Below are 114,161 nucleotides of genomic sequence, written 5' to 3' on the forward strand. Positions count from 1 at the left end.
GATGACCAGCACCACCCCGGCCAGACCCATCGGCCAGGCGATGGGCTTGGCTTGCGGCTCAGCCGCGGTCCCCGGCTCCGCCGGAGGCGTCTTCACATCGGTCATGCCCGGTCCACCACCCTCGCGCCGAGCAGGCCCTGCGGCCTGAACACCAGTACCAGAATCAGGATCACGAAGGCCCAGACGTCCTTCCAGGTGCTACCACCGAACTGGCCCGGGATGTACTGCGTCGCCATCGCCTCGATGACACCGAGCACCAGGCCACCGACGACGGCGCCGTAGATGTTGCCGATACCACCCAGGACGGCGGCGGTGAACGCCTTCAGACCGGCCAGGAAGCCCATCCGGAAGTCGATGTTGTTGTTCTGCAGTCCCTGCGAGACACCCGCGATAGCCGCGAGTACGGCGCCGAGCGCGAACGCGACCACGATGATCCGGTCGACGTTGATACCCATCAGCCGGGCGGTGTCCGGGTCCTGCGACACGGCCTGCATGCCACGGCCGAGCCGGGTCCGGTTGATGAAGAACCACAGCAGAGCGGCGCAGACCGCCAGCGCGGCCATGGTGAAGATCGCGGACCGCTGGATCGTCACGCCGCCGACATCGAACGCGGTCCCGGTCACCACATCGATCTGCGGGAACGGGATGCGCTGTTTGGCGCTCGGCCAGGTGATGCTGCTGATGAGCTTCTCGAAGAGCACCCAGCCCACCACCGCGCCTACAGCTGCGGTGGCCGCCGCCGCCGCGATCGCCGGGATCTTGATCTCCGTGCGCGCCCTCCGTCGTACGGCGAGACCGGCCAGCCAGCCGATCGCCGTGCCGACGACAGCGCCGACAATGACGACGCCCGCCACCAGCACAGCGGACAGGTCGCTGTTGCTCTGGCGTACCACTACCCAGACGGCGACAGCGCCGACCACGGCGCCGATCAGCGCGGCTCGGTCGTACCACTTGCTCACCGGGTGGTTCAGCTCGGCCTTCGCCACTCGCGCGCCGACGTAGTAGCCGACGCCCAAAGCCATGCCGGCGAAGGCGAACAACGTCCAGCCCGGGCGCTCGTAGAACAGCCGGACGAACTCCTGCAGGAAGACCGAGATGCCGATCGCGGTGATCAGCGGTGCGAGTCGTGGCGCGTTCCGCAGGGGACGGTACGCGACACGTTCCATCGCCACGGCCGTGCCGACCGAGGCGAAGATGGCGCCGATGATCATGATCGGCAGGATCCACACGTTGGTCTTGCCGTCGAAGAACAACAGGTACGTGGTCAGTGCGCCGAACGCACCGATCATGAACACCTCGCCATGGGCGAAGTTGATCAGCTGCACGATGCCGTAGACGACGGTGTAACCGACCGCGATCAGGGCGTACAGCGACCCCAGGGTGAGCCCGTTCACGAGTTGCTGGAAGAACTGGTCCACGTCGACCTCCCCTCTACCTCAGTTATGACACACCACGGGGGTGGGAGGATCGCTCCCACCCCCGGGGTATGAGGTCGACTCCGGTTACTTGGCCTCGAAGGCCTTGGTCTCGACCGTGGCCCACTTGCCGTCGGCAACCTTGTAGACGGTGAGCACCTTGGAGGTGGTGTCGCCGTACTGGTCGAAGGCGACCTTGCCGGTCACACCGTCGAAGGAAACCTTGCTCATGGCATCGACCGTGGCCTGGCGGGCCGACTCGGCGTCACTGGCGTCCTTCAGCGAGGTCTTCAGCGCGTTGATGATCGAGTTGGCCGCGTCGAAGGAGTAACCGCCGTACGCCGCGTACGGGTCCTTGTAGCCCTGCGCGTTGTAGTCGGCGACGAACTTCTTCGCCGAGTCCAGCGTGTCCACCGGCGCGCCGACCGAGGTGGCCAGGTCGTTGCTGCTGGTCTTGCCGGCCAGGGTGATGTACTTCGGGTCGTAGATGCCGTCGCCGCCCATCAGCGGGACGTTCAGACCGGCGGCCTTCATCTGCTGCGAGAGCGGACCGGCCTGCGGGTACTCACCACCGTAGTAGATCGCCTGCGGGCCGGACGGCTTGATCGAGGAGATCACGGCCTGGTAGTTCGAGTCGTCCGGGTTGATGGTCTGGGCCGCGACGACCTGACCACCCAGCTTCTTGAACTCGTCGGTGAAGGTGCCGACCAGGCCCTGGCCGTACGCCTTCTTGTCGTGGATCGTGGCGACCTTGGTGATCTTCGCCGTCTCGTACAGGTACCGGGCCGCGAATGGACCCTGCACCGCGTCGGTGGTGCAGGTGCGGAAGTACGTCGGGTACGGCCGCTTCGGGTCCGTCTGCCAGTTCGCGCCCTGGGTCAGGCCCGGGCCGGTGTTGGCCGGCGAGACCTGGACGATCTTCGCCGAGGCGAGGACCGGCTGGACCTGCTGGCTGACGCTGGTGTTCAGCGTGCCGACCACGCCGATCACGTCCTTGTCACCGGCCAGCGCGGTCGCGGCGTTCTTACCCGGGTCCGGCTTCGCCTCGTCGTCCTTCGGCACGACCTCGAGCTTCCAGCCCGGAATCGCGTTGGAGTCGTTGGCCTGCTTCACGGCCAGCTCGACCGAGTGCTGGATGCCCAGGCCCAGCGCCGACAAGTCTCCCGACAAGGGCGCGATCACGCCGATCTTGGCAGTCTTCGTCGAACCTCCGGAGTTCCCCCCGGAGTCGTTGCCACTGCGTGAGCCGCAGGCAGTCAGGGCCAACGACGCAACGATCAGCGACGCGCCGACCCTTACTACGGAACGCTGGTGCACTGTTCCTCCCATGTCTGGATAGTCCGGGAAACTCCGGACTCCCGCGTTTCCCGCGAGCACCCGCAGGTTAGACCTCAGCAAGCTCTTCCGGCGATGTGACGGAGCGTGTGTTGTGAGGTCGTTACAGCGGTAAGCAGTGTGAGGTTCAGTGATTGCTGTACGCGCGCTCACGGGTATGAGCGGAGAGTGATTCAGTCGCTACCGCCAGCCTCGTCAACAACCAACTCCGCGACCTGACGCATGGAAACTCTTTTATCCATTGCGGTTTTCTGGATCCACCGGAACGAGTCCGGCTCGGACAGCCCGAACTTCGTCTGCAGGATCGATTTGGCCCGGTCGACCAGCTTGCGGGTCTCCAGCCGCTCGGCCAGGTCGGCGACCTCACGCTCCAGCTCGGCGAGCTCGACATACCGGGAGGCGGCGATCTCGATCGCGGGCAGCAGGTCGGCCTTGGAGAACGGTTTCACCAGGTACGCCATGGCGCCGGCGTCACGGGCCCGCTCGACCAGCTCGCGCTGCGAGAACGCGGTCAGCATCAGCACCGGGGCGATCCGGTCGCCGGCGATCTTCTCCGCCGCGCTCAGCCCGTCCAGCTTCGGCATCTTCACGTCGAGGATGACCAGATCCGGCCGATGCTCGGTCGCCAGCCGGATGGCCTCTTCCCCATCCCCCGCCTGCCCGACGACGTCGTACCCCTCCTCGGCCAGCATCTCGGCCAGATCCATCCGGATCAAAGCCTCATCCTCAGCGATCACCACACGCTTAGCAGTCACACCCGACACCTTATCGACCCCGGCCGATCCCCAGCAGATCCGGCGCCATCGGGTGAGAACTGCCCACCGGGATGCTTTTCGGGGCACTCGGCAACGACCTCGTGGCGGCACGGCCCTTGCGCGATCCCGGTGCGTTCGATGGGTTACGATCTTCTCCGCAATGCCCTGGTACTCCAACGGCAGAGAGGGCGCACTCAAACTGCGTACAGTGTGGGTTCGAATCCCACCCAGGGCACAGACATCGACCGCAATCTGTCGGTCGTGCGCGGCAAGCTCGGATCATGTACGACGAGCAGGTGCGTGCTGTCGCACTGGCGGCGATCGCGGCCGGCGACAGTCTCAACGCGATCAGCGGACGGCTCGGGGTGAGTCGGGCTACGCTCCGTGACTGGCGGGGTCGAGAGGGCCGCACCTCTGACCCGACCGGCTGCCCACGCTGCACCAACGGGAAGCTGCCGGCACCGCCGTACGCGCATCTCCTCGGCCTCTACCTGGGCGACGGCTGCCTTTCGAAGCACCGGAGAGACGTCTATGCCCTGCGGGTGGCCTGCGACGACATCTATCCGCGCCTCATCGCCGAGGCGGAGGCAGCGATCGTTGCCGTTCACCCGAGCCGACCGGTGCACCGGGTCCAGGCGGCCGGCCACACCTCAGTCCTCTCCTACTGGAAGCACTGGCCGTGCATGTTCCCCCAACACGGCCCTGGGCCGAAGCACCGCCGCCGGATCTGGCTGACGGACTGGCAGCGGGAGATCGTTGCCGATCATCCAGAACTGTTGCTGCGTGGGTTGTTCAACTCGGACGGGTGCCGGGTGGCGAACTGGGCGACCCGGACGGTGGGCGGCCAGGTGAAGAAGTACGAGTACCCGCGCTACATGTTCGCCAACGAGTCCGCCGACATCATGGGGATCTGTCAGTGGGCGCTCGGCTTGCTGGACATCCCCTGGCGAATGCCACGGCGGAACCTGTTGTCGGTGGCCAGGGGCGAGGGGGTCGCCCGGCTGGACGAGTTTGTCGGGCCGAAGTCGTAGGCGAGTTGCTCGTCGTACTGTGAGGCAGGAGCGAGAGGAGTGCGGCGTGTTTGTTGGGGCTCATGTGATTTTGTACAGCGGGGATGCTGAGGCTGATCGGAGGTTTATTGCGGAGGTGCTGGGGTTTCCGCATGTGGATACCGGGGGCGGGTGGTTGATCTTTCGGTTGCCGCCGGCGGAGGTTGCGGTGCATCCGAGTAATGGGGACGAGCGGCACGAGTTCTATCTGATGTGTGAGGACATCGAGGCGCTGTTCGACAAGCTGGCCGACGCCGGGGTCGAGGTCTCGCGTGAGATCAGCGAGGAACGCTGGGGCCGGCTCGCCAGCATCCCGCTGCCGAGCGGCGCGCGCCTGCCCGTGTACCAGCCACTGCACCCAGTCGCCTACAACCTGCAGGAATGACGAGAGGCGGACAGCCGACCCGGCTGCCCGCCTCACCTCAGGTGGTTACGGGTTGGGGCTGCGGTAGGCCGGGGCAATGCCTTCGATCGCGTCGCCCATGCGGTGGACCCGGAGGGCGTTGGTGGAGCCGGGGATGCTGGGTGGGGAGCCGGCGACGATGACGACCAGGTCGCCCTTCTGGAGTTTGCCGAGCTCGAGCAGGCGCTGGTCCACCTGGCGGACCATCTCGTCGGTGTGGTCGACGGTGGGGACGATGTGCGTCTCGATGCCCCACACCACGCTGAGCCATGCGCTGACGGACGGGACCGGGGTGAACGCCAGCAGCGGGACCTCGGTGCGGTAGCGGGCCAGCCGGAGCGCGGTGTCGCCGGACTGGGTGAAGGCGATCAGGTACTTCGCCTCCAGCCGCTCGGCCACGTCCGCGGCGGCCCGGGCGATCACGCCGCCCTTGGTCCGCGGCTCCCACTCGATCGACTGCACCCGGCTGAGGCCGTGCTCCTCGGTCGACTCCACGATCCGGGACATCGTCTTGACGGTCTCGATCGGGAACCGGCCGACGCTGGTCTCACCGGACAGCATCACGGCGTCGGCACCGTCCAGTACGGCGTTCGCGACGTCGGAGGCCTCGGCCCGGGTCGGCCGCGGCGCCGAGATCATCGACTCCAGCATCTGGGTGGCGACGATCACCGGCTTCGCGTTCAGCCGGGCCTGGTCGATGATCAGCTTCTGGACCAGCGGGACCTCCTCGAGCGGGAGCTCCACGCCGAGGTCGCCGCGGGCCACCATGAACCCGTCGAAGGCGTCGATGATCTCGTCCAGGTTGGCGACCGCCTGCGGCTTCTCGATCTTGGCGACGACCGGGATCCGCAGACCCTCCTCGTCCATGATCTTGTGCACCAGCTGGATGTCGGCGGCGTCGCGCACGAACGACAGCGCGATCATGTCGGCCGGCAGGTGCAGCGCCCAGCGCAGGTCTTCGGCGTCCTTCTCCGACATCGCCGGCACGCTCACCGCGACACCTGGCAGGTTGATGCCCTTGTGGTTCGACACCGGTCCGCCGACGGTGACCCGGCAGACCACGTCGGTCAGGGTCACCTCCTCGGCGACCAGGGCGATCCGGCCGTCGTCGATCAGCAGCTGGTCGCCCGGCTTCACGTCGCCCGGCAGGCCGTCGTACGTCGTACCGCAGATGGTCACGTCACCAGGCACCTCCCGGGTGGTGATCGTGAAGCGTTCGCCGTAGGTCAGCGTGGCCTTGCCCTCGGCGAACTCGGCCAGGCGGATCTTCGGGCCCTGCAGGTCGACGAGGATGCCGACGTTGTGGCCGGTCTCCGCCGCTGCGGTACGGATCCGCTGATAGATGCGTTCATGCTCGGCATGGGCACCGTGGCTGAGGTTCAGCCTGGCGACGTCCATACCGGCTTCGACGAGTTCCAGGATGCGCTCGGGGGCGGCCGTAGCCGGGCCAAGCGTACAAACGATCTTTGCGCGACGCACGTCACAAAACCCTACTCCTACAAACCACTACACCCGGTGGTCCGCCCCCCTTACCGGCCCGTCAACAGGTGATGACAACCGGGGCCGAAGCCTGAATCGTCAAGAAGGCAAGGGGGTGTAGGCGCCGACCGTGATGTCGCCGGTCAGTTCGGCGGTGACCGTCTGGAGACCGATCGGCTGCCCCTTCTGGTACGTGATGAGGGTGACCTCACCTGGCCGGCGCAGCGTGTAGCCGAGGGCGAAGGCGTACGCCGCTCCCCCGGTCGTGCCGTTCGTGTACGTCGTCACCGGGCGGTCGTCGACGACCTTGCTCTCGGGGCCGACCTGCCGGTGCAGGTGACCCGACAGCAGCAGGGTCGCGCAGCCCCGGGCGGCGGTGTCGGCGAACGACGACGGGTCGTGGACCACGAACGTCGAGATCCGCTTGTCCTCGGGCTGCTCGCAGGCGATGTCCGCCAGCCGCTTCGACTGCTCGGAGGTGGTCTCGTCGCCGGGCTGGTCCGCACTGCCCAGGCCGGTCTTGGTCGGATCGCTGTCACCGAGGAAGCGGATGCCCTCGACGTCGACCGGCTTGCTGTCGAGCACCGTGAAGCCGTTCTTGCGCATGGCGTTCTCGACGTGTCCACCGGCGTCGTGGTTGCCCGCGACGGCGACCACCTTGAAGTCCTTGAAGTGCTGGCGCAACGAGTTGATGCTGAACACCTCCCAGGACTGACCCGACGAGGTGTCGTCCCCGGCGTCGATCAGGATCTTCGCACCGGCCGCCTTCGCCACCTCGGCCGCGAAGCCGTCGATGCCGATGTTGTCGTGCCGGTCGCTGACCTGGATCGCGACCTTCTGGCCCTCGCCGGGCTGATGGATCTCGTCGGCGACGTCCCCGACCCGGTCCTTCAGCTGACCGTAGAAGCGGGTGGATCGCTGGTAGGTATCGACCGCCGTGCGGATCACCCCCACCCCACCCGTGGTGGAGAACCCGGACGCGACCTCGACGCCCTGCAGCTGTTTGTCCAGGGGAATCTCCGGCAGCAATTCGGCGAGCGGGCGCCACTCGGTCGGCGGTACGTCGGCCGGCCGCATCCGCGCCGGGCCGAAGATCGACGCGATCGTGATCAGCATCGCGACCAGGACGACGATCGCGCGGTGCTCGATGCGTCGTTCGTGCCCGTGCACCAGATGCCACAGCTCGCGGCGGCGCCGGGCGCCGATCACCGCCCAGAGGGTCGCCACCACCACGACCACGAGCAGACCGGAACCGGCGCCGGCCAGCCCGTCGTCGACCGCCATGTCCTGCACCACCTGCTGGATCCGCGCGATCTCACCGTCGGGCTGCGAGGCGATCAGGGCGTCGCGGTTGATCAGGTCGGTCAGGTTGTCGGCGTCGGTCTCCTGGACGTCGATGTTCACGCCCAGCCCGAGCGGATTGTGGGCGGGGATCCGCAACCGGGGCAGCACGGCGCCGAGGTCGACGGTGGCGTGCCCGTCGAAGGTCGGCGAGACAGTGGCCGCGTGGGCGCCGATCGTGACCCGCTCGGAATCGTTGGCGAACGCGAACAGACCGATCGCGACCGAGGTGACCAGCCAGAGCGCGCTCAGTGCGGCCCACGGCGCGATCGCACGGAGCCTCGCTCTGGTCACCAGGCGCGTAGCCACACTCCCAACCTATCGGGATGCACCACCTCGGGCACCGGCCAACCACACAGACGCTGACCGGAACCCGTGGTCGTACTGGTTCAGACCGCCAGCGGGCGGGCGGTCGGTGGGATGGGAGTGGGCAGGGTCGACGACCCGGTGAGGTGGGTGTCCACGCCGTTGGCGCAGGAGCGGCCCTCGGCGATGGCCCAGACGATCAGGGACTGGCCGCGGCCGGCGTCGCCACAGGCGAAGACGCCCTCGACCGAGGTCTGGTAGGTCTTGTCCCGCTTCACGTTGCCACGCTCGTCGAGCTCGACGCCGAGCTGCTCGAGGAAGCCCTCGCGCTCCGGGCCGAGGAAGCCCATCGCGAGCAGCACCAGCTGCGCCGGGATGGTCCGCTCGGTGCCCTCGACCGGGACGAACCTGCCGTCCTTGAACTCGACCTCGACCAGGTTCAGCCCGGAGACGTTGCCCTCGGCATCGGCCTCGAAGTTGACGGTCGAGACCGAGTAGACCCGCTCGCCACCCTCCTCGTGCGCCGAGGCGACCCGGTAGATCATCGGGTACGTCGGCCACGGCTGCCCGGCCGGCCGGTCGTCGCCGGGGCGCGGCATGATCTCCAGCTGGGTGACCGAGCGAGCACCCTGCCGGTGCGCCGTACCGAGGCAGTCGGCACCGGTGTCACCGCCGCCGATGATCACCACGTCTTTGCCGGTGGCAACGATCTGGTCCTCGACGTGATGGCCGAGCGAGGCCCGGTTGGACTGCGGCAGGTACTCCATCGCCTGGTGGATGCCGCCGTGCTCACGGCCCGGCACCGGCAGGTCGCGAGCAGCGGTCGCGCCGGTCGCGATCACGACGGCGTCGTACCGCTGCTTGAGCTGGGTCCCGGTCACATCCACGCCGACGTTCACACCGGAGCGGAAGACCGTGCCCTCCTCCTTCATCTGCTGGATTCGGCGGTCGACCTGTTCCTTTTCCATCTTGAACTCGGGGATCCCGTACCGCAGCAGACCACCCGGCGCGTCCGCACGCTCGTATACCGCGACGGTGTGACCCGCGCGGGTCAGCTGCTGGGCGGCGGCCAGGCCGGCCGGACCGGAACCGACGACCGCGATCGTCTTGCCGGTCAGCCATTCCGGCGGCTGCGGCTTGACGTCACCGGACTCCCAGGCCTTGTCGATGATCGCGACCTCGACGTTCTTGATCGTGACCGGTTCCTGGTTGATGCCGAGCACGCAGGCCGGCTCACACGGCGCCGGGCACAGCCGGCCGGTGAACTCCGGGAAGTTGTTGGTCGCGTGCAGCCGCTCGATCGCGCCGGTCCAGTCGTCGCGCCAGACCAGGTCGTTCCACTCCGGGATCAGGTTGCCCAGCGGGCAGCCGTTGTGGCAGAACGGGATGCCGCAGTCCATGCAGCGACCGGCCTGCTTGGTGATGATCGGCAGCAGCGCCTTGCCGGGCCCACCGGGGTAGACCTCTTTCCAGTCCTTCACCCGCTCGTCCACCGGACGCCGTTCGGCGACCTCACGCCGGGTGGTCAGGAATCCCTTCGGGTCAGCCATCAGATGGCCTCCATCATCGCTCGCGTGGTGGCGTCCTCGTCCAGCCCGTCGCGCTCGGCGGCCGCCTTGGCCGCCAGCACCCGGGCGTAGTCGCGGGGCATCACCGTGGTGATCCTGGCGGCGGCAGCGGGCCAGTCGGCGAGCAGCTTGGCCGCCCGTTCCGATCCGGTCTCCTCGAAGTGCCTGCGGACCAGGTCGTGCAGCAGTTCGGACTCGTCCGTGGTGACCGGGTGCAGATCCACCAGCTCCGGGTTCACCAGGGCGTGGTCCAGGTCGAGCACGTGGGCCACGCCGCCCGACATGCCCGCCGCGAAGTTCCGGCCGACGGCGCCGAGTACGACGACGCGTCCACCGGTCATGTACTCGCAGGCGTGGTCGCCGACCGATTCGACGACCGCGGTGGCGCCCGAGTTCCGGACACAGAACCGTTGCCCCACGCCACCACTGATGAAGAACTCGCCGGACGTCGCACCGTACCCGATGACGTTGCCGGCGATGATCTGGTCGGCCGCGTCGAACCGCGCGTGCCGATCCGGCCGGATCACCACCCGGCCACCGGACAGGCCCTTGCCGACGTAGTCGTTGGCGTCACCCTCGAGCCGCAGCGTGACACCGCGCGGGACGAAGGCGGCGAACGAGTTGCCGGCCGACCCGGTGAAGGTCAGGTCGATGGTGCCGTCGGCCAGGCCGGCCGCGCGGTACCGCTTGGTGATCTCGTGACCGAGCATCGTCCCGACGGTTCGGTTGACGTTGCGGATCGCCAGCTGCGCCCGGACGGGTTCGCCGCTGTCCAGGGCCGGCTGGCAGATCCGGATCAGCTCGTTGTCGAGTGCCTTGTCCAGGCCGTGGTCCTGCCCGACCATCTGGTGCCGCGAGGCACCCTCGGGCAGCGCGGGCACGTGCAGGATCGGCGACAGGTCGAGCCCGTCGGCCTTCCAGTGGTCGACCGCGCGCTGGATGTCCAGCACCTCGGCGTGCCCGATCGCCTCGTCCAGGGACCGGAAGCCCAGCTCGGCCAGGTACTCACGGACTTCCTCGGCGATGAACTCGAAGAAGTTCACCACGAACTCGGGCTTGCCGGAGAACCGGTCGCGCAGTACCGGGTTCTGCGTCGCGACGCCGACCGGGCAGGTGTCCAGGTGGCAGACCCGCATCATGATGCAGCCCGACACCACCAGCGGCGCGGTGGCGAAGCCGTACTCCTCCGCGCCGAGGAGCGCCGCGATGACCACGTCCCGGCCCGTCTTCAACTGACCATCGGTCTGTACGACGATCCGGTCGCGCAAACCGTTGAGCAGCAGGGTTTGCTGGGTCTCGGCCAGCCCGAGCTCCCACGGACCCCCGGCGTGCTTCAGCGAGGTCAGCGGCGCCGCACCGGTGCCGCCGTCGTGACCGGAGATCAGTACGACGTCCGCGTGCGCCTTGCTCACCCCCGCGGCGATCGTTCCGACGCCGACCTCGGAGACGAGCTTCACGTGGATGCGCGCCCGCGGGTTCGCGTTCTTCAGATCGTGGATCAGCTGGGCCAGGTCCTCGATCGAGTAGATGTCGTGGTGCGGCGGCGGCGAGATCAGGCCGACACCCGGCGTCGAGTGCCGGGTGTTCGCCACCCACGGGTACACCTTGTTGCCGGGCAGCTGACCGCCCTCGCCCGGCTTGGCGCCCTGGGCCATCTTGATCTGGATGTCGTCGGAGTTCGTCAGGTACTCCGCGGTGACGCCGAACCGTCCGGACGCGACCTGCTTGATCGAGCTCCGCCGGGCCGGGTCGTGCAGGCGGTCGGAGTCCTCGCCGCCCTCACCGGTGTTCGACTTGCCGCCGAGCTGGTTCATCGCGATCGCCAGCGTGGTGTGCGCCTCGGCGCTGATCGAGCCGTAGCTCATCGCGCCGGTGGAGAACCGCTTGACGATCGCGCTGACCGGCTCCACCTCGTCGACCGAGATCGGCTCCCGGTCGGAGTTGAAGCCGAACAGGCCGCGCAGCGTCATCAGCCGCTCGGACTGCTCGTCCACGCGGGAGGTGTATTGCTTGAAGATGTCGTAGCGCCCGGTCCGAGTGCTGTGCTGCAGTCGGAACACCGTGTCCGGGTCGAACAGGTGCGGCTCACCCTCACGGCGCCACTGGTACTCGCCGCCGATCTCCAGCTTGCGGTGCGCGGGCAGGATGCCGTCCGTCGGGTACGCGCGCAGGTGCCGGCGGCGTACTTCTTCGGCGATCGTGTCCAGACCGACGCCGCCGATCCTCGATGACGTACCGGTGAAGTAGATGTCGACCAGGAACGGGGACAGCCCGTTCGCCTCGAAGATCTGGGCACCGGTGTACGACGCGACCGTCGAGACACCCATCTTCGACATGACCTTGAGCACGCCCTTGCCGAGCGACTTGACCACGTTGCGCACAGCCTGCTCGGGCTCGATCCCCGGCAGGTAGGTGCCGCGCCGGCAGAGGTCTTCGACCGACTCCAGTGCAAGGTACGGGTTGATCGCGGCCGCGCCGTACCCCATCAGGAGGGCGACGTGGTGCACCTCGCGGACGTCTCCGGCCTCGACGACCAGTCCGACCTGCGTGCGGGTCTTCTCCCTCACCAGGTGGTGATGAACCGCCGCGGTCAGCAGCAGCGACGGGATCGGCGCGCTGTCGGCGTTGGAGTGGCGGTCGGACAGCACCAGGATGCGGGCGCCGTCGGTGATCGCCGCGTCGGCCTCGGCGCAGATCTCGTCGAGCCGGGTCCGGAGGGCCTCGCCGCCGCCTTCGACGTCGTACACACCGCGCAGGACAGTGGTGGCCAGGCCCGGCATGTCGCCGTCCAGGTTGATGTGGCGCAGTTTGGCGAGCTCGTCGTTGGTGATCACCGGGAACGGGATCACCACCTGACGGCAAGACGCCGGGCTCGGGCTGAGCAGGTTCGCCTCCGGGCCGAGACTCGACGACAGCGAGGTGACGAGCTCTTCGCGGATCGCGTCCAGCGGCGGGTTGGTGACCTGCGCGAACAGCTGGGCGAAGTAGTCGAACAGCAGCCGCGGCCGGTCACTCAGTACGGCGATCGGCGTGTCGGTGCCCATCGAGCCGATCGGCTCGGCGCCGGCTTTCGCCATCGGGGTGAGGATGACGCGCAGCTCTTCCTCGGTGTACCCGAACACTTGCTGGCGGCGCGTCACCGACGCGTGGCTGTGGACGACGTGCTCGCGCTCGTGCAGGTCCTCGAACCGGATCAGGCCGGCGTGCAGCCATTCGTCGTACGGGTGCTCGCCGGCGAGCGCGTTCTTCACCTCGGAGTCGGTGATGATCCGGTGCGCCTCGACGTCGACCAGGAAGATCCGGCCGGGCTCGAGCCGGCCCTTCTCGGTCACGGTCGCCGGGTCGATGTCGAGGACTCCGGCCTCGGACGCGAGTACGACGAGACCGTCCTCGGTGACCCAGTAGCGCGACGGCCGGAGACCGTTGCGGTCCAGGACCGCGCCGACCTTGGTGCCGTCGGAGAAGACCACCGACGCCGGGCCGTCCCACGGCTCCATCAGCGTCGAGTGGAACTCGTAGAACGCGCGCCGCTTGGGATCCATCGTGGTGGCGTTCTCCCACGCCTCCGGGATCATCATCAGCATCGCGTGCGGGAGCGAACGGCCGCCCAGGTGCAGGAGCTCCAGGACCTCGTCGAACGAGGCCGAGTCCGACGCGCTCGGCGTACAGATCGGGTAGAGCTGCTCGAGGTCGCCGGGGATCAGGTCGCTGGCTAGGAGCGCCTCACGGGCGCGCATCCAGTTGCGGTTGCCCTGCACGGTGTTGATCTCGCCGTTGTGGGCGATGTACCGGTACGGGTGGGCCAGCGGCCAGGACGGGAACGTGTTGGTGGAGAAGCGCGAGTGCACGACACCGATCGCGGACGCGAAGTCGGGGTCGGTCAGCTCGGGGAAGAACTTGTCCAGCTGGTCGGTGGTCAGCATCCCCTTGTAGGTGATGGTCCGGCCCGACAGCGACGGGAAGTAGGTCTCGGTCTCCTTCTCGGCCCGCTTCCGCAGCCGGAACGCCATCCGCTCCAGCGCCAGGCCGAGCACCCGGCCGGCCTTCGCGGCGACGAACAGCTGCTTGAAGGTCGGCATCACCGAGCGTGCGGTCGCGCCGAGCAGGTCCGGGTCGGTCGGGACGTCCCGCCAGCCCAGGACGGCCAGGTTCTCCTCCGCGGCCAGCTCCTCGATCCGGGCAACCGCCTTGGCCGCGTCGTCGGCCTCGGCCGGCAGGAACGCGATGCCGGTGGCGTAACCGCGCTGCACCGGCAGCTCGAACTCGCAGACCTTGCGGTAGAAGGCGTCCGGGATCTGGATCAGGATGCCGGCGCCGTCGCCGGAGTCCGGTTCGGCGCCGGACGCGCCGCGATGCTCGAGGTTGCGCAGGGCGGTCAAGGCCTTGGCCACGATGTCGTGGCTCGGTTCACCGGTCAGGGTCGCGACGAAGGCGACACCACAAGCGTCGTGCTCGTGCTGTCCGTCGTAGAGTCCCTCGCTCGGGAATGGGGGGCGACCAAACATTCAGGGGCTCCCGTCGTCCTACGGTCAACAACTGGCCGCGGGACAACATTGGCCCAAGCCGGGTGTCCCGAGACTACCTCATGACGCTCGACAGATGGACAGCCGTTCCACCGTCACAACGCCCTCATAACCCTCAGTAAGCAAGCGCTCACTACCAGCCTCCATCATCCCAGCCAACTGCCCCCACAACCACCCACAGCCCCTGAAATTCACCTGCTGAGACCGGCGTGTCTGGGCGTCGACCGCTACCCGTCCGTCTGCACGGATGCGGACGACCACGCGTGGTGGAAGGCCTCGTAGCTGGGGTAGCGGGTGGTGGTGGCTTCTTGGAGTACTGCGTAGTGGGCGTGGGTGCCGCGGAATGCGTCGGGGTCCAGGGTGGTGTCGGAGAGGAGGACGAGAGCGGCTCGGGCCAGGACGTAGGCGGTGGTTCGGGTGTCGATGGGAGCGCCACGGGAGAACTGTTCGGGGGCCATGAAGCGGCTGGAGCCGAACATGCGGCCCATGTCGTTCAAGTGAGGGCCCTGGCGGTAGGTGTCGAGGTCTACGACGGTCAACTGGTGGGCGTCGAAGTCGTAGAGGAGGGCGCCGTCGTAGAAGTCGCCTTCGACCCAGCCGGCCGCGTCGAGGCGGGCATGGAGGTCGTAGAGAGCATCCAGAGCGGCGAGGATCTCCGGCACCGGCAAGGCCTTGAAGCGTTGGTGGGCGCTGGCAGGGTCGTCGCGGTTGGTGCCGAGGTGCTCGCCGTCACGCCAGTCGTAGACGAGGAGCGGGCCGGCCGGCGATTCGATGACGGCGTGGAGGGCTGGGAGGGCCGGGTGTACGACGGACTCCGCAAGGGCTGCGGCGTTGCGCAACAACGCGACCCGGCCGTCGAAGTCGAGGTACGGCGCGGAGTCCGCGGGATCGCCCGCGGTCTTGACGAAGTACTTCTTCCGAGTGGCGGTCCGGACGCCGTACGAGATGTTGCCGGAGTCCTGGGTGGTGAAGCGGGTGAAGATGGTGCCCAGGTGATTGAGGTAGATGTCTGGGAGTACGTCGATCTCGCCGGGGAACACCTGGGGCACGCTAGTCAGGACCACGCCGGACGGCGACCGAGTTTTGGGAGGAACGTATGGCGCTGGGTGATTTTCCGCGGTATCCGCTCACGTTCGGGCCGAGTCCGGTGCACACGCTAGATCGGCTGAGTGCGTATCTCGGTGGGGCTCGGGTCTGGGCCAAGCGGGAGGACTGCAACTCCGGGCTCGCGTACGGCGGGAACAAGACCCGGAAGCTGGAGTACCTGATTCCGGACGCGCTGGCGCAGGGTGCGGACACGTTGGTGTCGATCGGCGGATATCAGTCCAACCACACCCGGCAGGTCGCGGCCGTCGCGGCGAAGGTCGGGTTGAAGGCCGTGCTGGTGCAGGAGAACTGGGTCGACTGGCCGGACGCGCTCAACGACCGGGTCGGGAACATCCTGCTCAGCCGGATCATGGGCGCCGAGGTCCGGCTCGATCCGGCCGGGTTCGGGATCGGCTTCAAGGACAGCTGGAAGGAGGCCCTGGCCGACGTCGAGGCGCGCGGAGGTACGCCGTACGCGATCCCGGCAGGTGCTTCGGACCACCGGCTCGGTGGACTCGGATTCGCGAACTGGGCGGTCGAGGTCGAGCAGCAGGAGCGGGAGCTCGGGGTCTTCTTCGACACGATCGTCGTGTGTGCGGTGACCGGGTCGACGCAGGCGGGGATGATCGCCGGGTTCGCCGGGCAGGACCGGCCGCGGCGGGTGATCGGGATCGACGCGAGCGCGAAGCTGCAGGAGACCCGCGACCAGGTCGAGCGGATCGCCCGCGCCACCGCGGAGCTGATCGAGCTCGGCCGCGACCTGCGCGACGACGAGATCACCGTGCTCGAAGGCTGGGCCGGTGACCGGTACGGGATCCCGGTGGAGTCCACGCTGGACGCGATCCGGCTCACCGGTCAGCTCGAAGGGATGATCATCGACCCGGTCTACGAGGGAAAGTCGATGGCCGGACTCATCGACCTGATCCGGAACGGCGACATCCCCAAGGACTCCAATGTCCTCTATGCCCACTTGGGCGGCCAGCCCGCGCTCAACGCCTACAGCGGGCTGTTCACGCACAGTCAGCCGATGCCGGTTCCGACCAACGTTCCGACGAAGTAGGTGAGGGCCGCGGCCAGACCGCCGAGGATGAGTTGGCGGAAGCCGGAGTACCACCAGGACCGGCTGGTCACGCGGGAGACGACCGCGCCGCAGACGAAGAGCGCGGTCAGCGACATGATCAGGGCCGGTATGACGCTGCCGGCGCCGAGGAGGTACGGCAGCAGCGGGATGAACGCGCCGACCGCGAAGCAGATGAACGACGACGCGGCCGCGATGACCGGGTTCGGCAGGTCGTTGGGGTCGATGCCGAGCTCTTCGCGGACGTGTTCCTCGAGGGCCTGGTCGGGGTCGGTGTGGAACTGTTTCGCGACCTTGCTGGCCAGGTCCGGGTCGAGGCCCTTGGCGCGGTAGGTCTCGGCGAGCTCGATCTCCTCGTCGATCGGGTGCCGTTTGATCTCCTGGCGTTCGAGCTCGATCTCGGCGTGGGCGAGCTCGCGCTGGGAGGCGACGGAGGTGTACTCCCCTGCCGCCATCGAGAACGCGCCCGCGGCCAGGCCGGCCAGCCCGGCGAGCACGATCACACTCGAGCCGGACGCCGTACCGCCGTCCATGCCGGCGATCAGGGCGAAGTTCGAGACCAGGCCGTCCATCGCGCCGAACACGGCCGGACGCAGCCAGCCGCCGTTCACATCACGGTGAGTGTGATCTCCGTGATGCTCGGCAGAAACCTCGGGAACCTCAGTCACGAGACCTATCTGAGTCGGAACCGTTGGTCGCGTCAACCTTCGGCTTGTCTGCCGGGGTCGCCTCGGCAGCCGGTCCTCCGGCCGGCTCCGCCGAGGCGGAGGTGGGGTCGCCAGAGCCCGTCCCAGCAGCCGGATCCGCGGAGCTCGCCTCCGGCGTCGCCGCGTCGGCCTTCGCTTCGCTCGGCTCGTCGGCGTCTGCCGCGGCGTCGGCGTCGGCTTCCGTCTTCTCAGCACCGGCCGGCTTGCCGGCGGAGGGGCCGGTGGAGATGTCTTCCTGGCCGGGGTACTTGCGGGCGCTGATGATGAAGGCGGCGACGGCGAGGACGAACAGGATGATGGCGGTCCACACGTTCAGCCGGAGGCCGAGGAAATGGTTGACCGTGTCGATGCGCAGGTTCTCGATCCAGGCGCGGCCCAGGGTGTAGCCGGCCACGTAGAGGAAGAACGCGCGGCCGTGGCCCAGCTTGAAGCGGCGGTCGACCAGGATGACCAGCGCGACCACGCCGAGGTTCCAGATCGCTTCGTACAGGAACGTCGGGTGGAAGGTGGCGAAGTCGGCGTACCCGTCCGGGCGGTGCTCGGGCGAGATCTCCAGGCCCCACGGCTTGGTCGTCGGCTTGCCGAACAGCTCCTGGTTGAAGTAGTTGCCGAACCGGCCGAACACCTGCGCCAGCGCGATCCCCGGCGCCATCGCGTCCGCGACCGCCAGGAACGGCACCTTGGCCCGCCGGCAGGCGATCCAGGCGCCGAGCGCACCGAAGCCGACCGCGCCCCAGATGCCGAGCCCGCCGTGCCAGATCTTCAGCGCGTCGATCGGGTGCCGGCCTTCGCCGAAGTACAGCTCGGCATCGGTGACGACGTGGTAGATCCGGGCGCCGACCAGCCCGAACGGGATGGCCCAGAACATGATGTCGGCGAGCACGGTCGGTGAGCCGCCGCGGGCGACCCAGCGGTGGCGGCCGAGCCAGTAGCCGGCGAAGATACCGGCCAGGATGCACAGCGCGTACGCGCGGATGGGCAGGCCGGCGATGTGCCAGACACCCTGGCTCGGGCTGGGAATGAACGCCGGAACCATCACGGCGGGAATCAGACTAGACATGGCAAAGGGGAACGCTACTCGACCGGCCCGGGCACGACCAGAAACTCATGGTCACGATGGGGACTCGGTGCGTCAGCTCGCGATGGCATCGACGGCCTTCTGCAAGCCGTCGGCGGTCAGCTGGTCGGCTTCCAGCTGCTTGTCGTTGACGTAGACCGTCGGGGTCCCGGTCACGCCGCGGTCGTCCGCGGCCTTCGACACCGTGTCGAGCCAGCCGCCGTAGCTGTTGTCCCGCACGGCCTGCTGGAACTTCGCGTCACCGATACCGAGCTGGCTGCCCAAGTCGAGCAGCTGGTCCGTGGTCCACGACTTGCTGAAGTCGCCGTACATCTCGTCGGCGTAGCTGAGCGCCTTGCCGTTCGCGGCCGCGGCGGCGAAGGCGTTGGCCAGCCGGGGCGAGGCGTCCGGGTTGACGAAGGCGAGCGGCCAGTAGGTCAGCGTCGCCGTACCGTCCTGGACGAGTTTGTCGACGGTCGTACCGGTCGACTCCTCGAACTCCGCGCAGTGCGGGCAGCGGAAGTCGAGGTAGATGTCGATGTGCACCTTGGCGTCGGCGTTGCCGACGGTGACGCCCTTGCCGGACGTGCCCGGGCCGGTGATCACGGTGGGCTCGGGTTTGCCGTTCGAGCTCACCTCGACCTTGGAGTGCCCACGCCAGTACTGCACGCCGACGCCGCCCGCGAGGGCCAGCACCAGCACGATCACCACGATGATGCCGGGCGAGATCCGCCGCTTCGGCTGCTGCGGCAGCGAACTCGCGGGGGCATTGGTCTTGCTCACGACGCGGTGACTCCTTGCGGTTCGGGTTCCACGGCGTACTTGCTGGTGGGGTTCAACCACAGCCAGGCCGCCAGCAGCAGCAGGCCGACGTCCCGCAGGATCTCCTGGAGGTACCTCGTCTGACCGGGGGCGACCTGGCCGCCGCCGCCGAAGCAGCCGCAGTCGATCGCCAGGCCGCGCGCCCAGGCGGACGCCACCGCGGCGATGAACACGACCATGAAAACACCCGCGGCGGCCGCGGCGGCGCGGACACCGAAACCGACGATCAACAGCAATCCGATCGCGATCTCCAGGAACGGCAGTCCCCAGCCCACCGGCGCCGCCAGCGACGCCGGCAGCAGCTCGTACGCGCGGACCGCCTGGGCCGCCGTCTCCGGATCGGTCACCTTCAACGCGCCCGCCACCAGCATCACGCCGCCGAGCACGAGCCGCGCTCCCAGCGAGACCCATTCGAACCAGGGTCGACGATTCACTGGTTGTCCTCCACCAGCTTCCCGAAGTCGTGGGCCAGGTCGCCGATGGCGGCGTTCGACAACCAGAGCACGTTCGCCTTGTCGTTCTTGCCGAAGCCGATCACCTGCGCACCGTGACCGACCTCGTACCCGCCGGAGGGTAGCTTCTGCATCCCTTCCACGGGTACGCCGACGGCCTTCGCGATGTCCTTGATCGACGTCAGCGAACCGGTCAGCCCGACGAACGACGGGTCGAACCGGTCCAGGTACTTGCGAATCACCGGGCCGGTGTCACGGGCCGGGTCGGTGGTTATGAACAGCAACTGCACCTGGTCCCGCACCGGCTGGTCGAGCTTGGTCAGCGCGGAGGCCACGTCGGCCATCACGGTCGGGCACACGTCGGGGCAGTTCGTGTAGCCGAAGAACACCAGGGTGACCGGCTTCTTGGTCGAGGTGACCAGGTTGAACGGGTTCCCGCCGGTGTCGGTCAGGGTGGCCGCGGGCAACGAGTACGGCCGGTCCAGCGTCGCCCCGCGCAGACCGTTCGGATCCTGCGTGGTGCGGATGATCGCACCGCCGGGGTTGTCCGCCTTCTCCTTGTCGCCGCCACTGCAGCCCGCGAGGGCGAGCAGAGCCACCGCGGCCAGTAGAAGTGCCGCGTTCCTGGTTCGACTCACGGCGTACTAACGACTCGCGGCGGCGCTGGGTTCCCTGCGGACGCCTTCGGACAGGGCTTCCGCGAGCGCGCGGACCCCGGCCGACCCGCCGTCCTCGAGCGCCTTGACGAGGGCCGCGCCGACGATCGCCGCGTCCGCGAACGCCGCCACACCGGCCGCCTGGTCGGCGTTCGAGATGCCGAGACCGACACCGACCGGCAGGCCGGTGACCGCCTTCGTCCGCGCCACCAGTGGCGCCGCCAGCTCCGACGGCTTGTCCCGGGCACCGGTGACACCCATCACAGCGGTCGCGTAGACGAAGCCGCGGCAGGCGGCCGTGGTCATCCGGATCCGCTCGTCGGTCGACGACGGTGAGACCAGGAACACCTTGTCCAGGTCGTGCTTGTCCGCGGCCGCGATCCACTCGGCAGCCTCCTCCGGGATCAGGTCGGGCGTGATCAGGCCCGCTCCCCCGACGCCGGCGAAGTCCGCGGCGAACCGGTCCACGCCGTACCGCTCGACCGGGTTCCAGTACGTCATCACGAGCACCGGCACATCGGAGTACGCCGCGACCTTCTCGATCGTGCTCAGCACGTCGCGGGTCCGCAGCCCACCGGCCCGGGCCACCTCGGTGGCGCGCTGGATGGTCACGCCGTCCATCACCGGGTCGCTGTACGGGAGGCCGACCTCGACCACGTCGACGCCGCCGTCGATCATCGCCTTGATCCCGTCCACACCGCCGTCGTACGTCGGGAAGCCGGCCGGCAGGTAGCCGACCAGGGCGCCGCGGCCCTCGTCGTTGGCCTTCCGGATCGCGGCGCCGGCCTTGCCCAGGGCAACCAGATCACTCACCGGTGGCCTCTTTCTCGCCGAGGCCGAACCAGGTGGCGGCCGTGTCCATGTCCTTGTCCCCGCGACCGGACAGGTTCACCAGAATGGTTGCCTCCGGCCCCAACTCGGTCGCGATGTCGAGCGCGCCGGCGACCGCGTGTGCGGACTCGATCGCCGGAATGATGCCCTCGGTCCGGGACAGCAGCTTGAACGCCTCCATCGCCTCGGCGTCCGTGATCGGCCGGTACGACGCCCGCCCGGTCTCGGCCAGCCACGCGTGCTCCGGCCCGACCCCGGGGTAGTCCAGCCCGGCCGAGATCGAGTGCGACTCGATCGTCTGCCCGTCCTCGTCCTGCAACAGGAACGACCGCGCACCATGCAGTACGCCGACCTGCCCGGCGGTGATCGTGGCCGCGTGCCGGCCCGTCTCGAACCCGTCGCCACCCGGCTCGATGCCGTACAGCTTCACGTTCTCGTCGGGGATGAACGCGGTGAACAGGCCGATCGCGTTCGATCCGCCGCCGACGGACGCCACCGCGGCGTCCGGGAGCTTGCCGAGCAACTCGAGCGACTGCTCCCTGGCCTCGTCGCCGATACCGCGGACGAAGTCGCGCACCATGGCGGGGAACGGGTGCGAGCCGGCCGCCGTCCCCAGGATGTAGTGCGTCTTGTCCACGCTGGCGACCCAGTCGCGCAGGGCCTCGTTGATCGCGTCCTTCAGCGTCCGGCTGCCGGTCTTCACCGAGATGACCTCGGCGCCGAGCAGCTGCATCCGGGCCACGTTCAGCGCCTGCCGCTGGGTGTCGACCTCACCCATGTAGACCACGCACTCGAGGTCCAGGTAGGCGCACGCCGTCGCGGTTGCGACGCCGTGCTGGCCGGCGCCGGTCTCGGCGATCACGCGGGTCTTGCCCATCCGCTTGGTCAGCAGGGCCTGGCCGATCGCGTTCCGGATCTTGTGCGCACCGGTGTGGTTCAGGTCCTCGCGCTTCAGCAGGATCCGGGCGCCGGCCGCGTCGGACAGCCGGGTCGCGTCGTACAGCAGGCTCGGGGCGCCGATGTACTCGTGCAGCATCCGCTCGAACTCACCGGTGAACTCCGGGTCGGCCATGGCTTCGCGCCAGGCCGTGGTGAGCTCGTCGAGCGGCGCGATCAGCGCCTCGGGCATGAACCTGCCGCCGAAACGGCCGAAGTGCCCGAGCTGGTCGGGCAGCACAGTACTCATCCGACAAACCTTCCAAACCCGGCCCAAGGCCCGGGAGAGATACTGCCCCGTGCCGTTTGGACCGGCCGAGGAGGTCTAGTGCCGCTGCTGGATGGCGGGATGCGATCCGGCGGCGACGAGGTCGGCGACCGAGGCGCGGGGATCGCGGCCGGTCACCAGGGTTTCACCGACGAGGACGACATCGGCCCCGGCGCGCGCGAACTCGATTACATCATGCGGGCCGCGAACGCCGGACTCCGCCACCCGGACCAGGTTCGACGGGATCGTCGGCGCGACCCGGGCGAAGGTGTCCCGGTCGACCTCGAGAGTCTTCAGGTTCCGGTTGTTCACGCCGATCAGCTGAGCGCCGGCATCCACCGCACGCCGGGTCTCCTCCTCGTCGTGCACCTCGACCAGCGGGCACAGGCCGATCGAGTGCGCCCGCTCGATCAGCGAGACCAGGGCCTCCTGCTCCAGCGCCGCGGCGATCAGCAGCACCATGTCGGCGCCGGCCGCACGCGCCTCCCAGAGCTGGTACGACGAGACGATGAAGTCCTTCCGCAGGACCGGGACGTCGACCCGGCCGCGCACCGCGCGCAGGTCGTCCAGGCTGCCGTTGAACCGGCGTCGCTCGGTCAGCACGGAGATCGCCGCCGCACCGCCCTCCTCGTACTCCCCGGCCAGCGCGGCCGGGTCGGTGATCTCGGCCAGCTCGCCCTTGGACGGGCTGGATCGCTTCACTTCGGCGATGATCGCGATCCCGTCACCGCGGAACACCGGCATCGGGTCCTTGGCGTCGGGCTTGCGCTGGGCTTCCTGCTTCAGGTCGTCCAGGCTGACCCGCGCCTGGCGCTCCGCGAGGTCCTCCCGGACCCCCGCGAGAATGTCGTCAAGCACAGTCATGTCCGTCCGCCCCTCAGTGGTCGCCGTCGGCCGGGACCCCGAACCCCAGCAGTTGCATGACCTTGCCGGTCAGCGCACCCAGCACCGCGATGGCGACCGAGATCCAGAACAGCACCCAGTTCGGACCGAGCACCATCGCGATGGCGCCGACCGTGAACGCGATCAGCACGATGGTCACCGCGGTCCACGCCGCCGGGCTGTTGCCGTGCAGGTCGTGGGGAGCCTCCTCGCTCACCCGCGTCGCTACTTGATCGGCCGTCGTATTGTCCATGGTTGGCGCCACTCCTCGTTGTCGTCCCGTCCTATTGTGGCGGTAGGCCGCCGCGGTCAGAGAGTCGGGTCCTCCCCGGCGTCGATCGCCTTCCACTGATCGGCCGGTGCGGCGGCCGGATCACGCTCGTAGCGCGCCGTCGCGCGACCCCATCGATGCGCTGTCAGCAAGGCGATCAGGCCCGTCGCGACCAGCGCGACGCCCCCGGCCAGGGCGAACCAGGGCGCCGGACCGCCGGACAGACTGACGTGGTCGGTGACCGCCTGACTGAGCTCCGGCCGGATCCTGCTCAGCTCACTCACGTCGGGCCGGACCTGCAGCGCGACGGCGATCGCGGCAACGCCCATCAACAGCACCAGCGCGCCCAGCACGCGGCGCAATGCTGTACCTGCGAGTTTCGTAACGACGATCGCGACCACCGAAGCGAGTGCCAGCGTCACCGGTGCCTTGGTCACGGTGTAGCCGTTGAAGTCCACACTCGGGCGCCCGCTGCCCGGATGCGCCGTCGACCACGTCAGGTACGCCGACAACCCGAGCAGCACCAGCGCCACGAGGGCGAGGAGATCGACGAGTCGCTGCGGCTTCATACGTCGCTGAACGTTCCCGCGACCGCGATCGCGTTCAGGACGGCGGCCGCCTTGGTCCGGCACTCGGCGTCCTCGGCGGCCGGATCGGAGTCGGCGACGATGCCCGCGCCGGCTTGCACGTACGCCGTGGAGCCGCGCAACACCGCGGTCCGGATGGCGATCGCGGTGTCCACGTCACCGGCGAAGTCCAGGTAGCCGACGACACCGCCGTACACACCGCGCCGGGTCACCTCGAGTTTGTCGATGATCTCCATCGCCCGCGGCTTCGGCGCACCGGACAGCGTCCCGGCCGGGAACGCGGCGGTGAGCGCGTCGAACGCGGTCTTGCCGGCCGCCAGCTGCCCGGTGACGGTCGATTCCAGGTGCATCACGTGGCTGTAGCGGCGGACGTCCATGAAGTCGACCACCTCCACGGTGCCGGGCGCGCAGACCCGGCCGACATCGTTGCGGCCGAGGTCGACCAGCATCAGGTGCTCGGCGCGCTCCTTGGCGTCGGCGCGCAGCTCCTCCTCCAGCGCGTGGTCCTCCTCCGGCGTGGCGCCGCGGCGGCGGGTGCCGGCGATCGGGTGCAGGATCACCTTGTTGTCGGTGACCTTGACCAGCGCCTCGGGACTCGATCCGACGATGTCGAACCCGTCCAGGCGGACCAGGTACATGTACGGGCTCGGGTTGGAGCGGCGCAGCACCCGGTAGATGTCGAGCGCGGACGCCGTGGTCTGCAGCTCGAACCGCTGGGACACGACGATCTGGAACGCCTCGCCGGCCCGGATCTCCTCCTTGGCGTGCTCGACGGCCTCCCGGTACTCCGCGCTGGACCGCTGCCGGTGGGGATCCGGAACCGCGGTCCGGTCCGCGCGCACGACGTACGACGGGGTGGGCTGGGCCAGATCCGCCTCCATCGCGTCGAGGCGGCGTACGGCGTCCGCGTAGGCCTCGTCGACACGCTCGTCGGAGTCGTCCCAGTTGACCGCGTTCGCGATCAGCCAGATCTCGCCGGTCTCGTGGTCGAGGGCGGCCAGGTCGGTGGCGAACAGGAACGTCAGCTCGGGCAGGCCGAGGTCGTCGGTCGTTGTGTCGGGCAACCGTTCGAGCCGGCGGACCGCGTCGTACCCGAGGAAGCCGACCATGCCGCCGGTCAGTGGCGGCAGGTCGGGCAGCCGGGGCGTGTGCAGGATCTCCAGCGTCTCGCGCAGCGCCTTCAGGGGGTCACCGGTCTGCGGCAGGCCGACCGGCGGGTTCCCGGTCCAGATCGCCTCGCCGTCGCGCTCGGTCAGCGTCGCCGCGCTGCGCACGCCGATGAACGAGTAGCGCGACCAGACGCCGCCGTTCTCCGCGGACTCCAGCAGGAAGGTGCCTTCGCGCTCGGCGGCGAGCTTGCCGTAGACACCGATCGGCGTCTCCGCATCGCCCATCAGCCGCCGCGTCACCGGGATGACCCGGCGGTCCTTGGCATAGTCGCGGAAGGTCTCGATGGCCGGGTTCGTGGTCATGGGGCCTCCCGGCCTGGACTGAGGAGCGCAGGGAGCCCGGTCATGGGGCCCCGGTCTGGACTGAGGAACGCAGGGAGCGAAGCGACCGGAGTGACGAGGGAAGACCGGGAGTCAAGCCCCATGACCTGCCGCGCCGGAGGCGTGGCATCCAACGCAGCGACTGGAGCGACGAGGGAAGGCCGGGAGCCAAGGCCCCATGACCCCGCCGGCGCCGAAGGCCCGGCCAAAAGCACTGTCACGCTTTGACCTCGATCTCGCCGTGTTCGAAGCAGGTGCGGGTGCCGGTGTGGCAGGCCGGGCCTTCCTGGTCGACGAGGACGAGCAGGGTGTCGGCGTCGCAGTCGACGAGGATCTGCTTGACGTGCTGACGATGGCCGCTGGTCTCGCCCTTGACCCAGTACTCCTGCCGGCTGCGGGACCAGAACGTGCTCCGCCCGGTCGCCGCGGTCCGGCGGACCGCCTCGGCGTTCATCCAGCCCACCATCAGGACCTCACGCGTGTCGTACTGCTGCACCACTGCTGGGATCAGCCCGGCCGCGTCGAAGGTCAGCTCGTCAATGCTCACCCGCCCATTGTCGCCGATCACAAGGAGCACTCCGAACACGGTGCCTCGCGATGAACGCGCGTAGTGGGACGGGCTGACAGTATGAGGGCATGACGACGAGTGAGGCACGCGTCCAGGAACTGCTGACCGAACACCCGGTGATCGACGGGCACAACGACCTGCCGATCGCGTTCTACGAGCTGTGCGGGTACGACCTGGACGCCCACGACCTGAGCGGCTCGGTGCCGTCCCTGCACACGGACCTGCCGCGGTTGCGGACCGGACACGTCGGCGCGCAGTTCTGGTCCCTGTGGGTCCCCCAGGACGAGCACTCGGTACGGCGTACGTTCGAGCAGGTCGACTTCGTGCATCGGCTCGTGGAGCGGTTCCCGGCCTGGCTCCAGCTCGCATCGACCGCGGATGACGTCGACGCCGCGATCAAGGCCGGCCGGGTCGCCTCGCTGATGGGGATGGAGGGCGGCCACTCGATCGGTGAGTCACTCGGGGTGCTGCGGGTCATGCGGGAGCTGGGCGTGCGGTACATGACGCTCACGCACAACAACAACGTGTCCTGGGCGGACTCGGCGACCGACGAGCCGGTGCTCGGCGGGCTGAACGAGTTCGGCGAGGAGGTCATCCGGGAGATGAACCGGATCGGCATGCTGGTCGACCTCTCGCACGTCTCCGCGGACACCATGCGGCATGCGTTGCGGGTGACCAGCGCGCCGGCGATCTTCAGCCACTCGTCGGCCCGCGCGATCTGCGACGTACCGCGGAACGCGCCGGACGACGTGCTCGAGACCCTGGCCGGCAACGACGGCGTCTGCATGGTGACCTTCGTCCCGTACTTCGTCTCCCAGGCGTACGTCGACTGGGTCAAGGGAGCCAAGGAGGCGCAGCCGGACCTGAACCCGATGAACCCGGCCGACCAGGCGAAGCTGGCCGAGTCGTACGACGTGCCGAAGCCCGAGGTCACCCTGGACGACGTGGTCGAGCACGTCGACCACGTCCGCGGGATCGCCGGCGTCGACCACATCGGCCTCGGCGGCGACTACGACGGCTGTCCCGAATTCCCCACCGGCCTCGCGGACGTCGCGTCGTACCCGGCCCTCTTCGAGGCGCTGGCCGACCGCGGCTGGAACGACACCGAACTGGCAAAACTTGCCAGCGGCAACATCCTCCGCGTCCTCCGCGCCGCCGACGACGCGGCCGCTTAGGCGTCCCGGTACAGGTCTCTGGTCTCTGGCAACCGCTCGAAGCCGGCCGCCTCGTAGGTGGCGATGGCGCCGACGTTGAAGCCCGGCGTGCACACCACCGCGCTGCACGAACCCAGCTCCTGGAGGGCTCGCGCTGCCGCGACGGTGATCGCCGTGCCGTAGCCGCGCCCGCGGTGCATCCGATGCACGCCCATCGGCTCGATCAGCCCCGGCTTGCCCTCCCCCGCCGACCACACGGTCACGGCCGCCACGGACTCGCCCAGCTGGTTGCGGCCGACGAGACAGCGCGCGTCGGCGTACGGCTCGCCGTCGGCCATCGCGTGCCACCGGGCGTCGGTGAACGTCGACCCGTCGAACGACGCCCGTTGGACGGCGGTCCGCTCGTGCGCCTCCTCGGCCCCGATGACATCGACCCGCAGGCCGGGGTCCGGCACGGGCTCGCTCAGGTCGCGCCGCAGCGGCACCCACGGATCGTCCGCCATCCAGCCGTCTTTGAACAGCAGGTCCTGGACGAGCGCTCCCATCGGGGCCTCGACGTACACCTTGCCCTCGATCAGTACTCCGGCCTCCGGCGCGGACACGTCCTCGACCAGGCGCTGCGCGAGCTCCTCGTCCTGCTGAGTGTCCGGCGCGATCGCGAGCCGCAGCAGCTCCGGATCGTCGAGCATCCCGACGGCCAGGATCTCCCCGTCCCGGCTCCAGGTCCTGGTCGCGGCCGCCATCGCCTCGTCACCGAACCGCCAGAACCACCCCAGATCCCCCGGATGCAGCTGCACAGCGGCCCCGTCGTACTGCCACTCCCGCAGCACCCGCACAACCTCGCCCAACCCATCGATCCCCGGAGTCCCCAACACAGTCGCCATACCCCGATCACACACCACCCCACCGACACCCCGCACCCGACTTTCCCAACCACCGTCCCCCACCGGCTGGATCTCTCGCCCTCGGCCCTCGGCTCAGGAGGCGACTTTGTGCACCACGTCCGTACATCTCGCGAGTCGTCGTACGGATCTGGTGCACATAGTCGGGTTATCCACAGGCGTCTGAGCGGCCGGGAGGCGATTCCGGGGAGGATCGGGCGGTGGAGCGGCTCGGGGACGACGTACGGGAGCGGCTGGCCGATCAGTGGGCCAGACCGCTGCGGCACCTGGAGCTGCTGGAACTCGGCCTGCAGAAGTACGACGTGGAGCGGCTCGTCCGACGCGGTCAGCTCCAGACGGCCCACGCTCGCTATGTCCGCGGGCACGTTGACGCACGGCTCGCCTGCATCGCTTGTGCGCAGGCGGCCCATCCGAGGTCCGTCATCAGCCATTTCACGGCAGCGGAGCTCACGGGGCTGAGAGTCTGGACGGACCATGGTCGCGGGCCGTCTCCGGACGCAGTCTGGCTCAGCTGCGAGCCGGGCGGCCGTCGCAACCTGAAGCGTGCCGACGTGGTACTCCGCCGGGCCGGCCTCACCGAGGCGGACCTCCGATTCCACCGGGGGCTGTGGCTCACCTCCGAAGCACGAACCACAGTCGACATCGCCCGGGAGCTGCCCCTCCGTGAGGCAGTTGTGACCGTTGACCACGCGTTGTCCGGATTCGTGTCCCGCGCCGAGCTCGAGGAGGCACTCGAGCGCCAGTACCGCTGGCCCGGCGTCCAGAACGCACGGGCAGCAGTCAGTCTCGGCGACCCGCGCTCCGAGTCGGCGCTGGAGTCGTTCGCACGTGCGGTGTTCGTCGAGGGTGGTCTGCCGGCGCCGATCCTTCAAGCGGAGTTCTCGAACGGTGATCGCTGGTTGGCGGACCGGGTCGACTTCTGGTGGCCGGAGTTCCGCACGATCGGCGAGGCGGACGGCCTGGCGAAGTTCGAAGCCCCGACGGCCGCCGAGCGCCGCTGGCTGCTCCGCCGAGCGTTCGAACGCGACCAACGCCTGGCCGATCACGGTCTCGAGCTCATCCACTTCGGCTGGGAAGACGTCGCACGCGCCCCCAACGAGCTCATCCACCGCCTCCGCACCGCCTTCACCCGCGGATCCCGCCGCACCGACCCCCACCCACCTGGCGCCCCGCCGCCTAACCCACCCACCCCACCCCCCAAGCCACTCCGTCCCCCCAACTTTGTGCACCAGATCCGCACCTTTCACACCCCGCCACACGGACCTGATGCACAAAGTCGCGGATCCGCGCACGACGAGCGGCCCGGCCAGCGTGGATGCGCCGGATGGTTGCGCACGGCGGCCACCCCGGCCTGACCCGCCCGCCGCGCCACCCTCGAGCCGCCCGGACCCCGACTTTGTGCACCAGATCCGCACCTTCCACACCCCGCCACACGGACCTGATGCACAAAGTCGCGGATCCGCGCACGACGAGCGGCCCGGCCAGCGTGGATGCGCCGGATGGTTACGCACGCCGGCCGGCCTGACCCGCCCACCGCACCACCCTCTAACCGCCCGGACCCCGACCTTGTGCACCAGATCCGTACCTTTCGCTACCTCACGTACGGATCTGGTGCACAAAGTCGCGGATCCGCGCACGACGAGCGGCCCGGCCAGCGTGGATGCGCCGATGGTTCCGTACGGCGGCCGCCCCGGCCTGACCCGCCCACCGCACCACCCTCGAGCCGCCCGGACCCCGACTTTGCGCACCAGATCCGCACCTTTCGCTTCCTCACGTACGGATCTGGTGCACAAGGTCGCGGAGATGCGTACGGCGGGCGGGCGGTCCCGCCGGCATGGTTGTGCCGGGTGGTTGCAGTCGGCGGGGCGACCCACGGCGTGGTTGCGCCGGGGGTTGCGGTCGGTGGGCGGCGCGGCCGGGGTGATTGCGTACGGCGGGCGGCGCGGCCGCCGCTGTTGCGCGGGGACGTTGCGCACGGCGGGAGCCCGGCCTGACCCGCCCGCCCCACCACCCCTCGCGCCGCCCTGTACTCCGCGACTTTGTGCACCAGATCCGTACCTTTCACATCCCGCCGCACGGATCTGGTGCACAAAGTCGCGGATTTGCGTACCGCGGGCGGCCAGGCGGGCGTGGTTGCCGCGCGGGGGATGGTTGCGGCGGGGCGGCGAGGCGGCGGGGTGGTTGTGGGGGGCGGGTTGTTTGGGGTTTGGGTGAGGGGGCACGGGGCGGGTTCAGTGTTGACCGACGGATGGAGTGGTTGTGCTTACCCTGACTGAGAACGCGACGCTGGTGATCAAGAGCATCACCGGGGTCGAAGGCGCGCCGGAGGGGGCCGGAGTGCGAATCTCGCAGGAGAACCCGGCGGATCCGGCGCTCGCGGTGACGACGACGGAGGCACCGCGGCCCGGTGACCAGGTGGTCGAGGAAGCCGGAGCGCGGGTGTTCCTGGAGCAGAACGCGGCGAACGCGCTCGACGACAAGATTCTGGACGCGGCGGTCGACGACAAGGGCGGCGTCGAGTTCCTGCTGGTACCGCAGCCTGGTGCCGGCACTGCGCCGACCGCCTGACAGGTAAGACCGCGACGGCCGGGAGCCTCCCCTGAGGTCCCGGCCGTCGCGCACGCTTGAACGATCCGGCCGTGGCGCATGTCTAGACGGCCCGCCGCCGACGCCCAGGCGGTCCCGCCTGTCGCGCACATCCAGCCGAGCCCGGCCGTCGCGCACGCCCAGACGATCCCGCCCGTCGGGCACGCCCAGACCATCCCGCCCGTCCCGCACGTCTAGACGGCCCACCGTCGTCGCGCACGTCCAGACGGTCCCAGCCGTCGCGCACGCCTGAACGATCCGGGCGTCGCGCACGTCTAGACGGCCCGCCGCCGCCCACGCGCAGGCGGTCCCGCCTGTCGCGCACATCCAGACGAGCCCGACCGTCGCGCAGACCCAGACCATCCCGCCCGTCCCGCACCTCTAGACGGGCAGCTGTTGTGCACGCCCAGACGGGTCCCGCTCGTCCAGACGGACCCAGCCGTCGCGCATATTCAGACGAGCCCAGCCGTCGCGCGCGCCCAGGGGATCCCGCCGGTCTGGACAGGCCCGGCCGTCGCGCAGGCCTCGACGGGTCGGCCGTTGTGCGGGGCTCGACGGTCTTGCCGCTGCCTGGGGTTAGACGGTGCTCCGTTGGGCTATCCAGCTGTTGTGGAGGCGGGTGTAGACGCCGCCGGCGTCGACGAGGTCTGCGTGGGGGCCTCGTTCGACGATCTCGCCGTTGTCGAAGACCAGGACCTCGTCGGCTGCCTCCGCGGTCGACAACCGGTGCGCGATGGTGACCGACGTACGGCCGGACATCAGTCGCTCCAGCGCGGCGTTGACGCGCACCTCGGTGCCGGGGTCGACGGCCGATGTCGCCTCGTCGAGCACGAGGAGGTCGGGGTCGGCGATGTTCGCCCGCACCAGCGCGACCAGTTGACGTTCACCCGCGGACAGCGACTCGCCCCGCTGGCCGACCGGCGACTGCAGACCGTCCGGCAGCGACTCCAGCCAGTCGGTCAGCCCGAGCGACTGGAACGCATCGAGCAACTGCGCGTCCGTCACCTCGGGACGCCCGAACCGCACGTTCTCGGCCAGTGGCGCGTCGAACAGGTACCCGTCCTGCGGCACCATCACGACCCGCTCCCGCAGCGACTCGAACGAGATCTCCCGCGCGTCCACCCCGTCCAGCCGGACCTCGCCCGCGGTCGGATCCATCAACCGGGTCAGCAGTTTCGCGAACGTCGTCTTCCCGGACCCGGTCTCGCCGACCACCGCGACCCGCCGGTGCGGCTCGATCCGTACGTCGACATCCCGCAGAACCAGCTCGCCCTCCGGGTAGGCGAAGTCGACGTCCGCGAAGTCGACCGTGATCGGACCGCGCGGCTGCTTCACCCCCTCCTCACCCGGGTCGACCACATCGGCCGGGGTCGCGATCACCCCGAGCACCCGACGCCACCCGGCGAACGCACTCTGCGCGTCGGTCAGCACCTGGGTCGCGATCTGCACCGGATCCGAGAACAGCGCGACCAGGAACATGAACGCGAGGAGCTCCCCCAGCGTCGCCTGCTTGTCGACACCCAGCAGCACACCGACCGACAGCACACCGGCGTTGGCCAGGCCCGCCGCCAGACCGCCGATCGAGAACGTCACTCCGGTGAGCGCCTGTGCCCTCGTCGCGGTCCGCCGGTAGTCCTCGATCGAGGCGTCGATGCGGTCCTGGGTCCGCTTCTCGACCGCGTACGCGCGGACCACCTGAGCGCCGACCACCGGCTCCGCGATCGCGGACAGCATCTCGCCGACCTTCGCCCGGACCACACCGTACGCCTTGGACATCGCGCGCTGCAGGTACTTCAGGCTGGCGAACAGCGGGATGAAGCACCCCAGCACGACCAGGGCCAGCTGCCAGGAGTAGAAGAACATCACCACGGTCGCGAGCAGCATCTGCCCGATGCTGACCAGGAAGATGAACCCGCCGAACTGCAGGAACTGCGACACCGTGTCCACGTCCGACGTGACCCGGCTGACCAGCGCGCCGCGCCGCTCCGTGCTCTGTGTCAGCACCGGCAGGTCGTGCACGTGCCGGAACGCCTTGATCCGCATCGTCGCGAGCCCGTGCTCCGAGTTGATCGCGAGCCGCACGGTCGTCAGGTACGACGCTCCCGCCGTGACCACGATGCCCAGCGTGCAGACCAGGCACATCCACGCGACGTACGAGATGTCCGGCCCGCCCGCACCGGACAGGCCCTTGTCGATCGTCTGCTGAACAGCGATCGGTACGACGATCCGCCCGGCCGTCATGGTCAGCGCGAGGATCCCGGTGACCCACCAGCCGTTGGCCAGCTCGGGCGAGACCTTCAGCCCCTGCCGCAACGTGTCCAGGCCACTCGCGTCATCGGCATGGTCCAGCCGACTTGCTTCCGCCGCGCTCACGCCGTCGCTCCTTCCGCGTCCAGGTCTTCGATCTCCGCGGCCAGGTCCGCCTCTTCCTGGCGGCGCTCCGCGTCCTTCTCGTAGGCGTCGACCAGGTTGCGGTAGGCGGCCGACGTCTCCTGCAGGTCGGTGTGCGTCCCCTGCGCCGCGATCCGGCCCTCGTCGAGGAACAGCACCTCGTCGGCGAGCGAGATCGTCGCCTTCCGGTAGGCGATCACGAGCACGGTCGTCGCGGCTTCGGCGCCCTGGACCGCGGACCGCAGCCCCGCCAGGATCCGCGCCTCGACCTGCGGGTCCACCGCGCTCGTCGCGTCGTCCAGGATCAGCAGCCGAGGCCGCCGTACCAGCGCCCGGGCCAGGGCGATCCGTTGCCGCTGGCCACCGGACAGCGTCGTACCGCGCTCGCCGACCTTCGTGTCCAGACCGTTCGGCAGCACCTTCACGAAGCCGTCGCCTTGGGCGATCCGCAATGCGTCCCAGACGTCCTCGTCGCTGTAGTCGCCGCCGAGCGTGATGTTGCCGCGGATCGTGTCGTCGAACAGGAACGCGGTCTGCGCCACCAGCGCGACCGAGCCGGCCAGCTGGTCCCGGGCCAGGTCGCGCAGATCGACGCCGTCGAGCTTGATCGCACCCTCCTCCGGATCGATCAGCCGGGTCAGCAGCGTGGTCATCGTGGACTTCCCGGAGCCGGTCGGTCCGACCATCGCGACGGTCCGCCCGGGCTCGATGACGAAGTCCACACCGGCCAGTACGTCGCGCTCCGGCAAGTACCCGAACCGTACGTCGGCCACCTGCAACCGGGCCGCCTTCGCCGACGTCAGCACGGCGTCGCCGTACTCCATCCCGCCCTCGGCGGTGAGCACCCGCTGGATGCGGTCCCACCCGACGACCGAGCGCGGCAGCTCGCCGAGCACCCAGCCGAGCGCGCGGATCGGGAACCCGATCAGCGTGAACAGGAACGCGACCTGGACCACGTCACCCGCGTCGGCGCCGCCGGAGCTGACCCGGTAGACACCGACTAGCAGCACCCCGAGCACCCCCAGCCGGGGCAGGCCGTCGATCACCGGATCGAACATGCCGCGGGCCTTGTTCACCGCGATGTTCGCGTCCCGGAGCGCGTACGTCGGGGCGCGGAAGCGCTCGGTCTCGGCGGACTCACGGCCCAGCGTCTTCACCACGAGCGCACCGTCGAACGACTCGTGCGCGACCTCGGAGACATCCGCGCGCAACTGCTGCGCCCGGGTGGCGAGCGGCTGCAGGTAGCGCTGGAAGATCACGTTCGCCAGGAACACGAGCGGGAACACCAGGCAGCCGACCAGCGCGAGCCAGACGTCGGCCGCGAACATCGCGACGGTCGCGAACCCCAGCATCGCGAGCACCCCGATGGCCATCGGCAGCGGAGCGATCACGAACCAGGTCGACTCGACGTCCGCGTTGGCGTTCGAGAGGAGCATGCCGGTCGAGTGCTGGTGGTGCCACTCGAGCGGAAGCTTCAGGTACTGCCGGGTGACCCGGCGGCGGTACGTCGCCTGCAGCCGGAACTGCATCACACCGGCGCCGAGCCGGCGCCCGACCACGCCGATCGCGTTCAGGATCGCGATCCCGATGAACAACCCGATCAGCGAGGCGATCGCGGCGAAGGTGGTGTCACCGCTCTCGAAGGCCGGCCGGAGCACGTGGTCGGTGGCCCAGCCGAGCGCCCAGCCGCCGGCCACCGTCATCGCGCCGTAGAGCCCCGCGGCCAGCACCGACAGCGCGAAGATACGTGGCTCCTCCCAGATCGCCACCCGCAGAACCGCGAGCCCTCTCCGGGTGACGCTGCCCTTGTCGGGGACCTTCGGCATGGGCAAGACGCTCTCCAGGACAGTCAGGTGCGAACACCGGGCATAGGCATGACAACGATTGACATTCTGCCACCCCCGCTCCACCTCCTGTCTCCTGCTTTCCTTCCCTCCACCTCTGGCCGAGAAGAAGTTGCGACTGGTGATTACGATCGATTTGTGACCGACTACAGCCGGGTAGAACGACTCGCTCTGTGTGATCTGTTCGACCAACTGGGGCCTGATCAGCCCACGCTGTGTGAAGGGTGGACGACGTACGATCTCGCCGTCCATCTGTATGTCCGGGAGGCGGATCCGATGGCCGGGCCGGGGATCATGATCGCGGCGCTGGCCGAGACCACCGAGCGGCGGATGAAGCGGGCCAAGGAGCGCTACAGCTTCACCGAGGTGGTTGACAAGGTCCGCAACGGGCCGCCGCCGATCTCGATCTACGCGTTCCCCAAGTTCGGTCACCAGCTGAACACGACCGAGTACTTCGTGCACCACGAGGACGTCCGCCGGGCACAGCCGACGTACGACATTCGCACACTGCCGGCCGATCAGGAGGCGGGACTGTGGAAGTCGATCCGGCTCGGCGCGAAGACGCTGACCCGAAAGGCGCCCAGTGGCCTGGTGCTCCGGCTCCCGGACGGGACGACGTCCGTCGCGAAGCGGCCGACCGAGCTGGGGTCGGTGACCATCACCGGCGCGCCGGCCGAGCTGGTCCTGTTCTGCATGGGCCGCCAGCAGGTGGCCGACGTGGAGCTGGACGGCGACGCGGAGACCGTCGAGCGGCTCCGCAGCGCCTCATTCGGAGTCTGACCTCGCGGCGGCCCGCTTGCGCCGGGCCCGCTGGACCAGGCTGCTGAGCACGGTCACGAGCACAACAAGCACGATCGCCGCCAGCACGCCCTCCCACGGCTCGTCGAAAAGCGCATACCCGAGCAGCCCGATGGCCATGTAGACCGCGGCCCACAGCGACGACGCGGCCAGATCGACCAGCGCGAACCGCTCCCACGGGTACCCGGCCAGGCCGGCCGCGAGCAGCACCGGCACCCGGCCGCCCGGGATCAGCCGGGAGGTCAGCAGGACGCTGATCTCGTGCGCGTCCAGCCGGACCCGCAGTGCGTCGAGCGAGGCATTGTCGCGCAGCCACCCGACCCGCTTGGCCAGCCGTTCACCGCCGAACCGGCAGCCGGCATACACGATCAGGTCGCCGGCATACGCCCCGGCCATACCGGCGATCAGGACGCCGCCCAGCCCGATCGGATTGTTGTGCAACGCGAGTACGGCGCCCGCCGAGACGGCCGCGCCGGTCGGGAGCACCGGCAGGACCGCGCCGACCAGCACCGCCCCGGCCAGCGCAATGAGATACCACAGATCGAAGCGCGTGTCCCCACTCACGGGGCGACCTCGGTCGACTCGCCGGGCGCCAGGACCTCCACCGACACCTCGGGAGCCACTTCGGTCATCGCGGTCTTGAACTTGTCCCCCGGTGGCAGGAACAGGTCCGGCTTCAGCCAGTCGCACCCGATCGGCCAGAACGTCCCGAAATGGATCGGGATCGCCATCCGGGCGCCGACCAGGCGAACCGCTTCCGCCGCACGGACCGGATCCAGATGCCCCGGACCGAGCGACGGCCCCCAGCCGCCGACCGGGATCAGGGCCAGGTCGACCGGTCCGGCTTCTGTGGCCAAGTCGTCGTACAGATCGGTGTCACCGGCGAACCACACGCTGGGCGAACCTTCCACCCGGTATCCCAGGGCGGGCCCCGAGTACGACGACCACGGCAGCCGGCGCCCGTCGTGAAGCGCGGTGACGGCCGTGATGTCGAGCGACCCGATCCGGATCTGGTTGCCCGGGGCAACTTCGATGCAGCGGGCCGAGTACGCGGCGCCGCTGTCCTGGTGGATCAGCTTGGCCGCCCCCCGCGGCACCACCAGCGCGGCGTCCGGCGCGACCAGCGGCAGCGAGCTGAGGTGCAGGTGGTCGGCGTGCATGTGCGAGACCAGTACGGCGTCACACTGGCCGGCCTCGGGCAGCGGAGCCGGTCCGCGCCGCCGGCGCACGTGCGCGATCCGCGAGGTCAGCACCGGGTCGGTCAGGAGCCGCGTACCGTTGGCCTCGATGGTGGTGGTGGCGTGCCCCCACCAGGTGATCCGCACGCTTCAGGCCTCCACACTCGACTCGACCGATTCTCGCAGGTCCTTGCGCTGACCCAGCTTCTCCAGCCAGTTGATCAGCAGTTCGTGAACCGCGTCGGAGCCTACGGGAGGCTCCTTCAGGACCCAACGGCTCGGGTGCACCAGGACCGCCTCGGTCTGCCAGCCGCCGATGCCGCCGTGGCACCCGACCAGCTCCTCGAACGCCGCCACCTCGTGGGTGTAGTCGTCCAGCCGGCTGACCACCACGATGTCGCCGTTGTGAGGCATCTCGGCCTGCCGCAGCATCGACGCCGGCGCGAACGGCCCGTACGGCGCCAGTGGGTCCTCCCCCTCGATCCGGCCGGACCGCAGCACCCGGACCCCGGCCCGGCCGATCGCGACCGGTCCCTCGGCGAGCGAGTCGACCACGATGAACCCGACCCCTGGGTGCGTCGCCAAGCCGTTCACCAGCTTCGGGTGCAGCAGCTCGATCTCCTCGAGCGGCACCCTGCCCGGGGTGGTCGCGAGGTAGATCAGCGCGAGGTTGCCCGAGGCGGTGACCACGACCTGCTCGTCGGCGGCGACCGCCGGCTCGCAGTCCTTCGGGCCAAGCTCGACCTCACCGCTCCTGGCCCTGCCGTGCAGCGCCCTGCGGGTGACGGTTCCGGCCACACTCCGGCGCAGCGACAGCTCGGTCAGGAACGCGTTCACCGGACCCCAGCCTTCGGACCTCCCGACCGCCGCGACCGGCTCCTTCGTCGTGTCGACCAGGTCGTCGACGACCTGGGTGAGCGTCCGGCCGTACCGCTGCAGGAAGGTCGAGCCCTGGCTCTGGCCGTGGTCGGACAGGACCACGATCTCGTACGAGTGCGGCAGGATGTCGATGATCCGCTGCAGCGCGCCGAGCACCCGATCCAGACCCTCCAGCGTCTGCAGCGACTCCGGTCGGGTCGGGCCGGCGTGGTGCGCGACCTCGTCGTAGTCGACGAAGTCGCAGTAGATCACCGGGGTGCCCTTGACGAGCTCGTCGGTGATCAGCGAGACGTTGAGGTCGCGGAGCAGGACGTTGCTGATCGCCCGCAGGAAGATGTAGGACCCACCGCGCTTGACCCGTGGAACCAGGTGCCGGACTCGCTGCCGCCGGGCTTGGTGCAACTCCTTCACCATCTCGGCGACACACAGGATGAGACCGCGGGCCGCACCCTGCGGACTGGAGAAGAACCGGACATAGCCGCGGCTCCGGCTGTCCGGCAGGCCGGCTCGGCTGAACACGAGCTCGCACTTGTCCGCGTCCCCGGACCAGTTGTTGCTGATGCTGACCCCGCCGTCGGCCAGCAGCCCCCGCCCGGTCGACATCCGCGTCTCGATCTCGGCCGCGTCCCGGCCACGGTTGGTCACCATCACCCGGCCGGTCTCCTTCTCGTACCACCGGAACGCGGGGATCTGCCCGGAGCCGCCGTGCAGGATGCCGGCCTGACTGGCCGGAGTGGTCGCCGGTACGCCGGTGTGCCAGCCGACCATCGAGTGCCGGCCGTCCCGGATCCAGCCGCCGAGGTTGGGCAGGTTCCCGGCCAGCACCATCCAGTTCAGCAGCGGCTCGGACAGCCCGTCGATCTGGATGATCAGCATCCCGGTCTTCGGCGCGGCCTCGATCTTCCGGGCCCGCCGGTGCACGACCCGCATCACCTCGGCGACGTAGGCGTCGTCGGTGCCGGCGTACGCGACCCAGCCGACGAACGCGCTCACCGTCGACATCCAGATCGCGACCAGTAGCGGCGCCTCGACGCCGCCGTGCAGATTCACGCCCGGATCCACGGTGATGCCGAGGTAGACGACGCCGAACTGCGACAGCAGTCCCCCGACGAGGACGCCGATCGAGCCGATCAGGATCGCGACCCCGGCCAGCGCCCAGCGCATCAGCATCGAGAAGACCGCCAGCAGCACGACCAGCCGCAGGATCGGCAGCCGGCCGTCACTGCTGATCTGCGGCAGCGTCCAGAACACGATGATCAGCGAGATCAGCGACGCCAGACCGCCGAGCAGCATTGCCTGCAGGCCCCGGCCGGTCCGGCGCAGGTCCAGCCAGATCGGCCGCGGGCGTCTCCGCCGCCGGTCGCCGGACATCTGTTCTGGTGGTTTCGTCATCGCCCGCTTCATGCTCCCCGTCGGTCCCGCTGTGCTCTACGAGAGTACGAGGCGCGCTGAAGCGCCGTGGCACCACGCCACGCTCCGGACGGGTGGTTCCCGGGTCAGGACCGGGGTCACGCGGGGTGATCCCCTGACCCGGCAACCTCACTGAACTTCGAGGTAGTCGACCTCCGTGTACAGATCACCCTTGGTGAGACGGATGGTGTTCCAGCCCGCGTTGAGCGTGACCGGGACCGAGCTCTGCTGCCAGTTGTCCCAGCCGGTGACCGGGTAGCTGACCGCTCCCTGACTGTTGCCATTGACAACGAGTCCGTGGCCGGCGGTCGCGGCCGAGCCGTTCGCGTACCCGACGTGCAGCGTGTAACCACCCGCGACCGGCGCGAAGACCGAGTTCTCCACCCAGAAGTCATCTGCGCATGACACTCCTCAGGTGGGGGCGGGTACCTGTGCGGAGAACTTTTTCATCGATTCACCTCGAGAGCGGGAGGTCAATCGCGCTGATCACTGGACCCGGGGCGATCCGGGGTGGAGACTCCCGCTAGTTGATTTCCGCCTGGGTTGAGGGAGTTTCTCGTGAAGTATTTACCGAGAGTGTCGGGGCGCGCGGTCGTCGCCTCCGTCGCCGCAGTCGCGGCGGCCGTGGGTGGGGTGGTCTCCCAGTCGGCCGGAGCGCCGACCGCCGTCCAAGCGACGGCGCTGCAACAGCGGCTGGACAGCCTGCTGAACGACAGCCGGTACGACGGCTCGCAGGTCGCGCTGGTGGTCCGCGACGCGACGACCGGCGAGACGTTGTACGACCGGAACGGCGATCAGCGGATGCTGCCCGCGTCGAACACCAAGCTCTTCACGTCGACGGCCGCGATGCACGTCCTCGGCCCGTCGTACCGCTTCCACACGGATGTGCTGGCCACCGCGCCCGTCGTCGGCGGCAAGCTGCGCGGCAACCTGTACCTCAAGGGGTACGGCGATCCGACCGCACTGGAGTCCGATTACGTCGGACTGGCCAAGCAACTGAGCGCAGCCGGCGTCCGCCGCGTCGACGGTGACCTGATCGCCGACGACACCTACTTCGACCACGTCCGGCTCGGTGACAGCTGGGCCTGGGACGACGAGCCGTTCTACTACAACGCCCAGATCTCCGCCCTCACGCTCGCCCCGAACACCGACTACGACTCGGGTACGGCGATCGTCGAGAGCCGGCCCGGAGCGGCGGCCGGTACACCGGTGAACCTCTCGCTGGTCCCGGCGAACGGCGTCATCAAGTTGATCAACACCGCGACGACCGGCGCGGCCGGGTCGTCCAACACGCTGAACATCGAGCGCGATCACGGCACCAACATCGTCCGGGTGACCGGTTCGGTCCCGCTCGGCGCCTCGGTCGGCCAGGAGTGGGTGACGGTCTGGGAGCCGGAGCTCTACGCGGCCGACGTGTTCCGCCGCGCACTGGCATCCCAGGGCATCCAGGTCAGCGGCCGGATCGAGAACGCCGCCACTCCCTCGACCGCCAAGCAGCTGGCCCGGGACGAGTCGATGACGGTCGGCGAACTGATGACGCCGTTCCTCAAGCTGTCCAACAACATGCACGCCGAGACCCTGGTCAAGGCGATGGGCGCGGTCGTCGAGGCCGACGGCAGCTGGTCGGCCGGACTGGGCGTCGTCACCGACTACGCCCAGAGCATCGGCGTCGACACCAGCCGGATCCGGCTCTCCGACGGCTCCGGCCTGTCCCGCAAGGTGAACGTCACCGCCGACAGCGTCACCGACGTACTGATCGGCGCCAAGAAGGAGCCCTGGTGGCAGCAGTGGTACGACGCGCTGCCGATCGCCGGCAACCCGGAACGCTTCGTCGGCGGGACGCTGCGCAGCCGGATGCTCAACACCCCGGCCGCCAACAACCTGCACGGCAAGACCGGCTCGCTGACCGGTGTGACGGCGCTGTCGGGATATGTGAGCACCAAGGACGGCCGCAAGCTGGTCTTCTCGATGCTCAGCAACAACTACCTGGTCAGCCCGCGCTCGATCGAGGACGCGGTCGGCGTCACGCTGGCCTCGTGGTCGGACCAGGCCGCTCCGGCCGCAGTCTCGCCCAACAGCCTCAGGACCACCCAGACCACCTGTGACCTGGAGTGGGACAAGGCCTGCTGAGCTAATCCGTTCGACAGTACGGCGGTCGTTCACCACGATGGGTGAATGACCGCCGTTCTGCCTGAGACCTACACCGTTCGCCCGCCGACGAAGGACGACGCGGAGGCGGTCTTCGGCCTCGTGTCCGCGTACGACACCGCCGTCCTCGGCTTCCCGGACTACACCCTCGACGACATGGTCGACCAGCTGACCGATCCCGGGGTCGAGCCCACGACCGACGCCTGGCTGGTCTTCGACGGTGACCGCCTTGTCGGGTTCGGCATGGTCTTCGGCCGGGGCGACCACCGCCACCTCGACCTGGACGCCGTCACCACCGACCCGCTGGTCTGGCGCTACCTCCTCGACCGGATCACGCACCGGGCCGGTGAGTTCGCCACACAGTACGGACACCCGGCGGTGCAGCTCGACGCCGTCGCCTATCGCGCCGACGAGGCCCGCCGGGATCGGCTGGCGGACGACGGGTTCGAGCCCGCCACGACGTACCACCGGATGCGGATCGATCACGTCGGCCCGGTCTCCGCGCCCGAGGTCCCGGCCGGTGTCACGGTGCGCCGGGGCGCTCCGGACGAGGACAGCCAGCGGGCGGCCCACGCCGTACTGACGAGGACCTTCGAGGGGCAGTTCGCGTTCACGCCACGGACGTTCGAGGAGTGGCGGGCGGCGCACGAGAGCCAGTCATCCTTCGACTGGTCGATGACGACCCTGCTCGAGATGGAAGGCCGGGCGGTCGCGCTGCGCGAGTGCACGGACCAGTTCGTCGAGGACGAGGACTGCGGCTACATCGGCCGTTTGGGCGTCCTCGAGGAAGCCCGCGGGAAAGGGCTCGCGACGTTCCTGCTGCGCGACCAGTTCGCCCTGGACGCGGCGGCCGGGCGGACCGGCACGATCCTGCACGTCGACACCAACAACCCGACCCCGGCGCTCGGCCTCTACCTCTCCGTCGGCATGCGGGCGGTGCTGGTGACGGACGTTCTGCGCCTCCAGGTCGACGCCGTATGACGCTGCCCACCGGCTACACCGCCCGGCCGATGCGACTCGACGACGCTGCAACGATCGCCGTGCAGTCCGGCGAGTACACACGAGCCTTGCTCGGCTTCGCGAAGCACAGCCCCGAGGACGTCGCGAACTATCTGGGCGACCCCGGCTTCAACCCCGCGACGGACGGATGGGTCGTGCTCGACCCGGACGGCGGCTTCGCCGGATCCGCGACAGCCATGTCTACCGGCGACGGGTCGCGAGTGAACGTCGAAGCGCTAAGTGAGACGCCGGCGATCGTGACGTGGCTGCTTGATCGGGCCGCGCGCCGGGCCGTCGAGGTCGCGCAAGCCGCCGGCCGGGCCGACGTGCTGATGAGCGTCGGGGTCATCCGGCAGGACGAGTTCCTGCGAGGGATCGTCGCCGCCCAGGGGTTCGAGATCGGTACGTCGGTGCATCGCATGCGCATCACTTTCGACGGCCCGGTCCCGCGACCCACAGCGCCCGACGGTGCAGTGGTACGGCGCGGAGCCCTCGACGAACCGAGTCGCCGGGCGGCGCACGCCGTACTGATCGAGGCTTTCAGTGGGCAGCCGTCGGCGTTGCCGCGGCCGTTCGAGGAGTGGGCGGCGTCACGGGAGAGCCGATCGACCTTCGATTGGTCTCAGTTGACCACGGTTGAACTCGACGGGCAGGCGGTCGCTGTGACCGAGTGCAACGACAACTTCGTCAGCACCGACAACTGCGGGTACATCGGGCGGCTGGCCGTGGTCCCGTCGGCTCGCGGTCGCGGCCTGGCCAAGTTCCTGCTGCATGACGCCTTCGCGGTCGACGCCGCCGCCGGACGATCCGGCACCATCCTGCACGTGGACAGCAGCAACCCCACTCCGGCGGTCGCGCTCTACACCGCGGTCGGCATGCGCCCGGACCTGATCAGCGACATCTGGCGGCGAACGATCCCGCCGGCCTGACGCAACTTCGTCCCTTCAGCACGACCCGCTCACCGGTGCTGCCGGCGTACACCGTGCGGCTCCCGAGCAGGCTCATCAGGTCGAGCCGGAGGGTGGTCGGCGCAGGCGCCGGGGCGGTGCACTGGTGACCTTCGTTCTGGTCGGGGCCGATGCCGTACCGGTACGCCGCGATCCGGACCGAGTAGGCGTCCTGGGACAGGATCCGGACGACCGTGTTCGGCAGGCACGGTTCGATCGCGACCTCATCGGGTTCGACCCCGACGGTCAGCACCGACAGGTGGTCCGGATCCACCCGCGCCGAGGTCACTGCGATCTCGCCGCGGAGCAGGATCGTCGTCGTACCGAGCTTGTAGTGCTCAGGGGCCGGTCCGTCGACGACGTACTGGGGCATCTCGAGGCCGATCGTCGGCTCGGTCTCGGCTCTCGGAAGCCCGAGTCCGGCGGCGATGCCGGCCACGATCACGACGGCCGCAACGGCCGCGGACACGACGTATCGGCGCCGACGTCTCTCCTTGACGGCCCGTTCGACCTCCTCGATCGGAGGTGCCTCATCCGGCGTTCGCGCAGTGACGTACTCGGTCAGCCCGAGCCCAGGCACAAGCACCCGCTGGGCCCGGGCCAGCCGGGACCTGACCGGGCCGGCCGCGAGTTGCAGCTCCTCGGCGATCTGCTCGACCGGCAGATCCATGACGTCATGTAGTACGACGACCGCCCGCTGCTCGGGCGTCATCCGGGCCAGCGCGGCCGCCACATCCAGCGGGTCGCCGTTCGGACCACGAACGGTGTCCTGGCGACCGGCGAGCCTGGCCAGCGCCTGGGTCACCACCTGTCGCCGGCTCAATCGGCTGAGCATCGTCCGGACGGCGACACCGCGAACCCAGGCCTCCGGGTCGTCGTACCGGCGGATCGCGTCCCAGCGGCCGAGCAGTTTCACGTACGCGTCCAGGGCCACCTGCTCGGCGGCCGCCGGCGATTCCCCGATCGACACCAGTACGCCGACCAGCTCCGGCCAGGACCGCCGGTAGAGGGCAGCTCTGTCCGCGCCTGGATCACTGTCGTCCCGCACGCGGCCAGTGTCGCGCCGGACCCGCTCCAGCGACAGAGGTTGCCTACGAGAAGTCTGAGAGATTACTCTCGAAACATGTCTCTCAGAAATCCGTACGGCGATTTCGAGATCACCGACCCGCAGGCCATGCGGGCGCTGGCGCATCCGGTCCGGCTCGCCGCGCTCAGCTACCTGCAGAAGAACGGCCCAGCCACCGCCACGCAGTTGTCCGAGCACGTCGGCGCCTCGCCGTCGGTCACCAGCTGGCACCTGCGGCATCTGGCGACTTTCGGCCTGGTGGTCGACGGCCCACCACCGAGTGGGTCGGACCGACGGCAGCGGTGGTGGAACGCGGTCGCCCGCGGGTTCCGGTACGCGATGCCGGACACCCCGGAGGGCACCGAGGCGGGCCGCCTGCTGCGGACCGAGATGATGAACGAGGCGCTCGAATCCGCCCAGCACTGGATCGCCGAGACCGAGCCGGTCCTCGATCCCGAGTGGAGCCGGCTGGGCGGATCCGCGAACACCCTCCTGGTCCTCACGCCCGCCGAGGCCGAGGCGGTCGAGTCCGCGATCGAGCAACTGCTCGCGCCGTACGTCCAGCGCCGCGACGCGGGCGACACACCGGCCGACGCCCGGCCGGTCCGCTACCTCCGCATGTCATTGCCCGAAGCAACCACCTGACCAGACTCTGGGGGACTGCTGTGAGGACGCTTGCCGCCACCAGTCTGTGGCACGACCGGCGGTTCCGGACCTTCTGGTCCGCGCAGACCGTGTCCGAGTTCGGCGACCGGATCACCGAACTCGCGCTGCCGCTGATCGCCGTCACGCTGCTCGACGCCTCCCCCAGCCAGGTCGGCTTCCTGACCGCGGCGGTCTGGCTGCCGAGCCTGGCCAGCCTGTTCGTCGGGTCCTGGGTCGACCAGCGCCGGGACAAGCGGCCGCTGATGATCGCCGCCGACGTGGCCCGCACGATCCTGCTGCTCACGATCCCGGTGGCGTACTGGCTGGACCTGCTCAGCCTCGGCCAGCTCTACGTGATCGCGATCCTGGCCGGTACGGCGGGCGTCGTGTTCGGCACCGCCTACGCGTCGTTCTTCGTCCGGCTGGTCGACCGGGACCACTTCCTCGAGGCGAACGGCAAGCTGTCGGCGACCCGCTCGATCTCGTTCATGGGCGGCCCGGCGGTCGGCGGCGTACTCGTGCAATGGCTGAGCGCGCCGGTCGCGATCGTCGTGGACGCATTGTCGTTCGTGTTCTCGGCGATCCGGATCAGCCGGCTCGACGTCCAACCAGGCGAGGCCGACGAGACGCCGGAGTCACTGCTGTCCCGGGCCCGGACCGGGATGCGCTATCTGCTCAAACACCCGTACCTGCGCCGCAGCCTCGGCTGCGCGACCACGGTCAACTTCTTCAACATGATCGGCATGGCACTGCTGGTGCTGTACGCCAGCCGCGATCTCGGACTCTCGCCCGGCACGATCGGTCTCGCCTTCGGGATCGGCTCGTCCGGCGGTCTTCTCGGCGCGGTCGCGGCCGGCCCCTTGACCCGGATCTTCGGGGCCGGCCGGGTGATCGCAGCCGGCACGATCATCTTTCCGGGCTCGATGGCGCTGGCCGTCCTCGCCCAGGGGCCGGACTGGGTCCGCGCGGCGGTGCTGGCCGGCGGCATGTTCGTCGCGACGTTCGCGGTGATGTGTTTCGACGTACCGCTGAACTCACTGCAGGCGGCCGTCACCCACGACCACATGCGCAGCCGCGTCGCCGGCGCGTTCAGCAGTATCAACTACGGTGTCAGGCCGCTCGGCGCGGTCGTCGGAGGATTCCTCGGCACCTGGATCGGTGTCCGCGAAACCCTCCTCGTCTCCGCGGCCGGCGGCCTGTTGTCCGTGCTCTGGCTGGTTCGTTCACCGATCATCCGCACCCGCGACCTGACCGGTCTGCACCCACCTGAGCTTTAGTCGTGCACGCTGCTGTCGACCAGGTCCTCGATCTCGTCGACCTTGGCGACGGTGCGCCGCAGCGGGACCTCCTTGATGAAGAACACGGCCACCAGGCTGACCAGGGCGCACGCGGCCGCGATCAGGAAGATCCGTCCGGTGGCGTCGCCGTACGACTGCCGCACCAGCTCGGCCAGCTGCGGCGGCAGGTGGTTGACGTCCAGCAGGCTCGTGCCGCCGGATCCACCCTCCTGCAGCTTCCGCGCCGCCTCGGCACCGCCCGGTCCGGCCAGCAGACCCTGGATGATCTGGTCCTTCACCCGCGCCGCGAGTACGGCGCCCAGCACGGACACGCCGACCGCACCACCCAGGCTGCGGAAGAACGCCACCGTCGCACTCGACGCGCCGATCTCCCGGACGTCTACGGTGTTCTGGACGGCGAGCACCAGGTTCTGCATGGTCATGCCCATGCCGAGACCCATCGCGAGCATGCCGAGACCGACATACCAGTAGGGGCTGGTGTGGTCGATCGTGCCGAGCACCGTGAGTCCGGCGACGAGCAGGAAGCCGCCGGCGATCAGGTACCGCTTCCACTTGCCGTAGCGGGTGATCATCTGCCCGGAGCCGATCGACCCGAGGAACGAGCCGAGCATCATCGGGATCGTCAGCAGGCCGGCCTCGGTCGGGCTGTAGCCACGGGCGATCTGGAAGTACTGACCGAGGAACAGCGCGCTGCCGAACATCGCGACGCCGACTGCGAGGCTGGCGATGATCGCCAGCGCGGTGGTCCGCTGCTTGACGACCTTGAGCGGGACGAGCGGCTCCGGGCTCCGGCTCTCGACCAGTACTGCGAGGAGACCGAACAGCACCGTGCCACCGACGAACAGGGCCGACTGCCAGGACATCCAGGCGAAGTCCGAGCCGGCGAAACTGACCCAGAGCAGCGGCAGGCTGGCGGCGATGCTGATCAGGATCGCGCCGGGGTAGTCGATCCGGACCTTGCGCTTGAAGGTCGGCAGGTGCAGGTACTTCTGCAGGATCACCAGGCTGATCACGGCCAGCGGGACGCAGACGTAGAAGCACCAGCGCCAGCCCAGCCAGGAGGTGTCGACGATGACGCCGCCGATGAGCGGCCCGCTCACGGTCGCGACCGCGATCACCGCACCCATGTAGCCGGAGTACCTGCCGCGGTTGCGGGGCGGGATCGCCGCGCCGATGATGGCCTGCGCCAGCGCCATCAAACCGCCCATCGCGAGGCCCTGCAGGACGCGGGCACCGATCAGGAACGGCACGTTGTGGGACAGGCCGGCCAGAGCGGAGCCGACCACGAACAGCGAGATCGCCAGCTGCACCAGCAGCTTCTTGTTGATCAGATCGGCGAGCTTGCCCCAGATCGGGGTGGACACCGTGGTGGCCAGCAGGCTCGCGGTCAGCACCCAGGTGTACTGCGTCTGGGTGCCTTCGAGGTCGGCGATGATCGTCGGCAGGGCATTGCTGACGATCGTCGAGCTCAGCATCGCCGTGAACAGCGCGGCGAGCAGGCCGATCAGGATCTCGAGGATCTCGCGATGGGTGAGTTCCGGTGCAGCGGGCAGGTGCTGCTGCCGGGTCTCGGTGACAGTCATCAGTCTCCAGTCGATTGGGTACGCCGTACGACCTGACTGGCCTCGGTGATGGCGCGGGCGATCCGCTGCATGGTGTCCGCAGCGGCCAGCAGCGCGTCGTCGTCGAGGTCCGCCAGGGCGGCACGAAGATGCTGGGTGTAGGACGAGTAGAGGGACTCCAACTGGGCCCTTCCGCGCGGCGCCAGGCTGACCAGCCCGACCCGGGCATCGGCCGGGTCCGGCCGGCGGCTCACCAGTCCGTCGGCCTCCAGTGCGGTCAGTTGCCGGCTCACCACCGACGCGTCGACGCCGAGCTTGGCGGCGATCTCGCCGCCGCGCTGCTCACCGTCGCGCAGCAGGACCTTGAGCACACTCGCGTCCGAACGGCGCAGACCGCCGTCGGGCATCAGGTGCCGATGTTCGATACAGCGCACGGCCCGCACCAGGGAGCTGACACCTTCGAGCAGCTCCTGGGCCGACGCGTCCCGCTCTACCCCCGGGACAAGGGGTTGCTGAGCTAGTTGCATAACCCAACTATATATCAAATTAGTTGGTTTCTGCAACCATATGGCAGACCGGCCGGTTCCGTTTACGGAGTGTAAGTCTTCGGCCGAGACCGCCCTCTTTCGGCAACTCTCCGTCTATCATCGCCCGAAGGGGGCATTTGCTGGGGCGGTGCACCGAAGTCCAGGGGAGCGACTGAGGTGAGGCCATGACGGCCACCAGAATCGATCAAGGCCGGTTCGAGCCGACCGTCTTCGGCGCCGTGCGCCGTTATCGCGTCATGGTGCTGATCATCAGTTTCCTGGTGGCCGCCGCCGCGCTGGCCTACTCGCTGGTGCAAGCGGAGGTGTACCGCGCGAGCGCCACGGTCACGGTCCCGCAGAGCGCCTCCGCCCAGAGTGAGGCCGCCGACCAGTACTTCGACAGCCAGGTGCTGCTCCTGCAGTCCCAGCGGGTCGCCGACCGCGCCGCCCGGATCGCCAACACGACCCTGAACGGCACCATGCTGTCCCCGGCGAACTTCAGTGGCCAGGCGAGCGCGTTGGAGATCACTCCACCGGAGCACGCCACGCCGGGCAGCTTCGGCTCGAGCATCGTCGCGATCTCGTTCACCTGGCCCGACGCCATGGTGGCCCAGGCCGGTGTCAACGCCGCACTCCAGGCGTTCGACGAGGTGCGCTCGGCGGAGATCGCGACTCAGGGCGCGGCGTCCGTCGCCGCCGTCGAGCGCGCGATCCGGGACGCGCGGACCAAGGGCCAGCAGGCCGACCTGCTGAAGCAACGGGCCCAGACCCTGCTCAACCTGCAGGTGGATCTCGCCACCCATCCGACCATCGGCTGGGCACCGGAACCGCAGGTGCCGATCAACGGCAATTCGAAGCGATCCGCGGCGATCGGGCTGATGGCCGGGCTCGGGCTGGCTGCCGGGCTGGCGTACGCACGTGCCCGGCGCCACCGCTGCGTCGAGGGACCGGATGATCCGGGGGCGATCTACGACGCGCCTCTGATCGGCGACATCCCGCCGGCGCGGAACCGGATCATTCCCGGCCGTGCGGAGGCCGCCGATCCCCTGCCGGTGGCCCGCGATCCGGACTCCCCTGCCGCCGAGGCGTTCCGGTTCACCGCGGGTTCGGTCGAGCGGATTCGCGTCGGCCGCGACCGGCACCTGGTCGTCGCTTTCGTCTCCGCCGGCAGCGAGAGCGACCGGAGTACGGTCGTGGCCAATATCGCCCTCGCCGTCGCCGAGAGCGGCACGCCGGTTCTGGCGGTCGACGCCGACACCGGTGAGGGCGGCCTCACCGGCCTCCTCCTTCCCGGCAGCCGACCGGCCGACGGCTTCGGGCAAGTGGTGTCCGGTCGCTGCGCGGTGTCGGACTGCGTGGAGTCAAGCCCGCTCAACTCGGCCGTCGCCGTTCTCCCGGTTGGTTACGCCCGGGCGCGTCAGCCGTCCGGTGTGCCCTACCCGGAGGCCGTCGCGAAGCTGATCGCGGAAGCCAAGGAATCCTTCGAGCTCGTCCTCATCGACTCCCCCGGGCTGCTGCATGCCGCGACAGCGGTGGACCTGGTGCACGACTCCGACGCGGCCGTCCTCGTCCTCGGCCCCGGCGAGGCTGTCGACGACCACGTCACCGTCGCGGACCGACTGGACCAGGCCGACTCCGACGTCGTCGGTTACATCTACCGGCGCGAGCGCCGCTGGCAGAGGTTGGTACGCCGGCTGTGGAAGCCGGCGGCTCTCCGGGCCGGTGCACGGGCGGAGCGAACGTCCGATCCCCACTTCACGTTCGGGCCGACCGGGGACACGCACTCGGCGCGGCCGCCACGGGGGTGACGCGGGATGCCGTCGTCCTCCGGACGCCTCTTCGTCCTCTACGGCCGGTCGCTCGCATTCCTCCTCGGCGGTTACCTGCTGTTCGACCGGGCGTTCGCGTACCTGCATCTGCCGGGGAGTCCGCTGTTCATCGGTGAGATGGTGCTCGGGCTCGGTGTGCTGGCAGCCCTCGCGTCCACCCGGTACTTCGTGGTGCCGCTCAGGGACGAGCCGGTATTCGCACTGCTGCTCGCCTTCGTCTTCTGGGGACTGATCCGCACGTTGCCAGGCGTGGGCACCTATGGGCTGGATGCCGTGCGAGACGCCGCGCTCTGGTACTACTGCCTGTTCGCGTTCCTGATCCCAGCCGCGCTCGCCAGGTCTCCGGAGCTCCTCGACCAGATGATCGCCGGACTCCAGCGGATCACCCCTTGGCTGCTGGTGTGGTTGCCGCTCGCGCTCGTCCTCACGCCCTTCGCCGACGTCGCCCCGAAGGTGCCCTTCTCCGCCGTTTCGGTGCTGTCGCGCAAGCCCGGCAGCGCGGCCGTCGCGGCGCTGATGGTGCTCGGGCTGATGTGGCTGATGCCGGGGAAGCGCAGTGCCCGCAGCCGCGCGCTGTGGAGTCTTCCGGCACTCCTGGTGATCGCACTCGCCGCCACCCAGAATCGGGGCGGTCTCCTCGGAGTAATGGCGGGTGGAGCGATCGGGCTGACGTTCATGCGCCACCCGTTGCGACTCGCGGGCCGCGTCGTGCTCGTGATGGTCGTGGGGCTGGGTGTGGCGTCGCTGCTGTCGCTGCAGGTGCCGACGCCCGGTGTCCAGGGCCGGGCGTACTCCGCCTCCCAGCTGATCGCCAACGTCGTGAGCCTCACCGGGAAGGACTCCCCCGGAAACCTCGGTGGCACCGTCGAAGGCCGTCAGGACCTGTGGACCCGGATCCTCGACAAGCAGGTCAAGGACGGCCATCTCGTCGACGGCTCCGGCTTCGGGCAGAACCTGGCCGCCGAGGTGGGCGTGTACGACGAGGGCAAGGAGACCCTGCGGAGTCCGCACAACTCCCACCTGCACATCACGGCCAGGCTCGGCCTGGTGGGCCTGTCGCTGTGGATCGCGCTGTGGGCGGCCTGGTTCTGGCGGATGATCGCCGGTTGCCGACGGCTGACGCGGCAGGGCCGGCACACCGAACGCCAGGTCGCCGTGCTGTCGCTGATGGTGTGTACGGCGGTGCTGGTGTCCTCCTTCTTCGACCCGCAACTGGAAGGGCCACAGATCGCGGCCTTGTTGTGGACCATGTTCGGCATCGGGGTGACCGTGACCACGATCCGGCCGTGGTTCCCCGGCGTACGCGCGGAGCCCGAAGAGGCCACGGGGCAGCGTAGGGCGCAGCCGTGACGCGGCGGTGGACCGCGGTCGTAGCGCTCGTGGCCGTCCTGGCCGCGTCGTCGTCCTGCTCCCACGAGCCGACCGAACGGCCCTCGCAGGCGAGGGCCGGCCTGGCCGGTCCGATCGGACCAGTCGGCCCGGTCGGACCGATCGCGAGGTCGTGTGACGGAGTCACGGTCGAGCCGTCCGACGCCGTTCAACCCGTCATCGACGCGCATCCACCGGGAACGACGTACTGCTTCTCCCCCGGCATCTACCGGCTGCGCGAACCGCTGCGACCGAAGCCAGGCGACGCCTTGATCGGTCGTCAAGGTGCCGTCATCAGCGGGTCGAAGGTCCTGACCGGCTGGCGGAAGACCGGGCGCGGCTGGTCAACCACGGGATTCCTGCCGACCGCCCCGGGCGACCACGGCAACTGCCGGCAGTCGGAGCCGGCCTGCACGTACGCCGAGGACGTCTTCGTCGACAAGCAGCGGCTCGACCGCGTGCGATCCCTGTCCAAACTCGTCAACGGCACCGTCTATGCCGACTACCGCACGAACACGATCACGATCGGCGACAACCCGTCGCGGCACCTGGTCGAGCAAGCTGTCGCACCCAGCCTGATCCGTACGACGGCCGACGACATCACCGTCGCCAACCTCGTCCTCGAGCAGGCCGCCAACGAGGCTCAGGTCGCCGCCCTCGAGAGCCGTCAGGTGACTCCGTACGCGATGGGGTCCGGCTGGCGGATCCTCCACAACGAGGTACGGCTCAACCACGGCGTCGGCCTGGGGATCGCCGACTGGGCCTTCGTGTCCGCCAACTTCGTCCATCACCAGGGCCAGCTCGGCTTCGGAGCCTGGGGTGCCGGAACGGTTGTCAACGGCAACGAGATCTCGTTCAACGGGACCGCCGGCTACGCGCAGGACTGGGAAGCCGGCGGCAGCAAGAGCTGGCAGACCGACGGCCAGTCGATCACCCGCAACAACATCCACGACAACCTCGGCCCGGGACTGTGGTCCGACGGCGGCGCCATCCACACCGAGTACGCCGCCAACCGCATCACCGGGAACTGGGGAGCCGGCATCCAGCACGAGCTCAGCTACGACGCCACCATCCGCGACAACGTGATCACCGGCAACGGCAAAGACCACAAGGGGTGGGCCTGGGAAGGCGGCATCCAGATCCAGTCGTCGGGCGGGGCCGGACTCATCGAGGTCACCGGCAACACCGTCGCGCGCAACGCCAACGGGATCGTCCTCATCGACAGCGGGAACCGGGTGCACGAGTCGCCCGCCCCCCACGGTCCGCACCTCGTCCGCAACATCTGGGTCCACGACAACCGGATCACGATGGAGCCGGGCCAGACCAGCGGTGCCGTCCAGGACACGGGTGACACTGCGATCTACGGCGAACGGAACAACAATCGCTTCGAGAACAACACCTACTACCTGACCGACCTCGGCGGCCTGCACTTCTCCTGGCACGACACCGATCTCGACTGGGCCGATTGGCTCGCGCTAGGTCACGACGCCGACGGCCGGGCCGAACGCGCGCCCCGCTGAACGATGTCAGCCCAGGTCGGTGTTGAGGCGGGCGAGGAGGCGTCCGAGGTCGGCGAGATCGGTGGGGTTCCAGCGGCCGAGGATCGCGCGGAACTCGGTCTGGCGCTGGGCGCGCATCGCGTCGAAGCGCTCGGCTCCGGTGCTGGTGAGGCGGAGCAGCCGGGCGCGGCCGTCGTCGGGGTCGCCGACGCGTTCGATCAGGCCCAGGTTCTCGAGCTGGGTGATGCCGCGGCTGACCGTGGACTTGTCCAGGCCGAGGACCTGGGCGACGTCCGACGCACGGACCCCGGCGCCACCGCTCGCCGTACCGAGCTCGATCTGGGAGATCAGCGCGTAGCCGGCCGCGTCCATCTCGGGGTGCACCCGGCGCGCGAGCCGCAGCGAGGCGGACCGGGATCGGCGGAACAGCGCGGACAGTTCCTGCTCGATGTCCGCGACCAGCCGCTCGCCGTGCTCCGATCGTCCGGCCTCCGGCATCTGCACACTCACCGGACCACGATCCCGGCGTCGCGCAACGCCTTCTTGACGTCCGCGATCCGGAAGTCCCCGAAGTGGAACACACTGGCGGCGAGTACGGCGTCCGCCCCGGCCTCGACCGCGGGCGGGAAGTGCTCCGGCGCCCCCGCTCCCCCACTGGCGATCAGCGGTACGTCGACCACCTCGCGGACCGCCCGGATCAGTTCGAGGTCGAAGCCCTGCTTGGTGCCGTCGGCGTCCATCGAGTTCAGCAGGATCTCCCCCGCGCCCAGCTCACACCCGCGCTGAGCCCACTCGATCGCGTCCAGTCCGGCCGGCCGGCGGCCGCCGTGGGTGGTCACCTCGAACCCACTCGGCTGCTCCGCGGAACGCCGTACGTCGAGGGACAGCACCAGCACCTGGTTCCCGAAACGGTGGGCGATCTCCCGGATCACTTCCGGCCGGGCGATCGCGCCGGTGTTGATGCCGACCTTGTCCGCACCGGCCCGCAGCAGCCGGTCCACGTCCGCCGCCTCGCGGACCCCGCCGCCCACGGTGAGCGGCATGAAGACCTGCTCGGCGGTCCGCCCGACCACGTCGTACGTCGTCTCGCGCGAGCCCGAGGACGCGGTGATGTCGAGGAAGGTGAGCTCGTCGGCGCCCTCCGCGTCGTACACCTGGGCCATCTCGACCGGATCCCCGGCGTCCCGCAGGCCGGTGAAGTTCACCCCCTTGACCACCCGCCCGGCGTCGACGTCCAGACAAGGGATCACGCGCACGGCAAGAGTCACGCGGAAAGGGTACCGACTCGAACCTCGCAAACCCGGTCGTGTCCGAAATCTAGTTGCATTGCAACTAGATTCCCTGCAACTATTGGATCTTCCTACGAGAGGACCACGATGCGCACCACCCTGATCGCCGCGCTTGCCCTGACCGCCACGGCGCTCGTCACGTCGCCGGCGCAAGCCGAGCCTCGCGACCCCACGTGGTCGGCTGCCTGGGCGACGGCGATGCAACGTCCCACCCCGGCGACCGGCAACTGGAGCACGGCCGGCTTCGATCACCAGACGGTCCGGCAGACGATCCGGCTCAGCACGGGCGGCCGGAGTCTGCGGGTCCGGCTCTCGAACCAGTACGGCACCAAGCCGCTCCACCTCACCGGCCTGACACTCGGCGAACGGCACCTGACGGCGACCTTCCACGGCTCACCGCAGACCACCATCGCAACCGGCCGGACGATCACCTCGGACCCACTGAAGGTCGCGACCACTGCCGGCGAGCAACTCACGATCTCGCTGTACGTCGACGGTGCCACCGGGCCGGCCACCTTCCACGAGGACGGCCTCACCACGGCGTACGCGGCCGACGGCAACCACCTGTACGACGACGCGACCTTTAGCCAGACGAGTCACTCGGTCTACTACCTCACCGGCGTCGATGTGACAGGCGCGACGGGCACCGTCGTGACGTTCGGCGACTCGATCACCAACGGGCACAACTCGACCGTCGGTGCCGATCACCGCTACTCCGACGCATTGGCACAGCGGCTCCGGACGCGTCGGCTCGGCGTGGCCAACGTCGGCATCACCGGAAACCTGTTGCTCAGCGAGTTGCAGTGCTTCGGCGCGCAGGGCGTGTCCAGGTTCGAACGCGACGCCCTCGGGCAGCCTGGGGTTCGCACCGTGATCGTGGAGGAAGGCGAGAACGACATCTGGGACAGCGAGCACAACTTCGGCTGCGGCGTCACTCCGAGGGTCACCGCGGAGCAACTCATCGGCGGTTACCGCCGCATGATCGCCGCCGCGCACGCGCACGGCGTCCGGATCGTCGGCGGGACGATCACGCCGTTCAAGGCCGACTACATGGAACCGGCCGAGTTCGCCCGGGCGGAGGCCATCCGCGACCAGGTCAACCATTGGATCCGCACCTCGGGCCAGTACGACGCGGTCGCCGATTTCGCCCTGGCCGTCGGTGATCCGGCGGACGAGCAGCGGCTAGACCCCGCGTACGACTCCGGGGATCACCTGCATCCGAACGACTCTGGCTACGCGGCACTGGCTGCGGCTGCCGCCGGACCGATCTCCTGACGAAAGGGGGCTGTGGTTGCCCACAGCCCCCTTTTCGCGGCTACTTCCAGGCGCGGTGTCTGGTGCCGGCCGGCTTGATCGGCGCGGTGGATTCCCAGACCCGGCGCCAGCGGGCGGCGTCGGGACCGGACTGGGACGGGGACTGGCCGGCCGCGACGCGACGGCGGGACTCGTACCAGGTGGTCGACTCCTCGTCGAGGAGGGCCGAGACCGCGGCAGAGATCTTCGGCGCGAACTCGCGCGCGCTCTCCCCCTCGGCCGGGCGTAGCGGATCGCCGTACCGGACCGCGACCGCCGGGCGGCCGGGGACCGGCCAGCCGCGGCCACGGGGCATCGCGGCGAACGAGCCCTTGATGCCGACCGGGATCACCGGCACACCATGCTCGACGGCGAGGTACGCCGCACCCATCCGGAACCGCTCCATCCAGCCGTCGGGCGAGCGCGTCCCCTCCGGGAAGACGACGACGTTCCAGCCGTCCGCGAGCAGGTCGCCCGGGGTCGAGCTGAGCTTGCCGCCACGGCGCTCGATCGGGAACGTGTTGAACACGATCGCCGACGCGGTCGCCCGCCACCAGGTGTCGAAGAAGTAGTCCGCTGCCGCGGCCACCGCGGTCTTGCGGCGCATACCGTCCGGCAGCGTGCACAGCAGCAACGGAGTGTCCAGGTGCGACGAGTGGTTCGCCACGATCAGCGCCGGGCCGTTGAGCTTCAGCAGCGAGTCGAGCCCGCTCACCTGCGGGTTCACCTCGAAGCGCAGCACCGAGTTGAGCGCGCCCTTCTGCAGCACCTCGCGGACCGCGATCGCGGCCGGCGTCCGGGCCCACTTCGTCGGGAAGACCGAGGTCTCCTTCGGGATCACGTACGGCTCGGCCGACCGCGGCACCTGCGGCCGCCGGCCCCACCGCCACCCGCGCGCGACCTGCTTCACGTCACGCGCGGTGTCCCGGCTGAACTTCACCAGGCCGGTACCCATCAGCGCACGTCCGCGAGCAGGTGCGGCGGGTTGTGCAGGTAGGTGATCGACGGCGACCGCCCGACCGAGTGGCTGACCATCTCGAGCGCGTCCTGGAGCGTCGACGCGGACCGGAAGCCCATCCGCTCGACGGTCTTGCGATTCGCGCCGACCCAGACGATGTCGCCGCAGTGATCCAGCGCGTGCGAGATCCAGTACCACATGTAGAACGGGTGCACGCCGTGATACGCGTACGACGTCCGGTACAGGTGGATGTACCACGGGTCCTCGGCGTACTGCTTCTCGAACTTCGCCTCGATCGTCGCCGGGTCGGTGCTCTCCGAGAGCACCTCCTCGAAGAAGTCGACGTACGACGGGTGGTGCAACTGGCTGAACTCGTACGGCACCGGGTGGTAGAGGATGACCGCGCCGTCCTTGCGGACCACGGGATTGCCCCGGTACGAGTTGAAGTAGTAGCCCAGGCCCATGCAGGCGGCCAGGATCGGGTTCATCACCGAGTTCACGTTGTACGGGCCGACGAACGGCACGCCCATGATCGCGACGTCGGACTGGCCCTGCACCTCGACCAGGTGCTGGCGGTGCACGTTCGCGATGGTCTTCTCGTGCACCGGCTCGATCGCGCCGGCGTGGATCCCGGTCAGCCCGTAGTTCGACCGGACGTCGGTGAAGATCCGGTGCCGCAGCTTGTTCGGCGCCGCCGCGAGCGCGCGCTTGGTGCCGAGCATCGAGGCCTGGTCCTTGATCGACCACTCCCACTCGCGCTTCTGCAGGAACTCCAGCGGACCACCGAAGATGTCGTTGTTCAGCGTGGTCTCGATCTGGAACACCTTGACGTGCTGGGTCAGCACCTCACCCATCCGCCAGGCCGAGTGGTGCATCTTCGAGGCCTTGTGGTCCATGAACGAACGGGAGTGGATCATCGTGTGGCTGTTGTGGTGGTGCTTCAGCGACTTGTACGACGCCAGCCCGATCGACGTCGACTTGTGGCCGCCGTCCATCGCCACCAGGTTCACGTTCACGTAGACCAGCAGGTCGGACTCGGCCGCCCGCTTGGAGATCTCGACGTCCTCGCCGTGCTTGGTCTGGCCCAGGTGGGTCAGGTTCGCGGTGTCCTCGGCGTCGAAGTTGTAGAGCTTGCCGTCGGGGAAGAACGACCGGAAGACCCGCTCGCCGACGATGTCGCGCAACTCGTTCGGGGTCAGCCGGCGGTGCAGCGCGTTCGCCGAGATCAGCTCGACGTCGTCGACGCCCGCGTCGGCGGCCAGCGTCAGGACGGCCTCGATGACGCGCTGGCGGATGTCCGGCTTCTTCATCGGCGGCAGCGGCAGCGAGATGTCGTCGAAGGCGATGGTCAGCCGCATCCCGGGCCGGAGCAGCTCCGGCAGCGGCTCGGAGTCGATCGGGTTCAGCAGCGCGTCCTGGATCGCCTCCTCGACGTCCCGGACCGGCGGCAGCGCCTCCGGCGGGTACACCACCCGGGTACCGAGCGGGAACCGCTCCAGCAGGAAGCCCTCACCGTTGTGCACGAGCAGCGGCGGCGTCCGGTCGTCAACCTCAAGCACAAACCCTGGCCGAGACATGTCAGAACCTCTCTCGTCGTACGTTCAGCGCCCTCATGAGGCCCTCACATCGAATGCGACTTTCACCGTGCCGAGCCGGCCGGCCGAATGCGCGTGGTCGATCGCCTCGCGCCAGCGGTACAGCGGGTAGCGGGCCCCGACGATCCCGTCCAGCGGGGCCCGGCCGGCCAGGTCGAGCGCGGTCTCGAACGCCGGGCGCCCGTTCGGTTCCTCCCGCGCGGACGCATAGGTGCCGGTCACCTCGAGCTCGCGGAACCACACCGGCGACAGGTCGGCGCCGCTGGCCGGCATCCCGGACAGGACCACCCGGCCGCCGGCCTTGGTGACCCGCAGCACGGTGTCGATCGAGTCCTTGCTGCCGACCGCGTCGACCGCGACGTCCACACCACCGAGCAGGAACTCGCCCGCCCCGAAGTCCGGCTTCAGCCGGAACGCGCCGGTCGACCGCCGGACGCCGCGGAACACCTCGTCGGGCGCGACCACGTCGCTGGCACCGAACGCCCGCGCCAGCTCACGCTGCTTCGCGTGCTTGGCGACCACCGTGATCCGGCCGGCCTGGGTCAGCTCCCGCAACGCGAGCGTGGCGAACAGCCCGACCGCACCGGCACCACTGACGAGCACCGACTGCCCCGGCTCGACCTTGGCCCGGAGCGCGGCGTGCACCGCACCGGCCAACGGCTCCACCAGCACAGCCCGCTCGTCGGTCAGCCCGTCAGGTACGGCGTACAGCTGGCTGCGGTGGGCGATCATCACGTTGCCCCAGCCGCCACCGGTGTCGTGGCAGAACCCGGTCTGCAGACCCGGCGCCACGTGGCCCACGGTGATCCGGTCGCACCGGTTGGTGTTGCCCGACGCGCAGCCTTCACACGGCTCGACACCACGGGCGGCGCAGGTCAGGACGGAGTCCATCACGACGCGGGTGCCCTTCGGCAGGTCCTCGCAGTCGTCGAGCAGTTCGCCGACGACCTCGTGGCCGGGCACGAACGGCATCGACACCACCGCGGAGAAATACAGCTTGGTCGACCCGGTCACCATGCCGAGGTCGGAGCCACAGATGCCGGACAGGATCGGGCGGATCCGCGCCCAGCCCTCCCGCTCGGCCTTCGGCTCGTTGATCGTGACAAGACGCAGCGGCGCGGCCGGACCGGTCAGGATGCCGGGGATGCGGCCGCCGACCGCCTTGGCCGCCAGGAACTTGGCCGGCGACCGGTACATCTCGAGCGCGAGCATCATCGGGCGTTCACCCCAGGGAGCTCCAGTCGGGACGAGGTGGATGGGGTCTTCCAGTCGACGATCTGCCAGCGCGCGGCCCGGGCGGCCCGGAACAGCGACACGTCCGGCGAGACCGCGACCGGATTGCCGACGGTCGTCAGCATCGGCAGGTCCGAATGGCTGTCGGCGTAGGCGTAGGACTTGGACAGGTCGATGTTCGTGCCGCGGGCGCGGTGCTTGATCCACGCGGCCCGGGACTCACCGACCAGCGGCGGCCCGGACAGGAACCCGGTGCAGCGGCCGCGGTCGTCAACCGCCAGCTCGGCCGCGACGATCTCGTCGAACAGCGGCTCGAGCGGCCGGGTCAGCGGCCGGATCGCGCCGGTGATCAGGATCGTCCTGTGCCCGGCCGCGCGGTGCTCGCGGATCCGTCGTACGGCGGCGCCGCTCAGCCGCTCCAGCACGTGCTCGGCGAGGATCTCGTCGACGATGCGGTTCAGCTCCTCCAGATCGGCGCCCTCGTAGCGGCGGTAGATCGTGCGGAGGAACGTGCCCCGGTCCTTGCGCTCGGCCGAGATGAGCTTCGGCAGCCGGCGCAGCATCGAGCCGATCTCGCCGACCCGCTGGTGACTGTCGAGCTCGGGCAGCCGCATCCACAGGTAGGTCTCGATCACGTTCGACGACAGCAGCGTGCCGTCCATGTCGAACGCGGCGATCACCTCCGCGTCCTGCGTCGGCTCGACCTTCTTCAGGACGCCGGCGGACTCGGCCAGCGCCTTGTTCCGCTTCTTGCGGACGACGTCCAGCCGGCGCAGCGAGTCGGTGACACTCGGGCAGTGCACCTCTTGCAGGTAGTGCTGCCAGTCGACGATCGAGGTGTCGCACCAGAACTTCTCCCGGTCGTCGCCCTCGAGCGCGTTGTGCAGGGCAAGCACGTTGTCGTCGATGAACTGGAGCTCCGCCTGGGCGTACTCGGAGTACAGATCCATGTAGCGGCGGAGGAAGTCGAGCCGGCGCTTCTGCACATCGAGCTCGCGGGCGTACTTCCGGGTCCGCTCGCCGCGCGGGACGCGGGTGATCACGGCGTCGGCCAGCTTGTGCGCGCGTTCGCCGTACCGGAGCATCGACTCGACCGAGTCGCCACCGGGGAACTTCCACACCGGCAGCCGGACCGCGCCGCGCTCACCCAGGTCGAACGGGTGCTTGGAGAAGTACGCGCGGACTCCGGCGTACAGCTGTTCGAAGGTCAGCGGGTTCCGGGCGCCGGAGCTGACGTGGTAGTACTCCGGCTTGGACAGCTCCGGCTCGGTCGCCATCACGGCGCAGATCGCGCCGACGACGTGGTCGACCGGGATGATCTCGACCACGGAGTCCGGGCTGGCCGGGAACTCGGGCAGCTCGCCGCGGCCGTAGGCCAGGATCAGCGGCTCGGCCATCTTGAAGCCCTCGATCCAGCCCGGGTGCGGGCTCTGCACCGCGGACTCGATGATGGCCGGCCGGACGATCGAGGTCGGCAGCTTCGACGAGAACTCCTCGACCACGCGCTCGCCGAGCGCCTTGGTGAACGTGTAGCAGTCCGTCCAGCCGAGGCTGCGGGCCCGCTCGGTGCCGGTCTCGACCAGCTTCTTCGCGACCCACTCGGTACGGCGGCGCTCGGTGTCGGCCGCGGCCGTCAGGTGACCGGCGCGGCGGTGCAGCTTCTCGGCGTCCTTGCGGAACTTGGCCAGCATCGGCGCGGACCGGGACTGCTCCTCGATCCGCGACTTCATCGCCATCCCGGCCTCGGCCTCGGCCCGCCAGTCGACGGTGTGCTCGACCGACGCCTCGGGGATCGCGCCCCGCCGGCGGCCCGCGGTGTACGCGGTGGAGATGTGCACGTAGTGAACCGGGCGGCCGGTCTCCACGATCCGCTCGAGCAGGCTCTTGGTGCCGAGCACATTGGTCGTGAACGCCTCGTGGATCGGCGGGTCGAAGCTGACGTCGCCGGCGCAGTGCACAACGATGTCGAGATCCGTCGGCAGCTCCGGTACGTCGGACAGGTCGCCGTCGATCACCTGGATCCGGGCCGCGGACAGCGCCTCGGCGTCGGCGTGCTCGGTGCCCTCGCCGTAGAACGGCTTGAAGATGTCCTTCTTCAGCAGCTGCGCCATCCGGTCGGTGCCGGTGAGCGAGCCCTTGGGGCGGATGATCGCGACCACGGTGGTGCCGGGCAGGTCGCCGATGATCCGATGCAGCAAGGCCTCACCGACGAACCCGGTGACGCCGGTGACCAGGACCTTCTTGTCCTTGAGCTTGTCGGCCAGACTCACTTGTCGCCTCCACGCGTGAGCTCGAGTGCCTCGGTCAGGGTGAACGCACCGGCGTACAGAGCCTTACCCACGATGACGCCTTCGACGCCGTCCGGGACCAGTGTGCTCAGCGCCTTCAGGTCGTCCAGGCTGGAGACGCCGCCGGAGGCGACGATGGGCCTCGCGGTGCGCGCGCACAGATCGCGGTACAGGTCCAGGTTCGGGCCCTGGAGCATGCCGTCCTTGGTGACGTCGGTGACCACGTACCGCTCGCAGCCGGCCGCTTCCAGCCGCTCGAGCACCTCGTACAGGTCGCCGCCTTCCTTCGTCCAGCCGCGGGCCGCCAAGGTCCGGCCGCGGACGTCGAGCCCGATCGCGACCCGGTCGCCGTACTGCTGGATGATCCGGTCGCACCACTCCGGGTTCTCGAGCGCGGCGGTGCCGATGTTGACCCGGCGCGCTCCGGTCGCGAGCGCCGCCTCGAGCGAGTCGTCGTCGCGGATGCCACCGGAGAGCTCGACCTGGACGTCCAGCTTGCCGGTCACCTCGGCGAGCAGTTCACGGTTGCTGCCGCGGCCGAACGCCGCGTCCAGGTCGACCAGGTGGATCCACTCCGCACCGGCGTCCTGCCAGGCCGTCGCAGCGGCCAGCGGATCGCCGTACGACGTCTCGCTTCCGGCCTCGCCCTGCACCAACCGGACCGCCTGACCGTCCGCCACATCCACGGCAGGCAGCAGCACCAGGTTCTCAGACATGGCCCACACCCTAGAGGGCGTTCCTCCGGGATCCGTAACCCGGAGGCCCGCTGAGTCGTTGAGATCCAATCTGTCTCAGCAATACCAGTATAGTCGGTGGTCCTATCCAGTCGCGCGATCCTCGACCGGGCGCGGAGGCCGCTTGAGCAAACGCACGAGCCGGCTGGCCGAACGCCCCCGCGGCGCCTTCAGATCCCGCACCAACACGGACATCAGGTCGTCGACCCGTCGCCGCATCGCCGACTGGTCGCCGAGTCCCTTCTCCCGTGGGTAAGTGTCGCGATCCTCGCCCTCGACGTACCACGGCACACCGGTCCGGCTCATCGTCGTGTAGACGCCTTTGATGCCCTGCAGGGCGTCCGCCGAGCACAAGATCTCTGCGCGTGGCATCAACCGGCTCAGCTCCGTCGCAACTTTGTTGGACGTCACGGCCAGCTCTGAACCCAGTGCGCCTTGGGCGCGGCGCAGGATCGGGACGAGTTCCACGTACAGGTCGTAGAGCTGGTTGCGGCGCCACTCCTCGTAGCTGCCGACGCGCTGCAGGTAGGCGCCGACCAGTACGCCGCCGAGTGCCAGGAGTGCGGTGAGCAGTGCCGACCAGTCCATGCCTCAGTGTGCGTTTCGGTATTCGCCAGGACCACAGTTCGGGCGTGCTTAAGCTGGTCGGCGATGATCACCGTCGAGGAGTTGACCGAGGACCCCCATCCGGCGCTGGCCGCGCTCCGGCCGGTGGGGTGGGTGGAGGCGCTCGGCGGGTGGGTGGTGTCGTCGCGCGGGCTGGCTCTCCAGGTCCTGCGTGATCCGGAGACCTTCACCGTTGACGACCCGCGGTTCTCGACCGCGCAGGTGGTCGGGCCTTCGATGCTGTCGTTGGATGGGGCCGCGCACGCCGCGCACCGCGAGCCTTTCGATCCGCCGTTCGGCCTCGCCGAGACCCGCCGTCGCTTCACCGCCTTCGTGCAACAGACCGTCGACGAGCTGCTCGCCGCCGTCCAGCCGGCCGGCGCCGACCTTCGGACGGCTCTTGCCGGGCCGCTGTCCGTGGCGGTGGTCGCGTACTCGCTCGGGTTGCCGCCGGCCTCGGCCTCGACAGTGCTGGGCTGGTACACCGCGATCTCCGACTCGGTGACGGGCGTCTCGGCCGGACGGCCGGTCACCGCCGAGGGCGCGGCCGCCTTTGCGGAACTGCACAAACATGTTGCCTCGGGCATCGACTCGTCGGACTCGCTGCTCGCCGCCGCGGCCCAGGCCGGGCTCGGCGTGGACGACGTGGTGGCGAACGCCGCGGTGCTGATGTTCGGCGGGATCGAGACCACCGAGGGCATGATCACCAACGCGCTGTGGCATCTGCTGACGCACCGGGATCAGCTGGATCTCGTGCTGGCCGACCGCACGCTGCTGCCGAACGCGCTGGAGGAGTCGCTCCGTCTCGAACCGGCCGCCGCGGTGGTCGACCGCTACGCCACCCGCGACGTCGACCTGGCCGGTGAGTCAATCCGACAGGGCGACCTCGTCACCGTGTCGCTCGCCGGCGCCGGCCGCGACCCGGCGGTCTTCGAGTCGCCCGACGAGTTCGACGTACGGCGGTCCAACGCGCGACGCCATCTCGCCTTCGCCAGCGGACCGCACATCTGCCTCGGGATGCACCTCACCCGCCTGGAGACGCTGACCGCGGTTGACGCCGTACTGCGACTGCCGGGCCTGCGCCTCGCACCTGGGTCACCACCACCGCGGGGTCTCGTCTTCCGCAAGCCGTCCGCTCTCAACGTCCTTTGGGACGACTGACCCGCTGCATCGCGGTCGCCCAGAGGCGGACCGGAAGCAGGCGGGCGATCTTCATCAGCACGGCCATCGGCAGCGGGAAGACGATCTCGGCCCGGCCCTGCTCGAGTCCGTCGCAGATCGCCCGGGCGGCCTGATCCGCCTCGATGATGAACGGCATCGGGAACGAGTTCCCGGCGGTCAGTTCGGTCTTGACGAACCCGGGACAGACCGTGACGACATCGACTCCCAGCCCGGCGACCGCGATCCGCAACGCCTCCAGCAGGTTGATCTGCGCGGCCTTGGTGGCGCCGTACGCCTCGGCCCCGGCCAGGCCGCGATATCCCGCCACGGACGACACCCCGACGAAACCGCCGTGACCACGCTCGAGCATCGGTGGCAGCACCGCACCGAGAACGTTGTTGAGGCCGAGCAGGTTGACCTCGATGTGCCGGGCAAAGAGGTCCCGGTCCCAGGCTGCGGCGTCCAGTTGCTCCCAGACGCCGGCGCTGAACACGACCAGGTCCGGCGCACCGATGAGGCCGGCGACCTCTTTGGCGGCTGCATCGACAGCGATCCGATCGGTCACATCGAGCGGTACGGCGGACATCCGCTCGCCGGCAACCTCCTTGAGCTGATCGGCCCGCCGAGCCGAGATCGCCACCCGCGCGCCCCGAACGACCAGCTCGGCAGCCAACGCGGCACCAATTCCGCTGGAGGCACCGACCACCCAGACCGCCCGGCCCGCGAGGGCGCTCATCGCGATCCCCGGGCCAGCTGCAGCTGACCGACATCGAGATAGCCCGCCGCGAAGCCCGCCTCGCAGTAGGCCAGATAGAACTCCCACGTCCGGCGGAACCTCTCGTCGAACCCGAACTGCCGGAGCTGTGGCCACTGGTCCTCGAAGCGTCGCCGCCAGCGCCGTAGCGTCTCCGCGTAATGCGGACCGAACCGATCATCGGCGACGATCCGGAGCCCAGTGTTCGCCGCCAGGCTCTCCTCGATCGCCCGCCGGGACGGAATCAGACCGCCCGGGAAGATGTACTTCTGGATCCAGCTGAACGAGTTGCGCGTCGCCAGCATCCGGTCGTGGTCCATCAGGATCGCCTGCAACGCGATCGTGCCACCAGGAGCCAGCAGGCGGTCGAGTGCGGCGAAGTACGTCGGCCAGTACTCCTCACCCACGGCCTCGATCATCTCCACGCTGACGATCGCGTCGAACTCACCCTGCACCGACCGGTAGTCCTGCAGCCGCAGCTCGACCCGATCCCCGACACCGGCGTCGGCCACCCACTTCGTCGCGAGATCGAGCTGCTCGCTGGACAAGGTCACGCCGGTGACCAGTGCACCCCGGCGCGCGGCCGCGATCGCGAGTGCGCCCCAACCAATACCGATCTCGAGCAGCCGGGTGCCCTCGGTCACTCCGGCCAGGTCGAGGATCCGGTCGATCTTGCGGCGCTGGGCCGTCTCCAGACTCTGAGCGCCGTACGGCGGCTGTCCGTCGAACACCGCACAGCTGTAGCTCATCGTCGGGTCGAGGAATCGGGCGAAGAGCTCGTTGCTCAGGTCGTAGTGCGCACTGACGTTGGCGCGTGCCCCGGAGAGCGAGTTGCGCAACCCGCGGGGAACGCGCTGGTCCACGAGACCGCGCAGCCGGGTCAGCGGGCGGGGCAGCAACGCGGTGAGCCGGGCCGCGAACGGCGTCAGCAACTCGCCGAGATCGGTGCCCTCGGCAACGGTCCAGTCGCCGGCCGTGTAGGCCTCACCCAGACCGATCTTCGGGTTGCGCCCGAGCCGCTCGAAGAACGCGACGGGCCGGACGATCCGCAGGGCCGGATCGTCCGGGCCGCCGCCACCCCGGACGGCGCCGTCCGGGTAGAGCGCCCGTACCGGCACGCCCGCCAGGACCTGGTCCACCAGGGCCCGGGTGAGCCAGGCGCGGGGACGTAGCGGGCCTGGCTGATTGTGGATGCGCGGCGAGGTGATGATCGAGGTCATCGGACTCCTTCCGGTGGTTGGTGAACGGGTCGGGACAGCACCGGCAGGCGGCGGAGCCACAGCCAGATCCCGTGCGCGCGGATCAGGATGGAGGCGCGCTGCGGCATCGCCGGCAGGACGAGTGCGGTCTTGGCCACGGCCATGGCCGTCGCCGGGCGGATCCGGCCGCCGAAGCCGGCCGCGAAGACCGGTCGGTCGCCACGGTTCAACGTGATCGAGATCGACAGGTGCTCCGGCGACACCGCGAACCGGAAGGCATAGCGCCCGGAGACGTCGTTGAACGGTGACACGAAGAACTCCTTGCCGACTTCCGCCGTACCGTCCGCTTCGGGGCGGAGCAGGTACGCGTGCCGCTCGCCGTACGTGTTGTGCACCTCGGCCACGACGCACCGGAGCGTGCCGTCGGCGGCGAAGCACCAGAACACGGTGAGCGGATCGAAGACATAGCCGAGCACCCTGGCGTTCGCGAGCATCACGACGCGGTCGCCGGGTCCGAGTACGACGCCCTGGTGCGCCAGGTAGCGCTGGACAGCGGGCTTGATCCCGGCCGATCCGCTGCCCAGGTGGTCACGTGCGTCGAACTTGGCGAGCGGCCGCAACCAGGGTGGAAGCTGGGGCAACTCGTCGAGGTCGACGAGCCACAGGTACGCACGGTGCCGGAACTCGTGCCGGACCGGGATTCGGCGCCGGTGCCAAACATGTCCGACGACGAGAGCCGGGAGCGTCGGCAGATCGCTCAGTGTCGTCACCAGTCGACTCCGAACGCGGCGGCGGCCGCGACGCCCGAGCGGCAGCCGTCCTCGTGGAAGCCCCACCCGTGATAGGCGCCCGCGAAGGCGGTGCGATGGGTGTTCAGGGCCGGGAGCGTTGCCTGAGCTGCGACCGCGGCCGCGTCGTAGACCGGATGGCGGTAGTCCATCACCGCGAGAACCGCGGCAGGATCGATCTGCTCCCGGGCGTTCAGCGTGACCAGGAACTGGGTTTCGGTGTCCAGGCCTTGCAGCCGGTTCATCCAGTAGGTCACCACCGGCGGCCGGTCGTCGGAGGTGGTGCGGAAGTTCCACGCCGCCCGGGCCCGTGGCGTCCGTGGCAGCAGCGACGGGTCGGTGTGCAGCACTGTCTCGTTGCGCGAGTACTCGAAGGCGGACAACACCTCCTTCTCGGCCGGATCCGCATCGGTCAGCAACTCGAGCGCGGTGTCGGCGTGGGTCGCGACGACCACCCGGTCGAAGCACGCCGTCTCGCCGGCGGCGTCCGTCACCCGTACGTCGTCGACTCCACGAACGATGCCCCGAACCGGCCGGCCCGCACGGATCGACTCGAGCCGGTCGGCGATCGCGTCCACATAGGTTCGCGAACCGCCCACGACCGTGCACCATTGCGGCGAATCCCGGAACGACAACATGCCGTGCCGCTCGAGGAAGCGGAACAGGTAGCGGGCCGGATACTGCAGCGACGACTGTGCACCGGTCGACCAGACACACGACACCAGCGGTACGGCGTACAGCCGCCGGAACCGCGCTGAGAAGCCCTCCGAGTCCAGGAAGTCGCCGAGGCTGGTCAGATCCGCATCGCTGGTCGAGGCCAGGAACGCGGCCGCCCGCCGATGGAACCGGCCGACCTGGCCGAGGACACCGAGGAACCGGGGATCGGCGACCCGGCGACGCTGGGCGAAGACCCCGCCGGCTCCGAGGCCTCCGGCGTACTCGAGGTCGGTGGCTCGATCGCTGATGCTCATGCTCATCTCGGTCGGCCGGGTCGCGATGCCGAGCTCTCCGAACAGCTTGCGGAGCTTGGGGTAGGTGCGGTCGTTGTGCACGATGAAGCCCGTATCGACCGCCAGTGGAGCGCCGGCAGCGTCGCGGACGACCTGGGTGTTCGCATGGCCGCCGAGCCGGGGCTCGGCCTCGAACAGGGTGACCGAGTGCGACCGCGACAGCAGGTACGCCGCAGTCAGGCCGGAGACCCCGGCTCCGACGACCGCGACCGTCGGCTGGGTGGTGCGGGTCATCGGCGGTCCCGCGCAGCCGCGAGCGAGGACGCGCACAGCAGTCCCCAGCCGCCAGCGATGCCGGCCACCTTGGCCCGCGATCGTGGTGATCCGGCGAGGCCGAACCCAGCCACATCGGTGAGGTCGCAGGCGACCCGCGCGACGATCGCAACCTGCAGCGGGCGACCCGCCGGGGCCAGCAGCATCGTCGCGCCCGACAACAGATCCCGGACCCCGATCACCGTGCCGAGCACCCGCCCGGACCGGCCGATCGCCAGGCCGTCCGCCAGATCCGCGGCCCGGATCAGCGAGTCCGGGCGGGCTGCTGTGTAGGCGCCGTACCCGAGGGTGAGCAGTCCTAGGAAACGGGGCAGGAGCTGAGCTCTCATCGGGTGGCCTTCCAGGTTGTCTAGGTTTTGTCTAGGAATACTAGAGCAATCAAGCCAGGTCTGTCTAATGTCCGTCTAAGGACGGTAGAGTGTCTGCCATGGATTCCGCGGACGCGCCCGGATTGCTCCGGATCGGCGAGCTGAGCCGCCGGGTCGGCGTCAGCGACCACGTCCTGCGTGCGTGGGAGAACCGGTACGGGTTGCTCTCCCCGGTGCGGTCCGCCGGCGGCTTCCGGCTGTACTCCGAGAGCGACGAGCGCCGGGTACGACGGATGCAGGCCGAGCTGGCCAACGGGCTGTCAGCCGCTCAGGCGGCCCGCGTGGCCTTGGCCGGCGATCTGCCGGTGGGCATAGCTGACCGCGCGGTCCACGAAGTACCGCCCGTGGATGGCGCCGCGGCGGTATTCGGTGTCGCGCTGGACGCGATGGACGAGCCGGGCGCACAGGGCGCGCTGGACCAACTGCTGAACGAATTCACCGTCGAGACCGTGCTCCGTGACGTCGTGATCCCCTACCTGCACGACCTGGGCGAGCGTGTCGCGCAGGGCGTGGTCGGGATCGGTCAGGAGCACTTCGCGAGCCATGTGATCCGCGGCCGGCTCGCCGGGCTGGCCCGAGGCTGGGGCGGCGGGCGCGGACCCCACGCCGTACTGGCGTGCCCGCCCGAGGAGTACCACGACCTTGCGCTGATGGTGTTCGGCATCGTGCTGGCGCGGAACGGGTGGCGGATCGGCTATCTGGGCGCGAACACCCCGATTGCCGACGTACTCCGGATCGCCGAGGACAACACACCCGAACTGGTCGTCCTCGCCGCCACCGTCCCCGAACGCCTCACACCGATCGCCGGCGAGCTGCGCCAACTGGCGTCGGTCGCACCACTCGCGCTGGCCGGGGCCGGTGCGAGCCAGACGATCGCCGACGAGACTGGGGCCTGGCTGCTCGCCGGCGATCCGGTCAGCGAGGCGCTCCGAGTGACGCGCTCCTCCGACCTCACCGACCGGGGCGCGTGAGGACCAGCATCGCGGCGGAGTAGACGGGCACGAGGCGATCCGGGTCGCGCTCCACGTCGACCGCGAAACGCTCGAAACCGGGCGCGATCTCGTCCTCCGGCAGGTGCTCGAACGTCGAGAGCGCCCGCAGCTTGAGCCGCTCGTACGCCGCGCCGAGCGTGCGTGGCTCGTCGGTCGTCACCCAGACCGGCTCATCGTCCGGGACGAGTCCGGCCTGTCGCGCGAGCTGCTGGGACTGCTCGACGGTGAGATACATGCCGGCGTCGACCGCGCGGGCCGACGGGAAGTAGTCGTACCAGAACAGGTCCGGCATCAGGTCGGCGAACTGGCTGCGCAGGAACGCCACTCCCCCGGGCCGGAGCACGCGGTGGACCTCCTGGAGCGCCTTGAGCTGGTCCGGGAAGTGGTGGAAGGACAGGAACATCAGCACCCCGTCGACCGATGCCTCAGGCAACGGAATGTCCTCGGCGCTGCCCTTCAGGTAAGTCACGGCGGGATGCGCGGCGGCGCGCTCCGCCGTCTCCCGCATCCGGTCCGACGGCTCCACGCCGTACACCGGACCTTGGAACTCCTCGGCCAGTCCGGGGGTGAAGCGGCCGCTGCCGCTGCCGAGGTCGAGGATCTGCACGGGTCGCCGCTCAGGGAGGTACGCCGCGAGCGCCGCGGTCCACCGTCGTACTCCTTCGGGGGACATCCCCCGGCCGGCGACGTACACACTGCCCATTCGACCGTCGTAGTCGACCATGACGCCGACCCTATCGCCTGACGCGGATCAGCCGGAGAATGGTGGCATGACGGAGTTGCTGGCTGGACTGGACGCGGCGCAGACCCTCGGCGAGGTCGGCGAGATCGTGCGCGTCGAGGCGCGCCGCCGGACCGGAGCACAGGGCGCGACCTTCGTCCTCCGCGAGAACGACCGCTGCTTCTACGCCGACGAGGACGCGATCGCGCCGCTGTGGAAGGGACAGCGCTTCCCGATCGCCACCTGCATCAGCGGCTGGGCCATGCTCCACGACGAGACCGCCGTCGTCCCCGACATCTCCGTCGACGAGCGCATCCCCCTCGAGGCCTACCTCCCTACCTTCGTCCGCAGCCTGGTGATGGTCCCGGTCGGCTCACCCACCCCCGTCGCCGCCATCGGCGCCTACTGGTCCCGCCACTACCACGCCACTCCCGCCGAGATCGCCGCCCTGCAGGACCTGGCCACTCAGACCTCCATCGCCATCCACCGCATCGGCCTCGACAACGCCCCCTGGGCCCCCACCTTCACCAAGCACTGAGAGTCAGCCGTGGAAGACGTCGTACGCCAGGCGGAGGATGAGGGCTGAGACGACGACCAGGAAGATGACGCGGACGAAGCGACTGCCGCGGGCCACGGCGGTGCGGGCGCCGAGGAGGCCGCCGAGCATGTTGGCGGTACCCATGATCAGGCCGAGGAGCCAGAGCGGGGAGCCGTGCAGCGCGAAGATGATGATCGCGCCGAGGTTGGTGGCGACGTTGGCGATCTTCGCCTTGGCGCTCGCCTGGAGGAAGTTGTAGCCGAGGAAGCCGACCAGCGCGAAGATCAGGAACGAACCCGTGCCGGGACCGACCGCGCCGTCGTAGAAGCCGATCAGTACGCCGATCCCACTCGCGGCGACGTAGTGGTCACGGCCGTCGAAGCGGAGCGCGGTCCGTGCGCCCAGCGACGGCTTGAGGGCGGTGTAGATCGCGACGCCGATCAGCAGCACCAGCACGATCGGCTTGAACCATGACATCGGGATCTTCGTCGCCACCAGGGCCCCGGCCGCGGATCCCAGTCCGGCCAGGATGGCGAGCGGCAGGACGGTCTTCTTGTCCGGGCGCACTTTCACGCCGAACGTGACCGCGCTGGTCGCCGTACCGCACAAGGACGAGATCTTGTTGGTCGACAGGATCTGCGCCGGCGACGCGTTCGGCAGTCCGAGCAGCATCGCGGGCAGTTGCAGCAACCCTCCTCCGCCGACCACCGCGTCGATCCAGCCGGCCGCGAAGGCCGCGATCACCAGGAATACCAGGGTCCACAACGAAACATCAGGCACGGCGGGGAGTCCTCACGCACCGATGATCAGGTAAGCCCATAGTTCGGCTCAACCATTACACCGGGGAATGAGAGACAAACCACGTCCGCGATGCCACAGTGGGCAGATGGCGTCCTCGATCCTGCCACCTGAGGGCGAAACCCTCGCCACCGGTTGGGAACCGGAGCTCGCGCCGGCCGACTCACTCGTCCGGCAGGCCGTCCTCGCGCACGCCTCCTGGGCGATCGACGCGCCCCGCCGCGCCGGTCAACCCTGGTACGACGGTGACACCTGGGCCGGCGGGATCCTCGGCGACCGCGGCCCACTCACGAACTGGGTCGTCCCGAAGCAACCCGTCGACCCGGCGGAGGTGATCGCCGAGGCCGCGCGGGAACTGCCGAACAACGTGCCGTACCTGTTCGTCAGTGCCTGGCCGACGCGCGATCTGCGCGAGCACGGCTTAGCCCTGGCCGGTCACCCGCCGCTGATGGTCCACCTCCCGGCGATTCCGACGACTCCCCCGGCCACGGATCTCGAGATCCGTCAGGTCACCGACGCCGCCGGTCTGGCCGACGCCGAACGCGTCCTGGTCGAGGGCTACCCGCTCCCCGAACTCCAGCCGTTCCAGCCCGGCGCCGTGTACGACGTCTCGTTCCTCGAGGGCTCCGCGGTCTGGGTCGGCTACGACGGCGACGTACCCCTGGCAACCTCGACAGCCCACCACGCCGCCGGCCTCACCGTCGTCGAGAACGTCGCTGTCATGCCCGCCGCCCGCGGCCGCGGCGCCGGCGCAGCCATCACCTGGGCAGCCACCACCCACCACCCCGACCACCCCGCCGCCCTGATCGCCTCAGACAACGGCCAACCCGTCTACCAACGCCTCAACTACCTCCGCCTAGAACGCTGGACCGTCTGGGTCCGCCCTTAACCCACCAACCTCGCCCACACCGGGCGCTCCGACAGAACTTCCGGCACCGACGACGTAGCCGCCACATAGGCTCCGAGATCACGATCGAGCAAACCACCGAGGGCGCTGATCTTGGCTGCTTCGCGCGACAGGTTCTCACCGATCAGCGGCTCATGGTGGGCGACGCGATTCCGCAGCCGGTTGAGAGTTGCCACCTTGCTGTCCACGTCCCGCTTCCGATCGGTGCCAGGCGGGAACACCTGGTGCAGATACGGCACCCAGACCGTCTTCTCGTGGGCCGACGAACTCAGGAACCGCCAGAAGCCGAAGGTCAGTTCGGCGATCACCTTGCCCGGCGCGCCCTCCGGCCCCACCCGTTCACAGGCCTGCTCGAGCTGAGCCCGCTGCTGGGTGTTGATATCCACCTGCCGGCCGTCACGCATCCGGAAGACCGGCGGAAAGAGAGCCTGGGACGAGCGGGTCCAATGCAGTGGAGAACCAGCCCAGTAGCGTTCGATGACGGCTGCGTAGGCGTTCCGCAGCCCGACCTCGATGTGGCCGAGATCCCGCATCAGCGCGGCGCTGATGCGGGAGTTCCATTCATAGAGTGCGAGGGCGCGGCCGATATCGCCGCCGGCAGCAGTGCTGTACTTCGCGAGCCGCGCCGCGCTGAGCCAGCGCCGCACCCATGGGCCTGCGGGCGGCGGCTCGAGATCGGTGGATAGCACAGGCTCCTCCCCGCTTCGGGTGGTAGCATCGACAGTGAAAGCCCCGGTGGACCGCTGACTCAGGTCATGTCGCCGGGGCTACGACTTTCTGGGGACAGGTCCCACGAAGACAGACGCACCATCGACCACCTCAGGTGGCAGTGGGTGCGCCGAATGCAGATCGGCCCCCGCTCGCGGGAGTGGGGGCCGATGTGGTTAGGCGCGGACTGTGGTCACCAGGTGGTCGACTACGTCGGCTACTGGGATGTCGGTGCGGGTGCCGGTGCGGCGGTCTTTGACCTCGATGGTGCCGTCGGCGAGGCCCTTGCCGACCACGGCGATGGTGGGGACGCCGAGCAGTTCGGCGTCCTTGAACTTCACGCCTGGGGAGACCTTCTCGCGGTCGTCGTAGATGACGGACAGGCCGCGGGACTCGAGCTCGGCGGCCAGTGCGGCGGCCTTCTCGAACAGCTCGGCATCCTTGCCGGTGGCAACGAGGTGGACGTCGGCGGGGGCGATCTCGCGCGGCCAGATCAGGCCGAGCTCGTCGTGGTTGCCCTCGGCGATCGCGGCCACCGCGCGGGTGACGCCGACACCGTACGAGCCCATGGTCACGGTGACGAGCTTGCCGTTCTGATCGAGCACCTTGAGATCCAGGGCCTCGGCGTACTTCTTGCCGAGCTGGAAGATGTGCCCCATCTCGATCCCGCGCGCGCTCGACAGCGGACCCGAACCGTCCGGCGCCTCGTCGCCGTCGCGCACCTCCGCGGCCTGGATCGTGCCGTCGGCGGTGAAGTCGCGGCCGTGCACCAGGTTCATCACGTGGAACCCGGCCTTGTCCGCACCCGTCACCCACGCGGATCCCTCGGCGATCCGGGGGTCGAGCAGGTAGCGGATGCCCGAGGTGTTCTCGGACCCGAGCACGCCCGGCCCGATGTAGCCCTTCGCGAGCGATGGGTGCTTCTCGAAGTCCGACTCCTCGAAGGCCACGACCTCGGCCGGCTCCACCTGCGCGCCGAGCCGCTTCTCGTCGATCGCCCGATCCCCGGGTACGCCGATCGCCAGCGGCACACGTGTGCCGTCAGGGTTCACCAGCATGACGAGCACGTTCTTCAACGTGTCCGCGGCGGTCCACTCCCGCCCGTCGGTCCGAGCGTGCTTCGCGTTCATCGCGTCCACCAGCGTGTCGATGGTGGGCGTGTCCGGAGTGTCGACGACCTCCGCGGCAGGCACGGCCGACGCGTCGACCGGCGCGGCCTGCGGGACCACGACCGCCTCGACGTTGGCGGCGTACCCACCAGGCGAGCGGACGAAGGTGTCCTCACCGTTCTCCGCGATCGCGAGGAATTCCTCCGAGCGTGAGCCACCCATCGCACCGGACATCGCCTTGACGATCACGTAGTCGAAGCCGAGCCGGTCGAAGATGTTGATGTACGCCTTGCGATGCAGCTCGTACGACGCCGCGAGGCCGTCGTCGTCGACGTCGAACGAGTACGAGTCCTTCATCACGAACTCACGCCCGCGCAGCACGCCGGCCCGCGGCCGCGCCTCGTCGCGGTACTTGTTCTGGATCTGGTAGATCGACAGCGGCAGGTCCTTGTACGACGAGTAGAGGTCCTTCACGACCAGCGTGAACATCTCCTCGTGCGTCGGCCCGAGCAGCATGTCGGCGCCCTTGCGATCCTTCAGCCGGAAGATGTTCGGCCCGTACTCGGTCCAGCGGCCGGTCGCCTCGTAGGGCTCGCGGGGCAGCAAAGCCGGGAACACGAGCTCCTGCGCACCGATCGCGTCCATCTCCTCGCGCACGATCCGCTCGACGTTGCGCAGCACGCGCAGCCCCAGCGGCAGCCAGGTGTAGATGCCGGGCGCGGCCCGCCGGATGTACCCGGCGCGGACGAGCAGTTTGTGGCTCGGGACCTCCGCGTCCGCCGGGTCCTCGCGAAGGGTGCGGAGGAACAGCGACGACATACGCAGAATCACGGGAGTCTCCAAGCGTGCAACGGGTCAGGAATACAACAACGGACGGAACAGAGAATATCGGCCCGGCGGTCATGCTCTCACCACGTTATCCACAGGCTCACGCCGCCCGGTCCTCGCGGGCGGCCTTCAGCGCCCAGCGGATCAACGGCACCTGCAGCGGCAGCCGGGCCCAAGCGATCGCTTGAGCCGGCCGGGATCCCTTGCGCTGCAGGTCGGCGGCCATCTGCACGTTCGCCGGGAAGATCGCCACCAACAGCCCGGCACTGGCCAGGCCGGCCACCCGTCGCGTGCGCGGGTGGAGCAGACCGGCCGCGCACGCCAGTTCGGCCACTCCGGATGCGTAGACGAGTTCCTTCTTCCGGGGCAATGCCCGCGGCACGATCTGCTCGAACGGCCGCGGCGTCAGGAAATGCAGCGTGCCGAGAACGCCGAACAGAACGGCGAGGCCGGTGGTGGTCTTGCTCCGAGACGCCATGCGCCGGAGCTTACTCGCTGGTAGTCAGAACAGAATCGTCGCGAACGTCTCGATCGTCCGGAACCCGACCCGCTCGTACGCCGCCCGCGCCGGCAGGTTGAACGCATTGACGTACAGCGTCACCACCGGCGCGATCTGCCGGGCCAGCTCGACCACCGCCGCCATCCCCGGCGCGGCGAATCCCTGGCCGCGGAACTCCGGATCCACCCAGACCCCCTGGATCTGGCAAACCCCGGTACCGACCGACCCGACCTCGGCCTTGAACACGACACGCCCGTTCTCGATCCGGGCGAACGCACGCCCGGCCCGGATCAGCTCAGCCACCCGCGACCGGTAGAACGTCCCGTCCGGCCCGGTCTGCGGCGGTACGCCGACCTCCTCGGTGTACATCGCGACACAGGCCGGGTACAGGATCGGAAGTTCCACCGGCTCGACCGCGCGGACCAACGGATCGGGGGCAATCACCGGCGGGCCCTCGATCACCATGAACGGCTGGTTGTCGCGCACCTCGCGGGCCGGTCCCCAGTGCGGTTCGAGGATGCTCCACAACTGCTCGACCGCGCGGGCCTGGCCGAGGATCTGGAAACAGTTCCGCCCCCGGCGCATCGCGTACGCCGCGAACGCGCGCAACGCGGCGTCGTCCGCGCCGACCGGCACCATGTTGCCGCCCGCGTGACACAGGGCCTCCAGCGCGCCCTTCTCGACGTACCCCCAGACCTCCGCACCCCGGCGCGGATCGAGTCCCGACGCCTGCACGAGGCTGTCGACGAACACGTTCACGACCGGATCGCGGGCGATGACCGCGCGCGCCGCCGCGAGGTCACGAGGACCGAGAACCCGTACGCCCACGCGCAGAACCTAGCGGATGTCCAGCAGTTCGGCATGCAAGGGGCCGGATCAGACCGCCGCCGGATCGTGTGTCGCCGCGATCCGGCGCAGCGGCGATGTCCAGGCGACCACCACCCCGATGAAGATGCTCAGGCCCATCAGCACCATGCCGCTCCGGATCCCGACCGCCTTGCCCAGCACGCCGCCGACCACCGCGCCGAACGTCCAGCCCACACCCCACGACAGCATCCGCCCGGCCGTATTGACGCGGCCGAGCAGGTGCTCCGGCGTCACCTGTTGCCGATAGGACACGGCGTTGACGATGACCAGCACGTACGCCGAACCCCACACCAGCAACGCGATCGCGGCCGTGACCCAGTCCTGCGACAGCGGCGTGAGGACTCCGAGGAGCGCCGAGACCGGCAGCGCGTAGAGCGTGATCGCCGCCGGCGAGAACCGTTTCAGCAACCGCGGCAACCCGAGCGCGGCGATCAGCCCACCGATCCCCCACGTGCCCCACACGAGTCCGAACCGGAGTCCCGACGTACCCACGTGCAGGACTTGGTCGCACCAGACCACGATCAGCGCCATGAATCCGCCGCCGCCGAACGACTGCACGCTGCCGACGATCGTCATCGTCCGGACGCCTGGATGCCGGATCAGATAGCGGAGTCCCTCGGCGATGTCGGCGAAGACCACTCGCGGCCGGAGCGGCGGCAATCCTTCCCGGCGCTCGGACATCGCTCGCACGATCCCGCGCACCGCCAGTGCGGACGCGACGAAGCTCAACGCGTCGACGGTGAGCAGGGTGGCCGGGTTCAGGACGGCGAGGATCAGGCCGGTCACCGGCGGGACGAACAACTCGATCAGGCTCGAGGCCGTCCACACCGCCGAGTTCGCCTGCGCGACGCGGGCTCGGCCGACCAGGACCGGCAGGGCGCCGAAGTTCGCACCGTCGAAGAAGGTGTAGACGCCCTGCACGGTGAACGCCACCACCAGCACCTGGACGACGGTCAGTACGCCGAACAGGTGCGCGACCGGGATCGACCCGACCAGGACCGCGTTGACCAGGTCCGCGGTCACCATCGTCCGGCGCCGGTTCCAGCGATCAGCGAGCGCACCGGCGAACAGCCCGGCCAGCAGGTACGGCGCTGCCTCGAGAGCGGTCACCATCGCCGTCAGAACGGTGGAGCCGCTCAAGCGGTAGACGAGCACCGGCAACGCGATCGCGGTCACCATCGATCCGGTGATCGACAGCGCGCGGGCCAGCCAGTACCGCCGGAAGTCCGGATCGTCGCGCAGCCTCGTCATGGCGGAATCCTGCAACCTCACGTGCGGTGGAGGTCAATGACCATCCACATCAAGTCGACGCCGAGATCCCGGTCCGGGGTCGCCCGTGCCTCGGTGAACCCGTGCGCCCGGTAGAAGCCGATCGCCTTCTCGTTGGTGACCAGGACATCCAGCAGGAGTTCCGTCGTACCTTCCGGAAGCGCCGCGATCGCCGCGTCGAGCAGTGCCTTGCCGATCCCCTTGCCCTGGTGCTCGGGGAGCACGTAGAGCTTCCACATCACCCACTTGTCGTCCTCCGGCCCGAGGCCGACCATCCCGACCAGGTGATCGCCTTCGGCCGCGACCAGGGTGATCCCGTTGCGGATCCCCCACTCGACCACCTCCGCCGACCACCACTGCGCGATTCCGTCGGTGATGAACTCCTCAGACGCCAGACCGGCGTACGCGACCGGCCAGGTCGTCACCCCGATCTGCCGCACCGCGTCGACCTCAGCGAGCTCGGCCCTTCGTATCTCGATCACCCGTGCACCACCACCGTCTCCCCGTCCGGATCCATGATCTCCAGCCCTTCGTCAGTCTGCGTCACCTGGTGGCCGCTGAGCCGCCGCCGTACGTCGTCCAGGTCTTCGGTGGTGGTCAGATCGAGGCGTACGGCGTACTCCGCGTCGGCCGGCCCGAAGCGCAGGGTCGCGTCGACACCGAGCAGTTCGAGCACCTGCAGCCAGGCCGCCGGATCCACGCCGGTCAGGTACGGCGTGACCGACCAGCGATCGTCCGGCCGGGACTCGTGCAGCTTGTAGCCGTACAGGTCCTTGCTGCGCTCGTCGATCCAGAGCTCGACTCCACCCGGCCCGGTGATCGACAGGACCCGGCCGTACGCCTCGTCCCAGATCGTCGCGTCGGCGAAGCCCGCCTGTTCCAGTCTGTCCTTGAGTTCGTCGATCTCGTCGGCCTCGAAGGTGAGGCTGGTCTGCCCCGGCCGGCCACCCATCGCACTGCCCGCGGCATCGTGCAACGCGACCATGCCGCGACCGGTCAGCATGTCCACCCACCCGCCGCGCTCGGACTCGATCCGCGACTTCAACCCCAGCGCCTCCAGGAAGGCGCGCATCGCGTCCACATCCGCCGTGAATCGCAGCGGCCGGATCAGTACGTCGTTCATCCTCGGGCCTCCCCGTGCTTGTCCAGGTACTCGGTCAGGGCCTGCTCCACCAGCGCCGACAAACTCGCCGCCTCGTCGATCGCCTTGTGCTTGACCCGCCGCACCAGCTCCGGCGGCAGATACACGTTGAACTGCACCTTCTCGGCCATAGCTATATTGCTAGCATCCTAGACAGCTACCAGTCAATAACCGACGGCGTTCCTGTTCGCCGTCGGTTGTTGACTGGAGTAGGTCAGACGGCGGCGAGCAGGGCGTCGTCGATTTCCTTGAGCAGCTTGGCCTTCGGGCGAGCGCCGACGACGGACCAGATCACCTCGCCCTGCCGGAACAGCATCAGCGTCGGCAACGCCATCACCCGGTAGTTCGCCGAGATCACCGGGTTCTCGTCGGCGTTCAGCTTCAGCACGGTCAGCTGGTCCTCGCGCTCGGCACCGATCTGGGCGAGCACCGGTGCGATCTGGTGGCACGGCGGGCACCACTGGGCCCAGAAGTCCACCAGCACCGGCTTGTCCGAGCGCAGTACCAGCTCGTCGAAGGTCGCGTCGTCAACGGTCCGCAGGTCACTCATCGTTGGTTCATCCTCCAGCTCTCGGCATCGGTCAGGAGGTCGGTCAGCCGGGCCCGCAGGTCGGCGAGCTCCGCGATCCGGCGATCCACCTCGGCGATCCGGGTCCGGTACGCCGTCAGCGAGGCCGGGCAGACGTCCGCCCGCTCGTTGCCGGCCCGCAGGCACTCGATGAACGGGTACGTCTGCTCCGCGGTCAGCCCGAGACTCAGCAGCGCCTTCACCTCGCGTACGACGACCACGTCGTCCGCCTCGTACGTCCGGTAGCCGTTGGGCTCCCGCCGTGGCTTGAGCAGCCCCTGCGACTCGTAGTACCGCACCGCCTTGACCGTCACACCGGCCTCGGCCGCCAGATCACTGATCCGCATCCCGCCTCCTCCACCCAACGCTAAACCTTGCCCCCAGGGTCAAGGTCAAGCCAGGATAGCCGGGGTCAATGGCCGCGGAACGCCTCTTCCAGCCACCAGGACGGATGGTCCGCGACGACCTTCGCGTCCACGAGCATCGGCGCCGACCGCGGTCCGTTCAGCCAGTCCGTGACCGCCGCGAGGTCGCCGGCGGAGCGGACAGTCGCGGCCTCGAAGCCGAAGCCCCGGCCGATCGCGGCGAGGTCGGTCGGCGGGAACGTCACCGTGTCCAACGGGTGCCCGCTCGGACCGAAGTGGTGCACCTCGGCGCCGAACGCATCGTCGTTGTACACGACCACGAGCATCGGCAGGCCGAGCCGGCGTACGGTGTCGAGCTCCGCGGCGCTCATCAGCGCACCGCCGTCGCCGAGTGCGGCGACAGGCAGCCGGTCCGGCTGCGCCAGCGCGGCACCGATCGCGGTGGCAAGCCCCAACCCGACCGACTGGAACGCCTGGGTGAAGCAGAAACCGTCCTCGTCCGGCACCGACAGGTAGGCGCTCGGGTAGCCCATGAAGTTGCCGGAGTCGACGGCGACCACGCGTTCGGCCGGAAGGAGGTCGTCGAGCGCGATACTCAGCGTCCGTGGGTCGATCCGCTCCGCCGTGCTCGTGTCGTCGTACGGGACGTCCCGCCAGCGCACGCTCCCGAGCCCAACCGTGCGCCGGCCCACCCGCTGCTCGCCGAATGCCTCGCGCACCATCGCGGCGGTGAGGCCGACGTCGCCGGTGACGCCGAGCTGGATCTCGCGGTGGGCGCCGAGCGCCGACGCGTCGTCGTCGACCTGCACCACGATCGCGTCGGGTCCGATCAACTGACCGTGCCGCATCGTCCACATGTTCAGCGCGCATCCCCATCCGACGACGAGGTCGGCGCCGCGGATCAGCTCGGCGGTCCGTGGCGAGGCGAAGCCTCCCGAGATCCCCAGCGACCACGGGTTGCCGTGGAACAGACCGTGCGCGACGGCCGAGGTCGCGAGCAGCGCGCCACAGCGTTCCGCCAACAGCTCAAGGGCCTGTCGATGGCCCCGAGACCCGCGCCCGGCGACGAACACAGGTCGCTCCGCGCGCCGCAGCAGGTCGGTCAGCGCAGCGACCTCGGTGGCGTGCGGCAGGACGGCATCCCGCGAAGGCGGGGGCGCGACCGTCGGTGCCTCAGTCTCCAACGCCTGCACGGGAAGCGGAACGTTCAGCAGCACCGTACGGCGTTCCCGAACGGCCGTCGCCACGGCGTCCAGGGCCTCCGCCACCGCGGTCTCCGCCGAGGTGACCCGCACCGGCACCGCACCCACCGAACGGGCGAGCGCCTCCTGGTCGACGTAGAAGTTCGACCGCGGCTCGGTGACCTCCGCCGCCACGACGATCATCGGCGTCCGGCTCTTCGCGGCCTCGGCGATCCCGGTCATCGCATTCGTCAGGCCGCACCCCTGATGGACCGAGACCGCGGCGACCGTCCCGCTCATCCGCGCGTACGCGTCTGCCATCGTGGCCGCGCCACCCTCGTGCCGCGCGGCGACGAACCGCGCGCCGCCGGCAACCATCGCGTTCGTCAGATGGAAGTTGCCCGACCCGATCACACCGAAGACCTGGCGGACGCCTGCGGCCGCCAACGCCCGGCCGACGGCGACCGCGACGTTCACCGGCGTTCGACCAGCGCGAGCACTCGTGCGGGAGCGCCGGAGCCGCCGACGATCGGCAACGGTCCGGCGATGACGACGGCGCCGGTCGGCGGCAGCTTGGCAAGGTTCTGCAACTGCGTCAACCCGTACTTGTCACTGCCCATCAGGTAGGAGTGGCACGGGAACGGCGGGTCGAACGAGTGCGCCTTCCCGGCGTCGGTCCCGACGGTTTCGACGCCGAGGCCGAGGACGGGCGATTCCTGCGCGACCCACCGCGCGCACTCCGGCGACAGGCCGGGCGTGTGCGGCCCGGCATCGTCGGCGTTGAGGAACGCCTCCTGCGAGTGTGACCGCGCGGCCCACCCGGTGCGCACGAACAGCCAGCCACCGGCGGGCAGCGGTGCGTTCTCCGCCTCCCAGGCCTTGAGGTGGTCGACCTCGACGAGGAAGTCGGGGTTCTTCTCGACCTCCGCGGTGAAGTCGAGCACGACCACCGGCGCGATGAGCCGGTCGGCCGGGACCGACGCCACGTCGGCGAGGTCCTTGCCGGTGACCCAGTGGTTGGGTGCGTCGAAGTGGGTGCCGGTGTGCTCGCCACTGGTGAAGTTGTTCCAGTACCACGCCGGCCCGCGGTCGTCGTACCTGCTGATCTCCTCCAGCGCGAACGGCGCCGTCTGCCCGAACTCCGGCGGCAGCTGGATCACCGGCGTCGACGCGGACAGCGGCGACGTCAGATCCACCACCTCGATCGACCCGTCGGCGAGTGCTGCGACGAGTACCGACAAGGGCGACGAGCCGGGCATGCGGACCTCCAGGGGAGTGGCGTACGAGACCCTGACACCGACCTTGGCCCCAAGGCCAAGTCAGCATAGACCGCATGCTGCTGGGGACCTTTCGTTCACCCGAACTCCCGCCCGGCGGACGGCTGGTCGAGCGGACCGCGGTCCGGGGTGTGCTCTTCCGCGGGCGGGAGTTGCTGCTGCTCTCCTCGCGCCACGGCGACTACAAGTTCCCCGGCGGCGGTGTCGAGCCCGGCGAGTCGTTCGCGTCGGCGCTGCGCCGCGAGTTCCACGAGGAGTGCGGGTACGCCGACGTGGTGGTCGGCGCCGAACTCGGCACGACCCGCGAGGAGGTGCCGGCGGTCGAGCCGGAGTACGACGTCTTCGGCATGACCTCGCACTACTTCGCCTGCTCCGGTGGATCACCGGTCGGCGGCCAACAACTCGAGGGCTACGAGGCCGACCTGGAACTCACCCCGTGCTGGGTAACGGTCGACGAGGCCCTGGCCGCCAACCACGCCGTGCTGGCAGGTGGTGTCGGTGTCATGCGCTGGCTCACGCGCGAGACCGCCGTACTCGACTGGCTCAGTCGACGTACGCGCTGACCCACTCCCCCAACACCTTCGCACTGGCATCCACGAGGGCCGGCCAGTCAAGCGCCGCCTCGTCGGCCGAGTCGGACACATGCTTGACGACCCGCACCGGCACGCCGTACTCCCGGCACGCGTACACCACGCCGTACGCCTCCATGTCGACGAGATGCGCCCGCTCCGCAAGCCGCGCCCGTACGACGGGATCCGTCACGAACACGTCCCCCGACGCCAGCACCGTCCCGTCCCCACCCTCGACGTGCAACTCCTCCTGCGGATCCAGCCCGATCCCCCGGATCGCCTCGGCATTCACATCGTGATTGATCACCGTGCTCGGCAAATACAACCCCGACAACCCATCCCTGAGCGCTCCGGTAGTCCCAACATTCAGCACCACCACGTCAGACGTGTCCCGCCCCGCCAACGCGCGACTAACTGCAACAGCCGCAGCAGTCTTGCCCACCCCAGTGACAACCACCGGAATCCCCTCAGGCACATACCGAGCCTCCCCAGCAACCGCACTAACCACCAGGTATTCGGTCACGGCCGGAGATCAGCCGACGGTGACGGTGGGGTCGCCGGATTCGGTGGATTCGCCCATTTGTTCGGCGATGCGCATGGCTTCTTCGATGAGGGTTTCTACGATGGCGGCCTCGGGGACGGTTTTGATGACCTCGCCCTTGACGAAGATCTGGCCTTTGCCGTTGCCGGAGGCTACGCCGAGGTCCGCCTCGCGGGCCTCGCCGGGGCCGTTGACGACGCAGCCCATCACGGCGACGCGGAGCGGGACCTCCATGCCTTCGAGGCCGGCGGTGACCTGCTCGGCCAGCGTGTAGACGTCCACCTGGGCGCGGCCGCAGGACGGGCAGGAGACGATCTCGAGCTTGCGCTCGCGCAGGTTCAGCGACTGCAGGATCTGCAGGCCGACCTTGACCTCCTCGACCGGCGGCGCGGACAGCGACACCCGGATCGTGTCGCCGATCCCCTTCGACAGCAGCGCGCCGAACGCGACCGACGACTTGATCGTGCCCTGGAACGCCGGCCCGGCCTCGGTCACGCCGAGGTGCAGCGGCCAGTCGCCGCGCTCGGCCAGCAGTTCGTACGCGCGGACCATGACGACCGGGTCGTTGTGCTTGACCGAGATCTTGAAGTCGTGGAAGTCGTGCTCCTCGAACAGCGACGCCTCCCAGACGGCGGACTCGACCAGCGCCTCGGGCGTCGCCTTGCCGTACTTCTGCAGCAGCCGCGGGTCCAGCGAGCCGGCGTTGACGCCGATCCGGAGCGACGTGCCGTGGTCCTTCGCGGCCTGCGCGATCTCCTTCACCTGGTCGTCGAACTTGCGGATGTTGCCCGGGTTCACCCGGACCGCCGCACAGCCCGCCTCGATCGCGGCGAAGACGTAGCTCGGCTGGAAGTGGATGTCGGCGATCACCGGGATCTGCGAGTGCTGAGCGATCTCCGCGAGCGCGTCCGCGTCCTCCTGCCGCGGACAGGCGACCCGCACGATGTCACAACCGGCGGCGGTCAGCTCGGCGATCTGCTGCAGCGTCTTGTTGACGTCGTTCGTCGGTGTCGTCGTCATCGACTGCACCGAGACCGGCGCGTCCCCGCCGACCAGCACCTTGCCCACCTTGATCTGGCGGGTCTTGCGGCGTGGCGCCAGGGTCGGCGGCGGCAGCGCGGGCATGCCCAGGTTGATGCTCATGAGTCCTTAACCGTTGGTGTGAGGTCAGCCGTTGAAGAGCTTGATCGGGTTCACGATGTCGGCGATGACGAGCAGCACGCCCATCACCACGATCACACTGGCCGCGACGTACGCGATCGGCAGCAGCTTGGCCACGTCGACGTACCCGGGGTCGGGCCGGTGCAGCAGCTTGGCGAAGCCGCGCCGGATGCCCTCCCAGATCGCGCCGATCATGTGGCCGCCGTCCAGCGGCAGCAGCGGGATGAAGTTGAACAGGGCCAGGAACAGGTTCAGCGAGGCGAGCAGCGAGATCAGGAACGCGATCCGCTCACCGCCGGTCAGCGACTGGTTCGACGCGATCTCGCCGGCCACCCGGCTGGCGCCGACCACACTCATCGGGCTGTTCTCGTCGCGGGTGCCGCCGACGATCGACTTGGCCACGCCGACCAGCTTCTCCGGGAAGTTGCCGATCGCCTTCACCGTCGCCACGGTCAGCTCGCCCATCTTGCCGACGACGAAGCCGAAGTTCTGCCGCTCGAGCTTCATCTCCGGCGAGACGCCGAGGAACCCGACCGAGACGATCTTGTCCGACCCGGCCTGGTCGGGAACCTGGTTGATGATCGTCTTCGTCTGCAGGGTCTGCTGCTGACCGTTGCGCTCGACAACGATCGTGGCCGGCTTGTCGGTGTTCGCCCGGATCAGCGGGGTGAGCTGGTCCCAGCTGGTGATCGCGGTGCCGTTGAACGAGACGATCTTGTCGCCGACCTGGAATCCGGCCGTCTTGGCCGGCGAGACCTGGTCCCCCGGCTCGCACTTGCGGTCGGCGGTCGCCTGCGAGGCCGGGATCACGCAGTCGGTGACCGTGGCCACGCTCGTCTGCGCGACGTTGGCGCCGTACAGCATGAACAGGCCGCCGAACAGCACGAAGGCGATGACGATGTTGACCATCGGCCCGGACGCCATCACGATCAGCTTCTTCCACCACACCTTCTGGTAGAAGAGCCGGCCGTCGTCCTCGGGCGCGACCGTCTCGTACTCCGCCGACCGCGCGTTCTCGACCATCGACTGGATCGGGCCGGTGTTGGCCCGGCGGACCTTCGTCGGGTCTTGTCCCTTCGACGGCGGCATCATGCCGATGATCCGGACGAAGCCGCCGGCCGGGATCAGCTTGAAGCCGTACTCGGTCTCACCGCGCTTGGTGGACCACACCGTCCGGCCGAAGCCGACGAAGAACTGCGTCACCTTCATCCCGAAGGCCTTGGCGGGCAGCATGTGGCCCATCTCGTGCAGAGCGACCGAGATCAGAATTCCGGCCACGAACAGCACGATGCCGACGAGGGTGAGAAGCGCGCTCATGCCTGGTTGGTCTCCTGTACGGCGGTCAGTTCGCGGGCCCGGGCACGGGCCCAGCCGTCCGCGGCGAGTACGTCGTCGATGGACAGTTCCTCATACGAGGGTACGTCGTGTTCGGTCACCACCCGGGCGACGGTGTCGACGATCGCCAGGAAGGGCAGCCGCCCGTCCCGGAACGCCTGCACGCAGACCTCGTTCGCGGCGTTCAACACCGCAGGGGCGGTGCCGCCTCGGGCGCCGGCCTCACGGGCGAGCTGGACCGCCGGGAACGCCTCGTTGTCGAGCGGCTCGAATTCCCAGGTGCTCGCGGTGGTCCAGTCACAAGCCGGCGCAACGTCCGGAATCCGGTCAGGCCAGCCGAGCGCGAGCCCGATCGGCAACCGCATGTCCGGCGGCGAGGCCTGGACCATGGTCGAGCCGTCCACGAACTCGACCATCGAGTGCACGATCGACTGCGGGTGCACCACCACCTCGATCCGGCTCATCGGGAGCCCGTAGAGCAGGTGCGCCTCGATCACCTCGAGGCCCTTGTTCACCAGGTTGGCCGAGTTGATCGTGATCACCGGACCCATGTCCCAGGTCGGGTGGTTCATCGCCTGCTCCGGGGTGACGTCGGCCATCTCGGCCCGGGTCCGGCCCCGGAACGGACCACCGCTCGCGGTCACCACCAGGCGCCGTACCTCATCGGCCGTCCCGCCGCGCAGGCACTGAGCGATCGCGCTGTGCTCGGAGTCGACCGGCACGATCTGCCCGGGCTTGACCCGGCGGGTGACCAGCGGTCCGCCGATCACCAGCGACTCCTTGTTGGCGAGTGCGAGCGTCGTCCCCGCGTCCAGGGCAGTCAGCGTCGGCTGCAGCCCGACCGACCCGGTGATCGCGTTGAGAACCACGTCACACGGCATCGCCGCGAGCTCACTGGAGGCGTCCGGGCCGGTGATGATCTTCGGGATCTTGAACTCGCCCTGCGCGTATCCCTTGCGCTGCGCCTCGGCGTAGAACGCGAGCTGCAGGTCCTGGGCCACCGTGGCCTTCGCCACCGCGACCACCTCGACGCCGAACTCCAGCGCCTGCTCCGCCAGCAGCGCCACGTTGTCGCCGCCCGCCGAGAGCGCGAGGACGCGGAACCGGTCGCGGTTACGGCCGATCAGCTCCAGCGCCTGGGTGCCGACCGAGCCGGTCGAGCCGAGGATGACGACGGTTCGCGGGTTCACGGCGCCATTGTCCCAGGTGTGCACCCATGGTGACGATCCGGTGCGTTCACGCGAGGTAGAGGCGCAGCGGGAGGCTCCCAAGGCGGATCTCGGCCCCGTCGCCGACCATCGCTGACTCGACCGGTACGCCGTTCACCCGGGTCCCGTTGGTCGAGCCGAGATCGCGCACCTCGTAGGTCGCGGCGTCGATCCGGAGCAGCTCCGCGTGGTGCCGGCTCACCTCTGATTGGTCCAGGATCAGATCGCAGTCCGGCGCCCGCCCGATCCGCACCAGGTCCAGAAGGGGTACGACGTCCCCGTCCGCTCCCACGAGCACCGGCTGTGGTCCGGACTCCAGCGCCGACGCGATCTCGCCCACGCCGTCGGTGTGGATCGCCAGCGAGACGATCAGGTCGTCGCCCTTGTCCACATGCAGGTTGTGCTGAGCGCCGTACCCGACCAGCAGGTTGTCGTACTCGTCGATGACCACAGCGGACACGTGGTAGTAGCCGGGAGGCAGCTGCGCGTACGCCGCTCCGCCCAGCGCCGTGGTGAGCACCACAGCGTCGTACTCGCGGTGACTGACATCGGTGATCGTGATCAGCACCGGGTTGTTGGCGGTGAGATGTGCCTCGGCCCCGCTGTCGCCCGGAGTGAACTCGACTGTCAGCAGCGGCGCCGGCCGGGCCTCCTCGAGTCCGACCACCCGGTCAATGGCGGGGACTGTCCCAGTGGGGATGGACAGCGGGGCGTACTGACCGTGAGACCGCACGAGCAGGTTCAGCCGCGGTCCCACCGAGCTGTCCTTGCTGCGTGCCAGCAGGAACGCACTCACCATGCCTTTGCCGAAGACGAAGGCAACGTCGCCCACCACGGCCCGCACGAATCCACTGATCGGCTCCATCGTCACCCCCGGCACATCAGTATCCCGGAACGACGACCCCGGTACGGCGGAACGCGGTGTGCCGCCGTGGTTTAGCGTTGGCGACTGTGTCTGAAGCTGCCACCCACCCGACGACAGTGTTGATGATCGAGAACGATCCCGGGAGCGGTCCGGGCCGGTTGCTCGACTGGCTCGAGGAGCGGAGTCTCTCAGCGGTCGTCGTCCGCGCATGGGACGGCGAGCCGATCCCGGCGAGCACTGACGGCCACGCCGCCCTGATCCTGCTCGGCGGCGGGATGCTGCCCGACGCGGACGACGCCTCTCCCTGGCTGCCCGCCGAGCGCGAGTTGCTGCGCTCGACGACGGAGCAGGACCGGGTGCCGGTCCTCGGCATCTGTCTGGGCGCGCAACTGCTGGCGCACACGTTCGGCGGTGAGGTGCTGGGCAAATACGGCCTCCCGGAGAAGGGTGTCACCGAGCTGACCCTGCTGCCCGGCGCCGAGGACGATCCGTTGCTCGCCGGCCTGCGGGCGAAGGTGCGGGCGATCGAGAGTCATCAGGATCAGATCACCCAGCTGCCGACCGATGCGGTGCTGCTGATGTCCAGCGAACGCTGTCCGCATCAGATGCTGCGAATCGGCCGCAGCTGGGGTGTCCAGTTCCATCCCGAGGTCAGTGCCGACCGGGTGCGGCGCTGGAGCGTCGATACGCTGCGCTCCTTGGGCTTCAGCCCGGAGGACGTGATCGCGGAGGCCGAGCGGTACGACGCCGAGCTCGAGCGGATCTGGTCCGGAGTGTTCGGCCGCTTCCTGGACCTCGCCGGATCTCGGGAACCTGCCGCGGCGCTACCTTTGGGGGCATGAGTCTGGAGCAGCCGCCGCCCGGTCATCGGGCATCTGACAACGACCGCGAGCGCGCCGCCGCCGTGGTCCAGGAAGCACACAGCGACGGGCGGTTGGACTTCGAGGAGCTGGACGAGCGGCTGACCCAGATCTACTCGGCGAAGACGCAGCTCGAACTGCGGAACGCGACGGCCGATCTGGTGCCGGTGCGGTCCGGCAACAACCGGGCCGAGATCGTCATCAAGGCGACGCACAGCTCGCAGAAGCGCGAGGGCGCCTGGCTCGTGCCGGAGCGGGTGGTGACGCAGGCGAGGCACTCGTCGGTGCGGCTCGACTTCACCGACGCGGTGGTCCAGTGGCCCGAGGTCCAGGTGGCGGCCGACATCCAGCACAGCTCGATCGTGATGATCATCCCGCAGGGCTGGTCGGTCACCATCGACGACGTCGACCTGCACGGCAGCTCGACCAAGAACAAGGCGACCGTGTCCTCCCCCAACGGCGTCCACCTGTACGTCACCGGCCGCGCGCGCCACAGCTCGGTGACCGTCCGGCATCCGCGGAAGCGGCACTGGTGGTGGCCCTGGTACCGGAAGTGATCCGGGAGCCCGTTGCGGCTAGCGTTCAGGCATGACCGTTTCGCTGGATCTCGTCGACGTCGACTCCCTGCTGACCGAGGAGGAGGTCGACGTCCGGGCGACCGCGCGGCGGTTCGCGGACGAGCGGTTGCGGCCGTCGTTGCCGGAGTGGTTCGAGTCGGCGTCGATTCCGGCGCGCGAACTGGCGAAGGAGCTGGGAGCGCTCGGGTTCCTCGGGATGCACCTGACCGGCTACGGGTGTGCCGGCCTCGGACCGGTCGCCTACGGGTTGGCGTGCCTGGAGATCGAGGCGGCAGACTCCGGGATGCGATCGCTGGTATCGGTCCAGGGGTCGCTGGCGATGTACGCGATCTGGAAGTACGGCAGCGACGAGCAGAAGACCGAGTGGCTGCCGCGGATGTCCGCCGGTGAGGCGATCGGCTGCTTCGGGCTGACCGAGCCCGACTTCGGCTCGAACCCGGCCGGGATGCGCACGAATGCCCGCCGCGACGGCGACGACTGGGTGCTGAACGGCTCGAAGATGTGGATCACCAACGGTTCGGTGGCCGATGTCGCGGTGGTCTGGGCCCGCACGGACGACGGCGTGCGCGGCTTCGTCGTACCGACCTCGACGCCTGGATTCTCGGCGCCGGAGATCACCCGGAAGATGTCGCTGCGGGCGTCGGTGACGTCGGAGTTGGTGCTCGAGGACGTCCGGTTGCCGGCGTCGGCTCAGCTGCCGGAAGCGCGCGGACTCTCCGGCCCACTGGGCTGCCTGAACGAGGCCCGCTTCGGCATCATCTTCGGCGCGATGGGCGCGGCGCGGGACTGCCTGGAGACCGCGGTCGCGTACGCCGGTGAGCGCCTCGTGTTCGACAAGCCGCTGTCGGCGTACCAGCTGACCCAGGCGAAGTTCGCCGACATGGCCGTCGAACTCAACAAGGGCATCCTGCTCGCCGTACACCTCGGCCGGCTGAAGGAGAAGGGCACGCTGCGCCCGGAGCAGGTCTCTGTCGGCAAGCTCAACAACGTCCGCGAGGCGATCGCGATCGCGCGCGAATGCCGCACCATCCTGGCCGCGAACGGGATCAGCGGCGAGTACCCGATCATGCGGCACGCGAACAACCTCGAATCCGTCCTCACCTACGAAGGCACCTCCGAGGTCCACCAGCTCGTGATCGGCCAGGCGCTCACCGGCCAGGCCGCCTTCCGCTGACGGCTCGCGCATGATGCTCCCCCGGTCTGGGCACCGGGGGTGGGATCAGCTACTGCGAGTGTTCGGGAAGGAGCAGGTATGCGGATCGGGGCCGGAATCGCACTCATCGTGGCGGGGGCCATCATCGCCTTCGCCGTCCGCGACACGTCCGACACGCTGAACCTGACCGCCCTGGGGATCATCATCATGCTGGGTGGCGGCGCCGGAATCTGGCTGTCCTACCGCCTCGCCAATCGGCGTCGGCGCAGCGAGACAGCTGTCATCGACCCGGAGGTGGAGAAGCAGTACCGCACCGAGCCGCCGCACCAGGTCGCCGACGAGCCCATCGACGTCACTCCCACCCATCTGCGCGGGGACGACAAAGGCTTGCGGTAGGGCGTTAAGGTTGCCTGAAGAAGCGCGCGGACGGTGGCTTCATGGATCGCAATCGGGAACTACTCGAACGCCTGTGGCCTACGGACGACCAGCTCGCGCTGTCGGCCGAGGCGGAACACGAGCTGCGTGCTGACGACTACGTCCTGGAGATGCCGCAGTCGGGTGAGCGCATCGTCGGGCGGGACCGGATGCGGGCCATGCAGCAGGAGTATCCGGCGCCGCCGTCGATCCAGATCCTGCGCATCACCGGCGAAGGCGACCACTTCGTCGTCCTCGGCCGATCGGACTACGGCGGCGACATCTACTACGTCGCGAACGTCGTCGAGTTCCGCGACGGCCGGATCGCACGCGAGACGCGCATCTACGGCGCCCCGTTCGAACCCCCGGCCTGGAGAGCGAAGTACGCCGAAGGCTCTTCCCCTCCCGAAGAATCGCAGTAATCATGTAATCGTGACGACGATCTACGACCACCTCGGCGGCGACGACGCGCTGCGCCGCGCGGTGGACATCTTCTACACGTCGGTCCTGGCCGATCCGGTCCTGAAGCCGCTGTTCGGTGACGGTCGGCCGGAGCACGTCGATCACCTGACCGCGTTCATGGCCGAGGTGTTCGGCGGTCCCGCGAGGTACACCGACGAGCTGGGCGGGTTCGACCACATCGTCGCCACTCACCGCGGGCTGCACATCGCGGAGCCGCAGCGGCAGCGATTCGTCGAGCTGATGATCGCAGCTGCCGACAAGGCCGGTCTCCCCTCCGACGAACGGTTCCGCGCGGCATGGGACTCGCACGCCGAGTTCGGCTCACAGGTCGCGATGCAGAACTCGAACGCCGAGTCCGACGAAGACCTCCACCCGCTCCGCGAGATGCCCCGCTGGACCTGGTGACGCTATCGTTGCCGCTAGCAACTGATCTTACTTGGCGACCTCGGTGGCGCGGGACTCACGGACGACGGTGACCCGGATCTGGCCGGGGTAGGTGAGCTCTTCCTCGACCTGCTTGGCGATGTCGCGCGCCATCACCTGGGCGGCGATGTCGTCGACTGCGTCCGGCAGCACCATCACGCGGATCTCCCGGCCGGCCTGCATCGCGAACACCTTCTCCACGCCGTCGTGGTGCATCGCGATCTCTTCCAGCCGTTCGAGCCGCTGGACGTACGCCTCCAGCGACTCGCGCCGCGCACCCGGCCGTCCGCCGCTGACGGCGTCCGCGGCCTGCGTCAGCACCGCCTCGACCGTGCGTACCTCGACCTCGTTGTGGTGCGCCTCGATGCAATGCACGACGTCGTCGTTCTCGCCGTGCTTGCGGGCCAGCTCGGCGCCCACGATGGCGTGACTGCCCTCGGACTCGTGCGTCAGCGCCTTCCCGATGTCGTGCAGGAACGCGCCGCGCTTGCAGAGCTTCGGATCCAGCCCGAGCTCGGCTGCCATCATCCCGGCGATGTGCGCGGACTCGATCAGGTGCTTGAGCACGTTCTGCCCGTACGACGTCCGGTAGCGCAGCAGACCCATCGTCCGAACCAGCTCCGGGTGCAGGTCGGTGATGCCGACCTCCGCCATCGCGTCCTCGGCGGCCCGCTCGCACAGCTCGGCCACTTCGCCCCTGCTGCGTTCGTAGATCTCCTCGATCCGGCTCGGGTGGATCCGGCCGTCGAGCACGAGCGAGTCCAGGGTCAGTCGCGCGGTCTCCCGCCGTACCGGATCGAAGCAGGACAGCAGCACCGCTTCGGGGGTGTCGTCGATGATCAGGTTCACGCCTGTGGTCTGCTCGAACGACCGGATGTTGCGGCCCTCGCGGCCGATGATCCGGCCCTTCATGTCATCGCTCGGCAGGTGCACGACCGACACGACCGATTCGCTGGTCTGCTCGGACGCCAGCCGCTGCACCGCGCCGGTGATGATCTTGCGCGCCTTCACCTCGCCCTCGTCGAGCGCCTGCCGCTCGATGTCGCGGACGATCGTGTGCGCGTGCCGCTTCGCCTCGGCCTCGATCGACGCGACCAGCTCGGCCCGCGCCTGCTCGGTGGTGAGGTTCGCGACGCCTTCCAGGATCCGGCGGCGCTCGTCCTCGAGATCCTTGATCTCGACCTTGCGCTGGTCGAGAACCGCGAGTTGCGCGGTCAGCTCGGCCTGGCGTTCCTCGATCGAGCGGTGCTGCTCGTCGAGCCGCTCCTCCCGCTCGGTCAGCCGGTGATCACGACGCTCCATCTCCAGGCGCTGCTCGCGCAGATCGTCCCGGATCGACTGGGCCTCGGCCTCGGCTTCGCGCCGTACGTCGGACGCCCGCTGCTCGGCCTCCCGCCGTACCTCCAGGGACCGGTCTTCCGCGGCGCGGCGGATCTCCTCGGCACGCTGCTCGGCCGACTCGGCGCGAACCCGCAGTACGGCGGCCTCTTCCTCGGCCTGGCGCCGGACGAGCTCGGCCGCGGACTTGGCCCCGGCGGCGACGTGGGCGGCCTCGAGTTGGGCGCTGGCGGCGGCCGCGGAACTGTCCGCGGCTTTCCGGCGGGAGAGGGTGAAGCCGATCCAGGCCAGCAAGCCGGCGATCAGCAGTCCGATCAGGGTCAGCCCGAGGGACGTCGCTGTTGGCAAGGCCGCGAGTGACATCGGCGTCTCCCCTCTCCTTCGAGTTCCGCCCAGGCGGAACTTTGGCGTCGGTCGAAGGGACTCGCCACTCGTACGGTCGAAGATACGGCTGAACGCACCACCGGCCTCCGGCGGTGCCTTGTCCTTCCGTTACGGCGCCACCGCCCACAACGCTGGTGCGTTCCGTGCGAGGCTGCGCAGTGTTCGCGCCGTCCGTTGCCGATCGTGGCCGCTGCCGGAGCTTTGGCTGGGTATGTGTCACCCAGGATCGCTGCTCATGGCCACTGCCACCGCCGGATCCGTCCGCCGCGGTGCCGTCTATCCGACGGCGCTGCGAGCCGCCGTCGTCCTTCCTTCAGCTCGGTCGAGCGTTACGTGTCGTTTGTCCGGCCGGTCAGCCGGATCAACCGGCCCGCCGGTGCTATATCCGCCACCGTCAGGTGGAGTGATCCCTTCCTGATTCCGAGGCTAGGCGTGCCCTACCACGCGGTCAAGACGGACACTCGCAGCCCGGCCTCCGATCACCGCGAGCACGAAGACCACTCTTCCCCGTCACAAGACCACTAATCGCATTGGTCTACTCCACAACGAGCCCCTCCGGGCGCCACACAGCCCCGGGGCGACCTGTTGGAGTCGGCCGAAGGTTTCGGCAGCCGGTTCCGGATTCTGGCGGTCGTCCCGGATTCTCGAGCCTGGCCCGGATTCTGGTTCCCGAGGTCGGCGCGGCTTGCGGAGGTCGGCTCGGACTCTGTTCTCGAGCGCGGCTTCTGGAGGTCGGCTCGGGCTACGGGCGCGGGCCGGGCAGTTCGCCCTCGGACTCGAGCGGCGGCTCAGTGCCGGCGGTTCCGGCGTCGGTCTGACCGGTCGCGGTGCCACCGGTGCCGGCGCCTTCCGTGCCTGAGCCGACCGAACTGTCCGGCTGGGACGCCGGGTCGGGAGCTTCTCCGCCGACGACCCCGGCTTCCGGCGCACCGCCACCACCGGGCGACGCGACACCACCCGCACCGGCTTCACTCGCCTGGTCGGCGGCGGACGGCGCTTCGGCGGAGGTGCTCTCGGACGCATGGGAATCCACGAGGCCGCCGACCTTCTGCTGCACAGCGTCGACCTTCTCCGCGTACTTCCCGCCGGTCTGCTTGTCGACCAGGTCTCCGGCCTTCTCGACGCCGGCCTTGATCTTGTCCGGGTTCTGCTTGACGACATTCCGGAGCCAGTTCTTCGCCTGTTCCTGGAAATCGTTCATTGCACCCTCCGCGGTGTTCAGGGGCGGATCGACGGAAAATCCCCAGCCTACGGACCGGCCAAAACACCGGCCCTACTTCGGATAACACACCGTCACACCGCACCCGTCAACGCCCCTCGCCGCTCGCACCCCCTCCGATTGGCCTCACTCTCCGTCGTCAACGCCCTGAGACCTTCGCCCTTGGCCTGAAAAGCGTGGGCCACGTGACACTCGGACTGCTACCGTTCGGCTGTCCGTGACATGACGCGCGAGGAGGTGAGGCCCCCATGGGCGCTCTCTTCGTTTTCACGGTTGGGCGACTGCTGTAGCCGTCGCCGGGAGCGCCTCGACCAACAGGCACTCCCGAAAGGCAACAGCCATGCATTTCACGACGAAGACATCGTCGAACGGTGTCGTCGAACGCAACTTCACGCTGGGCGACGTACCCGGCGTCCTCTGGTCACCCGCATCCGGCGTCACCGGTGCGCCTCTGATCCTGATGGGTCACCCGGGCGGCCTGCACAAGAAGGCACCGGGACTCGTGGCCCGCGCTCACCACTACGTGACCACCTGCGGTTTCACCGTCGCCGCCATCGACGCACCCGGACACGGCGACCGACCGCGTAATGCGCAGGACGAAGAGTGGGTCGCCGCCCTCCAGAACGCTCGGGCGGCCGGCGAGCCGATGGGCCCGATCATTGCCGAGTACAACATCTCACTGGCCGAGCGCCACGTCCCGGAATGGCAGGCCACCCTGGACGCCCTCCAGTCACTGCCCGAGATCGGGCCCGAGGCACCGATCGGGTACGGCGGCATGACGTTGGCCTGCGCGATCGGCCTTCCATTGATGGCGATCGAGCCCCGGATCACCGCCGCGGTCGTCGGCGGGGTCTTCGTGTACGACGCTCTGACCGAGGCGGCGCGTCAGATCACCATCCCGATCCAGTTCCTGCTCCCGTGGGACGACAAGGAGATCCACCGCCAGACCGGTCTCGACTTGTTCGACGCCTTCGCCTCGAAAGACAAGACGCTCCACGCCAACACCGGCAGCCACCATCACGTGCCGTGGTTCGAGGTCGAGGACTCAGCCCGCTTCTACCTTCGCCATCTCGGTGCGGATCGACCTGCTGACTAGGTCGCGGTGGCGTCGAGGTGCGCTTTCGCCAACGCCGGCGGCGCGAAGAGCAGCCACGCGTCGAGTAATGCCTCGCTCAAGGCGGGCTCCGAGACCTGGTCCAGCTCGATGAGTACGGCGGCGTAGTTGTCGAAGTGCGGGATCGTGAAGAACCCGTCGGCGGCCCGAGCGGCGAGCAACGCTTCCTTCTCGCCAAGATCCTCCACGCGGACCGCGAGGATCGGGCCGTCCGGCGGGGTCTCGTCGCCGAACCGCTTCAGATCGGCCTTGCTGAACGGGCGCTCCCACGCGTACCCCTTGCCGCCGACCGCCCACGTGCGGTTGCCGTACCGCGTCGTCTGCTCAGTCTCCGGCAACGCCCCAACCAGCCGCTCCACGTCATCCAGAGTCGCCATGCCAGTCACGCTACCCCGCCAACCACCCCCTCGACTTGAACAAAAGGAGGTATCCCCACCGACCTATCGCCGGCCCGACGCGACCTCGTCGCCGACGCGACCCCGCCGACACGATGCAACCTCCTTGCCAGCGCACGACGCGACCTCCGCGCCGACACGACGCGCCCTCCCCGACACAACCCGACCGCCGCGCCAGCACGACGCGACTTCTCGCGGGCTGGACGCGACCTCCTCACCAGCACGACGCGACCTCTCGTCGACATGACGCGACCGGCAGCGGGGGCGGCGTGACCGGCGCGGGGCGGCGCGACCGGCGGTGGGGGCCGGCGTGACCGGCGGGGGGCGGCGTGACCGGTGGAGGGCGGCGTGACCGGCAGGGTCGCGTGACCCGCGGGCCCGCGTGATCGGCGGGCCCGCGTGATCGGCGGGCCCGCGTGATCGGCGGGCCCGCGTGATCGGCGGGCCCGCGTGATCGGCGGGGTAGCGTGATCGGCGGGGTCGCGTGACCAGGCGATGGGGCGATCGCCTGGTCACGCTCGCTCGTCAGAGGCGGTGGCGGGTGCCGCGTTCTTGGTGGGGAATGACCTGCGCGGACCCCGGGAAGGTCGGGGCCGGCAGCTGGGCCGTCTCATAGGTGGCCAGGTTCAGCCGCGAGCCGGTCTCCGGGAGGAGCGGCGGCTTGGCGGCGTGGTCCTGGCGGAACACCGAGGTGAGCTCACCGAAGGTCCGGTCGACGCCACTGGCTGATGTCGGTCTCGCGAACGCCGGTGAGCTTCTCCAGGAACTGCACGACCGAGGTGTGGTCGAACTTCTGACTGCTCACCCGACCACCCGCGGTCCACGGCGACACGATGATGCACGGCACCCGGAACCCGCCGCCGATCGGGAGATCGAGAGCGTACTCGTCCGGCGTACCGGCCGGAGCGGTCGGCGGTACGACGTGGTCGAACAGGCCGTCGTTCTCGTCGTAGTTCAGGATGAAGACGGTCTTCTTCCACACGTCCGGGTTGGCGGCGATCGCGGCGATCTTCGCCGCGACGAAGTCGGCCCCGGCCGCCGGCATCTCCTTCGGGTGCTCGGACACACCACCCGCCGTCATCAGCCAGGACACGGCCGGCAGTTGGTCGTGCAGAGCGTCGTACTCGAACTGCACGAGTGACTCAGCCGCGGTCAGTCCGGCTCCAGCCCCGACGGATCCAGCAGCGGGAGCTCGTCGTGGCCGGCGTCCAGCTCCTGCTTCACGATCGTCATCGCAAGGCCGCCGGGGTACCCCTTCCGCCCAAGCATCCCGAGCAGACGACGCATCGCAACCTGCCGATCAAGCGAACGCATAGACCGCAACTTCCGCCGAACCAGAGCGCGAGCCGTCTCTTCCTCCTGCTCAGGATCGAGCTCATCCAGCGCGTCCCGCGCCAGCTCGTCATCCACACCCCGCCGGCGCAGCTCCTGAGCCAGCGCGCGCTTCCCCAATCCCCGCCCCCGATGCCGCGACTCAACCCACGCGTTTGCAAACGCAGCATCATCGATCAACCCGACGTCGGTAAACCGATCCAGCACCTCCTCGGCCACCTCATCCGGAATCTCCCGCTCCGCCAAGACATCCGCCAACTCAGCCCGAGTCCGCGGCTGCCCCGTCAACTTGTCCAGCAAGATCCCCCGAGCCACCACCCCCGGATCCTCCACCCCATCCAACTCCGGATCCGCCACCCCCTCAGGCCCCTCCGCCCCACGCCGACTCCCCCGCCCGCCCCCAAACCCCCGCCGCCCCACAGTCCGCCGCTGCCTCCTCTCCCCGCCCCCCGAACCCGTCCCCGAGCCAACCTCCCGAGCCCCTCCGCCACCCCGAGCCCCCTGCGCACCACCAGAGCCCACTGCCTGATCCCCCGCACCACCCGCACCCGAGCCACCCCCAACCCGAGCCCCCTCACCACTACCCGCGGCACGCCCCTCCGCAGTACGCCCGGCCCGACCCCCGCCCGGAAGACCTCCGCCATCACCACTCGAAGCTCTCCCACCCAGACCCAAAACATCCGCGGCCGACCCGTCCCCAGCCCCACCATCCCCATCACCCAATGCCCGGCCAACCCGAGCACCCCCACCCGATGCACGCACGCCGCGACCACGCTCAGCCGAAGCGTCTCGGGAGCGCGCACGCCCAGCGTCGGCATCCCGGTCAGCCCCGGCACGCGGCGCATCACCGGCGTCGGCACGCCCCGCCGCGCCAGCATCCGCTACGGCACCAGCGCGGGTGCCCGCGTCCCGGGCCCGGTCGAGGCCTTGCTCGGCACCCAACTCATCGTTTTCGGTGCCCGAGGCACTGGACCTTCCTCCGGCGGCGGTGTTCGGTGCCCGACGTACGACGGCACCGGTGTCGGCCGAAGGTCCGGCAACCTCGTCAGCCGAACCGTCTTCTGAGTCGCCCCACGGATCGGCGCTGCCTGCCTCTGAACCACGACCACGAGAGCTACCCGGCGACTCGTCGACGGACTCGGTGTCGTCCGGATCTGCCCAAGGATCAACGAGCTTCGCATCGGAGCCACCGCCGCGCGCCTGGCTCAGCGATTCACCGGTGGACGCCGTCTCGTCAGCATCCACCTGGGAATCGGCCGCGCGTCCCGTGGATCGGCGTGCGCTTCGGGTGCGGCTGAGTTGGTCGTCGACAGACGCGGTGTCATCTGAATCTGCCCATGGGTCTAACGGGCGCGAGTCGCGGCTCGGCAGCTCGTCCTCGGCTGCGAAGGCTTGGGCAGCTGCCCGGGAGTCGGCCTTGCGTGCCGCGGCTTCAGCAACCTCGTCGTTCTCGGCGATTCGACGGATCGAGCCTGCCCGGCGTCGGGGCGAGCCCGACCCCGCAAAGTCGTCGTCAGCCGAGACATCGTCCGGATCGGCCCACGGATCAACAACCCTCGCACCCGACCTACGGCCGCGGGTACGACGCCCCTCGCCCGGAGAGCCACCATCGTCAGAAGAACCACCGACGCGAGAACCACCGTCGCGGGAAGCACCGCCAGCGCGAGAGCCACCGTTGGGAGAAGCACCGGTGGCGCGAGAGCCACCGTCTCGCGGAGAGCCGGCGAGGCGAGAACCGCCGTCACCAGCCGAATCGCCGTCACGCGTGGAGCCGTGTGCAGCCGGGTCCGGACCGTGTTGGGCGGAACCTCGGTTGGGTTGTGCGGAGGTGCCGGAACGCCCTGTGGATGCGGCCATGCCCTCGGCCAGGAGCTTTCGCGCCAAGGCCAGGCGTTCCTCGCGGGGAAGGGACAGAGCCGCCGGGGCAGCATCATCGTCGGTGCTGTCGCGCCCTGCGGGACTGCCGTCGGGAACGGAGATGCGGGCGGCCGGGTCGCCGGGAGTCCTGTCGGGCTCGGCGGGACTCCTCTCGCGCGTGGACCCACGAGCAGCTGGGCCGGGGGTGCTGTCGGGCTCGGCGGGACTGCTGTCGCGCACGGAGGCGCGGGCGGTCGGCTTGCCGGGAGCGCTGCCATGGTCAGCGACCCCGCGGTCGCTCCTCGAGGTACGGGCAGCCGGGTCGGGCTGTCGGTCGGCAGCAGCTCGCGGCGACTTCGGGGATGTGCCTCGGTTGGGGCGCGGGGAGGCGCTGTCGGACGGCGCGGCTGAGCCTTGGGCCAGGAGCTTTCGCGCCAGGGCTAGGCGTTCTTCGTGGGGTAGGGACAGGGCCGTGGGGGCAGCGTCGTCGGCTGGGGGCCGGGGGACGCTGCCGCCCGCGGGGGGTCGATCAGAAGTCGACATCGACCTCGGCCGTGGCGGCCTCGTCGGCCGGCTGGTCCAGCGTCGGGCCGATGCCCATCTTCTCCTTGATCTTCTTCTCCAGCTCGTTGGCCAGATCGGGGTTGTCGCGCAGGAAGTTCCGCGCGTTCTCCCGGCCCTGGCCGAGCTGGTCGCTCTCGTAGGTGAACCAGGCGCCGGCCTTGCGGACGAAGCCCTGCTCCACGCCGAGGTCGAGCAGGCTGCCCTCGCGGCTGATGCCCTGGCCGTAGATGATGTCGAACTCGGCCTGCTTGAACGGCGGGGCCACCTTGTTCTTCACGACCTTGACCCGGGTCCGGTTGCCGACCACGTCGGAACCGTCCTTCAGCGACTCGATCCGGCGCACGTCCAGCCGCACCGACGCGTAGAACTTCAGCGCCTTACCACCGGTCGTCGTCTCCGGGGAGCCGAACATCACGCCGATCTTCTCGCGCAACTGGTTGATGAAGATCGCGGTCGTGTTCGTCCCGCTGACCGCACCGGTCATCTTCCGCAGCGCCTGGCTCATCAGCCGGGCCTGCAGACCGACGTGGCTGTCACCCATCTCGCCCTCGATCTCGGCCCGCGGCACCAGTGCGGCCACCGAGTCGATCACGACGATGTCGATCGCGCCGGAGCGGACCAGCATGTCGGCGATCTCCAGCGCCTGCTCACCGGAGTCGGGCTGCGAGACCAGCAGCGCGTCGGTGTCGACGCCCAGCTTCCGCGCGTAATCCGGGTCGAGGGCGTGCTCGGCGTCGATGAAGGCCGCGATACCGCCGGCGCGCTGAGCGTTCGCGACCGCGTGCAGTGCGACCGTCGTCTTACCGGAAGATTCCGGACCGTAGATCTCCACCACGCGACCGCGCGGCAGACCGCCGATCCCGAGCGCGATGTCGAGCGCGATCGACCCGGTCGGGATGACCTCGATCGGAGGCCTGTTCTGCTCCCCCAGGCGCATCACCGAACCCTTGCCGCACTGCCGCTCGATCTGCGTCAGCGCGGTTGCAAGCGCTTTCTCGCGATCGCTCGCCGCGCGCTCCGCACTCGCCGCTGCACCAGCCATGTGACTGCCACCTGACCCATCTCATAGTCGGGGCGCTTCCCAGCCGCCCGGAGGACTTCTCGTGTCGCCAGAGAAGGTATCCATCAGCTCGGACAGTTTTCGCCGCCACTTCGAATCTGTGGACAACTCGGCCGCCCGGCGCACCTTCAGGACACCAAACTATCCCGAACACGTGTTCGAATCGCAACTGACACGCCGAAGCTGTCCCGGCAACCATCCTGGACCGCCAGCTCCCTACCCTGGCGGGCGTGGCAGACCGTCCCGACGTCCCCGACTCCGCCGTCGTCCTCGCCCTCAGCCGGGTCGAGTTCGGCATCGATTCGGTCCTCGACGCGCTTCGTACCCAGGACCCGTTCGGCATCCGCAGCATCCTGGCCGACTACTCCGCCCAGGAGCAACCCAACCTGGCCGAGAAGGGCCTGATCCTGGCGGTCGACCAACTGCTGAGGATGAGAGTGCCCGGGCATGCCGAGTGGCCGACGATGCCGCTTGCCAAGCGTTGCGACTGGTGGGTCGAGCGACTCGGCGGGTTCGCCGCCGTCGTCGCCGGTCTCCCCCGGATCGCTGGTGCGGCCGCCGACCGGCTGCCGGTCAAGGACACGCTCGGCGCGGCCGTCCAGGCGATGGTGATCGGTGCGGTCTGCCGCGAGTACGGCGTCGAGGCGCATGCCGACCGTACGGCGGTGATCGCACGGGTACTGACGGACCGTCCGATCACTCCGGACGACGTACTCAAGTACGACGACCCGACAGCGGCGGGCCAGGATGTCGCGAAGCAACTGGGGCTCGGCGATGAGTTCGAGGAGGCAGGACTGCGCATGGGCGTCCGGCTGGTGTGGCGGATCAGCAAGCTGTTCGGTGGGCTCGGTGAGGTCTTCGAGGACCGCCCGCGCGGCAGCATCGGTGCCCGGCTCGTCGGCAAGCTTCCCGGGGTCGGCGTGGTCGGCGGATTCTTCGACGAGCGCAAGGGCATCCGCAAGGCGGCGTACGAGACCGCGGAGCTGCTCAGCAGCAGTGCGTTCCGGGTCAAGCCGTTCTGACAAACACTGGGGCCTCGGCCGCGGTCCTGGGATGATCTCGGCATGACTGGGATCGTGATCGCACGACCGGACGACAGCTGGCCGGCGCAGTACGAGAAGATCGCGCACGCGGTCGGCGGACTGCTCGGCGAGTTGGCACAGCGGATCGACCACATCGGATCGACCTCGGTACCCGGCCTGCCTGCCAAGGACATCCTCGACATGCAGGTGACGGTCGGGACGGAGCCGGAGCTCGACGACGTGGCCGAGCGGATGGTGGCGGCGGACTGGGAGCTCCGCCCGCCCCGACGGGATCATCCCGTCCCCGGGCTGCCCACCGACGACCTGCAGTGGGTGAAGCGCATGCTGCGCGAGCCGATGTATCGGCGACGGGTGAACCTGCACGTCCGAGTCGCCGGTCGTGCGAACCAGCGGTACGCACTGCTCTTCCGCGACTATCTGCGCAGTCATCCGGAGACAGCACAGGCGTACGGCGCCTTCAAGCGCCAGGCCGCTGCGCTGCAAGTTGACGTCGCCGACTACACCGATCTGAAGGATCCGGTCTGCGACCTGATCTACCTGCCCGCCGAAGAGTGGGCCGCACGCACCGGCTGGACGACCTGAGCGATCTGCTGCCCGAGCAGGACACACGGTGAGCGCAGTACTACTGCGCGGTCGTTGACCCCGGTCTGCTGCAGCCAGCAGGCTTGATGCAGGGACGTCGTGGTCGGCCCGGCGTGCGGGCGGGTGTCCCTCTCAGGGGGCGTGGTTCGGGTGGCCGGAGCAGGACGGCTGGCGGCGTTGCCGTGCGGCAAGGTGTCCAAGTGGATCGTGCTGGCGCTGTGGATAGTCGCCGTGGCGGTGTGCTTCAGCCCGGCGGGCAAGCTGACCGGTGCGCAGGAGAACGACGCTGTCTCCTGGCTGCCCGGCAACGCAGAGTCCACCAAGGTCTTGAAGGAGTCCGCGCAGTTCTCGTCCCCTGACGAGATCCCGGCGGTGCTGGTGTACGAGCGCTCGTCCGGTATCACTGCCGCCGATCAGCAAGCAGTGGCAGGCCACGTCACGCAGTACGGCGAACTGCCCGATGTCGACCGTGATGTCATCGGGCCGATCCCGTCCGAGGATCGCAAGGCACTGCAGGTCCTTGTCCCGATCAACGCCGGGTCTGGCGGCTGGGAGACGATCGGTGCGCGCGCCGACGACATCAGGCGCATTGCCGCGGATCGCCCGGACGGACTGTCGTTCCACGTGACCGGGCCGGGCGGCTTCTCGGCCGACTCGCAGGAGGCCTTCGCAGGGATCGACGGCAAACTCCTGTATTCCGCTGCCGCCGTGGTGATCGTCATCCTGCTGCTGACGTACCGCAGCCCGGTGCTCTGGCTGCTGCCACTGCTGTCCGCAGGTGTCGCACTCTTCGCCGCACAGGCGGTGATCTACGTGTTGGCGACCCAAGCGAACCTGACCGTCAACGCCCAGAGCGCAGGCATCCTCACAGTCCTGGTGTTCGGTGCTGGGACGGACTATGCCCTGCTACTGATAGCTCGCTACCGCGAAGAACTCAGGAGGCATGAGGACAGACATGAGGCGATGGCGTTCGCGCTGCACCGGTCAGGTCCGGCAATCATCGCCTCTGGTTCCACCGTGGTGGCAGGCATGCTGTGTCTGCTGTTCGCGTCGATGAACTCCACGCGCGGGCTCGGTCCGGTCGCAGCGGTCGGCATCGTGATCGCCCTGATCGCCATGCTGACCTTGCTGCCCGCACTGCTCGTCATCTGTGGTCGCTGGGTGTTCTGGCCGCTGCGTCCGACATACGGATCGGATGACCACACCGAGACGAGTGTCTGGGGTCGTATCGGCCGGCGGATCGCCGTACGGCCACGACTGACCTGGATCACCACATCCGTCATCCTGGCCATCGCCGCCCTCGGCACCTTGACACTCAACGCCAACGGCCTGTCCAACGAGGAGTCGTTCGTCGGTACGCCGGACTCCGTGGTCGGTGAGAAGGTCGTGGCAGCCCATTTCCCAGCGGGTGCCGGCAATCCATTGGTCGTAGTGAGCAAGGCCGACAAGGTCACCGAGGTCCGTACGGCGATGTCCTCGACGCAGGGTATTGCCGCAGTGGCGGAACCGCGGGTCGGCGGCGGACTGGCGTACCTCGAGGGCACGATGACCGACGCCGCGGACTCGCAGGCGGCGAAGGACACCGTGGATCGCGTACGGGCATCGGTGCACGCGGTGCCGGGCGCCGACGCCCTGGTCGGTGGTGGTGCGGCGATCCTGCTCGACACACAGCGGGCGGCCGATCACGACAACAAGGTGATCATCCCGATCGTGCTCCTGGTGGTGCTGGCGATCCTCGCGCTGTTGCTGCGGGCACTGGTTGCGCCGCTGATGCTTGTGGCAACGGTCGTATTGTCGTTCGGCGCGGCGCTCGGGATCAGCTCACTGGTGTTCAAGGCGCTCGGGTTCGAGGGGGCTGACACGTCGCTGCCGTTGTTCGTTTTCGTCTTCTTGGTTGCCTTGGGCATCGACTACAACATCTTCCTGATGACGCGCGTGCACGAGGAGTCGAAGGCGCACGGCACCCGGCGCGGGGCGCTGATCGGCGTGGCCGCGACCGGTGGCGTGATCACCTCGGCGGGCCTCGTGCTGGCGGGAACGTTCGCGGTGCTGGCGACGCTGCCGGTGGTCGCGTTCGCGGAGATCGGGATCGCGGTCGCGCTCGGCGTACTGCTCGACACCATCATCGTCCGCTCCGTGCTGGTCACGGCCCTGAACCTGGACATCGGCCGGCACCTGTGGTGGCCCAGCCAGTTGGCCCACAAGCGCGATCCCGAGCCGGTCGACAGCGTGCCCGAGGAGAGCGAGACGGCACTCACCGGCACGTAGGAGGTGAGGGGTCAGCGTTCGCTGGGCGGGAGTTGGAGGTGGGCCCAGACGGCACGCCAAACCGTCTTGGCGTGTTCGCCGTCGGCCAGAGCCTCGACGACGGTGCGGCCGCCGAGCCCCTGGACGACCTGGGTCTCGGCCCAGGTCCGTGCATAGGCGGTACCGAGATGGCGATCCATCCGGTCCCAGAACTCCGTCAGTCTCATGCCTGCCCGTTGTCGTCCTTCGGTGGCGGTCCCCAGCCGCCCTGCTGGGGCGGCTGCTGGCCGTACGGCGATCCCTGCTGCGGCTGACCAGGCGGCTGTCCCTGGCCCGGCTGCTGTCCCCAACCACCCTGACCCTGCTGCGGCGGCTGCCCCTGCTGCCCCGGTGGCTGCTGTCCTTGCGGACCCCATTGCCCCTGCCCCGGTTGGCCCTGCTGCGGCTGAGGCTGTCCAGGGTACTGCGGCTGTCCAGGCTGTCCCGGATACGGCGGTTGCCCCGGTCCAGGCTGACCCTGTCCAGGTTGGCCCGGCCCCGGCTGACCCGGGTACTGGCCGGGCTGACCGCCGTACTGTCCAGGTTGACCGCCGTACTGTCCAGGCTGCCCCGGGTACTGACCGCCCGGACCGTAGCCAGGCTGCTGCCCGTAGCCCGGCTGACCTGGGTACGGCCCCGGCTGTCCGCCGTACTGCCCCGGGTACTGACCGTACGGCCCGTAGCCCTGCTGGGCCTTGGCCTTGCGACGACGCAGTACGAGGAAGAGGACCGCGCCGATCATGAGCAGCACCAGCACGACGATGAGGATGATCGCCCAGGTCGGGAAGCCGCCGCCGGCCTCCGACGTCAGCGAGACCTTGCCGAGCTTGTCGAGGCTGTCGTACGTCGCGGTCCGGCCGTCGATCTTCGCACCGTCGTCGTGCTCGAGGATCTTGCCCGGCATGGTGATCTTGAAGTTCACGTCCGGCTGGCTGCCGGACGGGACCTGGCCGAGGCTCGAGTCCTTGACCGAGACCATGACCTTGTCGCCGTCCTTGCGGAAGCTCACCCCGTCCCCGCTCGAGCTGCCCATCTTGTCGAACGGAACGCTCTCGAACGTGCAGCTCGAACCGACGTACTTGTCGTTGTCGTACGGCGTGCAGGTGACGCCCTCGGTGGTGGTCTGCTTGATCGCGTCGTCGATCCGCTTCCGGATCGTGTCGAGCGACTGGCCGCTGGCCTGCAGCAGCTGCTTGTCGACGCCGATCTTCATGTTGCCCGAGACCGTCTCGTTCGAGCCGACCTTGAGATCGGCGTCGAGCTGCACGCACCCGGTCAAAGCGACGAGGCAGGCCACGACGAGGAGCGCTGCGCGTACGCGGTTGATCATGTCGCCGATCATTCCAGACGAGGGGGACAAGATCGGCATCGGACGGAAAGCGCCCGTTCACAGCGGGCGATGAAGGGTGATGAAAACTGTCGGCGGGACCCGGCAAGATGGGCGACGTGAAGAAAACCAGCGCGTTGAGCCGGTTCTCGCCCGCGACCCGGGCGTGGTTCGGCGACGTCTTCGAGGCGGCCACCCCGGCCCAGCTCGAGGCGTGGGACGCTATCACCGCGGGCCGGGATGCGCTGGTGGTGGCGCCGACCGGCTCAGGCAAGACGCTGGCTGCCTTCCTGTGGGCGCTCGACCGGCTGGCCACGATTCCCCCGCCGGACGATCCGAAGCTGCGCTGCCGGGTGCTGTACGTGTCGCCGCTGAAGGCGCTCGCGGTCGACGTCGAGCGGAACCTGCGGGCCCCGCTGATCGGGATCCGGGAGACCGCTCGACGGCTGGGCGAGGCGCCGCTCGACATCGAGGTTGCGGTGCGATCGGGCGATACGCCGGCCGGCGAGCGACGACGGTTCGCCTCGCGGCCGTCCGACGTACTCATCACCACTCCTGAGTCCTTGTTCCTGTTACTGACGTCGCAGGGCCGGGAGTCGCTGCGCGGTGTCGAGACCGTGATCGTCGACGAGGTGCACGCGGTCGCGGGGACGAAGCGCGGTGCACATCTGGCGCTGACGCTCGAGCGGCTCGACTCGCTGCTGCCGAAGCCGGCGCAGCGGATCGGCCTGTCGGCGACCGTTCGGCCGGTCGAGGAGGTGGCGCGGTTCCTGGGTGGCGAGCGGCCGGTGACCGTCGTGCAGCCGAAGTTCGCCAAGCAGTGGGAGCTGAGCGTCGTCGTGCCGGTCGAGGACATGGCCGAGCTGGCGTCGACCGAGCTCGAGACCTCCGGATCCGCTGCGGGACCGCCGCAGCACGCCTCCATCTGGCCGCATGTCGAGGAGCAGGTCTTCGACCTGATCGGCCAGCACAACTCGACCATCGTCTTCGCGAACTCGCGCCGCCTAGCCGAGCGCCTCACCGCCAGGCTGAACGAGATCGCCGCCGAGCGGGCCGAGCTCGAGCTGGCCGACCAGGGTTCGCCGGCTCAGGTGATGGCCCAGTCGGGTGCGTCGCTCGCGGCGCCGCCGTTGATCGCGCGGGCGCACCACGGTTCGGTCAGCAAGGAGCAGCGGGCGCTGATCGAGGCCGACCTGAAGTCCGGCCGGCTGCCGTGCGTGGTGGCGACGAGCAGCCTCGAGCTCGGCATCGACATGGGTGCGGTCGATCTCGTCATCCAGGTCGAGGCGCCGCCGTCGGTCGCCAGCGGCCTGCAGCGTGTCGGCCGCGCCGGCCACCAGGTCGGGGCGGTGTCGCGTGGCGTCCTGTTCCCCAAGTTCCGTGGCGATCTGATCGACACTGCCGTTGTTGTGCAACGGATGCGCGACGGGCTGATCGAGAGCCTGCACATCCCGGCGAACCCGCTCGATGTGCTGGCGCAGCAGATCGTATCGATCGTTGCCCTGGACACCGTTGACGTCGACGAGCTGTTCGCCTTGGTACGGCGCTGTGCGCCCTTCGCGACGTTGCCACGATCGGCGTACGACGGGGTCCTCGACATGCTCTCGGGCCGGTACCCGTCGGACGAGTTCGCGGAGTTGCGCCCGCGCATCGTGTTCGACCGGGTCAGCGGCGAGATCTCGGGGCGGCCGGGGGCGCAGCGACTCGCGGTCACCAGCGGCGGGACGATTCCGGATCGCGGCCTGTTCGGCGTCTTCCTGGTCGGCGAGTCGACGAACCACCGTGTCGGCGAGCTCGACGAGGAGATGGTGTACGAGTCGCGGGTCGGCGACGTGTTCACCCTGGGAGCGTCGAGCTGGCGGATCGAGGACATCACCCACGATCGCGTGCTGGTCTCCCCCGCACCTGGACAGCCGGGACGCTTGCCGTTCTGGAAGGGCGATGCGGTCGGGCGGCCGGCTGAGCTGGGTGCGGCCACCGGTGCGTTCGTTCGGAAGATGGCAGCATTACCCGCGGCCAAGGCGATCGAGCGAGCGCGGACTGCCGGCCTGGACGAGTACGCCGCCAACAACCTGGTCTCGTATCTCGCCGAGCAGCGGGATGCGACCAGCCGAGTGCCCGATGACGTGACCATCGTGGTCGAGCGATTCCGCGACGAGCTCGGCGACTGGCGGGTCTGCGTGCATTCGCCGTACGGCGGGCAGGTGCACGGACCGTGGGCGCTGGCGATCGCAGCGCGGCTGCGCGAGCGGTACGGGATGGATGCGCAGTCGGTCTCGGGTGACGACGGGATCGTGCTGCGGCTGCCGGAGACGGACGAGTTGCCGCCGGGTGCGGAGCTGGTGCTGTTCGATCCGGCGGAGATCGAGGACCTCGTCACCGCTGAGGTCGGCGGATCGGCGTTGTTCGCAGCGCGCTTCCGGGAGTGCGCGGCCCGCGCGTTGCTGCTGCCGCGGCGGAATCCGGGGCGGCGGTCGCCCCTCTGGCAGCAACGTCAGCGGTCGGCTCAACTGTTGTCGGTGGCTAGCAAGTACGGATCGTTCCCGATCGTGCTGGAGACCTTGCGCGAGGTGCTGCAGGACGTCTACGACCTGCCCGCATTGAAGGATCTGCTCACCGGGATCAGCGAACGACGGATCTCGGTCGTCGAGGTGGAGACGCCGGAGGCCTCGCCGTTCGCGAAGTCGTTGCTGTTCGGGTATGTGGGCGCGTTCATGTACGAGGGCGACAGTCCGCTCGCGGAGAAACGCGCGGCCGCCCTCGCGCTCGATCAGAGCTTGCTCGCGGAGCTGCTAGGCCGGACCGAGCTGCGCGAGCTCCTCGACGCCGAGGTCGTGCTGCGGACCGAGGCCGAGCTGCAACGGCTCGCCGACGATCGGCGAGCTCGTGATGCGGAAGGGCTGTTCGACGTACTGCGGATGGTCGGTCCGCTGTCGTTGTCCGAAGCATCGCAGCGTTGTGTCGACGGATCGGACGCGGAGTCTTGGCTGACCTCGTTGGCCGCGGCTCGTCGAGTCGTACGGGTTCGGATCGCCGGCGAGCATCGGTGGGCAGTGGTTGAGGATGTGGCCCGGTTGCGGGACGCTCTCGGCGTACCGCTCCCACCTGGGGTCGCGGAAGCGCACGCGGAGCCGGTCGCCGACCCGCTTGGGGACCTGGTCTCCCGCTACGCGCGGACGCACGGACCTTTCCGGGCTATCGACCTGGCGACGCATCTGGGGATCGGCGTTGCTGTCGTCACCGAGGCGTTGCGGCGGTTGGGTGCGGCGGGGCGGGTCGTCGAGGGCGAGTTCCTGCCGGGCGGGATTGCTCTCGAGTGGTGCGACAGCGAGATCCTGCGCTTGCTCCGGCGGCGGTCGCTGGCGGCGCTGCGCAAGGAGGTCGAGCCGGTCGATCCATCCGCGCTCGCTCGCTTCCTGCCCGCTTGGCAAGGCATCACGAGCAGCCGCGGCCGTGGGTACGACGTACTCCTCGGTGCGGTCGAGCAGTTGGCCGGATGTGCGGTGCCGGCGTCAGCACTGGAGTCGATCGTGCTGCCGTCGCGGGTGCCGGGGTATCAGGCGTCGATGCTGGACGAGCTGACGGCGACCGGTGAAGTGGTGTGGGCGGGTTCGGGATCGTTGCCGGGGACGGATGGGTGGGTGTCCCTCCATCTCGCGGACACCTGCGATCTGACCTTGCCTGACCCCGATCCTGCCCTCGAGCTCGGAGAGACGCATCAGGCCGTGCTCGACGCATTGTCGGGTGGTGGCGCGTTCTTCTTCCGGCAGTTGAGCGACGTTGTCGGGGCGGCCTCGGGAGTGGTGAACGACGAGACGCTGGTCGGGGTGTTGTGGGATCTCGTCTGGGCTGGTCACCTGACCAACGACACACTCGCTCCGGTGCGCTCGCTCGTGGGCGGGGGTCGCGGGAGTCACCGAACTCGCCGTACGACGCCTCGCGCGCGGCCGGGACGTCCGACGCGGCCGGGCCGACCGGCAATGCCGTCACGCAGTGGGCCGCCGACGGCTGGTGGGCGATGGTCGTTGCTTCCGGCCCGTAGTACCGATGCGACACGGCGGGCGCATGCTGCGGCGGAGACACTGCTGGATCGATACGGCATCGTCACGCGAGGGTCCGTGATCACCGAGCGGACGCCCGGTGGGTTTGCTGCGGTCTACAAGGTGCTGAGTGCGTTCGAAGAGTCGGGACGGTGCCGGCGCGGATACTTTGTGGCCGGGCTCGGCGCCGCACAGTTCGCCCTGCCTGGTGCGGTGGATCGGCTGCGCGCCTTGGCTGAGCTGCCCGGGTCTGCGGCCGGTGGTCCGGGACGCAGTCGACGTGACGAGGAGCTGACCGTGCGGGCCGTCGTACTCGCGGCGTCCGATCCCGCGAACCCCTACGGCGCTGCTCTACCCTGGCCCGAGCGCGAGAGCGCCGGCGGGCACAGACCCGGACGGAAGGCCGGCGCGCTGATCGTGATGGTGGACGGGCAACTGATCGTGTACGTCGAGCGCGGCGGCCGGACCGTCCTCAGCTTCACCGAGGACCCAGACCTCCTCCAGCCCGCAGTCGACGCCCTCGCGCTGTCCATCCGAGACGGCCAACTCGGCAAGCTCAGCGTGGAAACAGCCGACGGCGAACAGGTCCGCCACACAGCCTTCGGCGACGCCCTCGCCAAAGCAGGCTTCCACGCAACCCCCCGAGGCCTACGCCTCCGAGCCTGAAACCCACCCCCTGTGCCCGGCACCTGCGATCACCTCTCCACCCGGCGGCGGGCGCCGACCCATCGCCGCGAGCACCATGCTCGGCGATCGGCGATGCTGGTGAGATGGCTGAGGTGATTGGGGATGCCTGAGGGGGATACAGTCTGGCGGGCCTGCAAGCGGCTGAACCAGGCGCTCGGCGGCCAGGAGCTGCTCCGGACAGACTTCCGCGTGCCGTCATTGGCGACGACCGACCTCAGCGGTCGCACGGTGCTGGAGGTCGTTGCACGCGGCAAGCACCTGCTCATGCGCCTCTCCGGTGGAGTGACAGTGCACAGTCACTTCAGGATGGACGGCAGCTGGCACTTGTACCGCCCCGGCGAGCGATGGCATGGCGGACCTGACCACCAGATCCGCGCCGTGCTTGAGACCGCCTCCTGGACGGCCGTCGGCTACCGACTGCCGGTGCTCGACCTTGTCGCGACGGACGCCGAGGAGACCGTCGTCGGTCACCTCGGGCCGGATCTTCTGTCGCCGTCGTTCGACCGCGCCGTCGCGATCGCCAACGTCGAAGCCGACCCGAAGCGAACCATCAGCGAGGCGCTGCTCGACCAGCGGAACCTGGCCGGCATCGGCAACTTCTATCGCACCGAGGTCTGCTTCCTGCTCGGACTCCACCCATGGCGCCCGGTGTCCACGGTCGACGTACCCGCGGCGGTCGACCTCAGCCGCCGGCTGATGAAGGCCAATGTCCGCAACGGCACGCAGGTGAGCACCGGCGTCGACCGACCCGGCCAGCGATCCTGGGTCTTCGAGCGGGCCGGCAAACCCTGCCGCCGCTGCGGTACGACGATCCTGACCGCCTCGCTCGGCGAACCACCCCGGGACCGGATCACGTACTGGTGCCCGGCCTGCCAGCCCGAGAACTGACCTGTGGACAACGCCATCACCGGGACGCGACACGGATATCTTCTTTGACGCATCGAACATTTGTTCGAACGAGAGGAGAGGTTGATGTGCGACAGGTGTGGTGGCTTGACCAACGAGCAGTACTCGCGGCAGATCGAACGGAACATCCAGACCTACGGCTGGACGATGCAGTACGTCGAGGGCGACGGCGCGCGCAATCCCGGCTTTGGATACAGCCTCGGGCTGAGCCTGTACCACCACCCGGAGATCATCGTCTTCGATCCCGATCCAGCCTGGGCCTACCTAGGCCTCAAACCGTTGGCCTGGGCAGTGATGGACGGCGCTGTCTTCGACGAAGGCGACGACCTCTCGGCATTCTTCCCACCACCAGAAACCGCCGAGCTCCTCCGCTTCCCCGACTCGGCAACCCACCTCTTCACCGCCAACCACATGTTCCGCGACCCCGAAGAGTCTCCCCTCCCCGCCCTACAACTCCTCTGGCCCCACCGCGTCACCCTCATCCAGCCAAGCACCAGCCACCCCACCCCCAAGCGAGACGCCAATGACGGGCGCTGATCGCCTGACAGTTCCCATTCAGCGAGGTCTCAGGTCGTGACGGGTGGCGTGGTCGAGCAGGGCGCTGTCGAGCCAGGTTGTGCAGTAGGCGACGGTCACCGCTCGGGAAGGGCACCGGCGGTTGGAGCCATCAGTACTCGGCGGACCCCGGGGTGGTGCCCGCGGATGTAGCGCCCGTGGATGTAGCGCTCATGGACGTGGCGGCCGCGAATGTAGCGGCCGCAGATATGGCGCTCATGGATGCTGCGTCTAGGGACGTGGCGCTCATGGACGTGACGGCCGCGGATGTAGCGGCCGCGGATGCCGCGCCCAGGGACGTGGCGCCCGGACGTGGCGCCCATGGATGCTGCGCCCGGAGATGTCGCGCTCATGGAGCTGACGGCCGCGGATGTGGCGACCGCGGATGCCGTGCCAGGGACGTGGCGGCCGCGGATGCCGCGCCCAGGGACGTGGCGCCCCAGGGACCTGGCGCCCAGGACGTGGCGCCCGGGACGTGGCGCCCGGAGATGTGCGCTCATGGGTGCGGCCCCCGCGGATGTGGCGGCCGTGTTGCGGCGCCCAGGGAGGTGGCGCTCGGAGACACGGCGCTCATGGATGTGGCGGTCGGGGGTGTGATGGCTGTGTGTAGGGCTGTGCGGGCGGCGGCGATGGCTGGGTGGGTGGCGGTGCCGCGGCGGTAGGCCAGGTGGGTTCTGCGTCGGATGGAAAGGGGTGTCAGTACGACGGCGGCGGGTGGGGCGGCGGCGCCCAGGTCGGGGACGAAGGCTACGCCTTGGCCGGCCGCCACCAGTGCGAGCACGGCGCCGAAGTCGTCGGCGTGATGGCGGATGCGGGGCGTGAATCCTGCGGCCTCGCAGGCCCGGACGGTAAGGGAGTGGCAGAGGGTGCCTGGGGTGCCGGCGATCCACGGGGAATCACGCCGGTCGGTTAAGGGTCCGGTGGTCAGGGCCGCCAGGTGGACGGTTTCTTCGAGGAGTGGTTCTGTCTGCAAACCGGGATCGGATGCGATTGGGACGTAGTCGTATTCCTGGAGCAGGGCGACATCGAGGCTTTCGTCGCGGAGGGCATCGGGCATAGACACCGGGTCCAGTTCGGTGACCATCAGGTCCAGGCCTGGATGGTCGGTGCTGAGGGCGACGATGGCTGGGGTCAGGATGGTCGGGACTGCAGTCGGGAAGACACCGATGCGTACGGTTCCCGTGAGTGCGGTTGCGGTCGATGCGAGGTCAGCGGCGGCCTCCTGCAGGATCGCGAGGATCGACTCGGTGCGCTCGACGAGGGCGCGTGCGGCTGGGGTCAGCGTGACTCGCCGGCCGGTCCGTTCGAGTAGCGGTACGCCGGTCTCGCGTTCGAGGGCGGTGAGCTGTTGTGACACCGCTGACGGCGAGTAGGTCAACGCCTCGGCGACGGCGGCGATTGTTCCCCGGTGGGCCAACTCGCGGAGGAGCCGGAGTTTGCGTACGTCGAGCATCAGCTCAGCTTACGCTCGACGACAGAAATGCGAACTGGATCTGCAGAGCGGAATGGGTGATCGTCGAGGCATGTCGCTCTCTGGTCTCTTCGTTCCGCTCGTCACGCCGTTCACCGCCGCGGGGGAACTCGCCTCCGATTCGCTGGAGGCACTCGCCCATGCCGTCCTCGATGACGGAGCGGTCGGGATCGTTGCCTTGGGCACGACTGCCGAACCGGCGACGCTGACGTCCGCGGAG

General features: G+C 69.1%; 109 protein-coding genes and 1 tRNA gene (2 of these 110 running past the window's edge). 37 read left to right on the plus strand and 73 right to left on the minus strand.

Annotated elements, in window-relative coordinates:
• From OG876_RS38080 to OG876_RS38095, 4 genes are all read right to left on the minus strand, one after another.
• Positions 1-105: the start of a branched-chain amino acid ABC transporter permease gene (locus OG876_RS38080; RefSeq protein WP_328521571.1), read on the minus strand. Its footprint begins 1,608 nt before the window's first position; 105 of the gene's 1,713 nt are visible here — the first part of the coding sequence; the start codon lies at positions 103-105; its stop codon lies off the left edge, out of view.
• Positions 102-1,418 carry a branched-chain amino acid ABC transporter permease gene (locus tag OG876_RS38085; protein WP_328521572.1) on the minus strand — a complete coding sequence of 439 codons (1,317 nt, stop codon included), beginning with the start codon at positions 1,416-1,418 and terminating at the stop codon, positions 102-104. The genes OG876_RS38080 and OG876_RS38085 overlap by 4 nt, the downstream gene beginning before the upstream one ends.
• An 84-nt stretch (positions 1,419-1,502) precedes the next feature.
• On the minus strand, positions 1,503-2,744 hold the full coding sequence (locus tag OG876_RS38090; protein ID WP_328521573.1) for a branched-chain amino acid ABC transporter substrate-binding protein: 1,242 nt from the start codon (positions 2,742-2,744) through the stop codon (positions 1,503-1,505).
• Positions 2,745-2,923: 179 nt separating this feature from the next.
• Positions 2,924-3,514 carry an ANTAR domain-containing response regulator gene (locus tag OG876_RS38095; RefSeq protein WP_442914054.1) on the minus strand — a complete coding sequence of 197 codons (591 nt, stop codon included), beginning with the start codon at positions 3,512-3,514 and terminating at the stop codon, positions 2,924-2,926.
• 153 nt (positions 3,515-3,667) lie between these two features.
• On the opposite strand from OG876_RS38095, the gene OG876_RS38100 reads away from it, so the two are divergent.
• The 3 genes from OG876_RS38100 (at position 3,668) to OG876_RS38110 (ending at position 4,939) form a co-directional block, all read left to right on the plus strand.
• Positions 3,668-3,740 (plus strand) — tRNA-Leu (locus OG876_RS38100).
• Positions 3,741-3,786: 46 nt separating this feature from the next.
• Positions 3,787-4,536, plus strand: coding sequence for a helix-turn-helix domain-containing protein (locus OG876_RS38105; protein WP_328521574.1), 750 nt, complete (start codon positions 3,787-3,789; stop codon positions 4,534-4,536).
• A 64-nt stretch (positions 4,537-4,600) separates the two neighbouring features.
• A complete protein-coding gene (locus OG876_RS38110) occupies positions 4,601-4,939 on the plus strand; it encodes a VOC family protein (protein ID WP_442914202.1) in 339 nt (112 codons plus the stop codon).
• A gap of 45 nt (positions 4,940-4,984) precedes the next feature.
• Here OG876_RS38110 and pyk read toward each other — a convergent pair whose 3' ends face one another.
• The 5 genes from pyk to OG876_RS38135 form a co-directional block, all read right to left on the minus strand.
• A complete protein-coding gene (pyk, locus tag OG876_RS38115; RefSeq protein WP_328521575.1) occupies positions 4,985-6,436 on the minus strand; it encodes a pyruvate kinase in 1,452 nt (483 codons plus the stop codon).
• Between the two features lie 99 nt (positions 6,437-6,535).
• On the minus strand, positions 6,536-8,086 hold the full coding sequence (locus OG876_RS38120) for a metallophosphoesterase family protein (protein ID WP_328521576.1): 1,551 nt from the start codon (positions 8,084-8,086) through the stop codon (positions 6,536-6,538).
• Between the two features lie 80 nt (positions 8,087-8,166).
• Positions 8,167-9,633 carry a glutamate synthase subunit beta gene (locus OG876_RS38125; RefSeq protein ID WP_328521577.1) on the minus strand — a complete coding sequence of 489 codons (1,467 nt, stop codon included), beginning with the start codon at positions 9,631-9,633 and terminating at the stop codon, positions 8,167-8,169.
• On the minus strand, positions 9,633-14,156 hold the full coding sequence (gene gltB / locus OG876_RS38130) for a glutamate synthase large subunit (protein WP_328521578.1): 4,524 nt from the start codon (positions 14,154-14,156) through the stop codon (positions 9,633-9,635). Before gltB ends, OG876_RS38125 begins: the two co-directional genes overlap by 1 nt.
• Positions 14,157-14,401: 245 nt before the next feature.
• Positions 14,402-15,214 (minus strand): hypothetical protein, encoded by an 813-nt coding sequence (locus tag OG876_RS38135; protein WP_328521579.1) that lies wholly within the window; start codon positions 15,212-15,214, stop codon positions 14,402-14,404.
• A gap of 56 nt (positions 15,215-15,270) precedes the next feature.
• Between OG876_RS38135 and OG876_RS38140 the strand changes: the two genes are divergently transcribed.
• Positions 15,271-16,320, plus strand: a complete 1,050-nt coding sequence (locus OG876_RS38140) for a 1-aminocyclopropane-1-carboxylate deaminase (RefSeq protein ID WP_328521580.1) — start codon at positions 15,271-15,273, stop codon at positions 16,318-16,320.
• On the opposite strand, the gene OG876_RS38145 is transcribed toward OG876_RS38140, so the two are convergent.
• The 12 genes from OG876_RS38145 to hisI form a co-directional block, all read right to left on the minus strand.
• Positions 16,281-17,006, minus strand: coding sequence for a VIT1/CCC1 transporter family protein (locus tag OG876_RS38145; RefSeq protein ID WP_328521581.1), 726 nt, complete (start codon positions 17,004-17,006; stop codon positions 16,281-16,283). The two genes, OG876_RS38140 and OG876_RS38145, sit on opposite strands and share 40 nt — an antisense overlap.
• The gene (gene lgt / locus OG876_RS38150; RefSeq protein WP_328521582.1) at positions 16,999-18,105 is read right to left on the minus strand and encodes a prolipoprotein diacylglyceryl transferase; all 1,107 of its coding nucleotides are present in this window, start codon (positions 18,103-18,105) and stop codon (positions 16,999-17,001) included. The genes OG876_RS38145 and lgt overlap by 8 nt, the downstream gene beginning before the upstream one ends.
• A gap of 72 nt (positions 18,106-18,177) precedes the next feature.
• Entirely contained in the window at positions 18,178-18,885 is a 708-nt protein-coding gene (locus OG876_RS38155; protein WP_328521583.1) for a thioredoxin domain-containing protein, read from the minus strand.
• Positions 18,882-19,358 carry a DoxX family protein gene (locus OG876_RS38160; protein ID WP_328521584.1) on the minus strand — a complete coding sequence of 159 codons (477 nt, stop codon included), beginning with the start codon at positions 19,356-19,358 and terminating at the stop codon, positions 18,882-18,884. Before OG876_RS38160 ends, OG876_RS38155 begins: the two co-directional genes overlap by 4 nt.
• Entirely contained in the window at positions 19,355-19,975 is a 621-nt protein-coding gene (locus OG876_RS38165; protein WP_328521585.1) for an SCO family protein, read from the minus strand. The genes OG876_RS38160 and OG876_RS38165 overlap by 4 nt, the downstream gene beginning before the upstream one ends.
• A 45-nt stretch (positions 19,976-20,020) precedes the next feature.
• Entirely contained in the window at positions 20,021-20,845 is an 825-nt protein-coding gene (gene trpA / locus OG876_RS38170) for a tryptophan synthase subunit alpha (protein ID WP_328521586.1), read from the minus strand.
• Positions 20,838-22,049 (minus strand): tryptophan synthase subunit beta, encoded by a 1,212-nt coding sequence (trpB, locus tag OG876_RS38175; RefSeq protein WP_328521587.1) that lies wholly within the window; start codon positions 22,047-22,049, stop codon positions 20,838-20,840. The genes trpA and trpB overlap by 8 nt, the downstream gene beginning before the upstream one ends.
• Positions 22,050-22,124: 75 nt before the next feature.
• Positions 22,125-22,931 carry an indole-3-glycerol phosphate synthase TrpC gene (trpC, locus tag OG876_RS38180; RefSeq protein WP_328521588.1) on the minus strand — a complete coding sequence of 269 codons (807 nt, stop codon included), beginning with the start codon at positions 22,929-22,931 and terminating at the stop codon, positions 22,125-22,127.
• A 13-nt stretch (positions 22,932-22,944) separates the two neighbouring features.
• Positions 22,945-23,202 (minus strand): HGxxPAAW family protein, encoded by a 258-nt coding sequence (locus tag OG876_RS38185; protein WP_328521589.1) that lies wholly within the window; start codon positions 23,200-23,202, stop codon positions 22,945-22,947.
• Positions 23,203-23,258: 56 nt separating this feature from the next.
• Positions 23,259-23,789 (minus strand): Trp biosynthesis-associated membrane protein, encoded by a 531-nt coding sequence (locus tag OG876_RS38190; RefSeq protein WP_328521590.1) that lies wholly within the window; start codon positions 23,787-23,789, stop codon positions 23,259-23,261.
• Positions 23,786-25,279, minus strand: coding sequence for an anthranilate synthase component I (locus tag OG876_RS38195; RefSeq protein ID WP_328521591.1), 1,494 nt, complete (start codon positions 25,277-25,279; stop codon positions 23,786-23,788). The genes OG876_RS38190 and OG876_RS38195 overlap by 4 nt, the downstream gene beginning before the upstream one ends.
• 235 nt (positions 25,280-25,514) lie before the next feature.
• Entirely contained in the window at positions 25,515-25,844 is a 330-nt protein-coding gene (gene hisI, locus OG876_RS38200) for a phosphoribosyl-AMP cyclohydrolase (RefSeq protein ID WP_328521592.1), read from the minus strand.
• A gap of 89 nt (positions 25,845-25,933) precedes the next feature.
• On the opposite strand from hisI, the gene OG876_RS38205 reads away from it, so the two are divergent.
• Positions 25,934-27,040: a dipeptidase gene (locus OG876_RS38205; protein WP_328521593.1), complete on the plus strand. Its 1,107-nt coding sequence runs from the start codon at positions 25,934-25,936 to the stop codon at positions 27,038-27,040.
• Here OG876_RS38205 and OG876_RS38210 read toward each other — a convergent pair.
• Positions 27,037-27,903: a GNAT family N-acetyltransferase gene (locus OG876_RS38210; protein ID WP_328521594.1), complete on the minus strand. Its 867-nt coding sequence runs from the start codon at positions 27,901-27,903 to the stop codon at positions 27,037-27,039. The genes OG876_RS38205 and OG876_RS38210 overlap by 4 nt on opposite strands.
• 218 nt (positions 27,904-28,121) lie before the next feature.
• Here OG876_RS38210 and OG876_RS38215 point away from each other — a divergent pair, with 218 nt between their 5' ends.
• The 3 genes from OG876_RS38215 to OG876_RS38225 all read left to right on the plus strand — a co-directional run bounded on the left by OG876_RS38215 (position 28,122) and on the right by OG876_RS38225 (position 30,705).
• A complete protein-coding gene (locus OG876_RS38215; protein WP_328521595.1) occupies positions 28,122-29,276 on the plus strand; it encodes a hypothetical protein in 1,155 nt (384 codons plus the stop codon).
• Positions 29,277-30,180: 904 nt separating this feature from the next.
• On the plus strand, positions 30,181-30,489 hold the full coding sequence (locus OG876_RS38220; RefSeq protein WP_328521596.1) for a Fe-S cluster assembly protein HesB: 309 nt from the start codon (positions 30,181-30,183) through the stop codon (positions 30,487-30,489).
• Between the two features lie 78 nt (positions 30,490-30,567).
• Complete coding sequence (locus OG876_RS38225; protein WP_328521597.1) at positions 30,568-30,705, plus strand: hypothetical protein; 138 nt, start codon at positions 30,568-30,570, stop codon at positions 30,703-30,705.
• 378 nt (positions 30,706-31,083) lie between these two features.
• Here the strand turns inward: OG876_RS38225 and OG876_RS38230 are convergent, their stop codons facing one another.
• Both OG876_RS38230 and OG876_RS38235 read right to left on the minus strand, forming a co-directional pair.
• Positions 31,084-32,880 carry an ABC transporter ATP-binding protein gene (locus OG876_RS38230; RefSeq protein ID WP_328521598.1) on the minus strand — a complete coding sequence of 599 codons (1,797 nt, stop codon included), beginning with the start codon at positions 32,878-32,880 and terminating at the stop codon, positions 31,084-31,086.
• A complete protein-coding gene (locus OG876_RS38235; protein ID WP_328521599.1) occupies positions 32,877-34,724 on the minus strand; it encodes an ABC transporter ATP-binding protein in 1,848 nt (615 codons plus the stop codon). The genes OG876_RS38230 and OG876_RS38235 overlap by 4 nt, the downstream gene beginning before the upstream one ends.
• 156 nt (positions 34,725-34,880) lie before the next feature.
• Here OG876_RS38235 and OG876_RS38240 point away from each other — a divergent pair, with 156 nt between their 5' ends.
• Complete coding sequence (locus OG876_RS38240) at positions 34,881-35,522, plus strand: TIGR03085 family metal-binding protein (protein ID WP_328521600.1); 642 nt, start codon at positions 34,881-34,883, stop codon at positions 35,520-35,522.
• Here OG876_RS38240 and OG876_RS38245 read toward each other — a convergent pair.
• The 4 genes from OG876_RS38245 to OG876_RS38260 form a co-directional block, all read right to left on the minus strand.
• Complete coding sequence (locus OG876_RS38245) at positions 35,508-36,104, minus strand: DedA family protein (protein ID WP_328521601.1); 597 nt, start codon at positions 36,102-36,104, stop codon at positions 35,508-35,510. The two genes, OG876_RS38240 and OG876_RS38245, sit on opposite strands and share 15 nt — an antisense overlap.
• Positions 36,101-36,865: an MBL fold metallo-hydrolase gene (locus tag OG876_RS38250; protein WP_328521602.1), complete on the minus strand. Its 765-nt coding sequence runs from the start codon at positions 36,863-36,865 to the stop codon at positions 36,101-36,103. The genes OG876_RS38245 and OG876_RS38250 overlap by 4 nt, the downstream gene beginning before the upstream one ends.
• 3 nt (positions 36,866-36,868) lie before the next feature.
• The gene (locus tag OG876_RS38255) at positions 36,869-38,989 is read right to left on the minus strand and encodes an alkaline phosphatase family protein (RefSeq protein ID WP_328521603.1); all 2,121 of its coding nucleotides are present in this window, start codon (positions 38,987-38,989) and stop codon (positions 36,869-36,871) included.
• Positions 38,990-39,136: 147 nt separating this feature from the next.
• Positions 39,137-39,391 carry a CBM35 domain-containing protein gene (locus OG876_RS38260; RefSeq protein ID WP_328521604.1) on the minus strand — a complete coding sequence of 85 codons (255 nt, stop codon included), beginning with the start codon at positions 39,389-39,391 and terminating at the stop codon, positions 39,137-39,139.
• 174 nt (positions 39,392-39,565) lie between these two features.
• Between OG876_RS38260 and dacB the strand changes: the two genes are divergently transcribed.
• Genes dacB through OG876_RS38275 form a run of 3 tightly spaced genes read left to right on the plus strand, consistent with a single transcriptional unit; the run spans position 39,566 to position 43,083 of the window.
• Positions 39,566-41,137: a D-alanyl-D-alanine carboxypeptidase/D-alanyl-D-alanine endopeptidase gene (dacB, locus tag OG876_RS38265; protein WP_328521605.1), complete on the plus strand. Its 1,572-nt coding sequence runs from the start codon at positions 39,566-39,568 to the stop codon at positions 41,135-41,137.
• 45 nt (positions 41,138-41,182) lie between these two features.
• The gene (locus tag OG876_RS38270) at positions 41,183-42,136 is read left to right on the plus strand and encodes a GNAT family N-acetyltransferase (RefSeq protein ID WP_328521606.1); all 954 of its coding nucleotides are present in this window, start codon (positions 41,183-41,185) and stop codon (positions 42,134-42,136) included.
• Positions 42,133-43,083 (plus strand): GNAT family N-acetyltransferase, encoded by a 951-nt coding sequence (locus OG876_RS38275; RefSeq protein WP_328521607.1) that lies wholly within the window; start codon positions 42,133-42,135, stop codon positions 43,081-43,083. Before OG876_RS38270 ends, OG876_RS38275 begins: the two co-directional genes overlap by 4 nt.
• Here the strand turns inward: OG876_RS38275 and OG876_RS38280 are convergent.
• Positions 43,046-44,149, minus strand: a complete 1,104-nt coding sequence (locus tag OG876_RS38280; RefSeq protein ID WP_328521608.1) for a sigma factor-like helix-turn-helix DNA-binding protein — start codon at positions 44,147-44,149, stop codon at positions 43,046-43,048. The genes OG876_RS38275 and OG876_RS38280 overlap by 38 nt on opposite strands.
• 75 nt (positions 44,150-44,224) lie before the next feature.
• Between OG876_RS38280 and OG876_RS38285 the strand changes: the two genes are divergently transcribed.
• Positions 44,225-44,812: an ArsR family transcriptional regulator gene (locus OG876_RS38285; protein WP_328521609.1), complete on the plus strand. Its 588-nt coding sequence runs from the start codon at positions 44,225-44,227 to the stop codon at positions 44,810-44,812.
• Positions 44,813-44,832: 20 nt separating this feature from the next.
• Positions 44,833-46,089 carry an MFS transporter gene (locus tag OG876_RS38290; RefSeq protein ID WP_328521610.1) on the plus strand — a complete coding sequence of 419 codons (1,257 nt, stop codon included), beginning with the start codon at positions 44,833-44,835 and terminating at the stop codon, positions 46,087-46,089.
• Here the strand turns inward: OG876_RS38290 and OG876_RS38295 are convergent.
• The gene (locus OG876_RS38295; protein WP_328521611.1) at positions 46,086-47,693 is read right to left on the minus strand and encodes an MDR family MFS transporter; all 1,608 of its coding nucleotides are present in this window, start codon (positions 47,691-47,693) and stop codon (positions 46,086-46,088) included. The genes OG876_RS38290 and OG876_RS38295 overlap by 4 nt on opposite strands.
• A complete protein-coding gene (locus OG876_RS38300; RefSeq protein WP_328521612.1) occupies positions 47,693-48,199 on the minus strand; it encodes a MarR family winged helix-turn-helix transcriptional regulator in 507 nt (168 codons plus the stop codon). The genes OG876_RS38295 and OG876_RS38300 overlap by 1 nt, the downstream gene beginning before the upstream one ends.
• 185 nt (positions 48,200-48,384) lie before the next feature.
• On the opposite strand from OG876_RS38300, the gene OG876_RS38305 reads away from it, so the two are divergent.
• The 3 genes from OG876_RS38305 to OG876_RS38315 are packed head-to-tail and all read left to right on the plus strand — an operon-like array spanning position 48,385 to position 52,916.
• Positions 48,385-50,007 (plus strand): Wzz/FepE/Etk N-terminal domain-containing protein, encoded by a 1,623-nt coding sequence (locus OG876_RS38305; protein ID WP_328521613.1) that lies wholly within the window; start codon positions 48,385-48,387, stop codon positions 50,005-50,007.
• Positions 50,008-50,013: 6 nt separating this feature from the next.
• Positions 50,014-51,378 (plus strand): O-antigen ligase family protein, encoded by a 1,365-nt coding sequence (locus OG876_RS38310; RefSeq protein WP_328521614.1) that lies wholly within the window; start codon positions 50,014-50,016, stop codon positions 51,376-51,378.
• Positions 51,375-52,916, plus strand: coding sequence for a right-handed parallel beta-helix repeat-containing protein (locus tag OG876_RS38315; protein ID WP_328521615.1), 1,542 nt, complete (start codon positions 51,375-51,377; stop codon positions 52,914-52,916). The genes OG876_RS38310 and OG876_RS38315 overlap by 4 nt, the downstream gene beginning before the upstream one ends.
• A gap of 6 nt (positions 52,917-52,922) precedes the next feature.
• On the opposite strand, the gene OG876_RS38320 is transcribed toward OG876_RS38315, so the two are convergent.
• Positions 52,923-53,405, minus strand: coding sequence for a MarR family winged helix-turn-helix transcriptional regulator (locus OG876_RS38320; protein ID WP_328521616.1), 483 nt, complete (start codon positions 53,403-53,405; stop codon positions 52,923-52,925).
• Positions 53,402-54,163, minus strand: a complete 762-nt coding sequence (hisF, locus tag OG876_RS38325; protein WP_328521617.1) for an imidazole glycerol phosphate synthase subunit HisF — start codon at positions 54,161-54,163, stop codon at positions 53,402-53,404. Before hisF ends, OG876_RS38320 begins: the two co-directional genes overlap by 4 nt.
• Before the next feature lie 108 nt (positions 54,164-54,271).
• Between hisF and OG876_RS38330 the strand changes: the two genes are divergently transcribed.
• Positions 54,272-55,459: an SGNH/GDSL hydrolase family protein gene (locus OG876_RS38330; RefSeq protein ID WP_328521618.1), complete on the plus strand. Its 1,188-nt coding sequence runs from the start codon at positions 54,272-54,274 to the stop codon at positions 55,457-55,459.
• A gap of 40 nt (positions 55,460-55,499) precedes the next feature.
• On the opposite strand, the gene OG876_RS38335 is transcribed toward OG876_RS38330, so the two are convergent.
• From OG876_RS38335 to OG876_RS38360, 6 genes are all read right to left on the minus strand, one after another.
• Positions 55,500-56,432 (minus strand): lysophospholipid acyltransferase family protein, encoded by a 933-nt coding sequence (locus OG876_RS38335; RefSeq protein WP_328521619.1) that lies wholly within the window; start codon positions 56,430-56,432, stop codon positions 55,500-55,502.
• Positions 56,432-58,012 carry a lactate racemase domain-containing protein gene (locus OG876_RS38340; protein ID WP_328521620.1) on the minus strand — a complete coding sequence of 527 codons (1,581 nt, stop codon included), beginning with the start codon at positions 58,010-58,012 and terminating at the stop codon, positions 56,432-56,434. The genes OG876_RS38335 and OG876_RS38340 overlap by 1 nt, the downstream gene beginning before the upstream one ends.
• Before the next feature lie 33 nt (positions 58,013-58,045).
• Positions 58,046-59,242 (minus strand): zinc-dependent alcohol dehydrogenase, encoded by a 1,197-nt coding sequence (locus tag OG876_RS38345; RefSeq protein WP_442914203.1) that lies wholly within the window; start codon positions 59,240-59,242, stop codon positions 58,046-58,048.
• The gene (locus tag OG876_RS38350; protein ID WP_328521622.1) at positions 59,242-61,533 is read right to left on the minus strand and encodes an HAD-IB family hydrolase; all 2,292 of its coding nucleotides are present in this window, start codon (positions 61,531-61,533) and stop codon (positions 59,242-59,244) included. Before OG876_RS38350 ends, OG876_RS38345 begins: the two co-directional genes overlap by 1 nt.
• Positions 61,530-62,267: a bifunctional 1-(5-phosphoribosyl)-5-((5-phosphoribosylamino)methylideneamino)imidazole-4-carboxamide isomerase/phosphoribosylanthranilate isomerase PriA gene (gene priA, locus OG876_RS38355; RefSeq protein WP_328521623.1), complete on the minus strand. Its 738-nt coding sequence runs from the start codon at positions 62,265-62,267 to the stop codon at positions 61,530-61,532. Before priA ends, OG876_RS38350 begins: the two co-directional genes overlap by 4 nt.
• A 102-nt stretch (positions 62,268-62,369) precedes the next feature.
• On the minus strand, positions 62,370-62,873 hold the full coding sequence (locus OG876_RS38360) for a hypothetical protein (RefSeq protein WP_328521624.1): 504 nt from the start codon (positions 62,871-62,873) through the stop codon (positions 62,370-62,372).
• A 63-nt stretch (positions 62,874-62,936) separates the two neighbouring features.
• Here OG876_RS38360 and OG876_RS38365 point away from each other — a divergent pair, with 63 nt between their 5' ends.
• Complete coding sequence (locus OG876_RS38365; RefSeq protein ID WP_328521625.1) at positions 62,937-64,052, plus strand: cytochrome P450; 1,116 nt, start codon at positions 62,937-62,939, stop codon at positions 64,050-64,052.
• On the opposite strand, the gene OG876_RS38370 is transcribed toward OG876_RS38365, so the two are convergent.
• From OG876_RS38370 to OG876_RS38390, 5 genes are read right to left on the minus strand one after another with little or no spacing between them, the layout of a single operon-like run.
• A complete protein-coding gene (locus OG876_RS38370) occupies positions 64,030-64,788 on the minus strand; it encodes an SDR family NAD(P)-dependent oxidoreductase (RefSeq protein WP_328521626.1) in 759 nt (252 codons plus the stop codon). The genes OG876_RS38365 and OG876_RS38370 overlap by 23 nt on opposite strands.
• Positions 64,785-66,026, minus strand: coding sequence for a cyclopropane-fatty-acyl-phospholipid synthase family protein (locus tag OG876_RS38375; RefSeq protein ID WP_328521627.1), 1,242 nt, complete (start codon positions 66,024-66,026; stop codon positions 64,785-64,787). Before OG876_RS38375 ends, OG876_RS38370 begins: the two co-directional genes overlap by 4 nt.
• On the minus strand, positions 66,023-66,775 hold the full coding sequence (locus OG876_RS38380; protein WP_328521628.1) for a DUF1365 domain-containing protein: 753 nt from the start codon (positions 66,773-66,775) through the stop codon (positions 66,023-66,025). The genes OG876_RS38375 and OG876_RS38380 overlap by 4 nt, the downstream gene beginning before the upstream one ends.
• Positions 66,772-68,037 (minus strand): NAD(P)/FAD-dependent oxidoreductase, encoded by a 1,266-nt coding sequence (locus OG876_RS38385; RefSeq protein ID WP_328521629.1) that lies wholly within the window; start codon positions 68,035-68,037, stop codon positions 66,772-66,774. Before OG876_RS38385 ends, OG876_RS38380 begins: the two co-directional genes overlap by 4 nt.
• Positions 68,034-68,405, minus strand: a complete 372-nt coding sequence (locus OG876_RS38390; RefSeq protein ID WP_328521630.1) for a hypothetical protein — start codon at positions 68,403-68,405, stop codon at positions 68,034-68,036. The genes OG876_RS38385 and OG876_RS38390 overlap by 4 nt, the downstream gene beginning before the upstream one ends.
• A gap of 98 nt (positions 68,406-68,503) precedes the next feature.
• Between OG876_RS38390 and OG876_RS38395 the strand changes: the two genes are divergently transcribed.
• On the plus strand, positions 68,504-69,415 hold the full coding sequence (locus tag OG876_RS38395; protein ID WP_328521631.1) for a MerR family transcriptional regulator: 912 nt from the start codon (positions 68,504-68,506) through the stop codon (positions 69,413-69,415).
• Here the strand turns inward: OG876_RS38395 and OG876_RS38400 are convergent.
• A complete protein-coding gene (locus OG876_RS38400; protein ID WP_328521632.1) occupies positions 69,396-70,160 on the minus strand; it encodes a class I SAM-dependent methyltransferase in 765 nt (254 codons plus the stop codon). The two genes, OG876_RS38395 and OG876_RS38400, sit on opposite strands and share 20 nt — an antisense overlap.
• A 46-nt stretch (positions 70,161-70,206) precedes the next feature.
• Between OG876_RS38400 and OG876_RS38405 the strand changes: the two genes are divergently transcribed.
• Positions 70,207-70,695 (plus strand): GAF domain-containing protein, encoded by a 489-nt coding sequence (locus tag OG876_RS38405; RefSeq protein WP_328521633.1) that lies wholly within the window; start codon positions 70,207-70,209, stop codon positions 70,693-70,695.
• 3 nt (positions 70,696-70,698) lie between these two features.
• Here the strand turns inward: OG876_RS38405 and OG876_RS38410 are convergent, their stop codons facing one another.
• A complete protein-coding gene (locus OG876_RS38410) occupies positions 70,699-71,475 on the minus strand; it encodes a sulfite exporter TauE/SafE family protein (protein WP_328521634.1) in 777 nt (258 codons plus the stop codon).
• Positions 71,476-71,581: 106 nt separating this feature from the next.
• On the opposite strand from OG876_RS38410, the gene OG876_RS38415 reads away from it, so the two are divergent.
• Positions 71,582-72,382 (plus strand): hypothetical protein, encoded by an 801-nt coding sequence (locus OG876_RS38415; RefSeq protein WP_328521635.1) that lies wholly within the window; start codon positions 71,582-71,584, stop codon positions 72,380-72,382.
• On the opposite strand, the gene OG876_RS38420 is transcribed toward OG876_RS38415, so the two are convergent.
• The 12 genes from OG876_RS38420 to OG876_RS38475 form a co-directional block, all read right to left on the minus strand.
• On the minus strand, positions 72,379-73,047 hold the full coding sequence (locus OG876_RS38420) for an Abi family protein (protein ID WP_328521636.1): 669 nt from the start codon (positions 73,045-73,047) through the stop codon (positions 72,379-72,381). The two genes, OG876_RS38415 and OG876_RS38420, sit on opposite strands and share 4 nt — an antisense overlap.
• A gap of 237 nt (positions 73,048-73,284) precedes the next feature.
• A complete protein-coding gene (locus OG876_RS38425) occupies positions 73,285-75,048 on the minus strand; it encodes a proline--tRNA ligase (RefSeq protein WP_328521637.1) in 1,764 nt (587 codons plus the stop codon).
• A 97-nt stretch (positions 75,049-75,145) separates the two neighbouring features.
• Positions 75,146-75,523 (minus strand): DoxX family protein, encoded by a 378-nt coding sequence (locus OG876_RS38430; protein ID WP_328521638.1) that lies wholly within the window; start codon positions 75,521-75,523, stop codon positions 75,146-75,148.
• 24 nt (positions 75,524-75,547) lie between these two features.
• A complete protein-coding gene (locus tag OG876_RS38435; protein WP_328521639.1) occupies positions 75,548-76,372 on the minus strand; it encodes a GNAT family N-acetyltransferase in 825 nt (274 codons plus the stop codon).
• Positions 76,373-76,420: 48 nt separating this feature from the next.
• Complete coding sequence (locus OG876_RS38440) at positions 76,421-77,662, minus strand: MFS transporter (RefSeq protein ID WP_328521640.1); 1,242 nt, start codon at positions 77,660-77,662, stop codon at positions 76,421-76,423.
• A 17-nt stretch (positions 77,663-77,679) separates the two neighbouring features.
• Positions 77,680-78,162, minus strand: a complete 483-nt coding sequence (locus OG876_RS38445) for a GNAT family N-acetyltransferase (protein WP_328521641.1) — start codon at positions 78,160-78,162, stop codon at positions 77,680-77,682.
• Entirely contained in the window at positions 78,159-78,803 is a 645-nt protein-coding gene (locus tag OG876_RS38450; RefSeq protein ID WP_328521642.1) for a VOC family protein, read from the minus strand. The genes OG876_RS38445 and OG876_RS38450 overlap by 4 nt, the downstream gene beginning before the upstream one ends.
• Complete coding sequence (locus OG876_RS38455; RefSeq protein WP_328521643.1) at positions 78,800-78,952, minus strand: CopG family transcriptional regulator; 153 nt, start codon at positions 78,950-78,952, stop codon at positions 78,800-78,802. The genes OG876_RS38450 and OG876_RS38455 overlap by 4 nt, the downstream gene beginning before the upstream one ends.
• Positions 78,953-79,035: 83 nt before the next feature.
• Positions 79,036-79,371 (minus strand): thioredoxin, encoded by a 336-nt coding sequence (gene trxA, locus OG876_RS38460; RefSeq protein WP_328521644.1) that lies wholly within the window; start codon positions 79,369-79,371, stop codon positions 79,036-79,038.
• Complete coding sequence (locus OG876_RS38465) at positions 79,368-79,736, minus strand: MerR family transcriptional regulator (RefSeq protein WP_328521645.1); 369 nt, start codon at positions 79,734-79,736, stop codon at positions 79,368-79,370. Before OG876_RS38465 ends, trxA begins: the two co-directional genes overlap by 4 nt.
• 65 nt (positions 79,737-79,801) lie before the next feature.
• Positions 79,802-81,412 (minus strand): thiamine pyrophosphate-binding protein, encoded by a 1,611-nt coding sequence (locus OG876_RS38470; RefSeq protein WP_328521646.1) that lies wholly within the window; start codon positions 81,410-81,412, stop codon positions 79,802-79,804.
• A complete protein-coding gene (locus OG876_RS38475; RefSeq protein WP_328521647.1) occupies positions 81,409-82,194 on the minus strand; it encodes a cyclase family protein in 786 nt (261 codons plus the stop codon). Before OG876_RS38475 ends, OG876_RS38470 begins: the two co-directional genes overlap by 4 nt.
• A 74-nt stretch (positions 82,195-82,268) precedes the next feature.
• Between OG876_RS38475 and OG876_RS38480 the strand changes: the two genes are divergently transcribed.
• Positions 82,269-82,775, plus strand: a complete 507-nt coding sequence (locus tag OG876_RS38480; RefSeq protein ID WP_328521648.1) for an NUDIX domain-containing protein — start codon at positions 82,269-82,271, stop codon at positions 82,773-82,775.
• On the opposite strand, the gene OG876_RS38485 is transcribed toward OG876_RS38480, so the two are convergent.
• Genes OG876_RS38485 through OG876_RS38505 form a run of 5 tightly spaced genes read right to left on the minus strand, consistent with a single transcriptional unit; the run spans position 82,756 to position 87,891 of the window.
• Positions 82,756-83,304 carry a nucleosidase gene (locus OG876_RS38485; protein ID WP_328521649.1) on the minus strand — a complete coding sequence of 183 codons (549 nt, stop codon included), beginning with the start codon at positions 83,302-83,304 and terminating at the stop codon, positions 82,756-82,758. The genes OG876_RS38480 and OG876_RS38485 overlap by 20 nt on opposite strands.
• A gap of 9 nt (positions 83,305-83,313) precedes the next feature.
• Positions 83,314-84,465 (minus strand): flavodoxin-dependent (E)-4-hydroxy-3-methylbut-2-enyl-diphosphate synthase, encoded by a 1,152-nt coding sequence (ispG, locus tag OG876_RS38490; RefSeq protein ID WP_328521650.1) that lies wholly within the window; start codon positions 84,463-84,465, stop codon positions 83,314-83,316.
• Between the two features lie 24 nt (positions 84,466-84,489).
• On the minus strand, positions 84,490-85,800 hold the full coding sequence (locus OG876_RS38495) for a M50 family metallopeptidase (protein WP_328521651.1): 1,311 nt from the start codon (positions 85,798-85,800) through the stop codon (positions 84,490-84,492).
• Positions 85,797-87,008: a 1-deoxy-D-xylulose-5-phosphate reductoisomerase gene (gene dxr, locus OG876_RS38500; protein ID WP_328521652.1), complete on the minus strand. Its 1,212-nt coding sequence runs from the start codon at positions 87,006-87,008 to the stop codon at positions 85,797-85,799. The genes OG876_RS38495 and dxr overlap by 4 nt, the downstream gene beginning before the upstream one ends.
• 46 nt (positions 87,009-87,054) lie before the next feature.
• Positions 87,055-87,891, minus strand: coding sequence for an FHA domain-containing protein (locus tag OG876_RS38505; protein WP_328527008.1), 837 nt, complete (start codon positions 87,889-87,891; stop codon positions 87,055-87,057).
• A gap of 86 nt (positions 87,892-87,977) precedes the next feature.
• On the opposite strand from OG876_RS38505, the gene OG876_RS38510 reads away from it, so the two are divergent.
• The 6 genes from OG876_RS38510 (at position 87,978) to OG876_RS38535 (ending at position 91,763) form a co-directional block, all read left to right on the plus strand.
• Positions 87,978-88,733, plus strand: a complete 756-nt coding sequence (locus OG876_RS38510; protein ID WP_328521653.1) for a type 1 glutamine amidotransferase — start codon at positions 87,978-87,980, stop codon at positions 88,731-88,733.
• Positions 88,730-89,308: a DUF1707 SHOCT-like domain-containing protein gene (locus OG876_RS38515; protein ID WP_328521654.1), complete on the plus strand. Its 579-nt coding sequence runs from the start codon at positions 88,730-88,732 to the stop codon at positions 89,306-89,308. The genes OG876_RS38510 and OG876_RS38515 overlap by 4 nt, the downstream gene beginning before the upstream one ends.
• 31 nt (positions 89,309-89,339) lie before the next feature.
• A complete protein-coding gene (locus OG876_RS38520) occupies positions 89,340-90,503 on the plus strand; it encodes an acyl-CoA dehydrogenase family protein (RefSeq protein WP_328521655.1) in 1,164 nt (387 codons plus the stop codon).
• A gap of 78 nt (positions 90,504-90,581) precedes the next feature.
• Positions 90,582-90,878 (plus strand): DUF6458 family protein, encoded by a 297-nt coding sequence (locus OG876_RS38525; RefSeq protein WP_328521656.1) that lies wholly within the window; start codon positions 90,582-90,584, stop codon positions 90,876-90,878.
• A 41-nt stretch (positions 90,879-90,919) separates the two neighbouring features.
• The gene (locus OG876_RS38530; protein ID WP_328521657.1) at positions 90,920-91,318 is read left to right on the plus strand and encodes a nuclear transport factor 2 family protein; all 399 of its coding nucleotides are present in this window, start codon (positions 90,920-90,922) and stop codon (positions 91,316-91,318) included.
• 10 nt (positions 91,319-91,328) lie between these two features.
• A complete protein-coding gene (locus OG876_RS38535; RefSeq protein ID WP_328521658.1) occupies positions 91,329-91,763 on the plus strand; it encodes a group II truncated hemoglobin in 435 nt (144 codons plus the stop codon).
• A 27-nt stretch (positions 91,764-91,790) separates the two neighbouring features.
• Here the strand turns inward: OG876_RS38535 and rny are convergent, their stop codons facing one another.
• Positions 91,791-93,482 (minus strand): ribonuclease Y, encoded by a 1,692-nt coding sequence (gene rny, locus OG876_RS38540; protein ID WP_328521659.1) that lies wholly within the window; start codon positions 93,480-93,482, stop codon positions 91,791-91,793.
• A 763-nt stretch (positions 93,483-94,245) separates the two neighbouring features.
• Positions 94,246-94,704, minus strand: a complete 459-nt coding sequence (locus OG876_RS38545; RefSeq protein WP_328521660.1) for an antitoxin — start codon at positions 94,702-94,704, stop codon at positions 94,246-94,248.
• A 358-nt stretch (positions 94,705-95,062) separates the two neighbouring features.
• Between OG876_RS38545 and OG876_RS38550 the strand changes: the two genes are divergently transcribed.
• Positions 95,063-95,818 carry an alpha/beta hydrolase gene (locus tag OG876_RS38550; RefSeq protein WP_328521661.1) on the plus strand — a complete coding sequence of 252 codons (756 nt, stop codon included), beginning with the start codon at positions 95,063-95,065 and terminating at the stop codon, positions 95,816-95,818.
• Here the strand turns inward: OG876_RS38550 and OG876_RS38555 are convergent.
• The 5 genes from OG876_RS38555 to recA all read right to left on the minus strand — a co-directional run bounded on the left by OG876_RS38555 (position 95,815) and on the right by recA (position 101,026).
• A complete protein-coding gene (locus OG876_RS38555) occupies positions 95,815-96,213 on the minus strand; it encodes an MmcQ/YjbR family DNA-binding protein (protein WP_328521662.1) in 399 nt (132 codons plus the stop codon). The two genes, OG876_RS38550 and OG876_RS38555, sit on opposite strands and share 4 nt — an antisense overlap.
• A gap of 543 nt (positions 96,214-96,756) precedes the next feature.
• On the minus strand, positions 96,757-96,918 hold the full coding sequence (locus OG876_RS38560) for a hypothetical protein (RefSeq protein ID WP_328521663.1): 162 nt from the start codon (positions 96,916-96,918) through the stop codon (positions 96,757-96,759).
• Positions 96,919-96,928: 10 nt separating this feature from the next.
• Positions 96,929-97,366, minus strand: a complete 438-nt coding sequence (locus OG876_RS38565; RefSeq protein WP_328521664.1) for an alkaline phosphatase family protein — start codon at positions 97,364-97,366, stop codon at positions 96,929-96,931.
• Between the two features lie 17 nt (positions 97,367-97,383).
• Positions 97,384-99,963, minus strand: a complete 2,580-nt coding sequence (locus OG876_RS44185) for a RecX family transcriptional regulator (RefSeq protein WP_442914055.1) — start codon at positions 99,961-99,963, stop codon at positions 97,384-97,386.
• Positions 99,950-101,026, minus strand: coding sequence for a recombinase RecA (gene recA / locus OG876_RS38575; protein WP_328521666.1), 1,077 nt, complete (start codon positions 101,024-101,026; stop codon positions 99,950-99,952). Before recA ends, OG876_RS44185 begins: the two co-directional genes overlap by 14 nt.
• Positions 101,027-101,274: 248 nt before the next feature.
• Here recA and OG876_RS38580 point away from each other — a divergent pair, with 248 nt between their 5' ends.
• The 3 genes from OG876_RS38580 (at position 101,275) to OG876_RS38590 (ending at position 104,937) form a co-directional block, all read left to right on the plus strand.
• Positions 101,275-102,066 carry a hypothetical protein gene (locus tag OG876_RS38580; protein ID WP_328521667.1) on the plus strand — a complete coding sequence of 264 codons (792 nt, stop codon included), beginning with the start codon at positions 101,275-101,277 and terminating at the stop codon, positions 102,064-102,066.
• Between the two features lie 42 nt (positions 102,067-102,108).
• Entirely contained in the window at positions 102,109-102,669 is a 561-nt protein-coding gene (locus tag OG876_RS38585; protein WP_328521668.1) for a GrpB family protein, read from the plus strand.
• Between the two features lie 150 nt (positions 102,670-102,819).
• Positions 102,820-104,937 carry an MMPL family transporter gene (locus OG876_RS38590; protein ID WP_328521669.1) on the plus strand — a complete coding sequence of 706 codons (2,118 nt, stop codon included), beginning with the start codon at positions 102,820-102,822 and terminating at the stop codon, positions 104,935-104,937.
• An 11-nt stretch (positions 104,938-104,948) separates the two neighbouring features.
• On the opposite strand, the gene OG876_RS38595 is transcribed toward OG876_RS38590, so the two are convergent.
• Together OG876_RS38595 and OG876_RS38600 are read right to left on the minus strand one after the other, a co-directional pair.
• A complete protein-coding gene (locus OG876_RS38595) occupies positions 104,949-105,143 on the minus strand; it encodes a DUF3046 domain-containing protein (RefSeq protein ID WP_328521670.1) in 195 nt (64 codons plus the stop codon).
• Positions 105,140-106,285 carry an LppM family (lipo)protein gene (locus OG876_RS38600; protein WP_328521671.1) on the minus strand — a complete coding sequence of 382 codons (1,146 nt, stop codon included), beginning with the start codon at positions 106,283-106,285 and terminating at the stop codon, positions 105,140-105,142. The genes OG876_RS38595 and OG876_RS38600 overlap by 4 nt, the downstream gene beginning before the upstream one ends.
• 107 nt (positions 106,286-106,392) lie before the next feature.
• On the opposite strand from OG876_RS38600, the gene OG876_RS38605 reads away from it, so the two are divergent.
• From OG876_RS38605 to OG876_RS38615, 3 genes are all read left to right on the plus strand, one after another.
• Entirely contained in the window at positions 106,393-110,988 is a 4,596-nt protein-coding gene (locus OG876_RS38605; RefSeq protein ID WP_328521672.1) for an ATP-dependent helicase, read from the plus strand.
• Between the two features lie 123 nt (positions 110,989-111,111).
• Positions 111,112-111,897, plus strand: coding sequence for an Fpg/Nei family DNA glycosylase (locus tag OG876_RS38610; protein ID WP_328521673.1), 786 nt, complete (start codon positions 111,112-111,114; stop codon positions 111,895-111,897).
• A gap of 105 nt (positions 111,898-112,002) precedes the next feature.
• The gene (locus OG876_RS38615) at positions 112,003-112,452 is read left to right on the plus strand and encodes a DUF4262 domain-containing protein (protein ID WP_328521674.1); all 450 of its coding nucleotides are present in this window, start codon (positions 112,003-112,005) and stop codon (positions 112,450-112,452) included.
• 514 nt (positions 112,453-112,966) lie between these two features.
• Here OG876_RS38615 and OG876_RS38620 read toward each other — a convergent pair.
• A complete protein-coding gene (locus tag OG876_RS38620) occupies positions 112,967-113,923 on the minus strand; it encodes a LysR family transcriptional regulator (protein WP_328521675.1) in 957 nt (318 codons plus the stop codon).
• Here OG876_RS38620 and dapA point away from each other — a divergent pair.
• Positions 113,907-114,161, plus strand: the 5' end (the start) of a protein-coding gene (gene dapA / locus OG876_RS38625; protein WP_328521676.1) for a 4-hydroxy-tetrahydrodipicolinate synthase. 756 nt of this gene lie beyond the right edge of the window; only the first 255 of its 1,011 coding nucleotides appear in the window; the start codon lies at positions 113,907-113,909; its stop codon lies off the right edge, out of view. The two genes, OG876_RS38620 and dapA, sit on opposite strands and share 17 nt — an antisense overlap.

The sequence above is a fragment of the Kribbella sp. NBC_00359 genome (assembly GCF_036097425.1).
GTDB lineage: Bacteria > Actinomycetota > Actinomycetes > Propionibacteriales > Kribbellaceae > Kribbella.

What these genes read in the sequence shown, in the direction of transcription:
- OG876_RS38090 (WP_328521573.1), bottom strand. Translation starts at nt 2,744, where the DNA reads ATGGGAGGAACAGTGCACCAGCGTTCCGTAGTAAGGGTCGGCGCGTCG.
- OG876_RS38105 (WP_328521574.1), top strand. Translation starts at nt 3,787, where the DNA reads ATGTACGACGAGCAGGTGCGTGCTGTCGCACTGGCGGCGATCGCGGCC.
- OG876_RS38125 (WP_328521577.1), bottom strand. Translation starts at nt 9,633, where the DNA reads ATGGCTGACCCGAAGGGATTCCTGACCACCCGGCGTGAGGTCGCCGAA.
- gltB (WP_328521578.1), bottom strand. Translation starts at nt 14,156, where the DNA reads ATGTTTGGTCGCCCCCCATTCCCGAGCGAGGGACTCTACGACGGACAG.
- OG876_RS38140 (WP_328521580.1), top strand. Translation starts at nt 15,271, where the DNA reads ATGGCGCTGGGTGATTTTCCGCGGTATCCGCTCACGTTCGGGCCGAGT.
- lgt (WP_328521582.1), bottom strand. Translation starts at nt 18,105, where the DNA reads ATGTCTAGTCTGATTCCCGCCGTGATGGTTCCGGCGTTCATTCCCAGC.
- trpB (WP_328521587.1), bottom strand. Translation starts at nt 22,049, where the DNA reads ATGAGTACTGTGCTGCCCGACCAGCTCGGGCACTTCGGCCGTTTCGGC.
- trpC (WP_328521588.1), bottom strand. Translation starts at nt 22,931, where the DNA reads ATGACTGTGCTTGACGACATTCTCGCGGGGGTCCGGGAGGACCTCGCG.
- OG876_RS38185 (WP_328521589.1), bottom strand. Translation starts at nt 23,202, where the DNA reads ATGGACAATACGACGGCCGATCAAGTAGCGACGCGGGTGAGCGAGGAG.
- OG876_RS38190 (WP_328521590.1), bottom strand. Translation starts at nt 23,789, where the DNA reads ATGAAGCCGCAGCGACTCGTCGATCTCCTCGCCCTCGTGGCGCTGGTG.
- OG876_RS38195 (WP_328521591.1), bottom strand. Translation starts at nt 25,279, where the DNA reads ATGACCACGAACCCGGCCATCGAGACCTTCCGCGACTATGCCAAGGAC.
- OG876_RS38205 (WP_328521593.1), top strand. Translation starts at nt 25,934, where the DNA reads ATGACGACGAGTGAGGCACGCGTCCAGGAACTGCTGACCGAACACCCG.
- OG876_RS38210 (WP_328521594.1), bottom strand. Translation starts at nt 27,903, where the DNA reads ATGGCGACTGTGTTGGGGACTCCGGGGATCGATGGGTTGGGCGAGGTT.
- OG876_RS38225 (WP_328521597.1), top strand. Translation starts at nt 30,568, where the DNA reads ATGTCTAGACGGCCCGCCGCCGACGCCCAGGCGGTCCCGCCTGTCGCG.
- OG876_RS38235 (WP_328521599.1), bottom strand. Translation starts at nt 34,724, where the DNA reads ATGCCGAAGGTCCCCGACAAGGGCAGCGTCACCCGGAGAGGGCTCGCG.
- OG876_RS38255 (WP_328521603.1), bottom strand. Translation starts at nt 38,989, where the DNA reads ATGACGAAACCACCAGAACAGATGTCCGGCGACCGGCGGCGGAGACGC.
- OG876_RS38270 (WP_328521606.1), top strand. Translation starts at nt 41,183, where the DNA reads ATGACCGCCGTTCTGCCTGAGACCTACACCGTTCGCCCGCCGACGAAG.
- OG876_RS38275 (WP_328521607.1), top strand. Translation starts at nt 42,133, where the DNA reads ATGACGCTGCCCACCGGCTACACCGCCCGGCCGATGCGACTCGACGAC.
- OG876_RS38285 (WP_328521609.1), top strand. Translation starts at nt 44,225, where the DNA reads ATGTCTCTCAGAAATCCGTACGGCGATTTCGAGATCACCGACCCGCAG.
- OG876_RS38295 (WP_328521611.1), bottom strand. Translation starts at nt 47,693, where the DNA reads ATGACTGTCACCGAGACCCGGCAGCAGCACCTGCCCGCTGCACCGGAA.
- OG876_RS38300 (WP_328521612.1), bottom strand. Translation starts at nt 48,199, where the DNA reads ATGCAACTAGCTCAGCAACCCCTTGTCCCGGGGGTAGAGCGGGACGCG.
- OG876_RS38305 (WP_328521613.1), top strand. Translation starts at nt 48,385, where the DNA reads ATGACGGCCACCAGAATCGATCAAGGCCGGTTCGAGCCGACCGTCTTC.
- OG876_RS38310 (WP_328521614.1), top strand. Translation starts at nt 50,014, where the DNA reads ATGCCGTCGTCCTCCGGACGCCTCTTCGTCCTCTACGGCCGGTCGCTC.
- OG876_RS38330 (WP_328521618.1), top strand. Translation starts at nt 54,272, where the DNA reads ATGCGCACCACCCTGATCGCCGCGCTTGCCCTGACCGCCACGGCGCTC.
- OG876_RS38335 (WP_328521619.1), bottom strand. Translation starts at nt 56,432, where the DNA reads ATGGGTACCGGCCTGGTGAAGTTCAGCCGGGACACCGCGCGTGACGTG.
- OG876_RS38340 (WP_328521620.1), bottom strand. Translation starts at nt 58,012, where the DNA reads ATGTCTCGGCCAGGGTTTGTGCTTGAGGTTGACGACCGGACGCCGCCG.
- OG876_RS38345 (WP_442914203.1), bottom strand. Translation starts at nt 59,242, where the DNA reads ATGCTCGCGCTCGAGATGTACCGGTCGCCGGCCAAGTTCCTGGCGGCC.
- priA (WP_328521623.1), bottom strand. Translation starts at nt 62,267, where the DNA reads ATGTCTGAGAACCTGGTGCTGCTGCCTGCCGTGGATGTGGCGGACGGT.
- OG876_RS38360 (WP_328521624.1), bottom strand. Translation starts at nt 62,873, where the DNA reads ATGGACTGGTCGGCACTGCTCACCGCACTCCTGGCACTCGGCGGCGTA.
- OG876_RS38365 (WP_328521625.1), top strand. Translation starts at nt 62,937, where the DNA reads ATGATCACCGTCGAGGAGTTGACCGAGGACCCCCATCCGGCGCTGGCC.
- OG876_RS38370 (WP_328521626.1), bottom strand. Translation starts at nt 64,788, where the DNA reads ATGAGCGCCCTCGCGGGCCGGGCGGTCTGGGTGGTCGGTGCCTCCAGC.
- OG876_RS38375 (WP_328521627.1), bottom strand. Translation starts at nt 66,026, where the DNA reads ATGACCTCGATCATCACCTCGCCGCGCATCCACAATCAGCCAGGCCCG.
- OG876_RS38385 (WP_328521629.1), bottom strand. Translation starts at nt 68,037, where the DNA reads ATGACCCGCACCACCCAGCCGACGGTCGCGGTCGTCGGAGCCGGGGTC.
- OG876_RS38390 (WP_328521630.1), bottom strand. Translation starts at nt 68,405, where the DNA reads ATGAGAGCTCAGCTCCTGCCCCGTTTCCTAGGACTGCTCACCCTCGGG.
- OG876_RS38395 (WP_328521631.1), top strand. Translation starts at nt 68,504, where the DNA reads ATGGATTCCGCGGACGCGCCCGGATTGCTCCGGATCGGCGAGCTGAGC.
- OG876_RS38400 (WP_328521632.1), bottom strand. Translation starts at nt 70,160, where the DNA reads ATGGTCGACTACGACGGTCGAATGGGCAGTGTGTACGTCGCCGGCCGG.
- OG876_RS38405 (WP_328521633.1), top strand. Translation starts at nt 70,207, where the DNA reads ATGACGGAGTTGCTGGCTGGACTGGACGCGGCGCAGACCCTCGGCGAG.
- OG876_RS38415 (WP_328521635.1), top strand. Translation starts at nt 71,582, where the DNA reads ATGGCGTCCTCGATCCTGCCACCTGAGGGCGAAACCCTCGCCACCGGT.
- OG876_RS38430 (WP_328521638.1), bottom strand. Translation starts at nt 75,523, where the DNA reads ATGGCGTCTCGGAGCAAGACCACCACCGGCCTCGCCGTTCTGTTCGGC.
- OG876_RS38440 (WP_328521640.1), bottom strand. Translation starts at nt 77,662, where the DNA reads ATGACGAGGCTGCGCGACGATCCGGACTTCCGGCGGTACTGGCTGGCC.
- OG876_RS38450 (WP_328521642.1), bottom strand. Translation starts at nt 78,803, where the DNA reads ATGAACGACGTACTGATCCGGCCGCTGCGATTCACGGCGGATGTGGAC.
- OG876_RS38455 (WP_328521643.1), bottom strand. Translation starts at nt 78,952, where the DNA reads ATGGCCGAGAAGGTGCAGTTCAACGTGTATCTGCCGCCGGAGCTGGTG.
- trxA (WP_328521644.1), bottom strand. Translation starts at nt 79,371, where the DNA reads ATGAGTGACCTGCGGACCGTTGACGACGCGACCTTCGACGAGCTGGTA.
- OG876_RS38465 (WP_328521645.1), bottom strand. Translation starts at nt 79,736, where the DNA reads ATGCGGATCAGTGATCTGGCGGCCGAGGCCGGTGTGACGGTCAAGGCG.
- OG876_RS38475 (WP_328521647.1), bottom strand. Translation starts at nt 82,194, where the DNA reads ATGCCCGGCTCGTCGCCCTTGTCGGTACTCGTCGCAGCACTCGCCGAC.
- OG876_RS38480 (WP_328521648.1), top strand. Translation starts at nt 82,269, where the DNA reads ATGCTGCTGGGGACCTTTCGTTCACCCGAACTCCCGCCCGGCGGACGG.
- ispG (WP_328521650.1), bottom strand. Translation starts at nt 84,465, where the DNA reads ATGAGCATCAACCTGGGCATGCCCGCGCTGCCGCCGCCGACCCTGGCG.
- OG876_RS38495 (WP_328521651.1), bottom strand. Translation starts at nt 85,800, where the DNA reads ATGAGCGCGCTTCTCACCCTCGTCGGCATCGTGCTGTTCGTGGCCGGA.
- OG876_RS38505 (WP_328527008.1), bottom strand. Translation starts at nt 87,891, where the DNA reads ATGGAGCCGATCAGTGGATTCGTGCGGGCCGTGGTGGGCGACGTTGCC.
- OG876_RS38515 (WP_328521654.1), top strand. Translation starts at nt 88,730, where the DNA reads ATGAGTCTGGAGCAGCCGCCGCCCGGTCATCGGGCATCTGACAACGAC.
- OG876_RS38520 (WP_328521655.1), top strand. Translation starts at nt 89,340, where the DNA reads ATGACCGTTTCGCTGGATCTCGTCGACGTCGACTCCCTGCTGACCGAG.
- OG876_RS38525 (WP_328521656.1), top strand. Translation starts at nt 90,582, where the DNA reads ATGCGGATCGGGGCCGGAATCGCACTCATCGTGGCGGGGGCCATCATC.
- OG876_RS38530 (WP_328521657.1), top strand. Translation starts at nt 90,920, where the DNA reads ATGGATCGCAATCGGGAACTACTCGAACGCCTGTGGCCTACGGACGAC.
- rny (WP_328521659.1), bottom strand. Translation starts at nt 93,482, where the DNA reads ATGTCACTCGCGGCCTTGCCAACAGCGACGTCCCTCGGGCTGACCCTG.
- OG876_RS38545 (WP_328521660.1), bottom strand. Translation starts at nt 94,704, where the DNA reads ATGAACGATTTCCAGGAACAGGCGAAGAACTGGCTCCGGAATGTCGTC.
- OG876_RS38550 (WP_328521661.1), top strand. Translation starts at nt 95,063, where the DNA reads ATGCATTTCACGACGAAGACATCGTCGAACGGTGTCGTCGAACGCAAC.
- OG876_RS38555 (WP_328521662.1), bottom strand. Translation starts at nt 96,213, where the DNA reads ATGGCGACTCTGGATGACGTGGAGCGGCTGGTTGGGGCGTTGCCGGAG.
- OG876_RS44185 (WP_442914055.1), bottom strand. Translation starts at nt 99,963, where the DNA reads ATGTCGACTTCTGATCGACCCCCCGCGGGCGGCAGCGTCCCCCGGCCC.
- recA (WP_328521666.1), bottom strand. Translation starts at nt 101,026, where the DNA reads ATGGCTGGTGCAGCGGCGAGTGCGGAGCGCGCGGCGAGCGATCGCGAG.
- OG876_RS38585 (WP_328521668.1), top strand. Translation starts at nt 102,109, where the DNA reads ATGACTGGGATCGTGATCGCACGACCGGACGACAGCTGGCCGGCGCAG.
- OG876_RS38595 (WP_328521670.1), bottom strand. Translation starts at nt 105,143, where the DNA reads ATGAGACTGACGGAGTTCTGGGACCGGATGGATCGCCATCTCGGTACC.
- OG876_RS38600 (WP_328521671.1), bottom strand. Translation starts at nt 106,285, where the DNA reads ATGATCAACCGCGTACGCGCAGCGCTCCTCGTCGTGGCCTGCCTCGTC.
- OG876_RS38605 (WP_328521672.1), top strand. Translation starts at nt 106,393, where the DNA reads ATGGGCGACGTGAAGAAAACCAGCGCGTTGAGCCGGTTCTCGCCCGCG.
- OG876_RS38610 (WP_328521673.1), top strand. Translation starts at nt 111,112, where the DNA reads ATGCCTGAGGGGGATACAGTCTGGCGGGCCTGCAAGCGGCTGAACCAG.
- OG876_RS38620 (WP_328521675.1), bottom strand. Translation starts at nt 113,923, where the DNA reads ATGCTCGACGTACGCAAACTCCGGCTCCTCCGCGAGTTGGCCCACCGG.